This window comes from Variovorax sp. JS1663, from assembly GCF_002157355.1.
Lineage (GTDB): Bacteria > Pseudomonadota > Gammaproteobacteria > Burkholderiales > Burkholderiaceae_C > Variovorax.
Genome location: NZ_LYMK01000028.1, coordinates 1 through 92489 on the forward strand (window position 1 = coordinate 1; position 92489 = coordinate 92489).

General features: G+C 68.6%; 79 protein-coding genes, 5 tRNA genes, 2 pseudogenes and 1 riboswitch. Of the genes and pseudogenes, 42 read left to right on the forward strand and 44 right to left on the reverse strand.

The features are described 5' to 3' along the window. Positions 1-143: 143 nt before the first annotated feature. Together murI and A8M77_RS21920 are read left to right on the forward strand one after the other, a co-directional pair. A complete protein-coding gene (gene murI / locus A8M77_RS21915) occupies positions 144-968 on the forward strand; it encodes a glutamate racemase (RefSeq protein ID WP_086923631.1) in 825 nt (274 codons plus the stop codon). Positions 969-998: 30 nt separating this feature from the next. Continuing rightward, positions 999-1742: a hypothetical protein gene (locus A8M77_RS21920; RefSeq protein WP_238136919.1), complete on the forward strand. Its 744-nt coding sequence runs from the start codon at positions 999-1001 to the stop codon at positions 1740-1742. Here the strand turns inward: A8M77_RS21920 and A8M77_RS21925 are convergent. The 12 genes from A8M77_RS21925 to A8M77_RS21980 form a co-directional block, all read right to left on the reverse strand. Beyond that, positions 1709-3049 (reverse strand): MFS transporter, encoded by a 1341-nt coding sequence (locus A8M77_RS21925; RefSeq protein WP_086923702.1) that lies wholly within the window; start codon positions 3047-3049, stop codon positions 1709-1711. The genes A8M77_RS21920 and A8M77_RS21925 overlap by 34 nt on opposite strands. A 67-nt stretch (positions 3050-3116) precedes the next feature. Further along, entirely contained in the window at positions 3117-3746 is a 630-nt protein-coding gene (locus A8M77_RS21930) for a DUF6806 family protein (RefSeq protein WP_086923633.1), read from the reverse strand. 23 nt (positions 3747-3769) lie between these two features. Next, positions 3770-3862: transfer RNA gene (locus A8M77_RS21935), tRNA-Leu, on the reverse strand. A gap of 87 nt (positions 3863-3949) precedes the next feature. After that, a tRNA-Cys gene (locus A8M77_RS21940) sits at positions 3950-4023 on the reverse strand. Positions 4024-4100: 77 nt separating this feature from the next. Further along, positions 4101-4176: transfer RNA gene (locus A8M77_RS21945), tRNA-Gly, on the reverse strand. Between the two features lie 54 nt (positions 4177-4230). After that, entirely contained in the window at positions 4231-6672 is a 2442-nt protein-coding gene (gene lon / locus A8M77_RS21950; RefSeq protein ID WP_086923634.1) for an endopeptidase La, read from the reverse strand. Positions 6673-6795: 123 nt separating this feature from the next. Next, positions 6796-8061 (reverse strand): ATP-dependent Clp protease ATP-binding subunit ClpX, encoded by a 1266-nt coding sequence (gene clpX, locus A8M77_RS21955; RefSeq protein ID WP_086923635.1) that lies wholly within the window; start codon positions 8059-8061, stop codon positions 6796-6798. Positions 8062-8207: 146 nt separating this feature from the next. Next, positions 8208-8816: an ATP-dependent Clp endopeptidase proteolytic subunit ClpP gene (gene clpP / locus A8M77_RS21960; RefSeq protein WP_086923636.1), complete on the reverse strand. Its 609-nt coding sequence runs from the start codon at positions 8814-8816 to the stop codon at positions 8208-8210. An 89-nt stretch (positions 8817-8905) separates the two neighbouring features. Then, positions 8906-10219: a trigger factor gene (gene tig / locus A8M77_RS21965; protein WP_086923637.1), complete on the reverse strand. Its 1314-nt coding sequence runs from the start codon at positions 10217-10219 to the stop codon at positions 8906-8908. Positions 10220-10248: 29 nt separating this feature from the next. Beyond that, a tRNA-Leu gene (locus A8M77_RS21970) sits at positions 10249-10335 on the reverse strand. 121 nt (positions 10336-10456) lie between these two features. Beyond that, positions 10457-13630, reverse strand: a complete 3174-nt coding sequence (locus A8M77_RS21975; protein ID WP_086923638.1) for an efflux RND transporter permease subunit — start codon at positions 13628-13630, stop codon at positions 10457-10459. A 10-nt stretch (positions 13631-13640) separates the two neighbouring features. Beyond that, entirely contained in the window at positions 13641-14813 is a 1173-nt protein-coding gene (locus A8M77_RS21980) for an efflux RND transporter periplasmic adaptor subunit (RefSeq protein WP_086923639.1), read from the reverse strand. Positions 14814-15040: 227 nt separating this feature from the next. On the opposite strand from A8M77_RS21980, the gene A8M77_RS21985 reads away from it, so the two are divergent. After that, on the forward strand, positions 15041-15460 hold the full coding sequence (locus A8M77_RS21985) for a cupin domain-containing protein (protein WP_086923640.1): 420 nt from the start codon (positions 15041-15043) through the stop codon (positions 15458-15460). 25 nt (positions 15461-15485) lie between these two features. Next, entirely contained in the window at positions 15486-16421 is a 936-nt protein-coding gene (locus tag A8M77_RS21990; RefSeq protein WP_202820648.1) for an NADP-dependent oxidoreductase, read from the forward strand. On the opposite strand, the gene A8M77_RS21995 is transcribed toward A8M77_RS21990, so the two are convergent. Continuing rightward, complete coding sequence (locus A8M77_RS21995) at positions 16418-18328, reverse strand: potassium transporter Kup (RefSeq protein ID WP_202820649.1); 1911 nt, start codon at positions 18326-18328, stop codon at positions 16418-16420. The genes A8M77_RS21990 and A8M77_RS21995 overlap by 4 nt on opposite strands. Before the next feature lie 59 nt (positions 18329-18387). Between A8M77_RS21995 and hpnC the strand changes: the two genes are divergently transcribed. From hpnC to hpnE, 3 genes are read left to right on the forward strand one after another with little or no spacing between them, the layout of a single operon-like run. After that, the gene (gene hpnC / locus A8M77_RS22000) at positions 18388-19302 is read left to right on the forward strand and encodes a squalene synthase HpnC (RefSeq protein WP_443272093.1); all 915 of its coding nucleotides are present in this window, start codon (positions 18388-18390) and stop codon (positions 19300-19302) included. Then, positions 19299-20138, forward strand: a complete 840-nt coding sequence (hpnD, locus tag A8M77_RS22005) for a presqualene diphosphate synthase HpnD (protein WP_086923642.1) — start codon at positions 19299-19301, stop codon at positions 20136-20138. The genes hpnC and hpnD overlap by 4 nt, the downstream gene beginning before the upstream one ends. Continuing rightward, positions 20135-21412 (forward strand): hydroxysqualene dehydroxylase HpnE, encoded by a 1278-nt coding sequence (hpnE, locus tag A8M77_RS22010; protein WP_238136920.1) that lies wholly within the window; start codon positions 20135-20137, stop codon positions 21410-21412. The genes hpnD and hpnE overlap by 4 nt, the downstream gene beginning before the upstream one ends. Before the next feature lie 13 nt (positions 21413-21425). Here hpnE and A8M77_RS22015 read toward each other — a convergent pair whose 3' ends face one another. Then, positions 21426-22151, reverse strand: a complete 726-nt coding sequence (locus tag A8M77_RS22015) for an HAD family hydrolase (protein ID WP_086923643.1) — start codon at positions 22149-22151, stop codon at positions 21426-21428. Between the two features lie 15 nt (positions 22152-22166). Between A8M77_RS22015 and hemH the strand changes: the two genes are divergently transcribed. Next, positions 22167-23216: a ferrochelatase gene (gene hemH, locus A8M77_RS22020; RefSeq protein ID WP_086923644.1), complete on the forward strand. Its 1050-nt coding sequence runs from the start codon at positions 22167-22169 to the stop codon at positions 23214-23216. Here the strand turns inward: hemH and A8M77_RS22025 are convergent. The 8 genes from A8M77_RS22025 to A8M77_RS22060 all read right to left on the reverse strand — a co-directional run bounded on the left by A8M77_RS22025 (position 23198) and on the right by A8M77_RS22060 (position 31116). After that, positions 23198-23704 carry a DUF1993 domain-containing protein gene (locus A8M77_RS22025; RefSeq protein ID WP_086923645.1) on the reverse strand — a complete coding sequence of 169 codons (507 nt, stop codon included), beginning with the start codon at positions 23702-23704 and terminating at the stop codon, positions 23198-23200. The genes hemH and A8M77_RS22025 overlap by 19 nt on opposite strands. A gap of 50 nt (positions 23705-23754) precedes the next feature. Next, positions 23755-24630 (reverse strand): alpha/beta fold hydrolase, encoded by an 876-nt coding sequence (locus A8M77_RS22030; RefSeq protein ID WP_086923646.1) that lies wholly within the window; start codon positions 24628-24630, stop codon positions 23755-23757. Then, the gene (locus A8M77_RS22035) at positions 24627-25691 is read right to left on the reverse strand and encodes a branched-chain amino acid ABC transporter permease (protein WP_086923647.1); all 1065 of its coding nucleotides are present in this window, start codon (positions 25689-25691) and stop codon (positions 24627-24629) included. Before A8M77_RS22035 ends, A8M77_RS22030 begins: the two co-directional genes overlap by 4 nt. A 10-nt stretch (positions 25692-25701) precedes the next feature. After that, positions 25702-26685: a branched-chain amino acid ABC transporter permease gene (locus A8M77_RS22040; protein WP_086923648.1), complete on the reverse strand. Its 984-nt coding sequence runs from the start codon at positions 26683-26685 to the stop codon at positions 25702-25704. Then, the gene (locus A8M77_RS22045) at positions 26682-27410 is read right to left on the reverse strand and encodes an ABC transporter ATP-binding protein (RefSeq protein WP_086923649.1); all 729 of its coding nucleotides are present in this window, start codon (positions 27408-27410) and stop codon (positions 26682-26684) included. The genes A8M77_RS22040 and A8M77_RS22045 overlap by 4 nt, the downstream gene beginning before the upstream one ends. Further along, entirely contained in the window at positions 27410-28174 is a 765-nt protein-coding gene (locus A8M77_RS22050) for an ABC transporter ATP-binding protein (RefSeq protein ID WP_086923650.1), read from the reverse strand. The genes A8M77_RS22045 and A8M77_RS22050 overlap by 1 nt, the downstream gene beginning before the upstream one ends. A 7-nt stretch (positions 28175-28181) precedes the next feature. Continuing rightward, entirely contained in the window at positions 28182-29363 is a 1182-nt protein-coding gene (locus A8M77_RS22055; protein ID WP_086923651.1) for a substrate-binding domain-containing protein, read from the reverse strand. Between the two features lie 223 nt (positions 29364-29586). Beyond that, positions 29587-31116 (reverse strand): sigma-54 interaction domain-containing protein, encoded by a 1530-nt coding sequence (locus tag A8M77_RS22060; protein WP_086923652.1) that lies wholly within the window; start codon positions 31114-31116, stop codon positions 29587-29589. Positions 31117-31339: 223 nt separating this feature from the next. Between A8M77_RS22060 and A8M77_RS22065 the strand changes: the two genes are divergently transcribed. The 4 genes from A8M77_RS22065 (at position 31340) to A8M77_RS22080 (ending at position 37778) form a co-directional block, all read left to right on the forward strand. Beyond that, positions 31340-32857, forward strand: coding sequence for an efflux transporter outer membrane subunit (locus tag A8M77_RS22065; protein WP_086923653.1), 1518 nt, complete (start codon positions 31340-31342; stop codon positions 32855-32857). A 14-nt stretch (positions 32858-32871) separates the two neighbouring features. Continuing rightward, entirely contained in the window at positions 32872-34143 is a 1272-nt protein-coding gene (locus tag A8M77_RS22070) for an efflux RND transporter periplasmic adaptor subunit (protein WP_086923654.1), read from the forward strand. A gap of 18 nt (positions 34144-34161) precedes the next feature. After that, entirely contained in the window at positions 34162-37320 is a 3159-nt protein-coding gene (locus tag A8M77_RS22075) for an efflux RND transporter permease subunit (RefSeq protein WP_086923655.1), read from the forward strand. A 107-nt stretch (positions 37321-37427) separates the two neighbouring features. Then, a complete protein-coding gene (locus tag A8M77_RS22080; protein WP_086923656.1) occupies positions 37428-37778 on the forward strand; it encodes a hypothetical protein in 351 nt (116 codons plus the stop codon). 13 nt (positions 37779-37791) lie between these two features. On the opposite strand, the pseudogene pstS reads toward A8M77_RS22080, so the two are convergent. Continuing rightward, a pseudogene (gene pstS, locus A8M77_RS22085) lies at positions 37792-38686 on the reverse strand (phosphate ABC transporter substrate-binding protein PstS). 113 nt (positions 38687-38799) lie between these two features. Next, positions 38800-39774 carry a Bug family tripartite tricarboxylate transporter substrate binding protein gene (locus tag A8M77_RS22090; RefSeq protein ID WP_086923657.1) on the reverse strand — a complete coding sequence of 325 codons (975 nt, stop codon included), beginning with the start codon at positions 39772-39774 and terminating at the stop codon, positions 38800-38802. Between the two features lie 164 nt (positions 39775-39938). Here A8M77_RS22090 and A8M77_RS22095 point away from each other — a divergent pair, with 164 nt between their 5' ends. Next, positions 39939-42629, forward strand: a complete 2691-nt coding sequence (locus A8M77_RS22095) for a helix-turn-helix transcriptional regulator (protein ID WP_086923658.1) — start codon at positions 39939-39941, stop codon at positions 42627-42629. Positions 42630-42852: 223 nt separating this feature from the next. Here A8M77_RS22095 and A8M77_RS22100 read toward each other — a convergent pair whose 3' ends face one another. The 4 genes from A8M77_RS22100 to A8M77_RS37275 form a co-directional block, all read right to left on the reverse strand. After that, entirely contained in the window at positions 42853-44166 is a 1314-nt protein-coding gene (locus A8M77_RS22100; protein ID WP_086923659.1) for an epoxide hydrolase family protein, read from the reverse strand. A 246-nt stretch (positions 44167-44412) separates the two neighbouring features. Beyond that, the gene (locus A8M77_RS22105; RefSeq protein ID WP_143694719.1) at positions 44413-44637 is read right to left on the reverse strand and encodes a hypothetical protein; all 225 of its coding nucleotides are present in this window, start codon (positions 44635-44637) and stop codon (positions 44413-44415) included. Further along, a complete protein-coding gene (locus tag A8M77_RS22110) occupies positions 44634-45584 on the reverse strand; it encodes a hypothetical protein (RefSeq protein WP_086923661.1) in 951 nt (316 codons plus the stop codon). The genes A8M77_RS22105 and A8M77_RS22110 overlap by 4 nt, the downstream gene beginning before the upstream one ends. A gap of 159 nt (positions 45585-45743) precedes the next feature. Further along, positions 45744-46853 (reverse strand): alpha/beta fold hydrolase, encoded by a 1110-nt coding sequence (locus A8M77_RS37275; protein WP_272947449.1) that lies wholly within the window; start codon positions 46851-46853, stop codon positions 45744-45746. A 74-nt stretch (positions 46854-46927) separates the two neighbouring features. On the opposite strand from A8M77_RS37275, the gene A8M77_RS22120 reads away from it, so the two are divergent. After that, complete coding sequence (locus tag A8M77_RS22120; RefSeq protein WP_086923662.1) at positions 46928-47581, forward strand: trimeric intracellular cation channel family protein; 654 nt, start codon at positions 46928-46930, stop codon at positions 47579-47581. Between the two features lie 18 nt (positions 47582-47599). Here the strand turns inward: A8M77_RS22120 and A8M77_RS22125 are convergent, their stop codons facing one another. Beyond that, entirely contained in the window at positions 47600-48850 is a 1251-nt protein-coding gene (locus A8M77_RS22125; protein ID WP_086923663.1) for an MFS transporter, read from the reverse strand. Positions 48851-49027: 177 nt separating this feature from the next. Between A8M77_RS22125 and A8M77_RS22130 the strand changes: the two genes are divergently transcribed. Beyond that, on the forward strand, positions 49028-50062 hold the full coding sequence (locus A8M77_RS22130) for an aldo/keto reductase (RefSeq protein WP_086923664.1): 1035 nt from the start codon (positions 49028-49030) through the stop codon (positions 50060-50062). Positions 50063-50174: 112 nt separating this feature from the next. Further along, entirely contained in the window at positions 50175-50630 is a 456-nt protein-coding gene (locus tag A8M77_RS22135; protein WP_192871656.1) for a hypothetical protein, read from the forward strand. Positions 50631-50670: 40 nt separating this feature from the next. Here A8M77_RS22135 and A8M77_RS22140 read toward each other — a convergent pair whose 3' ends face one another. The 7 genes from A8M77_RS22140 to A8M77_RS22170 form a co-directional block, all read right to left on the reverse strand. Beyond that, positions 50671-51081 carry a hypothetical protein gene (locus tag A8M77_RS22140; RefSeq protein WP_086923665.1) on the reverse strand — a complete coding sequence of 137 codons (411 nt, stop codon included), beginning with the start codon at positions 51079-51081 and terminating at the stop codon, positions 50671-50673. Then, the gene (locus A8M77_RS22145; protein ID WP_086923666.1) at positions 51078-51335 is read right to left on the reverse strand and encodes a hypothetical protein; all 258 of its coding nucleotides are present in this window, start codon (positions 51333-51335) and stop codon (positions 51078-51080) included. The genes A8M77_RS22140 and A8M77_RS22145 overlap by 4 nt, the downstream gene beginning before the upstream one ends. Positions 51336-51386: 51 nt before the next feature. After that, the gene (locus tag A8M77_RS22150) at positions 51387-54563 is read right to left on the reverse strand and encodes an adenylate/guanylate cyclase domain-containing protein (RefSeq protein WP_158100970.1); all 3177 of its coding nucleotides are present in this window, start codon (positions 54561-54563) and stop codon (positions 51387-51389) included. Positions 54564-54609: 46 nt separating this feature from the next. Next, a complete protein-coding gene (locus tag A8M77_RS22155; RefSeq protein WP_086923668.1) occupies positions 54610-56133 on the reverse strand; it encodes an FAD-binding oxidoreductase in 1524 nt (507 codons plus the stop codon). A 99-nt stretch (positions 56134-56232) separates the two neighbouring features. Next, positions 56233-57750: a tripartite tricarboxylate transporter permease gene (locus A8M77_RS22160; RefSeq protein WP_086923669.1), complete on the reverse strand. Its 1518-nt coding sequence runs from the start codon at positions 57748-57750 to the stop codon at positions 56233-56235. A gap of 1 nt (position 57751) precedes the next feature. Beyond that, complete coding sequence (locus A8M77_RS22165) at positions 57752-58309, reverse strand: tripartite tricarboxylate transporter TctB family protein (protein ID WP_086923670.1); 558 nt, start codon at positions 58307-58309, stop codon at positions 57752-57754. Positions 58310-58391: 82 nt separating this feature from the next. Beyond that, positions 58392-59351, reverse strand: coding sequence for a Bug family tripartite tricarboxylate transporter substrate binding protein (locus A8M77_RS22170; protein WP_086923671.1), 960 nt, complete (start codon positions 59349-59351; stop codon positions 58392-58394). Between the two features lie 104 nt (positions 59352-59455). Here A8M77_RS22170 and A8M77_RS22175 point away from each other — a divergent pair, with 104 nt between their 5' ends. The 7 genes from A8M77_RS22175 to A8M77_RS22200 all read left to right on the forward strand — a co-directional run bounded on the left by A8M77_RS22175 (position 59456) and on the right by A8M77_RS22200 (position 65260). Further along, complete coding sequence (locus A8M77_RS22175; protein WP_086923672.1) at positions 59456-60136, forward strand: response regulator transcription factor; 681 nt, start codon at positions 59456-59458, stop codon at positions 60134-60136. Between the two features lie 52 nt (positions 60137-60188). Further along, positions 60189-61604, forward strand: a complete 1416-nt coding sequence (locus tag A8M77_RS22180; protein WP_086923673.1) for a sensor histidine kinase — start codon at positions 60189-60191, stop codon at positions 61602-61604. Between the two features lie 18 nt (positions 61605-61622). Continuing rightward, a complete protein-coding gene (locus A8M77_RS22185) occupies positions 61623-62054 on the forward strand; it encodes an RNA-binding S4 domain-containing protein (RefSeq protein WP_086923674.1) in 432 nt (143 codons plus the stop codon). 46 nt (positions 62055-62100) lie between these two features. Then, on the forward strand, positions 62101-62907 hold the full coding sequence (locus A8M77_RS22190; RefSeq protein ID WP_086923675.1) for a PPK2 family polyphosphate kinase: 807 nt from the start codon (positions 62101-62103) through the stop codon (positions 62905-62907). Between the two features lie 121 nt (positions 62908-63028). Beyond that, the gene (locus A8M77_RS36160) at positions 63029-63205 is read left to right on the forward strand and encodes a hypothetical protein (RefSeq protein WP_158100971.1); all 177 of its coding nucleotides are present in this window, start codon (positions 63029-63031) and stop codon (positions 63203-63205) included. A 142-nt stretch (positions 63206-63347) separates the two neighbouring features. Continuing rightward, positions 63348-64580, forward strand: coding sequence for an NAD(P)/FAD-dependent oxidoreductase (locus tag A8M77_RS22195; RefSeq protein ID WP_086923676.1), 1233 nt, complete (start codon positions 63348-63350; stop codon positions 64578-64580). A gap of 221 nt (positions 64581-64801) precedes the next feature. After that, the gene (locus A8M77_RS22200) at positions 64802-65260 is read left to right on the forward strand and encodes a hypothetical protein (RefSeq protein ID WP_143694720.1); all 459 of its coding nucleotides are present in this window, start codon (positions 64802-64804) and stop codon (positions 65258-65260) included. A 72-nt stretch (positions 65261-65332) separates the two neighbouring features. On the opposite strand, the gene A8M77_RS22205 is transcribed toward A8M77_RS22200, so the two are convergent. From A8M77_RS22205 to cysS, 6 genes are all read right to left on the reverse strand, one after another. Further along, positions 65333-65425 (reverse strand) — tRNA-Ser (locus tag A8M77_RS22205). Between the two features lie 22 nt (positions 65426-65447). Then, on the reverse strand, positions 65448-66716 hold the full coding sequence (locus A8M77_RS22210; protein ID WP_086923678.1) for an aspartate kinase: 1269 nt from the start codon (positions 66714-66716) through the stop codon (positions 65448-65450). A gap of 82 nt (positions 66717-66798) precedes the next feature. Continuing rightward, positions 66799-67767 carry a tRNA lysidine(34) synthetase TilS gene (gene tilS / locus A8M77_RS22215; protein ID WP_086923679.1) on the reverse strand — a complete coding sequence of 323 codons (969 nt, stop codon included), beginning with the start codon at positions 67765-67767 and terminating at the stop codon, positions 66799-66801. Between the two features lie 34 nt (positions 67768-67801). Next, positions 67802-68782: an acetyl-CoA carboxylase carboxyltransferase subunit alpha gene (locus A8M77_RS22220; protein WP_086923680.1), complete on the reverse strand. Its 981-nt coding sequence runs from the start codon at positions 68780-68782 to the stop codon at positions 67802-67804. 15 nt (positions 68783-68797) lie between these two features. Then, positions 68798-69454 (reverse strand): DNA-3-methyladenine glycosylase family protein, encoded by a 657-nt coding sequence (locus tag A8M77_RS22225; RefSeq protein ID WP_086923681.1) that lies wholly within the window; start codon positions 69452-69454, stop codon positions 68798-68800. 16 nt (positions 69455-69470) lie between these two features. Then, positions 69471-70847, reverse strand: coding sequence for a cysteine--tRNA ligase (cysS, locus tag A8M77_RS22230; RefSeq protein ID WP_086923682.1), 1377 nt, complete (start codon positions 70845-70847; stop codon positions 69471-69473). Positions 70848-71041: 194 nt separating this feature from the next. Between cysS and A8M77_RS22235 the strand changes: the two genes are divergently transcribed. The 5 genes from A8M77_RS22235 to A8M77_RS22255 are packed head-to-tail and all read left to right on the forward strand — an operon-like array spanning position 71042 to position 74355. After that, positions 71042-71626, forward strand: a complete 585-nt coding sequence (locus A8M77_RS22235) for a tetratricopeptide repeat protein (RefSeq protein WP_086923683.1) — start codon at positions 71042-71044, stop codon at positions 71624-71626. A 58-nt stretch (positions 71627-71684) separates the two neighbouring features. Further along, complete coding sequence (locus tag A8M77_RS22240) at positions 71685-72266, forward strand: peptidylprolyl isomerase (RefSeq protein WP_086923684.1); 582 nt, start codon at positions 71685-71687, stop codon at positions 72264-72266. Positions 72267-72287: 21 nt separating this feature from the next. Beyond that, complete coding sequence (locus A8M77_RS22245; protein ID WP_086923685.1) at positions 72288-72797, forward strand: peptidylprolyl isomerase; 510 nt, start codon at positions 72288-72290, stop codon at positions 72795-72797. A 2-nt stretch (positions 72798-72799) separates the two neighbouring features. Next, positions 72800-73561: a UDP-2,3-diacylglucosamine diphosphatase gene (locus A8M77_RS22250; protein ID WP_086923686.1), complete on the forward strand. Its 762-nt coding sequence runs from the start codon at positions 72800-72802 to the stop codon at positions 73559-73561. Then, entirely contained in the window at positions 73561-74355 is a 795-nt protein-coding gene (locus A8M77_RS22255; protein ID WP_086923687.1) for a zinc-dependent peptidase, read from the forward strand. The genes A8M77_RS22250 and A8M77_RS22255 overlap by 1 nt, the downstream gene beginning before the upstream one ends. A gap of 14 nt (positions 74356-74369) precedes the next feature. Here A8M77_RS22255 and A8M77_RS22260 read toward each other — a convergent pair whose 3' ends face one another. Then, positions 74370-77168: a DUF349 domain-containing protein gene (locus tag A8M77_RS22260; RefSeq protein ID WP_086923688.1), complete on the reverse strand. Its 2799-nt coding sequence runs from the start codon at positions 77166-77168 to the stop codon at positions 74370-74372. A 103-nt stretch (positions 77169-77271) separates the two neighbouring features. Then, the gene (locus A8M77_RS22265; RefSeq protein ID WP_086923689.1) at positions 77272-81075 is read right to left on the reverse strand and encodes a DUF748 domain-containing protein; all 3804 of its coding nucleotides are present in this window, start codon (positions 81073-81075) and stop codon (positions 77272-77274) included. A 595-nt stretch (positions 81076-81670) separates the two neighbouring features. On the opposite strand from A8M77_RS22265, the gene A8M77_RS22270 reads away from it, so the two are divergent. From A8M77_RS22270 to A8M77_RS22335, 14 genes and pseudogenes are all read left to right on the forward strand, one after another. Beyond that, a complete protein-coding gene (locus A8M77_RS22270; RefSeq protein WP_086923690.1) occupies positions 81671-82501 on the forward strand; it encodes a lytic transglycosylase domain-containing protein in 831 nt (276 codons plus the stop codon). Positions 82502-82542: 41 nt separating this feature from the next. Then, a riboswitch (ZMP/ZTP riboswitch) is annotated at positions 82543-82670 on the forward strand. A gap of 42 nt (positions 82671-82712) precedes the next feature. Beyond that, the gene (gene glyA, locus A8M77_RS22275) at positions 82713-83960 is read left to right on the forward strand and encodes a serine hydroxymethyltransferase (protein ID WP_086923691.1); all 1248 of its coding nucleotides are present in this window, start codon (positions 82713-82715) and stop codon (positions 83958-83960) included. 30 nt (positions 83961-83990) lie between these two features. Continuing rightward, on the forward strand, positions 83991-84434 hold the full coding sequence (nrdR, locus tag A8M77_RS22280) for a transcriptional regulator NrdR (protein ID WP_086923692.1): 444 nt from the start codon (positions 83991-83993) through the stop codon (positions 84432-84434). A gap of 172 nt (positions 84435-84606) precedes the next feature. Continuing rightward, a complete protein-coding gene (locus A8M77_RS22285; RefSeq protein ID WP_086923693.1) occupies positions 84607-85323 on the forward strand; it encodes a GspH/FimT family pseudopilin in 717 nt (238 codons plus the stop codon). A gap of 35 nt (positions 85324-85358) precedes the next feature. Then, a complete protein-coding gene (gene ribD, locus A8M77_RS22290; RefSeq protein ID WP_086923707.1) occupies positions 85359-86456 on the forward strand; it encodes a bifunctional diaminohydroxyphosphoribosylaminopyrimidine deaminase/5-amino-6-(5-phosphoribosylamino)uracil reductase RibD in 1098 nt (365 codons plus the stop codon). A 45-nt stretch (positions 86457-86501) separates the two neighbouring features. Further along, complete coding sequence (locus A8M77_RS22295) at positions 86502-87155, forward strand: riboflavin synthase (RefSeq protein WP_086923694.1); 654 nt, start codon at positions 86502-86504, stop codon at positions 87153-87155. Next, positions 87152-88312, forward strand: a complete 1161-nt coding sequence (gene ribBA / locus A8M77_RS22300) for a bifunctional 3,4-dihydroxy-2-butanone-4-phosphate synthase/GTP cyclohydrolase II (protein ID WP_086923695.1) — start codon at positions 87152-87154, stop codon at positions 88310-88312. Before A8M77_RS22295 ends, ribBA begins: the two co-directional genes overlap by 4 nt. Beyond that, the gene (ribH, locus tag A8M77_RS22305; protein WP_086923696.1) at positions 88309-88779 is read left to right on the forward strand and encodes a 6,7-dimethyl-8-ribityllumazine synthase; all 471 of its coding nucleotides are present in this window, start codon (positions 88309-88311) and stop codon (positions 88777-88779) included. Before ribBA ends, ribH begins: the two co-directional genes overlap by 4 nt. A gap of 10 nt (positions 88780-88789) precedes the next feature. Continuing rightward, a complete protein-coding gene (gene nusB / locus A8M77_RS22310) occupies positions 88790-89323 on the forward strand; it encodes a transcription antitermination factor NusB (protein WP_086923697.1) in 534 nt (177 codons plus the stop codon). Between the two features lie 82 nt (positions 89324-89405). Next, a complete protein-coding gene (locus A8M77_RS22315) occupies positions 89406-90605 on the forward strand; it encodes a pyridoxal phosphate-dependent aminotransferase (RefSeq protein ID WP_086923698.1) in 1200 nt (399 codons plus the stop codon). Beyond that, entirely contained in the window at positions 90602-91066 is a 465-nt protein-coding gene (locus A8M77_RS22320; RefSeq protein WP_086923699.1) for a tol-pal system-associated acyl-CoA thioesterase, read from the forward strand. The genes A8M77_RS22315 and A8M77_RS22320 overlap by 4 nt, the downstream gene beginning before the upstream one ends. Then, positions 91063-91779, forward strand: a complete 717-nt coding sequence (gene tolQ, locus A8M77_RS22325; protein WP_086923700.1) for a protein TolQ — start codon at positions 91063-91065, stop codon at positions 91777-91779. Before A8M77_RS22320 ends, tolQ begins: the two co-directional genes overlap by 4 nt. Before the next feature lie 16 nt (positions 91780-91795). Next, positions 91796-92233, forward strand: coding sequence for a biopolymer transporter ExbD (locus A8M77_RS22330; protein ID WP_086923701.1), 438 nt, complete (start codon positions 91796-91798; stop codon positions 92231-92233). 3 nt (positions 92234-92236) lie between these two features. After that, positions 92237-92489, forward strand: a pseudogene (locus A8M77_RS22335) (cell envelope integrity protein TolA); the annotation flags it as partial.

The window sequence follows — 92489 nt, forward strand, 5'->3', positions numbered from 1 at the left end:
ATCTACGAGTTCGACGTGGTGGACATGCCGGTGACGGTGGCGGTCGACGCGGGGGGCACCAGCGCGCACATCACCGGGCCGGCCGCGTGGCAGAAGCGCATCGCCAGCGGCGAGTTCAAGACCATCATGATGGAAGAGGCTGCTTGAGCGATCCGGGCGTCCCTTCAGGGCGGCCGATCGGCGTCTTCGACAGCGGCGTCGGCGGCCTCAGCGTGCTGAATGCGCTGCGCGAGGCGTTGCCGCAAGAACGCTTTGTGTACTTCGCCGACAACGGCCATGCACCCTACGGCGAGCGCGGCGACACCTACGTGGCGCAGCGCACCGCGACGGTCGCCCGCTACCTGCGCGAGCGACACGGCATCAAGGCGCTGGTGGTTGCCTGCAACACCGCCACGGCGGCCGCGATCCATGCGTTGCGCGAGGAGCACCCGGACCTGCCGGTGGTCGGGGTCGAGCCGGCGCTCAAGCCGGCGGTGGCCGCGAGCCGCACCGGCCACATCGCGGTGATCGCGACCCGGGTCACGCTGGAGAGCCGCAAGTTCGAGGCGCTGCATGCCTCGCTCGCCGGCCAGGCTGCGTTCCACGTCGTGCCCTGCGATGGCCTGGCAGGCGCCATCGAGCGCGCCGACGATGCCGCGATTGCGCGCCTGAGCGAGGGCTATCTGCGCGACGCCGGCCGCTTCGGCAGCGCGCCGGGGGAGATCGACACGCTCGTGCTGGGTTGCACGCACTACCCCTTCATCACCGCCGAGTTGCGTCGCCATTGCGGTGAAGCGGTGCGCTTCATCGACACCGGCGCACCGGTCGCCCAGCAGACGCGGCGGCTGCTGGCGCAGGCCGGGCAACTGGCCAGCGATGGCGACGGCGCGGTCATGCTCGTCAGCAGCGGCGAGCCGGGGGCACTCGACGCCGCCGCTGCGCGCTGGCTGGCGCGCCCTGTCGCCGATGCGGTCCCTGCCGCGGCCTGACCGTTCTCCCGCATGCGCCGAAGCCTTTTCGTGGCCTGCCTCCTGATGACCATCGGGACGGTCGGGCACGCGGCCTGCGAGACAGGCTTGGCAGAGCGCATGCACGCCAAGCTGCACGCCGGCCGTGCGCTCGACCACGAACGTGCCGTCTGCCAGCCGTGGCGGGGCGTCAACGGCCGCGTCATCGTCGTGCTGCCGCTGCCACGCCCTTCGTCCGTGCCCGGCTTCACGCAGTTCGATCTCGACGTGCTGGTCGTGCAGCAGGCCGACAACGGCAACAGCGAACGCGCCGCGGTCGTCAGCCGGCTCTTCGAGCCCGAGGCCCTGCGCGAATACGACGTCCGCATCAGCGCGATCAAGGTCGACACCACCCGCTACATGCTGGCGGGCGATGCACGCGCCTTCGGGCTGCGCGTCCTGCGCCAGGGCACGTCGCGCGAGCGCCCCTATTCGAACGAGACGCTGAGCCTCTACATCCCACAGGGTCCGAAGCTCGCCAAGGTGATCGACGGACTCGAGGTGGTGCTGGAACGGGGTGAATGGGATGCCAATTGCGCCGGCAGCTTCGAGACCGTGCGGGGCAACCTGTCGGTCGCGCGCAGCACGAGCCAAGGCTACGCCGACCTGCTCCTGCGCCAGTCGAGATCGGAGACGGTCTCCAGCGCACAGGGCGAGGCGTGCGTGACGCAGGAACGAGCCGCCACGTTCAACACGCAGACACTGCGCTACGACGGCACGGTCTATCGCGCCGCCAGGGGCTCGACACCGGACTGAGGCACAGCTTCTTCGCGCAGCGCCGCCGCGCGCCCGCGCCGCATGTCGATCGGCAGCAGCAGCAGCAGGCCGGCCACGAAAAGCACGGTGGTCGCGAGGATGGCGATGCGCTGGTTGCCGCCGGTCATCCAGGTGATGGCCCCGTAGCTCAGCGGCCCGATGATGCCCGCCAGCCGCGTCGCGAAGGTCCACAGGCCGAAGAACTCGGCCAGTTGGCGCGGCGGCGCGAGCACACCCGTCATGGCGCGGCCGGCCGACTGGCTCGATCCCATCGCGAGGCCCGCGATCGATGCGGCCCACCAGAAGCCACCTTTGGTCGTGACCGAGGCCGCGATCAGGCACACCGCGATCCAAGCCACCAGCGTGCCCGCGAGCGCGCGCCGGTGGCCGATGCGGTCCTGCAGGTAGCCGAAGCAGAAGGCGCCGAGCGCCGCAGCGACGTTGAGCACGAAGATCAGCACCATGGTCTCGCTCGGCACGAAGCCGATCACCTGCTCGGCGTAGATCGCCGCCAGCGTGATTGCCACCGCCACACCGCCCTGGTAGCAGACGGTGCAGGACAGCAACCACATGAAGTCGCGGTAGGCGCGCGCCTGCTGGAAGGTTTCACGAAGCTGCTGCCAGGCACTGCGGCGGTCGCTCGCAGCCGTGGGCACGGCGCGCTCCGGCAGCAGCGCAAAGGTGGCGCAAGCCGCCGTGCCATAGATGGCAGCGGTGATCAGCATGGTCACCGGCACGAAATGCGAGGCCGGCAGTCCCCGCGCCTGCGACCACAGCACATAGGCCAGGCACAGCCCCAGCGCGAGCATGCCGCCGACATAGCCGAAGGCCCATCCCCAGCCGCTGACCTTGCCCATGCCCTCGGCCGTGGCCAGCTCAGGCAGGAAGGCGCCGGTGAGCGACTCGCCGTACGAATAGAAGGCGTTGGAGACGACCACCAGCGCCATGGCGAGCGCCACGCCGGCCGCACCGCCGAACTGCGGCGTGACCGCCAGCGCCGCGGTGCCCAGCACGCAGCCCGTCGTGACGAGGACCAGCACCTTCTTCTTGGCCGCATGCAGGTCGGCCCAGGCGCCGATCGCCGGCATGCTCAGCATCACGATCGCGTAGGAGATGCTCAGCGCCACGGTCCAGGCGAAGGGCCCCCACGGCGCGCCCTTGGCGATCCCGCCGACGAAGTAGGCGGCGAATACTGCCGTGATCACCACCGTGGTGTAGCCGGAGTTGGCGAAGTCGTACATCGCCCAACCGAACACCTCGCGCTTGCGCACGCCGGGACGCAGGGCGGACTGGGAAAAAAGGGCCAAGCGACGCTCCTCGAATGGAAGGTCGCCGAGCATAGCGGAGCAGCCTGACCGCTCCGTGGCGAAAGACTCAGTGCAGGTGCCGCGGACGGCGTCCGCCGCCATGGCCGCCGCCGGTGCCACCGGTGCCGCCGCGGGGGCGCTTGCCGATCTCCAGCGAGTTCACCAGCGCGTCGAAGCGGTCGCCGAAGAGCTTGTCGATCTCGGCCACCACGCCGCCGAGCTCCGCGCCGTCGAAATGACGCTCCATGAGATTCACCACGTCCTCGACCAGCAGGTCGCGCTGCACCTGCATGATCGCCGCCGGGTTCGGGCCGACGAAGAGCATCAGGAAGTCGTCACGCGACTCTTCCTCGGGATCGCCCTCCTCTTCGTCGAAGTCGGTGTCGTAGAAGGTGACCTCGATCGCGGCACCCTGCTCGGCCAGTTCGTTCAGCGCCATGCACATCTCGTCGAGGGCCTGGCGGAAGTCCTCGTCACCGGCCACCGTCCAGCAGATCTGGAGCATGTGCTCCTTCTGCTCGAAGCGGATGCCCGGTTCCTCCTCGTAGACGCTGCTGGCGCCATCGGCCAGCGAGCGGGCGCCGGCGTATTTCCAGAGGGGTTTGAGGGCTTCCTGGATCTGCTCGAAGTTCACGTCGGAGCGCAGCGGCACGTCGCCGTGGACGTGGATCTCGAATGGAGCGTTGTAGCGAGGCATGTCATGGCTCCCTTGTGATGTGGTGGTGCCCGGAACCGGGGTCGAACCGGTACGCCCCTTATGCAGGAAGCGGCGGATTTTAAGTCCGATGTGTCTACCAATTTCACCATCCGGGCGTCCGGGTGGATATGGACGATACCCGAAACGAAAACAGCCCCGACAACGATGGTTGGAGGGGCTGTTCGATCGATAACGGGAAAGGGTGGAGGCGCGACCCGGAGTCGAACCGGGCTAGACGGATTTGCAATCCGTTGCATAACCGCTTTGCTATCGCGCCACGCGTTGAATCGACGTTTTCTTTTTAGTCAGAGCTCGCGAAAAAAAGGGAAGCTTGAAGCTTCCCTTTTTGAAAACTGGAGCGGGAAAAGAGTCTCGAACTCTCGACCTCAACCTTGGCAAGGTTGCGCTCTACCAACTGAGCTATTCCCGCGTCTGAAGCCTCAAATTATATCTCATTTTTTCGAGGTCTCGCAACTGGTCGACCTCAATGTTTGATCGATCCCTCGACAGCCTGTGCCGCGCGTTGCTTGGCCGATTCGGCCATCGCAGCCGCAGCAGCTGCGACCTCTTCGTCAGACAGCGGCGTGGGCTGCTTCTCCAGCGCGATCTCGAGCACCTTGTCGATCCATTTCACCGGCACGATCTCGAGGCCATTCTTCACGTTCTCGGGAATGTCCTGCAGGTCCTTGGCGTTCTCTTCAGGGATCAGCACGGTCTTGATGCCACCGCGCAGCGCGGCCAGCAGCTTCTCTTTCAGGCCGCCGATGGCCGTGACTTCGCCGCGCAGCGTGATCTCGCCAGTCATCGCCACGTCGGCACGCACCGGGATGCCGGTCAGCGCCGAGACGAAGGCCGTGGTCATCGCCGCGCCGGCACTGGGGCCGTCCTTGGGCGTCGCGCCATCCGGCACATGGATGTGGATGTCCCGCTTCTCGAACATTTCGTCCTTGATGCCGAGCCTGCGCGAACGGCTGCGCACCACCGTGCGCGCGGCTTCGACCGACTCCTTCATCACGTCACCCAGCGAACCGGTACGGCTGATCACGCCCTTGCCCGGCATGGTCACCGCCTCGATGGTCAGCAGGTCGCCGCCCACCTCGGTCCAGGCCAGTCCGACCACCTGGCCGACCTGATTCTGCTTCTCGGCGAGGCCGAAGGTGTACTTGCGCACGCCCAGGAACTCGTTGAGGTTCTTGCCCTCGACCACCACTTGAGGCGTCATCTTCTTGAGCAGCAGGCCCTTGACCACCTTGCGGCAGATCTTGGAGAGCTCGCGCTCGAGCGAGCGCACGCCGGCCTCGCGGGTGTAGTAGCGCACGATGTCGCGTACGGCCTCCTCGGTGATCTGCAGCTCGTCGTCCTTCACGCCGTTGTTCTTCATCTGCTTGGGCAGCAGGTACTTCAGCGCAATGTGCGTCTTCTCGTCCTCGGTGTAGCCCGCCAGGCGGATCACTTCCATCCGGTCCAGGAGCGCCGGCGGAATGTTCATCGAGTTCGAGGTGGCGACGAACATAACGTCCGACAGGTCGAAGTCGACCTCGACGTAGTGGTCGCCGAAGGTGTGGTTCTGCTCGGGGTCCAGCACTTCCAGCAGTGCGCTCGAGGGATCGCCGCGGAAGTCGGTACCCAGCTTGTCGATCTCGTCCAGCAGGAACAGCGGATTGCGCGTGCCCACCTTGTTGAGGCTCTGCAGCACCTTGCCCGGCAACGCGCCGATGTAGGTGCGGCGGTGGCCGCGGATCTCGGCCTCGTCGCGCATGCCGCCCAGTGCCATGCGGGTGTACTTGCGGCCGGTCGCCTTGGCGATCGACTGCCCCAGCGAGGTCTTGCCCACGCCCGGCGGGCCAACCAGGCACAGGATCGGCGCCTTTACCTTGTCCACGCGCTGCTGCACCGCGAGGTACTCGAGGATGCGGTCCTTGACCTTCTCCAGGCCATAGTGGTCCTCGTTGAGCACCTCCTCGGCGTGGGCCAGGTCGTGCTTGATCTTGGTCTTCTTGCTCCAGGGCAGGCCGACCAGCACATCGATGTAATTGCGCACCACGGTGGCCTCGGCCGACATGGGCGACATCAGCTTGAGCTTCTTGAGCTCGCCCTCGGCCTTCTTGAGCGCTTCCTTGGGCATCTTGGCGAGCTTGATCTTCTTCTCGATCTCCTCGATGTCCGCGCCCTCCTCGCCTTCGCCAAGCTCCTTCTGGATCGCCTTGACCTGCTCGTTGAGGTAGAAGTCGCGCTGGTTCTTCTCCATCTGGCGCTTCACGCGGCCGCGGATCTTCTTGTCGACGTTGAGGATGTCGACCTCGCGCTCCAGCTGGCCGAACAGATTCTCCAGCCGCGATTTGATGTCGTCCAGGTCCAGCACCGCCTGCTTGTTGTCCAGCTTGAGCGGCAGGTGCGCGGCGATGGTGTCGGCCAGGCGGCCGGGGTCGTCGATGCTCGAGATGGAAGTCAGGATCTCGGGCGGAATCTTCTTGTTGAGCTTGACGTACTGGTCGAACTGCTGCATCACCGCACGACGCAGCGCCTCGACCTCGGTGCCCTTCTGCGCGGCGGCTTCGGGCAACTCGACCGGCGTCACGTTCGCCGAGAAATGCGTTTCGCCATCGTCGATGCGGTTGACGCGTGCGCGCTGCTGGCCTTCGACCAGCACCTTCACCGTTCCGTCGGGCAGCTTCAGCATCTGCAGGATGGTGGAGATGCAGCCGACCTCGAACATGTCCTCGACGGAGGGCTCGTCCTTGGCGGCGGCCTTCTGGGCAACCAGCATGATCCGGCGCTCCGCTTCCATCGCAAGCTCAAGGGCCTTGATGCTCTTGGGACGGCCCACGAACAGCGGTATCACCATGTGGGGGAACACGACCACATCGCGCAACGGCAGCAATGGCAGGTCGAGTTCGGTGGCAGGCAGGGGGGTATGACCGGACATGGGAATCCTTTACTTGATCATGGAAAGATGGTCGGCCGCGCGCGCTTTTCAAGCCCGCGGGCACGGTAATCGCCGAAGACGCCGGTCGCCGGTATCGGAGGGGCCGGCCTGACAGTCACCCAGTCAGGCCTTCTTGGCTGCCTCGCGGTACACGAGGAGCGGCGGCTTGCTTTCGTCGATTGTGGATTCTTCGACCACGACCTTGTCGACATTGGTGGCATTCGGCAGCTCGAACATGGTGTCGATCAGCGACTGCTCCAGGATCGAGCGCAGGCCGCGTGCGCCGGTCTTGCGGGCCAGTGCCTTGCGTGCGATGGCACGCAGCGCGGCTGGACGGATCTCCAGGTCCACGCCTTCCATCTGCAGCAGCTTGGTGAACTGCTTGACGACCGCGTTCTTCGGCTCGGTCAGGATCTGGACCAGCGCGTCCTCTGTCAGCTCGGCCAGGGAGGCCACGACCGGCATCCGGCCGACCAGTTCCGGGATCAGGCCGAACTTGATCAGGTCCTCGGGCTCGACTTCGCGGAACACCTCTGTCAGGCTGCGCTGCTGCTTGCTCTTGACGGAGGCGCCGAAGCCGATGCCCGACGCCTCGGTGCGGTTCTCGATTACCTTCTCCAGCCCCGCGAAGGCACCGCCGCAGATGAACAGGATGTTGGTCGTGTCGATCTGCAGGAAGTCTTGGTTGGGGTGCTTGCGCCCGCCCTGGGGCGGCACGCTCGCCATGGTGCCCTCGATCAGCTTGAGCAGCGCCTGCTGCACGCCCTCGCCCGAGACGTCGCGCGTGATCGAGGGGTTGTCGGACTTGCGCGAGATCTTGTCGATCTCGTCGATGTAGACGATGCCGCGCTGGGCGCGCTCGACCTCGTAGTTGCAGCTCTGCAGCAGCTTCTGGATGATGTTCTCGACGTCCTCACCGACGTAGCCGGCTTCCGTCAATGTGGTGGCGTCGGCCATCACGAAGGGCACGTCCAGCATGCGTGCCAGCGTCTGGGCCAGCAGGGTCTTGCCGGAGCCGGTGGGGCCGATCAGCAGGATGTTGCTCTTGCTGAGCTCGACGTCGTCGCCCTTGGCCTTGTCCTTGTGGCGCAGGCGCTTGTAGTGGTTGTAGACCGCGACAGACAGCATGCGCTTGGCAGGCTCCTGGCCGATCACGTAGTTGTCGAGGTTGGCCTTGATCTCGGACGGCGTCGGCAGGTCGCTGCGCGCCTCGCGCGACTCCTCACCCGTCGGCAGTTCGTCACGGATGATCTCATTGCACAGGTCGATGCACTCGTCGCAGATGAAAACCGACGGGCCGGCGATCAGCTTCTTGACCTCGTGCTGGCTCTTCCCGCAGAACGAGCAATAAAGCGTTTTTTCGCTGGAAGAGCCTTTTTTCTCGGCCATGGACAGATGCCTCGTAACAGGGGTTTAACAATGATAGCGAAGAAGGAAGACCCTCGGCCTGCCCCCGGCCCGAACAAAAACGGCGTTTTCCGTGCGGAAAACGCCGTCTTCGCCTGGGCGCCGCAGCACCGGCCGCGAACGCTCCATCAACCGCGCTTGGCGATCACCTGGTCGACGATGCCGTACTCCTTGGCCTCGTCAGCGCTCAGGAAGTAGTCGCGCTCGGTGTCGCGGGCAACCTTCTCCACGCTCTGGCCGGTGCGCTCGGCCAGGATGCGGTTCATCTGCTCACGGGTCTTGAGGATGTCGCGGGCATGGATCTCGATGTCCGTGGCCTGCCCGCGGGCGCCGCCCAGGACCTGGTGGATCATGATCTTCGAGTTGGGCAGCGAGAAGCGCTTGCCCTTGGCGCCGGCCGCCAGCAGGAATGCGCCCATGCTGGCCGCGAAGCCCACGCACAGGGTCGACACGTCCGGCTTGATGAACTGCATGGTGTCGTAGATCGCCATGCCGGCGCTCACGCTGCCGCCCGGGGAGTTGATGTAGAACGAAATGTCCTTGTCCGGGTTTTCGCTCTCGAGGAAGAGAAGCTGCGCCACCACAAGGTTGGCGGTCTGGTCGTTCACTTCACCGACCAGGAAGATCACCCGCTCCTTGAGCAGCCGCGAATAGATGTCGTAGGAACGCTCGCCGCGGCCCGATTGCTCGATGACCATCGGGATCATGCCGAGGCCTTGAATGTCCTGTGCGCTCATGTGTTGCTCTCCAGAGAGGTTTGTACTGTACCGAGACGAAATGGGGCTCGTGCTGCAAAGCACAAGCCCCATGCGGCGGCGGCCGGCGATCAGCCCTGCTGGGCCATCAGCTCGTCGAAGGACACCGATTTGGCGTTGACCTTGGCCTTGCCCAGGACGAAGTCCGTCACGTTGTTCTCGATGACCACCGCCTCGACCTCGGCCAGACGCCGGTTGTCGCTGAAGTACCAGCGCACCACGTCGGCCGGCTTCTCGTAGCTGGCGGCCAGCTCGTCGATGTGGGCCTTGATCTGCTCCGGCTTGGCCTGCAGGTTGTTGGCGCGCACCAATTCGGCCACGACCAGGCCCAGGCGCACACGGCGCTCGGCCTGCGGGCGGAACACGTCGTCGGGGATGGGGGCCTTGTCGGCGTCCTTGATGCCGCGCTGCTTGAGCTCGGCGCGCGCGCCTTCGACCATGCGGTCGACCTCGGCCTGCACGCTGGACTTGGGCAGGTCCAGCTCGGCATTGGCGACCAGGGCATCCATGACCGCGGTCTTGTTGCGCGCCAGCAGGCGGAACTTGACCTCGCGCTCGAGGTTCTTCTTGATGTCGGCGCGCAGGCCCTCGACCGTGGCGTCGGCGATGCCCAGCGACTTGGCCAGCTGCTCGTTGACCTCCGGCAGGTGCGAGGCCTCGATCTTCTTCACGGTGACCATGAAGTCGGCCTGCTTGCCGGCCACGTCCTTGCCGTGGTAGTCGGCCGGGAAGGACAGCGGGAAGGTGCGGCTGTCGCCGGCCTTCAGGCCGCGCACGGCGTCCTCGAATTCCTTGAGCATCTGGCCTTCGCCGACGATGAACTGGAAGTCGTCGGCCTTGCCGCCCTGGAAGGGCTCGCCGTCGATCTTGCCCTCGAAGTCGACCGTGACGCGGTCACCGTCCTGGGCCGCGGCGTCCTGGGCGCGCTGGGCGAAGGTGCGGCGCTGCTTGCGCAGGATGTCCAGCGTCTTGTCGATGGCGTCGTCGCCGACTTCGGCGCTGAGCTTCTCGACCTCGGCATTGGACAGGTCGTTGATCTTGACCTCCGGGAAAACCTCGAAGACCGCGTCGAAGGCCAGTTGACCATCGGGCGCTTCTTCCTTCTCGGTGATGCGCGGCTGGCCGGCCACGCGCAGCTTGGCCTCGTTCGCGGCCAGCGAGAAGGCCTCGCCGACCTTGTCGTTCATGACCTCGTAGTGCACCGAGTAGCCATAGCGCTGGGCCACCACCGTCATCGGCACCTTGCCGGGACGGAAGCCGTCCATCTTGACGGTGCGGGCCAGCTTCTTGAGGCGTGAATCGACCTCGGACTGGATGGTGCCGACGGGCAAGGTCAGCGTGATCTTGCGCTCGAGCTTCTCGAGGGTCTCAACGTTCACGGTCATTTCGTATCTTCCTTGTGAGGGTCTTGTGCTGGTGCGCGGGGCCGGACTCGAACCGGCACGTTCTTGCGAACGTCAGGACCTAAACCTGGTGCGTCTACCAATTTCGCCACCCGCGCGGTCCCCAGTTTTTCCAGTTTTCCAGGTGACGAATACGGAAGGCGGCCCTCAAGGCCGCCTTCGCATTCGACGAGCAGCCGGCCGGAAAGCCGACCGCCTGAAATCGGTCAACCGCGTATTTTAAGCGCGAACCAGGGCCTCCTCGGCTTCCTTGGCCGGGTTCGCTTCATCGCGCCGGACGCGGAACCAGGCCGCATACATTGCCGGCAGCGCCAGCAGCGTGAGCACGGTGGCCACGACCAGGCCGCCCATGATGGCCACGGCCATCGGGCCCCAGAACACGCTGCGCGACAGCGGGATCATCGCCAGCACCGCCGCCGCGGCGGTCAGCACGATCGGGCGCAACCGGCGCACCGCCGATTCGACGATCGCATCCCAGGTCGCCACGCCCGCGGCGCGGTCGTGCTCGATCTGGTCGATCAGGATCACCGCGTTGCGCTGGATCATCCCCATCAGCGCGATCACGCCCAGCAGCGCGACGAAGCCGAAGGGCCGGTTGGAGATCAAAAGCGCCCCGGCCACCCCGGCGATGCCCAGCGGCCCGGTCAGGAACACCAGCATCGAGCGGCTGAAGCTGTGCAGCTGCAGCATCAGCAGCGTGAAGGTCAGGAACAGCATGATCGGCACGCCGGCCACGATCGAGGACGAGCCCTTGCTGCTCTCCTCCACCGCGCCCGCCACCTCGATACGGTAGCCGCCCTGCCCCTCGGCGTGCCATTTCGCCTCCAGTTTGCGCAGCGCGGGCAGCAACTGCTCGGTGACGGTCGCGCCCTGCAGGCCCTCGATGATGTCGCCCTGCACCGTGATCGCGTAGTCGCGGTTCTCGCGCCACATCACGCCCGGCTCCCAGGTGAAGACCGGCTTGGCGATCTGCAGCAGCGGGATCGAGCGGCCCGAGGCGGTCGGCAGGTAGGCGTTGCCGATGTCCGAAATGGCCTCGCGCTCGTCGGGCTGCTGGCGCAGCACGATGTCGATCAGCAGGTCGTTCTCGCGGTATTGCCCGACGGTGGTGCCGCTGAACATGGTGCGCGAGGCCTGGGCGATGGCCTGGCTGGTGACGCCCAGCGCGCGCGCCTTGTCCTGGTCGACCACCAGCCGGATCACCTTGACCGACTCGTTCCAGTTGTCGTTCACCCCGCGCATGTTGGGGTTCTCGCGCATGATGGCCTTGACCTCGTCGGCATGGATGCGCAACTGCCCCGGCTCGGTGCCGATGACGCGGAACTGCACCGGATACGCCACCGGCGGCCCGTTGGGCAGCAGCTTCACCCGCCCGCGAATCTCGGGGAATTCCTCCGCCAGCAGCGCCGGCAGGGCCAGGCGCAGCTTTTCGCGCACCTTGAGGTCCTTGGCCAGCACGATGAGCTGCGAGACGTTGGACTGCGGGAACACCTGGTCCAGCGGCAGGTAGAAGCGCGGCACGCCGGAGCCGACCCAGGTGCTGACGGTGGCGACGCCCTCCTCCTTGAGAAGGCGCTGCTCGACCCGCTTGGCCACTTCCTCGTTGGCGGCGAAGGAGGTGCCTTCCGGGAACCACAGGTCGACCATGATCTCCGGCCGGCTCGAATCGGGGAAGAACTGCTGCTGCACCTTGCCCATGCCCACGATGCCCAGCGCGAAGATCAGGAGCGTCGCGCCGATGGTGAGCCAGCGGTGCTCGACGCACCAGTTCACCGTGCGCCTGAAGGTGTTGTAGAAGCGCGAGTCGAACAGCTCGTGCGGCGGTGCGTCCGGATCGTGCGGCTTGACCTTCAGCAGCAAGGTGCCCAGGTAGGGCACGAAGTACACCGAGACGAGCCAGGACAGCACCAGCGCGATCACGGTCACGAAGAAGATGGCGAAGGTGTATTCGCCCACCGTCGACTTGGCAATGCCGATGGGCAGGAAACCGGCGGCCGTGATCAGCGTTCCGGTCAGCATCGGCTTGGCGGTGACGTCGTAGGCGAAGGTGGCGGCGCGCACCTTGTCGTAGCCCTCCTCCATCTTCCGCACCATCATCTCGACCGCGATGATCGCGTCGTCCACCAGGAGGCCCAGCGCGATGATCAGCGAGCCCAGCGAGATCTTGTGCAGCCCGATGCCGAAGTAGTGCATCGCCAGGAAGGTCACGGCCAGCACCAGCGGGATGGTGATCGCCACCACCAGTCCCGGCCGGATGTCGATGTGCCAGCCGAAGCGCCCGCCCTTGTGCAGGCCCAGGGAGATGAAGCTCACCGCCAGCACGATCGCCACCGCCTCGATCAGCACCCGCACGAACTCGTTGACCGAGGTCGCGACCGCCACCGGCTGGTCCTGCACCTGCAACAGCTTCACGCCCGCCGGCAGCCGCTTGTCGATCTCGGCGGTGGCTGCGCGCAGCGACTTGCCCAGCGCGATGATGTCGCCGCCCTTGGCCATGGAGATGCCCAACCCGATCACCTCCTTGCCCTGGTGCCGCACCTTGACCTGCGGCGGGTCGACGTAGGCGCGGCGGATCTCCGCGATGTCGCCCAGCCGCATCTGGTTGCCGGAGCTCCCGCGGATCGGCATCGCGCGCAGTTGCTCCACGCTGGTGAACTGGCCGGCCACGCGCACCTGCACCACGTCGGCCGGCGCCTGGATCGTGCCGGCGCTCTCGACCGCGTTCTGCTGCCCGAGCTGGGACAGCACGCTGTTGAAGTCCAGTCCCAGTTGCGCCAGGCGCTTCTGCGAGACCTCGACGAAGACCTTCTCGTCCTGCACCCCGAACTGCTCGACCTTGGCCACGTCCTTCACGCGCAGCAGCTGCTGGCGCACGTCGTCGGCGAAGGTCTTGAGTTCGGCATAGCTGAAGCCGTCGCTCTCCAGCGCGTAGATCACGCCGTAGACGTCGCCGAACTCGTCGTTGAAGAAGGGGCCCTGGATGCCCGCCGGCAGGGTGCCGCGGATGTCGCCGATCTTCTTGCGCACCGTGTACCAGACGTTGGACACATCGCCCGGCGGCGACGAGTCCTTGATCTGGAAGATGATCTGCGACTCGCCCGGCTTGGAGTAGCTGCGGATCTTGTCGGCATAGGGCGCCTCCTGCAGCGTGCGCTCGATCTTGTCGGTCACCTGCTCGGCCACCTGCTGTGCCGTCGCGCCGGGCCAGTAGGTGCGCACCACCATCGCGCGGAAGGTGAAGGGCGGATCCTCGTCCTGCCCCAGCTGGAAGTAGGAGGCGAAGCCCAGCAGCATCAGCACCAGCATCAGGTAGCGGGTGAGTGCCGAATGGTCCAGCGCCCATTTCGAGAGGTTGAAGCCGGCCTTGCCGGCGCCAGCGGTCTGCGCGGTCATGGCGGCCTCGTCAGCGGGAAGCGGAAACCGGCGTGACTGTAACCGGTGCGTTGACGGCCTCCTGGATCGCCGACGTTGCAGGCGCGGCCCACTTGTCCCGGTAGATCGACACCTTCTGTCCCGGCGACAGCACGTGCACGCCGGCCACGACCACCTGCATGCCCGGCGTCAGGCCTGCGCCGATCACCGCCTCGTTGCCGTCCGCTGTGTTCACCTGCACCGGCTGCGAGCGCACCGTCATGCTGGCCTTGTCCAGCACCCAGACGGCACTGCCCTTGCCTTCCTGGCGCAGCGCGCTGGTCGGCAGCTTGATCACCGGCGTGCCGCTGTGCGAAAGGGCCTGCGGGCGGGCATAGACGGTCGCGCCGAGCGCCGGCGCCGTGGCGGCATCGATCGCGACCTTGACCGTGTAGGTGCGCGTCACCGCGTCGGCGCTGGCCGCCACCTCTCGCACCTTGCCTTCCATCTCCTTGCCGTCGGCCCAGCCGCGCACCGCCACGGCGGAGCCGGTCTTCATCAGCCCGGCGCGGTCTTCCGGCACCGAGAACACCACGTCGCGCGCGCCGTCCTGCGCGATGCGCACGACCGGCGTGCCGGCCGAGACCACTTGCCCCGGCTCGGCCTCGATCGCCGTGATGATGCCCGGGACGTCGGCCACCAGCGTCGTGTACTGGGTCTGGTTGCCCTGCGTGGTCAATTGCGCCTGCGCCTGCTCCAGTTGCGCCTGGGCCGCCTTGTACGTGCTCTCGCGCCGCTCCAGCTCGGCGGCGCTGATGAAGTTCTGCTCCCGCAGGCCGCGGTAGCGCTTCAGGTCGGCCGCGGCCAGGTCACGATTGGTCAGGGCCGCGGCCTGCTGGGCGCGCGCCGCCTCGGCCGCGAGCCGGTAGTCCTGCGGATCGAGCTGGGCCAGCGCCTGCCCGGCCTGGACGTGCTGGCCCAGTTCGGCCTGCCGGCGGGTGATCTTGCCGGCCACCCGGAAGCCCAGCCGCGATTCGATCCGCGCCCGCACCTCGCCGGCGAACTCGGGCTCCGTGCCGTAGGCGCTGGTGCCCACCGTCATCACCTTGACCGCGCGCAGCGGCTCCGCGGTGGGCTGGGGACGGGAGCAGCCGGCGAGCGCCAGCGCTGAGAGCAGCAGGAGGCCGGCGTGACGAATGGCGGGGGAAGCGGACAACGCGGTCATGGAACACCCTTGGAAGAACGATGGGGGTCATTAATGACCGGCCGGTTAGTAATCTAGGGTAAACGCGAACCGCTGTCAATTACCAAAGCCGCCGGCTGCAGGGGGACGAAGGGGGTTGCTCGCGACCGGCTGGCCTCCTCGAATCTCTTCGAATTGGCCGCCGCCGCGGAGGGTGGCCGATTCCAGAATTTCCTCACCGAAACCACTCATCCCCCTGGAGATTCGCCATGAAGTTCCCCCTTCTTTCCGCCAGCGCCCTGGCCCTCGCCGCTCTCGCCTTCGGACAGAACGCGCTGGCGCACGGCAACCACGAAGAGGAAAAAGTCACCCCGCTGCAGATCCGGAAGCTGCCCGACATCCCCGGCAAGCAGGCCATCGTCGCCATCGTGGACTTCGCGCCCGGTCAGGCGGCGCAGCCCCATGCCCACCCGGGATCGCTCTTCGCCTACGTGCTCGAGGGCGAGCTCGTGTCGCAGCTCGAAGGACAGGCGCCGGTGACCTACCGGAAAGGCCAGACCTGGTACGAACCACCGCACGTCGATCACGTGGTGGCGCGCAATCCGAGCCGGACCCGGCCGGCCAGGCTGCTGGTGCACGTCCTGGTCGACGAAGGCGGCCAGGTCAAGCAGCCGCTGGAACAGCGCTGAGCCCGGCTTCCACCAGGAGCACACCATGCCAACGATGAAAGCCGCTCGCATCGATCGCTTCGGCCCGATCGGGCACATCGCGCTGCGGGAGATCGAGCGTCCCGCGCCCGGCCCCGGCGAGGTGCTCGTGCGGGTCCACGCCTCCGGGGTCGGCCCCTGGGATGCCTGGATCCGCACCGGCCAGTCGACCCGCGTGCCCGCGGAGTCCCTCCCTGTGACCCTGGGCTCGGACCTGTCCGGTGTCGTGGAGGCCATCGGGCCGGGCGTCGTTTCCGTCGCCGTGGGCGACGAAGTCTTCGGCGTCACCAACCCCTGGTTCAACGGCGCCAATGCGGAGTTCGCCCTCGCGCAGGCTTCCATGATCGCCCGCAAGCCCGCGCGGCTCGGACACGTTGCGGCGGCGTCGATGCCGGTCATCGCGGTGACGGCCTGGCAGGTGCTGGCCGAGTACGGCGGACTCGAGGCGGGCCAGCGCGTCCTGGTGCTCGGCGCGGCCGGCAACGTCGGCGCCTATGCCGTGCAGCTCGCACGCAGCCTGGGCGCCACGGTCGTCGCGCTCACCCGGCCGCACGAGTCGCAGCGCGTCAGGGACCTGGGCGCTGCCGAGGCGATCGGTCCCGAGGATCTCGAAGCCGAGAGCGCCCTGGCCGACATCGTCATCGACACGGTCGGCGAAGCGCTGCAGCAGCGGGCTCTCGCCGCCCTGAGGCCGGGCGCCATCCTCGTGTCCGCCGTGTCGCCCCCCGATGCGGCCCTGGCAGCGGCGCGCCATGCCCGGGCGGTGTTCTTCATCGTCGAGGTGACAACCGAGCGCCTGACCCGCATCGCGGACATGGCCGAGCGCGGCGAGCTGGTCCCCAACGTCGGCATCGTGCTCCCGCTGGGCGAGATCCACCGGGCGCACGAGATGCTCGACGGCCTGCGCGAACGACCCACGGGCAAGATCGTCCTGAGCGGCTAGGTCCGTTGCCCGAGCTCGACCAGGCTGTTGCCGGGAATCTTGAAGTAGTCCGAAGCCCGCCCCGCGTTGCGCTGCATCCAGGCGAACAGCGCCCGGCGCAGCGGGTTCATGCCCGGCAGCGGCTTGTCGCCCAACGAGGCACGCGAGACGAAGTACGAGCTGCTCATCGACTCGACGGCCAGGGTCTGCTGGTAGGCCAGGATGCGGACGAACTCCGGCACGTCGGCCCGCTCCATGAAGCCATGCCGCGCCGTCGCCACCCAGATGCCGTGGCCGAGGCTGCGGGCCTCGATGCGCTGCCGCGCGTCGACGCGCGGCGTGTCACAGGCCAGCACCCGCAGCAGGATCACCTGCTCGTGCAGCACCTGGTTGTGCTTGAGGTTGTGCAGCAGCGCATGCGGCACCGCGTCGACGTCGGGGTTGAGAAAGATCGCCGTGCCGTGCACGCGGTGCGGCATGCTGACCGCGAGCGCTTCGACGAAGGGCTCCACCGGCACCCGCTGCGCCGCAGCCGCCTGCAGACCCAGCCGACGGCCTTTGGCCCAGGTGGTGAAGACCAGCAGCGCGAACGCGGCAACCGCCAGCGTGAGCCAGCCGCCCTCGTGGACCTTGAGGCTGTTGGCCACCACGAAGCCCAGGTCCACCACGGCGAAAGCCAGCACGCCCAGCGCGACCGCCATCCGGTTCCAGCGCCAGAGCCGGAGGGCCACCACCCCGGCCAGCAGCGTGGTGCACACCATCGTGACCGAGACCGCGATGCCATAGGCCGCCGACAGCGCGCTGGAGCTGCGGAAGCCCAGCACCAGCAGCACCACGCCCACCATCAACAGCCAGTTGATCGCCGGCACGTAGATCTGGCCGATCGCCTCGCCCGAGGTCTGGACCACCCGCATGCGCGGCAGGTAGCCCATGCGGATGGCCTGGGCGGTCAGCGAAAAGGCGCCCGAGATCACGGCCTGCGAGGCGATCACCGTGGCCATCGCGGCCAGCACCACCATCGGCAGCACCGCCCAGCCGGGGAACAGGCGGAAGAAGGGGTTGTCCGCCGCCGCCGGCTGTGCCAGCACCAGCGCGCCCTGGCCGAAGTAGTTGAGCACCAGCCCGGGCAGCGCGACGAACAGCCAGGCCAGCCGGATCGGCCGCGCGCCGAAATGCCCCATGTCGGCATACAGCGCCTCGCCGCCAGTGAAAGCCAGGAACACCGCCCCCAGCACCGCCAGTGACTGCGCATGGTGCGTCAGCAGGAAGTTCAAGGCATGGCGCGGATCGAGGGCCGCCAGCACCTGCGGCTGCTCCAGCACCTTCCACAGGCCCGCCAGCCCGACCACCGCGAACCACAGCAGCATCACCGGCCCGAAGACCCGTCCGACCGCGCCGGTGCCGCGGCGCTGCACCGCGAACAGGACGATCAGGATCAGCACGGTGATCGGGATCACGAAGGGCTTGAGCGCATGCGCCTCGACCTCCAGGCCCTCGACCGCCGACAGCACCGAAATGGCCGGCGTGATCAGGCTGTCGCCGTAGAACATCGCCGCGCCGACCAGTCCCAGCCCGCCGATCACCGTCCCGAGCCAGGGCCGTGCGCCCGTGCCGGCGATCGCATTGCGCGCCAGCGCCTGCAGGGCCAGGATGCCGCCCTCGCCGTCGTGGTCGGCGCGCAGCACGAAGACCACGTACTTCAGCGTCACCACGAACATCAGGCCCCAGAAGATCAGCGACAGCAGCCCCAGCACCGCGCCTGCCGAAAAGACCACGCCATGCTCCGGATTGAGCGTCTCCTTGAAGGCGTAGAGCGGCGACGTGCCGATGTCGCCGAAGACCACGCCGAGCGCGGCGACCAGCAGGCCGGGCCCGGACTTGGCATGCGTGGGGTCGGCGGGGCTCAGCGTCTGTGCGGAAGAGTTCATGGCGTGAAAGCGTGCTGCGGCGCAATGATCGTACTGCCGCGTGCACGACAATCCGGCGCGTGCCTTCCACGTCTTCTCCCGCCACTGCGGCGGCGCCCACCCATTACGAGAACTTTCCGGTCGCATCCTGGCTGTGCCCGCCGCGGCTGCGGCCGCCCATCGCGGCGATCTATGCCTTCGCGCGCACGGCCGACGACATTGCCGACGAGGGCGATGCCCCTGCCGCACAACGCCTCGAAGACCTGCGTGCCTTTCGCGCCGCGCTCGCAGCCGCGGCGCGCGGCGCGCCATCTCCAGCACGCTGGCCGGAGGTCTTCGGCCCGCTCGCACAGGCCATGCGCGACTTCGCCCTGCCCGAGTCGCTGCTGGCCGACCTGTTGTCCGCCTTCCTGCAGGACATCGAGAAGACGCGCGATGCCGCGGGCTATGCCGACCGCGCCGAGCTGCTGGACTACTGCCGCCGCTCGGCCAACCCGGTCGGACGGCTGCTGCTGCACCTCTACGGCGTCGACGACGCGCGCGCGCTCGCGCAGAGCGACGCCATCTGCAGCGCGCTTCAGCTCATCAATTTCTGGCAGGACCTGGGCCTGGACCTGCCGCGCGGCCGCTTCTACCTGCCGGCGGCCGACCTGGCGTCGCACGGCCTGACGGCCCAGGCGCTCCGAGACTTCAGGCCGCTGGCACCCGCCGCGCCGCCGGCCGCCGCCCTCGCGCTGGTCGCGGGCCAGGTGGCCTGGGCGCGCGCGCTGATGAACGAAGGCGCCCCGCTCGTGCACCACCTGCCCGGCCGGGCCGGCTGGGAGCTGCGCTTCGTGGTGCAGGGCGGCCTGCGCATCCTCGACAAGATCGAGGCGCTGGGCTTCGACAGCTGGTCGCGCCGCCCCACCATCGGCAAGGCCGACGCGCCGCTGCTGGCCTGGCGGACCCTGTGGATGCGGAGACAATCGCCCGCGATGACGAGTTCTCCACGATGACCCCCGAGCAGTACGTCCAGGACAAGGCTGCCGCCTCGGGCAGCAGCTTCTACTACGCCTTCCTCTTCCTGCCCAGGCCGCGCCGCGCCGCGATCACGGCCTTCTATGCCTTCTGCCGCGAGGTCGACGACGTGGTCGACGAGGTCAGCGACCCCGGCGTCGCCGCCACCAAGCTCGCCTGGTGGCGCAACGAGGTCGCACAGGCCTTCGCCGGCCGGCCGCAGCATCCGGTGATGCAGGCGCTGATGCCGCACACCGGCACCTACGGCATCGAGGCCCGCCAGCTTCAGGAAGTGATCGAGGGCTGCCAGATGGACCTGGAGCAGACCCGCTACCTCGACTTCGCCGGCCTGAAGCATTACTGCCACCTGGTGGCTGGCGTGGTGGGCGAAGGTGCTGCGCGCATCTTCGGCCAGACCGATCCGCAGACCACCACCTATGCGCACAAGCTGGGCCTGGCGCTGCAGCTCACCAACATCATCCGCGACGTCGGCGAGGACGCGCTGCGCGGGCGCATCTACCTGCCGGTCAACGAGCTGCAGCAGTACGACGTCAAGGCGCACGAGATCCTCAACCGCGTGCATTCCGAGCGCTTCGTCACGCTCATGAAGTTCCAGGCGCAGCGCGCCCACGCGGCCTACGACGAAGCCCTGGCCCTGCTGCCCGCGGCCGACCGGCGCGCGCAGAAGCCGGGCCTGATGATGGCCAGCATCTACCGCACGCTGCTGCGCGAGATCGAGCGCGACAACTTCCAGGTGCTGAACCAGCGCGTGAGCCTGACGCCGCTGCGCAAGCTCTGGCTGGCGTGGCGCGTTCAAGCCCTCGGCAGGTTGTGAAAAAAGAAATCGCCGTCATCGGCGCAGGCTGGGCCGGCCTGGCCTGTGCGATCGAAGCCCGGCGCGCAGGCCACGCGGTGAGGGTGTTCGAGGCCGCGCGCACCCTCGGCGGCCGCGCCCGTGCCCTGCCTGCGCGCCTGCCCGACGGCGCGCCCGTCCTGCTCGACAACGGCCAGCACATCCTGATCGGCGCCTACAGCGCCACGCTGGGCCTGATGCGCGAGCTGGGCATCGACCCGGACGCGGTGCTGCACCGGATGCCGCTGCAGCTGCGCTTCGCCGACGGCGGCGGCCTCCAGGTGCCGGCGGGCTGGCCGCCGCCGCTGGACCTGCTGGCCGGCATCCTCGGCGCGCGCGGCTGGTCGCTGCGCGACAAGGCCGCGCTGGTGGCCATCGCGCTGCGCTGGCGCGCCACGGGCTTCCGCTGCGACCCGCAGGCCTCGGTCGAGCGGCTCTGCGCCGCCCTGACGCCGCGCGTGCGGCGCGAGCTCGTCGAGCCGCTGTGCGTCTCGGCCCTCAACACGCCGGTAGCCCGTGCCAGCGGTCAGGTCTTCCTGCGCGTGCTGCACGACGCCCTCTTCACCGAACGCGGCGGCGCCGATCTGTTGCTGCCACGCGTGGACCTGGGTGCCCTGCTGCCCGACGCGGCGGGCCGCTGGCTCGCGCAGCACGGCGCGCAGGTGGCGATGGGCGTGCGAGTGCAGGCGCTGTCGCGCAGTGCCGCGGGCTGGCTGGTCGATGGCCAGCGCTTCGACCGCGTGGTCCTCGCGTGCCCGCCCTGGGAAGCCGCGCGCCTGGCCGCCGCGGCCGGGCTGCTCGAGACCACGGGCTGGGCCCAGCTCGCGCAGGCGCTGCAGCACGAGGCCATCGCCACCGTCTACACCACCGGCGGCACGGCGCTGCCGGCCCCGCTGCTGGCGATGCGGACGTCGGCCGCCGCGCCAGCCCAGTTCGTCTTCGACCGCGGCCAGCTCGGCGGCCCGGCCGGCCTGCTGGCCTTCGTGGTCAGCGCCAGCAGCGAGGAACGCGGGACGCTGGAGCAGCAGGTGCTGGCGCAGGCGCGCGAGCAGCTGGGCCAGGCCGGTCTCGCGCCACTGCTGACGGTGGTGGAGAAGCGTGCCACCTTCGCCTGCACGCCGGGTCTGGAGCGCCCGGCGGCGCGCATCGCCCCGGGGCTCCTCGCATGCGGCGACTACGTGGAGGGCCCGTACCCCGCCACGATCGAAGGTGCCTTGCGCAGCGGCAAGGCCGCGGGCAGCCTCGGCCCGGCTTAGGCGGCCTGCGGCGTCAGCCGGCCTCCAGCGCGATGCACAACGCCTGCAGGTTCGGCACGATCAGCTGCGGCCGCGCGCCGTGCTCCCAGGGCCGTTCGTCGCGCACCAGCCAGGCCGCCTGCATGCCAGCGTCGAGCGCACCCACCACGTCCAGCGCCGCGTCGTCGCCCACGTGGAGCACGTCTTTGGGCAGCAGGCCGACCGAGGCCGCGGCGGCGCGGAAGATGGCCGGGTGCGGCTTGCCGCTGCCGAACTCGCGCGCGCTGAAGGCCGCGCGGAACCAACGCCCCACGCCGGTGTGTTCCACGCTGGCATTGCCGTTGGAGACGGCCACCAGCGGATAGCGTTCGCTCAGCCATTTGAGCGCCGGCAGCGCGTCGTCGTAGAGCGTGACCCGCTGGCGCTCGGCGAAGAAGACCTCGAAGGCCGGATCGGCCAGCGCCGGGTCCTCGCCCGCGCGCCGCAGCGCGGTGCGGATGGACTCGCGGCGCAGCGCGCTCAGGTCGTGCGCGAGGTCGGAGCGTTCCTTGGCCGTGGCTTCGCGCAGCTCGCGCAGCACGCCGGGGCTGATCAGCAGGTCTGCGGTCTTCGGTGCCTCGCGCACCAGCCACTCGTGCAGCACGCGCTCGGCGCGCTCGATGGTGGGCCAGATGGGCCAGAGGGTGTCGTCGAGGTCAAGCGAGATCGCGGCGATGCGCTTCACGTCGAGCGCCGGGGTGTCGGGGGTCGCGGGGGCCATGGCCGAGAATAGCGCATGCCTTCTGTTTCCCCCGCTCCTGCCGCCGCGAACGACCGGGAGCGCGTTGCCGTGCTGTGGTGCAACCTCGGCACCCCCGACGAACCGACCGCCGCCGCCGTGCGGCCCTATCTCGCGGAGTTCCTCGGCGACGCGCGCGTGGTCGAGATCCCCAAGGCCGTGTGGGCGCCGATCCTGTACGGCATCATCCTGCGCACGCGGCCGGCGAAGTCGGCCGCGAAGTACGCCAGCATCTGGACGCCCGACGGTTCTCCCCTCAAGGTCTGGACGCAGAAGCAGGCAAAGCTGCTGGCCGGCTGGCTGGGCGAGCGCGGCCACCGCGTGACCGTGCGCGAGGCGATGCGCTACGGCCAACCCGCGATCGCAGCGCAGCTCGATGCGCTGCAGGCCGAAGGCGCGACCCGCATCCTGGTGCTGCAGGCCTACCCGCAGTACTCGGGCACCACCACCGCCAGCGTGATCGATGCGGTCAATGCCTGGAGCGCGCGGCAGCGCCGCGTGCCGGAATTCCGCTTCGTCAACGACTACCACGACGACCTGCTTTACATCGAGGCGCTGGCCCGCAGCGTCGAGGCCCACTGGAAACGCGAGGGCAGGCCCGATCGGCTGCTGCTGAGCTTCCACGGCATTCCCGAGCGCAACATCCGACTGGGCGATCCGTACCAGGCGCAATGCCTGTCGACCGCACGCCTGCTGGCCGCGCGGCTGGGACTGGAGGACGCGCAGTACCAGGTGAGCTTCCAGTCCCGCTTCGGCCGCGCGAAATGGCTCGAGCCCTACACCGAGCCCACGCTGCGCGCGCTGGGCAGGGCCGGCCTGGCACGCGTGGACGTGCTGTGCCCGGGCTTTCCGGCGGATTGCCTGGAGACGCTGGAGGAGATCGCGATGGAAGGCCGCGATGCCTTCCTCCAGTCCGGCGGCAAGGAATTCCGCTACATCCCCTGCCTCAACGACAGCCCGGCCTGGATCGACGCCCTGTGCGCGCTGGCCGAACGCCACCTGTCGGGCTGGCCCACGCGCGACGAGGCTCAGAACCGCCCGAGGTAGTCCAGCTTGCCCACCGGCACGCCGCGGTGCCGCAGCACGTCGTAGGCGGTGGTCACGTGGAAGAAGAAGTTGGGCAGCGCGAACTGAAGCAGGTAGCGCTCGGCGGTGAACTCGATCTGGGTGTCGCGCACCTTGAGCATGACAGGACGATGCTCGGCGCCATCGACCTGCGCGCGATCGATCGTCTTCAGGAAGTCCACCGTCTTCGCGATGCGCGCATGCAGCTCCTCGTAGCGCGCCTCGTTGTCCTCGAAGCTGGGTGCCGTGATGCCGGCCACGCGTGCCGCGCCCAGCTTGGAGGCGTCGCTGGCGCGCTGCACCTGGCCCGCGAGCGTGAGCATGTCGGGCGCGAGCCGCGCCTGGACCAGTTCGGCCGGGTCGAGGCCGGTCGCCTCGGCATGGACCAGGCCCTTGTCGAGCACATGGGAAAGCTGGCCCAGTCCGCGCAGGAACACGGGGACCGAGATGTCGTAGAAGGAAAGCGCCATGAAGAATGTCTCCGGGTTGATCCGGCGACGGATTGTGGCGGGCTCTGCGGCTACGTGCCGGCGGCGCGCACAAAGGCCTCGATCGGCGCCAGGTGCGCCGGCACGTTCAGCGCCGGCGCATGGCCGCAGCCCGGCACCTCGATGATCTGCAGCCGCCCGGCCGCGCCGGGGCCGCGCCCGCGCATCTCGGCGAGGGTCTCGGGCAGCACCAGGTCGGAGTTCACGCCGCGCAGGCACAGGAGCGGCACCTCGATGGCGTCGTAGTGCGGCCACAGCACATAGTCTTCCGGATGCACGATGAACTGGCGCACCATGGCCGGGTCGTAGTGCGGCGTCACGCGCCCGTCGGGCAGGCGCCGGGTGGAGGTCTCGGTCAGCCGCCGCCATTGCGCGTCGCTGAGCCAGCCGTAGGGTTGGTAGACGGTGCGGAAAAATGCCTCCAGCTCCACCACGGTGTCGAAGGCCGGCGGGCTGCCGGCATAGGAACGGATGCGCTCTACCGCCGCATCCGCGATGCGCGGCGCGTTGTCGTTGAGCACCAGGCTGGCGATGCGCGCCTTCATGCGCGGTTCCACCAGGCCGCCCGCGCAGACCATGCCGATGGCGCCGCCCATGGAAGTGCCCACCCAGTGCACGCGCTCGAGCCCGAGCGCATCGCACAGGCCGGCCGCAAGGCGCGCGTAGAAGCTCAACTGGTATTCCTCGTCCGGCACCGGGCTCCACTGGCTCAGGCCGCGGCCGAGGGTGTCGGGGCAGATCACACGAAAGCCGCGTTCGGCGAAATGCGCCGCCAGTTCGTCCATGTCGCGGCAGGTGCGCGCCAGGCCATGCCAGGCGATGACCACGGGGCTGCCAGGCTCGCCCCAGTCCATCCAGTGGATCTCGCGGCCGGCGATCTGCAGATAGTTCGAGGTCGGTGCGTTCATCTTTGAGCCCTCGCGCGCAAACGGCCGACGATGCCGGTCGGGAAGTAGTAGACGGAGAGCACGAACAGCAGCCCCAGCCACAGCAGCCAGCGATCCGGCGACAGCAGCGCCGCCAGCATTGGCACGCCGCTCACGGCCTCGTTGCCCAGGCGCAGCAGGTCCTGCAGGTAGCTCTGTGCCACCACGAAGAGCGCGGCGCCGATGGCGGCGCCGTAGATGGTGCCCATGCCGCCGATCACCACGATCAGCAGCACGTCGATCATGATCTCGAAGGACAGCGAGGTGTCCGGGCCGTTGTAGCGCAGCCAGATCGCCAGCATCGCACCCGCCAGCGTCGCGAACAGCGCCGACAGCACCGAGGCCGTGGTGCGGTAGACCACCACCCGGTAGCCGATGGCCTCGGCGCGGAACTCGTTCTCGCGGATGGCCTGCAGCACGCGGCCGAAGGGCGAGTTGACGATGCGCAGCAGCGCCAGCACCAGCAACACCGCGGCCACGAAGAGGAGGTAGTAGCACAGCAGCCGGCCGTCGAGCGAAACGCCGAGGAAAGGCTCCTCCGCGAACTCGAAGCTCGGCGAGATCAGCTCCGGCAGCTTGAAGGTCAGCCCGTCCTCGCCGCCGGTGAAGTCCGAGAGCTGCGAGGCCAGCGTCTGGAAGGCCGCCGCCACGGCCAGCGTGATCATCGCGAAGAAGATCGCGCGCACCCGCAGCGAGAACAGCCCGATGGCCAGCGACAGCAGCAGCGAGACCACGAGCGCCGCGCCCAGGCCCAGCAGCACCGCGCCCCAGCCCGGCCCCAGCCGCGTCGCCGAGATCGCGATGCCGTAGGCGCCGATGCCGAAGAACATGGTGTGGGCGAAGCTCACGATGCCGGTGTAGCCCAGCAGCAGGTCGAAGCTCGCGACCAGCACGATGAACACCAGCACCTTGGCCGCCACGCTCAGTGCCTTGACGCCCGGGAAGATGAAGGGCGCGAAGGCCAGCGCGACGAGCAGGCCGACCAGCAGCACCGCCAGCACGCGGCTGCGCGGCAGGTCGTTGGACAGGAGTCGTTTCAGCATGCGCCCTCCCTCACCGGCTGCCCGCCACGGGGTACACGCCCTGCGGACGCCACAGCAGCACCGCCACCATCAGCGCGATGCTGGCGAACTGCGTGGCCACCGGCAGCAGGAAGCCGGTGTAGTTGGTCATCAGCCCGACCAGCAGCGCGCCGATCAGCGCACCGGTGGTGGAGCCCAGGCCGCCGATGATGATCACGATGAAGATCAGCACGTTGACCTGCGCGCCCATCTGCGGGATCAGGTTCTGCTGGAACAGGCCCCACATCACGCCGCCCAGGCCCGCGAGCGCACTGCCGACCACGAACACGCCGACGAAGAGCTGCCCGATGCGGTAGCCCAGCGACTCGACCATCTCGCGGTCCTGCACGCCGGCGCGAATCAGCAGGCCGATCTTGGTGCGGCCCAGGGTCCAGGCCAGCAGGCCGAAGACGAAGAGGCCCACCGCCACCGCCAGCAGGCGGTACTTGCTGATCGCCGCATCCCCCACCAGCAGCGAGCCGCGCAGGCCCTCGGGCAGCGGCAGCGGCAGCTGGCCGGGGCCCCAGATGACCTTGATCAGCTCCTCGCCGATGATCATCCCGCCCATGGTGATGAGGATCTGCTTCAGGTGCTGGCCGTACACCGGCCGCACGATGAAGCGCTCGAAGGCCAGCCCGATCGCGCCGGCCACGAGCATCGCCACCAGCATGGCCGGGAACACGGCCACCAGGTTGTGCCAGATGGACTGCGAGCCGGTCCAGTCGCCCATCATGCCCAGCACCGTGCTGGCGACGAAGGCGCCCAGCGCGATGAAGACGCCGTGGCCGAAGTTGAGCACGTCCATCAGGCCGAAGACCAGTGTCAGGCCGGAGGCGATGATGAAGATGATCATGCCCATGGCCAGCCCGGCCACGGTGAGCGTGAGCCAGGTGGAGAAGGAGCCGGTCAGCGGCAGCGCCACTAGCGCCAGTACCGGCACCAGCAGCAGCGGCTTCCAGTCGAAGTCGTTTTTCATAAGGCCAGCCCCAGCAGCGACTGCTGCAGTTTCTCGTCCGCGGAGAACGCGGCCATGCTGCCGCTGTGCACCACGCGGCCGTTGTCCATCACCGCCACCGTGTCGCCCAGGCGCTGCGCGAAGTGGATGTTCTGCTCCACCAGCAGGATCGTCACGCCACTCTTCTTGAGCTGGTCGAAGGCGTCGATCATGTTGTTGATGATCGCGGGCGCCAGGCCCTTGCTGGGCTCGTCCACGATGAGCAGCTCGCGCGGCTCGACGATGGCGCGCGATACCGCCAGCATCTGCTTCTGCCCGCCGGAGAGCTTGCCGGCCGGGTGGTTCCAGAACTTCTCGACCGCGGGGAAGAGCCCGAAAATCCACTTCAGGCGCGTCTCGTCCATCTGCTCGGCATGCTTGGCGCCGCGTGCGGCCAGCAGCATGTTCTCCTTCACCGTGAGGTCGGAGAAGATGCCCATGTTCTCGGGCACGTAGGCAATGCCCAGTTCGGCGATCTGCGGGGTGCGCAGGGCCGTGATGTCCTTGTCGCCGAAGCGCACCCGGCCCTGCGACGCGTGCCACAGGCCCATGACGGTCCGCAGCGTGGTGGTCTTGCCCGCGCCGTTGCGGCCCAGCAGCATGGTGAGCTGGCCCCGGGGCACCGCGAGGTCCACACCGTGGAGGATGTGATAGGCCCCGATGTGGGTGTGGACGCCCTCGAGCGTCAGCAGGTTCTCGCCGCCCATCAGGCTTTCTCCTTCGCGACGCCGAGGTAAGCCTCCTGGACGACCGGCGAGGCGATCACCTCGGACGGCTCGCCGTCGGCCACCAGCTGCCCGTTGTGCAGCACGATGATGCGGTCGGCCAACTCGCGCACCACGTCCATCTTGTGCTCGACCAGCAGGATGGTCTTGCTGCGGTCCTTCTTCAGCGCGCGGATCAGGTCGAGGATCACCGGCGCCTCTGCGGCGTTCATGCCGGCCGTAGGCTCGTCGAACATGAAGACCTTGGGCTCCAGCGCCATCAGGAGCGCCACCTCCAGCTTGCGCTGGTCGCCGTGCGGCAGGCTGGCCACCGTGGCATGTTCCTTCGCCTTCAGCGCCACCTCGGCCAGGATGCGGTCGGCGCGCTCGGTCAGCGCGCGGTGATCGCTCCAGATGCTCCACAGGTTGAGGCCGCGCCGATGCGCCCCCTCGCGCGTGGCCTGCACCGCCAGGCGCACGTTCTCCAGCACCGTGAGGTTGGGAAACAGGTTGGTCAACTGGAAAGCCCGGCCCAGGCCCGCACGCGTGCGCGCGGAAGCGCTCAGGCCCGCGAGCGGCTGCCCGTCCAGCGACACCGTGCCCGCCGTCGCCTTGAGCTGTCCGGAGATCAGGTTGAAGTAGGTGGTCTTGCCCGCGCCGTTCGGACCCACGATCGCGGTCAGCGTGCCAGGTGCGAAGCTGCAGCTGACATCGTTGACCGCGACATGGCCGCCGAAACGGACGGTGAGCCCGCGCGTTTCGAGCATCGGGGGATCAGCGCTTGTTCTTGATCGGGATGTCCATCTCGGACGCCTTGATCTCGTGCACCAGCTCGGGCACGCCCCAGGCGAAGGCCGGGTCGGCCTTGATCTTGAAGTGGTACATGCTCTGCAGCGCCTGGTGGTCTTCCTTGCGGAAGGTCATGGTGCCCTTGGGCGTGTCGAAGCTCATGCCTTCCATGGTGGAGATGAGCTTGTTGGTGTTGGTGTCGCCGCCCGTCTTCTTGAGCGCCGTCACCACCGCCATCGCGGCCGTAAAGCCGCCGGCGGTGAAGAAGTCCGGCGGCGTCTTGAATTCCTTGTAGTGGGCCGCGACCAGCGCCTCGTTCACCGGGTTCTTCGGGATGCCGAAGTAGTAGTAGGTCGCGCCCTCCATGCCCGGGAACTGCTTGTAGCTGGCCATCGCCGGCAGGATGTTGCCGCCGGTGGCGATCTCGATGCCGTAGCGCTTGAGGTCCAGGTCGGCGATCTTGAACGGGTTGCCCGCGCCAGCCCAGACGATCCAGATCACCTTGCGGCCCGGCAGGTCCTTGAGCTTGTCGATCAGGCGCTGCGCACCGGCGGTGAAGTCGGTGGTGTTCTGCGGCAGGTATTCCTCATGGACGATCTTCGCCTTCTTCACCGCGTCCTTGAAGGCCTTCACGCCATCGCGGCCGAAGGCGTAGTCCTGGGCGAGCGTGGCGATGCTGACGCCCGGCTTGTCCAGCGCGACCGCGTTGCTGATCGCGTCCTGGCTGGAGTTGCGGCCGGTGCGGAAGATGTACTTGTTCCACTTGTCGCCGGTGATGGAATCGGCCACCGCGGGCTCCACCAGCAGGATCTTCTTGTACTCCTCGGCCACCGGCAGCATGGCCAGTGCCACGCCCGACGACGTGGGGCCGACCGCGAGCGCGGCCTTGTCATCGGCATAGGCCGCGGCCAGCAGCGACTTGCCGAGGTCGGGCTTGCCCTGGTCGTCCTTCTCGATCACCACCAGCTTCTTGCCGTTGACGGCCATGGTGCCGCCGGTGGCGTAGTTCAGGCCCATCAGGAAGCCGGTCTGCGTCTGCTTGCCGTAGGCCTCCAACGGGCCGGTCTTGCTGTAGATGTGGGCGATGCGGATCTCGTTGGACTGGGCCCAGGCGGGCGCGGCCAGGGCGGCGATCGCCGCGACGGCGACGAGATGGCGACGGTGCATTTCTAGGTCTCCTGTGAGTGGATGACTGAATATTGCACAGTTCGTGCCATCTTGGCTCTCCCCCAGGCTCCCCCACTTCGTGTGGTCCGCCACCTCCCTCACCGGGGGCAACACCAGGGGCCCGGCGAAGCCGGTTCCGCGGTGTTTCCCGCAAGCGAGTCGAAGCGCATTTGGCTAAAAAGAAGACACGAATTCGCCTTAAATTCAGACAATTGCGCAGTTGTCAGTCAGGGTTTTCCAGACGTTCATACAGCGTCGCCCGCGAGATCTTCAAGAGCCGCGAGGCCGCCAGCTTGTTGCCACCGGTGGCCGCCATCGCGGCGGCGATGGCCCTGCGCTCCAGTTCCGCGACCTGCTCGGCCAGCGGGCGCAGCAGCAGGGCCTTGTCGTCGGCCGCCGCCCCCGGCGCGGGCTGCAGCGGGTCGGGCGCGGCGATCTTCTCCTGCCCGGTCTCGCGCAGGATGCGCTCCAGCTGCGCCGCATCGATGCGCTGCGAGTCGCTGCGCATGGTCACCTGCTCCAGCACGTTGCGCAGCTCGCGGATGTTGCCGCGCCAGTGCTGCGCGGCCAGCAGCGCCAGTGCGTCGGGCATCAGCTCGGGCGGGGCCTCACCGCTCCGCAAGGCCATGTCCTCGCCCAGTGCTTCGACCAGCGCCGGGATGTCGGCACGCCGCTCGCGCAGCGGCGGCACGCGCACCGGCAGCACGTTCAGGCGGTAATACAGGTCCTCGCGAAAGCGGCCCTCGCGCACCAGCGACGGCAGGTCGCGCGAGGTGGCGGCGATCACGCGCGCATCGAAGGGCACCAGCTTGTTGGAACCCAGCGGCTCGATCTCGCCCTCCTGCAGCGCGCGCAGCAGTTTGGCCTGCAGCGGCAGCGGCATGTCGCCGATCTCGTCGAGGAAGAGCGTGCCGCCGTCGGCCAGCTTGAACTTGCCTTCGCGCGCCTTGCGGTCGGCGCCGGTGTAGGCGCCGGGCGCGACGCCGAAGAACTCGGCCTCCAGCAGCGTGTCGGGCACGGCTGCGATGTTCACGCTGACGAAGGCATGGCGCGCGCGTGCGGAGGCGGCATGGATCGCATGCGCCAGCAGTTCCTTGCCGGTGCCGGTCTCGCCCAGCAGCAGCACCGGGCTGGAGGACTGCGCCGCGCGCCGCGCATGGCGCTTGACCTCCACTGCCGCCGTGCTGGAGCCGATGAAACTCGCGAAGGTGTACTTGGAGCGCCGCTGGCCCTCGGCCGACTGCTGCCAGATCGGGTTGTTGCGCTGGCTAGCCAGCTCGCGGCGCGCATCGTCCAGGTCGCGCTGCAGCAGGGCGAACTTGCTGATCAGCGGCTGCAGCGTGGTCTCCGGATGGTCGAAGAGCACGATGCCGATGGCGCCGATCACCTCGCCCACCGCGCCGCCCTCGCGCTCCTCGCGCAGCGGGATGCGGCTGACCACGAAGGTGCCGGCCTTGTTGGTCAGCAGGTCGATCAGCACCGGCTCGCCGGTCTCCAGCACCCGGTGCATGAGCGTGTTGGGGATCACGTCCTCCACCTGGTGGCCGAGGAACTGGTCGATGGAGGAGAAGCCCAGCGCCGGCAGGAAGCGGCGGTAACCCTCGTTCACCCAGACGATGCGGCCGCTGCGGTCGACCAGGAACATGCCCTGGCTCATGCTGGAGAACAGGTGGAACATCGAGCGCGCGGCGAGGGCCAGGATGCCTTCGGCGTCGAGCGGCAGAGCAGGCGAATGCGCGGTGGCGGCTGACATCGGCCAATCGTAGCCTGTGCATCAATGGCGGCTGCGATCCTCATCAATCGCGCACCCGCGACGCTCTAGCATGCCGAACCCTACGAGTATTCGGAGCATGGCCCCCGAGGCCATGCGGCCTTGTTATGCTCCGCGGTTTGCCAGCCCACCGGCTGCCTTCCGGCCCGGGCGGCGCGGTTGATCCGACCGCCGGCCCTGCCCTCTCTTGCGGACTCGACTTCTCATGAGGAACTCCCGGCTTTCCGCGCTGTGCCTCGCGCTTCCCTTCGTGCTTGCGGCCTGCACGCTGCCGCGTCCGCCCGAGAAGGTCGCGGCACCGGCGCCTGCCCAATGGACCACCCCCCTGCCCCACGGCGGGTCTCTGTCCGAACTGACCCAGTGGTGGCGCCAGCTCGACGACCCCCTGCTAGTCGAGCTGGTGGAGGCGGCGCAGGCCGCCAGCCCCAACGTGGCCAGCGCGGCTGCACGCATCGCCGAGGCGCGCGCATCGCGCGTGGCGGCCGGCGCGGCGCTGGCGCCCAACCTCGGCGCCAATGTCTCGGCCACGCGGAGCAACTCGCCGACCAGCGGCTTCGGCGGAAGCCTGGGTGGCACCAGCGGCTCCAGCGGCTCCAGCGGCACCAGCGGCACCAGCGGCTCCGGATCGTCGATCACCGAGATCCCGCCCATCACCACCATCCAGGCCGGCCTGCAGTCGAGCTGGGAGATCGATCTCTTCGGCGGCCTGCGCGCCACGCGCGATGCCAGCCAGGCCCGCCTGCGCGGTGCCGATGCCAAGTGGCACGAAGCGCGCGTCTCGGTCGCGGCCGAAACGGCCAATGCCTATTTCGGCGAGCGCGCCTGCCGGCGCCAGCTCGCGGTGGCCGAGGCCGACACGCGCTCGCGCGCGGAGACTGCGCGCCTGAACGAGCTCTCGGCGCGCGCCGGCTTCACCGCACCGGCCGATGCCGCGCTGGCCCGGGCCGGCGCTTCCGACGCTTCGGCCCGGCTCACCCAGCAGCGCGCGCAATGCGCCCTGCTGCGGCAGTCGCTGATCGCGCTCAGCGGCCTCGAAGCAGCCGCGCTGCAGGCCCGGCTGGACGCCGCGCCGGTGGACCGCGCCCTGCCCGCCGTCCACGCGATCGGCAGCGTGCCGGCCGAAGTGCTGGCGCAGCGCCCCGATGTCTACGCCTCGGAGCTGGGCGTGGCCGCCGCCAGCGCGGAAGCGGGTTCCGCATTGGCGCAGCGCTTTCCCAAGCTCACGCTGCAGGGCTCGATCGGCCGGCTGCAGTTCCGCACCAGCGGCTTCCGCGACACGGTCGACACCTGGAGCATCGGCCCGGTGGCGCTGTCGGTGCCGATCTTCGACGGCGGCACGCTGGCCGCCAACGTGGACGCCGCGCGGGCGCGCTACGACGAGGCGGTCGCGGCCTACCGCGGCAACGTGCGCCAGGCGGTGCGCGAGGTCGAGGAGGCGCTGATCAACCTGCAGGCCACCGAAGCCCGCACCGGCGATGCCGATGCGGCCGTGCAGAACTACCAGGCCTCCTTCGATGCCACCCAGGCGCGCTACCAGACCGGCCTGGCCAGCCTGTTCGAGCTGGAGGACTCGCGCCGCACCCTGTTCGCCGCCCAGACCGCCCGCGTGTCGCTGCAGCGCGAGCGGGCCGAGGCCTGGGTCGCGCTGTACCGCTCCACTGGCGGCGGCTGGTCGAGGCCCGGCGCGGACGGCGCGACGACGACCTCCTCGCTCGCGCCATGAACGAACCGACAACCATGACAAGAATGAAGCGTTCCACCCTCCTCATCGTCGCCGCCGTGGTCGTGCTGCTGATCGCGGCCGCGGCCTTCATGTTCATGGGCGGCAAGCCCGCGGACAAGGGCGCCCCCAAGGCCAAGGATGCCGCCGCGCAGCCGCGTCCCGCACTGACCGTGACCGTGGCCCGGCCGGAGACCAGCGAGCTCACCGTCGCCCTCGCGGCCAACGGCAACGTCGCGGCCTGGCAGGAGGCGAGCATCGGCTCCGAATCCAACGGCCTGCGCCTGGCCGAAGTGCGCGTGAACGTGGGCGACGTGGTGAAGAAGGGCCAGGTGCTGGCCACCTTCTCGGCCGAGACGGTGCAGGCCGACATGGCCCAGGCGCGCGCCTCGCTGGCCGAGGCCCGGGCCACCGCGGCCGATGCCGCCGCCAATGCCGCGCGGGCCCGCACGCTGCAGCAGACGGGCGCTCTGAGCCAGCAGCAGATCAACCAGTACCAGACCAGCGAGCAGACCGCCAAGGCACGCGTCGAGGCGGCCGAGGCCGTGCTCGCCGCGCAGCAGGTGCGCGGCCGCAACACCCAGGTGCTGGCGCCGGACGACGGCGTGATCTCCTCGCGCACCGCGACCGTGGGGAGCGTGCTCAGTGCCGGCACCGAGCTGTTCCGGCTGATCCGCCAGGGCCGGCTCGAATGGCGTGCCGAGGTGACCTCGGCCGAGCTCGGCCGCGTCGCCGTCGGCACGCCGGCCATCATCACCAGTGCCAGCGGCGCGCAGGTAAAAGGCCAGGTGCGCAGCATCGCGCCCACCGTCGATCCGCAGACGCGCGCCGCACTGGTCTACGTCGACATCCTGGATGTGGCCCCCACGCTTCGCGCCGACGCGTCGTCGCTGCCCCCCAAGGGGGCGCTCGCGCCTCGGGGCGGCCCAGCGTCGCTCGTGCTGCAGAACACCGGCATCAAGGCCGGCATGTTCGCGCGCGGCGAGTTCCAGCTCGGCCGCACCGGCGCCATCACGGTGCCGCAGGCCGCGGTGGTGCCGCGCGACGGCTTCAACCACCTGTTGCTGCTGCAGCCCGACAACCGCGTGGCGCAGCTCAAGGTCGAGACCGGCCGCCGCGTCGGCGACCGCGTCGAGATCACCAGCAAGCTCCCGGACGATGCGCGCGTGGTGGTCCAGGGCGCGGGCTTCCTCAACGACGGCGACCTGGTGCGCGTGGTCGACGCACCGGCTGCCCCGGCCAAGGGCGCCGCCGGCGCGCCCGGCACCGGCGACCTCGCCGCCAAGTAAGCGGAAGACACCCTCGCCATGAACGTCTCGGCCTGGTCCATCCGCAACCCGATCCCGTCGGTGATGCTGTTCGTGCTGCTCACCTTCGCGGGCTTCCTGTCCTTCAACGCGATGAAGGTGCAGAACTTTCCCGACATCGACCTGCCCACGGTGACCGTCTCGGTCGCGCTGCCGGGCGCCTCGCCCTCGCAGCTGGAGAACGACGTGGCGCGCAAGATCGAGAACTCGATCGCCACCGTGCAGGGCCTCAAGCACATCACGAGCAAGGTGCAGGACGGCGCGGCGACGATGATCGTCGAGTTCCGGCTCGAGAAGCCGGTGCAGGAGGCGGTGGACGACGTGCGCTCCGCCGTGCAGCGCGTGCGCGCCGACCTGCCGGCCGACGTGCGCGACCCGGTGATCAACAAGCTGGACTTCGCGGCGCAGCCGGTGCTGGCCTTCACGATTGCCTCCTCGCGCATGGACGCGGAGGGCCTGTCCTGGTTCGTCGACGACACCGTGACCAAGAAGCTGCTCGCCATCAGCGGCGTGGGCGCGGTCAACCGGGTGGGCGGCGTGACGCGCCAGGTCCACGTCGACCTCGACCCGGCCAGGCTGCAGGCGCTGGGCGCCACCGCGGCCGACATCTCGCGCCAGCTGCGCCAGGTGCAGACCGAGAGCGCCGGCGGCCGCACCGACCTGGGCGGCAGCGAGCAGCCGGTGCGCACCCTCGCCACCGTGCGCTCGGCCGAAGAGCTGCACGACATGCAGATCCCGCTGTCGGACGGCCGCAGCATCCGCCTGGACCAGGTCGCGCGCGTGTCCGACACCATCGCCGAGCCGCGCGCCGCCGCGCTGCTGGACGGCAAGACGGTGGTCGGCTTCGAGGTCGCACGCAGCCGCGGCGCCAGCGAGGTGGAGGTCGGCGCGGCCGTGCAGAAGGCCTTGACCGAACTGCGCGCCCAGCACCCTGACATCCAGCTCACCGAGGCCTTCAACTTCGTCGCTCCGGTGCAGGAGGAATACGACGGCTCGCTGCACCTGCTCTACGAGGGCGCCTTCCTGGCGGTGCTGGTGGTGTGGCTGTTCCTGCGCGACTGGCGCGCCACCTTCGTCTCGGCGGTCGCGCTGCCGATGTCGGCCATCCCGGCCTTCATCGGCATGCACTACCTGGGCTTCTCGATCAACGTCGTCACGCTGCTCGCGCTCTCGCTGGTGATCGGGATCCTGGTCGACGACGCGATCGTGGAGGTGGAGAACATCGTGCGCCACCTGCGCATGGGCAAGACGCCCTACCAGGCCGCGATGGAGGCGGCCGACGAGATCGGCCTGGCCGTGATCGCCACCACCTTCACCCTGATCGCCGTGTTCCTGCCCACCGCCTTCATGAGCGGCGTGGCCGGCAAGTTCTTCAAGCAGTTCGGCTGGACCGCGTCGCTGGCGGTCTTCGCCTCGCTGGTGGTGGCGCGGATGCTCACGCCGATGATGGCGGCGTACATGCTCAAGCCGATCGTCGGCGCCGAGAAGGAGCCGCGCTGGCTCACCTGGTACATGCGCCTGGCCGAGCGCAGCCTGCGGCACCGCTTCACGACCATGGTGCTGGCCACCCTCTTCTTCTTCGGCTCGATCGCGCTGATCCCGCTGCTCAAGACCGGCTTCATCCCGCCCGACGACAACTCGCAGACGCAGGTCTACCTGTCGCTGCCGCCGGGCGCCACGCTGGCACAGACCCTGGCCACGGCCGAGGAGACGCGCCGGCGCGTGATGGGCGTCGAGCACGTGAAGAGCGTCTACACCACGGTCGGCGGCGGCAGCGCGGGCGGCGACCCGTTCGCCAGCTTCGGCACACCCGAGACCCGCAAGGCCACGCTCACGATCCAGCTCGCGCCGCGCGGCGACCGGCCGCGCAAGCAGGGCATCGAGAACAACATCCGCAAGGCGCTGGAGACCCTGCCCGGCGTGCGCACCACCGTCGGCCTGGGCGGCTCGGGCGAGAAGTACATCCTGGTGTTGACCGGCGAGGAGCCGGCCACCCTCACCGCCGCCGCCCGCGCGGTGGAGAAGGACCTGCGCACCGTCCCGGGCCTCGGCAACATCACCTCCACTGCCAGCCTGATCCGGCCGGAGATCGCGGTGCGGCCCAATTTCGCGCGCGCCGCCGACCTGGGCGTGACCAGCTCGGCCATCGCCGAGACCCTGCGCGTGGCCACCATGGGCGACTACGACCAGGCGCTGCCCAAGCTCAACCTGGCGCAGCGCCAGGTGCCGATCGTGGTCAAGCTGCAGGACTCGGCGCGCGCCGACCTGCCCCTGCTGGAGCGCCTGACCGTGCCCGGCGCGCGCGGCCCGGTCATGCTGAGCCAGGTCGCCACGCTCACCATGGAGGGCGGCCCGGCGGTGATCGACCGCTACGACCGCTCGCGCAACGTCAACTTCGAGATCGAGCTGTCCGGCGTCGGCCTGGGCGATGCGAAGAAGGCGGTGGAGGCCCTGCCCTCGGTGCGCAACCTGCCGCCCGGCGTGCGCGTGGCCGAGGTGGGCGATGCCGAGATGATGGGCGAGCTCTTCGCCAGCTTCGGCCTGGCGATGCTGACCGGCGTGCTGTGCATCTACATCGTGCTGGTGCTGCTGTTCAAGGACTTCCTGCACCCGGTCACCATCCTGTGCGCGCTGCCGCTGGCGCTGGGGGGCGCCTTCATCGGGTTGCTGCTGGGGCAGCAGGCGCTGTCCATGCCCTCGATGATCGGCTTCATCATGCTGATGGGGGTGGCGACCAAGAACTCCATCCTCTTGGTGGAGTACGCGATCGTCGCGCGCCGCGGGCACGACGGAAGCGACGGCCGGCCAGCCGTCGCGGGCATGACCCGATGGGAGGCCCTGCGCGACGCCTGCCACAAGCGCGCGCGGCCCATCATCATGACCACCCTGGCCATGGGCGCCGGCATGGCGCCGATCGCCTTCGGGCTGAGCGCGGCCGACTCCAGCTTCCGCGCGCCGATGGCGATGGCAGTGATCGGCGGGCTGATCACCTCCACCGTGCTGAGCCTGCTGGTGGTGCCGGCCGTGTTCACCTACGTGGACGACATCGAGCACTGGCTGCATCGCATGGTGGCGCGCATCCGCGGCCGCCAGCCCGATCCGGCCGATGCGCCGGAAGGGCCGCCGCCGCTGCACCGCGGCGAGCCGGCGCCGAACTGAGGCCGCATGGGGCGGGCCCTCGGCCTACCCCGGCTGGCAGCGCGCTCGCACAGCAGTCCGCCAGGGGCCATGCGATCCTTCAGCCTGACTGCCATGGAGTGCAAGCCATGAAGCGACATCTTTTCCTCGTCGGCGCCGGGCTGGCGGCTTCGGTCGCCGGGGCCCAGCCAGCCACCGATCCCGCGCAACAGCGTTACGAGCGCGAGATCGCGGCCTGCAACAGCAGCAACCTGGCCGCGCCCGCGCGCGATGCCTGCATCCGTGCCGCGGGCAACGCGCTGGACCGGGCCCGCGGCGGCCCGCCGGCCGAGGTGCTCCGCCCTTCTGCCGACGGGCGCGCCACGATCGTGGCACCGGCGGGCGCCACGCCGCCTTCCAGCGGCTCGGATGCCGTCACCTCCGGCGACGGCCGCGCCACCATCGTGCTGCCGGCCGACCGTTCGCCGCCGCAGCGCTGAAGCCCTTGCGGGGCTACTTCGCGCCGCTGTCCCAATAGGCCTGGATGCGCTGCGTCAGCGGCTCCGGCAGCGGCACGTAGTTGAGCCTTCTCGCATCCTGCTTGCCCTGCTCCAGGGAATACTTGAAGAAGCGCAGCGCCTCGGCCGTGCGCGCCGGGTCCTTCGCCTGTCGCGGCACCAGCGCGAAGGTGGTGGCGGTGATCGGCCACGACTGCTCTCCCGGCGCGTCGGTCAGGAGCTGGTAGAAGTCCGCCGCGGCCCAGGTCGCATTGGCGGCCGCGGCTTCGAAGCTCTCCGGCGACGGCGCGACGAAGGCGCCGCTCCTGTTGCGCAGTTGGGCGACGGCCATCTTGTGCTCGATGGCATAGGACAGCTCCACGTATCCGATCGAACCCTTCACGTAGTTGACGTACCGCGCGATGCCGTCGTTGCCGCTGGCGCCGGTGCCGCCCGGCCACTTGACCATCGATCCCTCGCCGACCTTGGCCTTCCACGCCTCGCTGACCTTGGAGAGGTAGTTGACGAAGTTGAAGGTCGTGCCGGAGGGTTCCAGCCGGTGGATGGCGGTGATCTTGAGGTTCGGCAGCTTGAGGTCGGGATTCAGGGCCGCGATCGCAGGGTCGTTCCAGTTCGCGACCTTGCCGAGATAGACGTCCGCCAGCAGTTCGCCCGAAGGTGACCTGCCCCGCCTTGACCTGCTGGATGCCGCCGCCGGACCCGATCGCCTGGTAGTTCACCTTGACCTGGGTCTTGCCGTAGTAGCTGGCGGCCCATCGCAGCATCACCGGGTAGACGAAGGTCGATCCCGATCCGGCGATGTCCGTCGCGCGGGCCGGCTGCGCGAAAAGCAGCGTCGCGGCCATTCCGACGACTGCAGCAAGGACTCCGATGCCGTTCGATGTCGCCATGGCGCAGCTCCTCACAAGCGGGAGCGCGAGTATGAACCCGCGACCCCGCCTTCGCCAACACGACGAATGGCCGAGGCCTTACACCGGCATCGGTGCCCAGGAGGCTTTCGTCCTCAATCGATCTGCGCACCGGACTGCCGGATCACCGGAGCCCACAGCTGCATCTGCGCCGCGATGAACTTCGCAAGCTGATCTGGCGTGGTGGCCGGCGGCGGCTCAAGCCCCTGGGCAGCCAACTGCTGCTTCACCTTGGGCACGGCCAATACCTCGGCGAAGGCGCGGTTGAGCTTTTTCACGCGATCCGCCGGCGTGCCGGCCGGCGCCACGATGCCGAAGAACACGCTGACCTCGTAGCCTTGCAGCCCTTGCTCGGCGAGCGTCGGCACTTCGGGCAGCGCCGACGAGCGCGTAGCGCTGGCGATACCAAGCGCCTTCAGCTTGCCGACCCTGACATGCGGCAGGGCCGCGAGTACATCCGTGAAGCTCATGCTGATCTGGCCACCCAGCACGTCGTTGAGCGCGGGCGCCGCGCCCTTGTATGGAACGTGCAGCAGGTCGATGCCCGTCTTCGAACTGAAAAGCACGCCCCCAAGGTGCGAGGCGCTGCCGTTGCCCGAGGAGGCGTAGCTCAGCTTGCCAGGGTTGGCCTGGGCATAGGCGACCAACTCCTTCAAGTCGCTGGCCGGTACCGACGGGTGCACCATGACAAGGTTGGGCAATTGACCGACCTGGATGACTGGCGCAAAGCTCTTGACCGGGTCATAGTCGAGATTGCGATAGAGAACGGCATGGGTGGCGAGCGGCCCGGAGGTGCCGATCAGCAGTGTGTGGCCGTTGGCAGGGGCACGCGCAACGAACTTGGCAGCGATGTTGCCGCCGGCGCCGGGGTGGTACTCCACGATCATCGGCTGGCCCAGGTGCTCCTCCATTTCGGCGGCCAGGGTGCGCGCTATCACATCAGAGGACCCGCCAGGCGGGAAAGCCACAACCAGCGTGACAGGCTTGTCGGGAAAACTGTCGGCGTATGCAGCCGACGGCAGCATGAGGGCCGCCAGACATGCGATGAAGAAGCAGGCAAATTGTTGCATCTCGGTTCCCCGAATGCATTATTCGAACCAGGGCAATCCCTCTCCAACATCGTTATCCCGCGGTCATCCCATCGTGTTCTCGGGCGCGCACACGTCGGCGCTCGAACCCACTCCGTCGCAGTCCTTGCTGTCGCCGCTGGCGCTTATCTATATTTGAGCCAGGTATGCAATCGATCAGTCTCACCAAGGCCAAGATTCAGACCCCTCGGTTCCGCGGCGGCCTGATCGAGCGCGGAGAACTCGAGCAGCGCCTCGGCACCGCCTTGGTGCGCCGACGTCTCGTTCTGCTCGTGGCGCCGGCGGGCTATGGCAAGACGGCCGCGCTGTCGCGCCAGCTGCAGCGGCTTGCGCCAGGCTGCGCCGTCGCCTGGCTCACCGCGGACGAGGACGACGATCTCCAGCGGCTCCTGTCCCACCTGATCGAGGCGCTGGAGCCCCTGGATCTGCCGTGGCGCCTGGCGCGCGAAGCCGTGCTCGATCTGGTGGTCCAGGGCCGGTTGAGAGAGGCGGCGACAGCGTTGCTCAACGCGCTAGATGCCACCGACACGGCAGAGGGGGTGATCGTGCTGGACGACCTGCATGCCGTCGCGGACCCCCGCGTCTTCGAGTTCCTGACCGAGCTCCTCGAAGACCTGCCGCAGAACTGGACGTTGGTGATCGCCTCGCGCGTGGAGCCGCCGCTCGCGCTGGGGCGCTGGCGGGCAAGGCGCGAAGTGGCCGAGTTCGACGAGACAGCTCTGAGCTTCTCGCGAAAGGAAGTAGAGGATCTGTGGCGCCATGTCACTGGCGAGGACGACCCCGAGCAGGCTGATCGCCTTCTCGCCCGCACCCAGGGCTGGGCCGCCGGGCTCAGCCTGAGCCTCGAAGCGCCGAAACAATCGGCCGCCACGGCGCTGAAAGGCCCCCGGCACAGCCGCCGCCACCTGTTCGACTACCTGGCCAGCGAAGTCTTCGAACGGCTGCCAGGCGAAATGCAGGAGTTCCTGTTGCGCTGCTCGGTCCTGCCCGAACTCACTGAGAGGCGCTGCGAGCAAATCAGCGGCAGCCCTCACGCGGCCCGGCTGCTGGAGGACATCGAGCGGCGCCGCCTGTTCAGCTCGGTGCTCGACAGCGAGGAATTGACGCTGCGCCTGCACGATCTCTTCCGCGACTTCCTGGAGGAGCGCCTGCGCAAGGCCCACCCGGAAGAGGTCCCGGCGCTGCTGCGCCGCGCCGCGCAAGGCGAAGCAGATCCTCTGCGCCGCACGCTCATGTACCTGCGCGCAGGCGCCTGGGAGGAGGCCGAGCAGTGTCTGACCGACGTGACGGCAAGCATGCTGGCCTCCGACGAAGGTGCCCAGGTCATCCGCATCGTCGAGCAGTTCCCGACCGCCATGCAGGCCAGTTCGCCCTCGTTGGCCTGTGCCCGCGGCCTGTGTGCCTGGTCGCAATACCAGTACGCCAAAGTGCGCTCGGAGATGGCGCATGCCGCGGCCGGCTTCGACGCATCGGGACGATGCGACGACGCGCAGCGTGCACGGGCGATGCAAGGGCTGTCGATGCTCTTCTGCGGCGACATGGAGGAAGCCCGGCGCTTGAGCCAGGCTGTTCGCTCACGGCCGATGGACCTCGAAACCGAGACCCTGAGCGAACTGCTCGACTTCTGGTACGAAGGCCACCACGGCCCTGCCGATGGGCCTGGCAAGCACCTTGCCAAGGTGGTCGATCTGCTCGTGCAAGGAGGCGGCAGCGCGGCATTGTGGTTTCGCTGCATGGCCCGCATCAACAAGTTCATCAACCGCCCCGGCGTGATAGCCCAGATCCAGCGCGTGATCGGCGGCGCCAGGGCCGCCGCAGGCGAGGGGCACTGGCCTCTTCAAACGTACGCGAACCTGACGGAAGCCTGGCTGCTACTCTGGCAGGGCAGGATGAGCGAGCTGGAGGCCGCGTTCCAGAGGATCGAGGAAGACTCGCAGTGGCTGGGCCAGCCTGCAGGGTTGCGCATTCGGCTGCTGACGTTGAGGCTCATGCACCAGGTCGCCTGCGACCACAGGGAAGCTGTGCGCACGACCTGCGGCGACATCATCGAGCAAGCGTCCCTGCTGGAACGCTCCGGCGAGCTGCCGCTGCAACACCTTTCGAACGCCATACGGGCTTTGGCGGCCATTGGCGACTGGCCGAACGTGCAGCGTCACTTGCCGGCGCTCCAGGCCGACGGAGGCCGTGAGAACCCCAACATGCGGATGATCATACGTACAGTCGAGGCGCAGTTGGCCTTGCATGAGGGGCGCACCGGCGAAGCCTTGGCGATGCTTCGCGAGCTGGCGGCGACATCAGCCGTCGTTGACACGAACAGCCTCGATGCGACGGTTCGGACACAGCTTGCGCTTGCCGAACTTGCCGATGGCTCGCCGCCAGCCGCCTGGCGAGCGCTGGCGCCGCTGATCGAGCGGGTAGCGGCCGGCGGCAATGTGGGCCAGGTCCTGCTTACCGGCCTGCCCAGCCTCACCCAGCTCGCGCTCGCCTCGTGGGGAAGTGCCGCGCCCGAGGAGGGGCTGGCGGCCCTGCACGAATGGGTCGAGACGGCGAAGCGCTTCAAGGCCGACTCGAACGAACGGCCATCGGACCCGACCGCCGACCATGCGGGCCTCAGCGGCCGGGAACTCGAGGTTCTCACGTTGCTGGCTGGCGGCCAAAGCAACAAGTTGATCGCCAGATCCCTGGACCTGAGCCCGCACACCGTCAAGCGCCACGTCGCACGCATCCTCGATCGGCTCGACCTGGCCTCGCGCATGCAGGCGGCCGCCTGGTACCACACGCACGTCGGCATGCAAAAGACCGGGAAAGGGACGGGCCTTACACCCGAAGGCTTCTGAAAGCGGCCCGGATCTCCTGGGCCAACACGGCAGGCTGCTCCCGGGCCGCAAAGTGCCCGCCCTTGTCCAGAGATCGCGTCACCCCAGTCGCCGCCCTGCGCCACGTCGTGCGTGTAGCCGAGGCGCTTCATCAGCAAGTGCTTGCGGTTGGATGACGTGGGACCGGATCCCGATGACTTGCTTCTTCATGATTTCTCCTGGACGGGGTGTAGCTCGACGCCGGTCACCGCAGCGACTTGAATGCGGCGCGCAGCTCCTGCGCGAACAGCTGAGGCTCTTCCCAGGCCGCGAAGTGGCCGCCCTTGTCGACCTCGTTGAAGTAGGTCAGCCGGGGATAGGCCTTCTTCGCCCAGGACTGCGGCGCCTGGTAGATCTCGCCGGGGAACACCGTCACGCCCACCGGCACCTTGATCTCGCGGGTGCGCTGCTCCACCACGTTGAAGTTGTTGTTGTTGTTCTCCCAGTACAGCTGCGAGGCGGATGTGGCGGTGTTGGTGAGCCAGTACAGCGTGATGTCGTCCAGCATCTCGTCGCGGCTGAGCGTGCGCTCGGGCACGCCGCCGCTGTAGGTCCAGTCGGCAAACTTGTCGTAGAAGAACGCCGCCTGCCCGACGGGCGAATCGGACAGGCTGTAGCCCAGCGTCTGCGGTCGCGTCACCATGATCCCGGCATAGCCGCCGCCGCGGGTGTAGAGCCTGTTCATGGACTCGTAGGCGGCCTTCTCCTTGGCCGACAGGCCCGCCGGCGCCGGCTCGCCGGCCTTGAGCGCCTTGGCGATGCTGGCCGGCACGGTGGCGGGCATGTTCACGTGGATGCCCAGCAGCCCCCTGGGCGCCTGGCGGCCCTGGGCCTGGGCCACCACCGAGCCCCAGTCGCCGCCCTGCGCGACGTAGTGGTCGTAGCCCAGGCGCTTCATCAGCACGTCCCAGGCGCCGGCCATGCGCTCCGGGCCCCAGCCGGTGCCGGTGGGCTTGCCGGAGAAGCCGTAACCGGGCATGGAGGGGATCACGACGTCGAAGGCGTCCTCGGCGCGGCCGCCGTAGGCGGTGGGGTCGGTCAGCGGACCGATGATCTTGAGCTGCTCGAACACCGAGCCGGGCCAGCCGTGGGTGACGATCAGCGGCATCGCGTTGGGGTGGCGCGAACGCACGTGGATGAAGTGGATGTCCAGCCCGTCGATGCGGGTGACGAACTGCGGGTAGGCATTGAGCCTGGCTTCGGCCTTGCGCCAGTCGTAGTCGGTGCCCCAGTAGCGCACGAGCTGCTGGAAGCCGGCCAGCTGCACGCCCTGGGAGCGATCGTTCACGGTCTCACGGTCGGGCCAGCGCGCGGCAGCGATGCGCTGACGCATGTCGGCGATGGCCGCTTCGGGGATGTTGGCGCGGAAGGGCCGGATGGACAGGTCTTCGGCCGCGTTGCGGGGGCCGTCGGCCGGCGCCAGGGTCTGGGTCTGGGCATGGAGGGGAAGCGAGAACGAGGCAAGCGCTGCAACGCTCGCGGCGGCCGCGATCGCCAGGCGTCTGGATGGGGATTTCATGTCGGTTCTGCCTGCAAGGGAGGATGGAATGGGATGGGCGAGGCCGCTCAGCGCGACTTGATCAGTGTGTTCATGAGGTCAACGAAAATCGGATGGGTGGAGATGTCCGCGCCGCGCCCACAAGGCAGGCCGCAGCGGCTCGACAACTCGAAGATAGGGACCCGTTCACCGACCTGAATGTCGGATTTCCGCTTTTTTAGGAGATCGTGCGCCGGCGCGCGTCGGGCCAGCCTGGCCCGCTGTTCGTCAATGCCGCGACGCAGGGCGGGCCAGCAGGCGCACCGGGTCGGGCGTGGCGCCCTGGTGCACGACCCTCACGCGCCCGGACGCGCCGACCTGGTAGGACACGCGCTCCCATCGGGCCAGCCCGAGGCCGCGCAGCACGTCGGCCTCGCTTTGCGTCGGCTCGTCGCGCCCGGCGGCCAGCCAGCGCTTGCGCAGCGCAGCCAGCACGCCCTGCAACGGGCTCATTGCAGCCCCGCCAGCGCCGCGTGGATGCGCTGCCCCTGCGCCGGCGTGATCAGGCTGGACAGCAGCTCGTTGAAATGCGGCTGCGCGGCGCCCGAGAGGATGTACTGCCACCGGTAGGCCGCCAGCAGGGATGCGCGGATCCGCTCGGCCGCCTCGGGTCCGTGCACGCCAGGCTGCGGCCCGCAAGCCACGAAGTAGCGCGCGTCCGCATCGGCCTGGGCCTGCAGCATCCCGTCCACGCCGATGACCAGCGCGATGAAGTCGTCGACCGCCCGGTCGCGCTCGTCGGCATCCAGCTTCGCGTCCTCGCGCAGCCATTCGAGCTCGTCCACCACCGCATGCTGCGACTCCTCCTTCCAGTGGAAGAGGAACACGTCCTTGAAGAGCGGCGAGACCTCGGGGTCGGTGCCGATGCTTTCGCGGTAATGCACCTGCGTGACCAGCTCGAGGTGGCAGGTCAGCGCAAGCACCGCCCAGGTGCACTTGCCGAGCACGAACTGCGCGACCATGTTGGGCTCCGGCCCGAACAGGTAGCCCACCGGCATGATGCGCGCGGCCAGCGCCTCGATGCGGCGGAACAGCGCCTGGTGCTTGAGCTCCTCGTCGGTGAAGCGAACCAGCGCCTCCATCGCGTCCTGGTCGCCGAGCCAGTGGTCGCGGCTCAGCTCCAGCATCTTGGCGCCGACGTAGCGCTCGACCAGCGCGAACATGTTGGCGTAGGTGCGGCCCTGGATGCGGCCGAGGAAGCGGCGCTCCTCGGGGTTCAGCAGATCGGCTAGGCGCTCGACCATCGACAGGCTGTCGGGCAGGAACTTCTCGCCGGGCGCGAAGGCGCGGTCGCGGATCACGTCGCGGTCGATGTCCCAGCGGATGCGCTTGGAGTTCTCGACGCAGCGCGCGTAGCGCGAGGCGGAGGTAGCGGAGGGCACGGTCTGGACGGAAGACATGGTGGGCTCCTTTGACACGAGGGTGGTGAGGGTCCATCCATTGTTCGAAGGCGCGCCGTTCGCGGCGATGAGGCCACGGTCCCGGATCGGCGCATGGCGCGGCGTTTTACGGCCCGGGACCCGGGACCCTGGTCCGGGGTGGGCCGTCAGAACGTGTTCTCAGCCGGCGCGGCCCAGCCCGGCTTCGCGCGCGCGCACGATGGCCTGCGGCCGGTTCTCGACCTGCAGCTTGGCGAACACGCTGGTGATGTGGTTGCGCACCGTCTTCTCGCTGAGCTGCAGCGCCGCCGCCACCTGCGCGTTGTCGCGGCCCTGGGCGATGAGCTCCAGCACCTCGCGCTCGCGCGCGGTCAGGCTGGCCAGCGCGGGATCGGGCGTGCCGCCATCGCCGCCCGCGAGGAAGTCGCGCACCTCCTCCACCCAGCGCGGCCAGACCGCGTCCTGCGCGAGCACGAGGTGGTGGGCGCTGTGCAGCGGCACGAAGCGGGCCTGCGCGATGCCGCCGGCGATGATGCGTCCCTCGTCGAAGGGCACGCGCAGGTCGCCGGTGGAATGCAGCACCAGCGTGGGGCAGCGCACCTGCGGCAGCAGGGCCGTGACGTCGATGCGGTCGAACTCGCGCAGCATGCGCGCCGCGGTCTTCGGCGAGGTCGAGACGCTCTCCAGCTCGTTGAACCAGCGGTGCTGCTCCGGCGTGCCCTCGGGCAGGAACTGGCTGGTGAAGAACTGGCGGAATGCCGGATCCGACCGGCCCCAGCCGATCTCGATCAGCTTGGCCTGCGTGTCGGCCTCTTCGTCCAGCGCCTGGCCGCCGCCGCGCATCCGGCGCCCGCGCGCGTAGCCGCCCTGCAGCACCAGGTGGCTCACCCGCTCGGGGTGGCGTGCCGCATAGGCGATGGCGAGGCTCACGCCCTGCGACATCGCCAGCATCGGAAAGCGCGCGAGGCCGGCGGCATCGGCCACCGTCTCGATGTCCTTCAGCCAGATCTCGAAGGACATCTGCTCGATCTCGCGGTCCGACAGGCCGGTGCCGCGCTGGTCGTAGCGCACCAGGGTGCGGGTGGCGCACAGCGCTTCCAGCACATGGCCCCAGACCGGGCTGGTGAGGTCGAACTCCAGGTGCGACATCCAGTTGCCCACCTTCAGCAACGGCGGTCCGTGGCCCGCCGTCGCGTAGGCCAGCCGCACGCCGTCGGGCGCGGTGCAGAAGCGGATCTGCTGTTTCAGCGGCATGGCGGAGGGGGTGGTGTGGCGGTGGGCGGCGATCATCCTGCCATGGCAGGCACGGCCTGTCAGTAACAGCGATCTACCATCTGCACCTCGTCCACGCCACCATCACCGACATGTCGAGCCTGCCGCTGTCCCAGGTGCTGTCCCTCTCCCACGCCCAGATCGCGATCGAGGCGGCCGCCACGCTCGCCTTCGCGCTCTCGGGCCTGATGGAGGCGGCGCGCAAGCGGCTCGACGCAGTGGGCGTATGCGTGGTGGCCGGGCTGGCGGCCTTCGGCGGCGGCACGCTGCGCGACGTGCTGCTGGACCGCCGGCCCTTCTTCTGGGTCCAGCACGCGGGCTGGCTGTGGGTGCTGCTGGCGCTGTGCGTCGCCGCGATGTTCTTCATGCGCTCGCGCCACTTCGCGCTCACCGAGCGGGCCATGCAGTGGCCGGACGCGCTGGGCCTCGGTCTCTTCGCCGCCGGCGGCACGCAGATCGCGCTGGGCGCGGGACAGCCGGCGATCGTGGCGGTGCTGATGGGGCTGGTGACGGCGGTGTGCGGCGGGGTGCTGCGCGATATCGTCTGCAACGAGATCCCGCGGGCGTTCAGCGATCACCGGCCGTATGCGCTGTGCGCCTTCGTCGGCGGGTGGCTCGTGGTCGGGGCCGAGCAGTTGGCAATGCCGCAGTGGCTGGGGCTGGTGGCGGCAGCCGGGACGGCGACGCTGCTGCGGGTGCTGGCCATGCTGCTGGGATGGCGGTTGCCGGCCTGGCGGGCGGAGTAGCCCAGCTGCGCAGCACAGTCATTGCGGCGCCGTCATCGCGCGGTAGCCGCGATCCGGGCGTGCCGAGCGCCCGACGGTGATCACGTAGGCCAGCAGCCCGGCCAGGGTCAGTGCGAATCCAGCCCACACGCACGACAGCAGGCCATGGCTCGCAATCACCAGGCTGCCCGCCCAGGCGCCCAGCGCATTCGCCACGTTGAGTGCCGCAAGATTCATGGCGCCCATCAGCGTCGGTGCTTCGGGCGCGAACGCCGTCAGGCGCACCTGAATGGTCGGAATGGCCGCCATGATGGCTGCGCCGACGCCGAAGAGCGCGCCCATGAGGACCCAGGGGTTCTCGCCTTGCCAACCCAGCACGGCCAGCACGATCAGCGCCAGCCCGAAGCCGCAGAACAGGCCCAGCGATTCGAAGCGATCGGCCAGCCGGCCTCCGATGAGGTTGCCCACGGTCATGCCGATGCCGAAGATGCCGAGCGCGATCGGCACCGTGGATGCACTCAACCGGTTGACGTCGGTGACGAGCGGCCCGATGAAGGTGTAGACCGCGAAGATGCTCGCCACGCCGAGAGCGGCCACGACCATCATCGCCCACACGCTGCGCCGGCCGAGGGCCACCAGCTCCTGCCCGACCGGACCACCGCGAAGTTCATCCGTGCGCGGCACCCAGGCCCACAGGGCGAGCCAGGACAATCCACCGGCGGCGGCGACGGCTACGTAGGTCTGACGCCACCCGAGCTGCTGTCCCAGAAGCGTCGCCAGGGGAGACCCGAAGATCGTGGCGATCGTCAGACCCGTCATCACCAGCGCGAAAGCCTTGCCGCCCTGCCCTTTCCCCACGAAGTGGGAGGCCACGACCGCCCCGGCACCGAAGTACGCGCCCTGGGGGATGCCGCTGACGAATCGCGCCGCGGCCATCGCTTCCAGCGTGGGGGCCATCGCCGACAACAAGTTGCCCGCGACGAACAGCCCGATCAAGGCAAGCAGCAACGTTCGGCGGTTCATGCGCGCCGCGGCAAGCGTCACCACAGGCCCGCCGATGACGACGCCGACGGCATACGCGGTGATCGCGTGCGTCGCCGTCGGAATACCCACGCCGAAGCTCGCGGAGAACAGCTGCAGGATTCCCATGCTCGCGAACTCCGATGTGCCGATGCAGAAGGTGCCCAGTGCCAGGGAGAACAGGGCCAGGTTGTGGCGCCGGCGGGCCAGTTCCGCCTTTGCGCAGTTCTCGCAGGCCGCACATTGCGCGGCATAGGCTTTCTCGAACATGAAACCTCCATTGCGTCGCAGGACGCACTGCCGCACAAGCGTTTCCGCCGATGAACGAAGGCTAGACGGTCGAGGCGTGCATGCGGGTTAAATGCGGTAAATCCGCGCCCCGGACACTGTTCCCGCAGGTCGGGTCCTCCTAGACTGCGGCGGGTGCAGCACCAAGGGGACCGAACCATGGCATTGAAGGACCTTCTTCCGGGCAAGCTCGGCTTCGGCACGGCGCCGCTCGGCAACATGTTCCGCGCGATTCCCGAAGCCGAGGCACGGGCCACGGTCGATGCGGCGTGGAACGATGGCATCCGGTACTTCGACAACGCGCCGTTCTATGGCGCGGGGCTGGCGGAGATCCGCATGGGCGAAGCGCTGGCCGACCGGCCGCGGCAGGACTACGTGATCAGCACCAAGGTCGGCCGCCTGATCCTCGATGAGGTGGAGGACGTGAACGCGCGCGACCTCGGCGAAAAGGGCGAGGTCTTCAAGCACGGCCGCCCCAACAGGATCGTCAACGACTACTCGGCCGATGCGACGCTGCGTTCCATCGACGACAGCCTCGCGCGGCTGAAGACGGATCACGTCGAGATTGTCTGGGTCCACGACGTCGCACAGGACTTCTACGGCGACGAGTGGCTCGCCGTTTTCGAAACCGCACGCAAGGGTGCCTTCCGGACGCTGGACCGCCTGCGCGACGAAGGCGTGATCAAGGCATGGGGACTCGGCGTCAATCGCGTGGAACCGATCGAGCTGCTGCTCGACCTCGAAGAGCCTCGTCCCGATGGCTTTCTTCTTGCGGGGCGATACACGCTGCTCGATCACTCCCGCGCGTTGCAGCGGGTGATGCCTCGCGTGCTGCAGCGGGGTCTGGGCATCGTCGTGGGTGGGCCCTACAGCTCGGGGGCGCTGGTCGGCGGGCCGAACTTCGAGTACGCGCCCATCACGACGGAGATCAAGGACAAGGTCGCGCGCATCAAGGCCATTGCCGATCGCCACGGCGTCAGCATGAAGGCGGCCGGACTGCAGTTCGCGCTGTCGCACCCGGCGGTGGCAGCAGTCATTCCCGGGGCCAGCCAACCGGGCCGGATCGCCGAGGATCGGGCCGCACTGAATCTCGACGTGCCGGCAGACTTCTGGCGCGAACTTCGTCTCCAGGGACTCGTGGATCCAGCGGCACCGTTGCCGGCACCACAAGACGCTACGACGGCGACCTCTTGATGAAAGCTGTGCGCAAACGCACAGCCCTGCTGGCCGGTTTGCGAGACATTGGCATCCGTGGGCACGGAGATTTGCAGTGCCCACGACATACCACCAGCTCAGGAGAATCATCATGAATGCCAAGCAAGTTCTCGCCCTCTCGCTGCTCGCATGGGCCGGCTTCGCGTCGGCCCAGACGGTCCCCGCGGAAGCATGGGTCGGCGCACCGGTCCCCACCACCGCCAGCATGGCAAGCCGTTCGGACGTGATGTCCGGCTACGTGGCCTCGGCCGCGACCAGCGCCAGGACGCCGCAGGAGCTGCGCGTCGGCCCGGCCGATGCCCCGACCGGTGCAGTGAGCCGCGCCGAGACGGTGGCCGACCTGAACCTGTGGCTGCGCGCCGGCCTCGGGCAGACCGCTTACCGCGAAGGCTACGACCCGACGCGCGCCGACAACCGTGCACGCATGGCGATGTACCAGCGCCTGCGCAATGGGCCGGAGTACGCCGCGGAAGTCGCACGCATGGAACGCCGCGGCCGCGAGACCGCGAGCACGGCGAGCGCTGCAGGCCAACCGGCCAGCGAGTGAGGATGCCGGCGGCGCTGCACGCGGCCGCCGACCTCCGCTTTCAAGGCACCGGACGCTGGTCCGTCACCACCAGCGCGCAGACCGCGCAGGCATCGCGCCCGCGCTGTTGCCACCACCGGCACCGCGCGCGGATGGGACAGGGAGGCAGCGATCCGGTGCCCTCCTCTTCCTGCTCGACCATCCCGGCGGCGGCATGTTGCAACTGTCCGATCAGGCCGCACTGCTCCCCGGCCCAATGCGCGCAGCGGCCCTCCTGGCACGGCGACGCGAAGCGGAAGCGGCGCTCCGGGGCCGCGCCGTCGCGATGGGCCGCGGCGACGAAGGACGCGTCGATCGTGAGCGGCGTGATCAGGCGCACCACGCGCGCGTCCGCGCCCACCACGCCGATCAGCGCGGCACCCGGCGCGGCCGGCGCGCTCGGGCACAGCGCCTCGCCGGAGACGTCCTTCACTTGTAGTTGCCGGGACCCGGGTCGGGCTCCGGATCGGGAATGAACATCCCTGCGATGCCGCCGCTGTCGAGCATCTGGACGGGCTTCGGCGGCAGGGGATGCTTGGCGGCCAAGTGCGCGAGCACCGCCCCCTGGATCGCCGCGGCGACCGACCGGCGGTCGGCTTCGGAGAGGTCCAACCCTCCGAGATCGACAACGAACCTGTTCTTCGTCTTGTCGTTCTTCGGATTCTTCTTGACGCTGCTTTTCGGCATGGGGACGCTCCTGACTGTGAACCAAAAGACTAGGTGACCTTGCTGCAATTCTCAAGTCGCGGCACGCGTGCCGTGGTGCACCCGCAAAGCCTGCAGCTCGCGGCGGGCCTCTTCCGCTTCGGGCGCCATGCCCATCGAGTCGGCCAGGGCAATGGCATCGCGGTAGCTGGCCTCGCCGCCATGCCCTTCCAGGGCCTGCATCCGGCCGAGCAAGCGCAGCAGGTGGGCCACCAACGGCCTGAAGCCGTGCCGGCGCGCGAGCGCCAGGGTGTCGTCGAGGGTCTGCGCCGCATCGCGGGGCGATGGCCCCAGCAACTGCAGCTGGCCGAGCGCCGCCAGCGACCACAGCTGCATGCCCAACAGGCCCGAGCTGCCGGTGCGGGCAATGGCATCGTCGAGCAGCACCCGGGCCTCCTCGAGCCGGCCGCTCAGCGCATAGGCCCGGCCCAGGTAGCGCTGGGACGAGGGAATCAGCAGCGCGATGTCGGCCGAGCGCGCCAAGCGCAGCGATTCCTCCAGCGTTGCCGCGGCACCGGCCGCATCGCCCTCGAGCAGTTGGCAGAAGCCGAGGCCGACGCCGCTGTAGCAGATGTCGAAAGGCTTGTTCATGTCCTGCGCGATGCGGCGCGCATGCGCGATGGTGGCGCGGGCCCGCTCCGCCTGGCCGGTGATGGCCCGCGTTTTCGACAGGCAGACGAGGGACAGCACGGAGGCGGTGCCGGTGGTTCCGGTGTTGCGCAGCCGCAGCTCGCCGAGCATCTCGTGCAGCCGGTCGGTCAGGAGCGCCTCGGCCTGGCCGAACTCGCCGTGATACCAGAAGGCCTGCGCGAGCGCGAAGCTGGCGTTGAGGAAGGCGGCCTTGTCGCCGAGCTCGCGGGCCTGCGCGTAGCCGTGGCGGCCGGCGTCGATGGCTGGCTGCAGCAGGCCCATCTTGGTGAGGGTGAGGCACTGGCTGGTGTCGATTTCGGCCAGGCGCTGCGGCATGCCGGCGGATAGCGCCAGCGCCTTCGCCTCGTCCAGGCAGCGCGCGATGCGCGGCAGATCGGCCACGCCCGGCAACGCCACCCGCAGGCGCAGGCGGGCCTCGATCGCGGTGCGGATGGCCTCGGCATCCTGCGGCAGGTGGGTGATGGCCTCGATGGCCCGCTCGTAGAAGCCGATCGCCTCGCGCCAGGCCCAGCGTCCGGTCGCGCGATCCCCGGCCTTGAGCGCATAGGCGACCGCGGCGCGCCAGGCCTCGCCGCGCAGGGCATGGTCGGCCAGGCGCTCGGTCCATTCGTCGAGCCGGCCGGCGAAGAGCTGCTCCATCGCCTGCATCACGCGCGCATGCATGTCGCGCCGGGTCTTGCGCAGCATCTCCTCGTAGGCCGCGGTCTGGATGAGCACGTGGCGGAAGGTGTATTCGCGACCCGCGGCCAGGTCGAGCTCGTAGAGGAATTCGAGCGACTGGAGCTCGGCGATCTCGGCCTCGAGCTCCGGTCGCGGCAGGCCGGCGACCGCCTCGAGCAGGTGGAAGGGCACGTCCTTGCCGATCACCGAGGCCGTGTGCAGCAGCCGGCGCGCGGACGGACGCAGCCGGTCGATGCGCGCGGCGATCACGGCCTGCACAGAGGCCGGCACCACGAAGCCGTCCCCGCCCGCCGTCGCGGCAGAGGCCATGCCGCCGTCGGCCAGCGAGCGCGCCAGCTCCTCGAGGAACAAGGGCACGCCGCCCGCGCGCTCGAGGATCTGCCGGCGCAGCGGCGCCAGCTGCGCGGAGGCATCGATCAGGTCGTCCAGCAGCACCGCGGCGTTCTCGGGTTCGAGCGCGGGCAGTTGCAGCTGCAGGCAGTAGCGGCGACGCGTCCAGGGCGGGTAGCGGTCGGGGCGCGTGGTCACCAGCAGCAGCAGCCGGGCGGCGCCCATGCCCTCGACCACGGCATCGAGCACCTCGGCGCTCGGCAGGTCGGCCCAGTGGTAGTCCTCCACCAGGAGGATGAGGGGCCGCAGCGCCGCTTCGCGCAGCACCACGGTGCGCAGCGCCGCGATCGAACGGCTGCGGCGCTGCGGCGGCGCGAGCGCGAGCCACGCCTCGTCCCGCAGCGGCAGGTCCAGCAGCGACTGCAGGGGCGCGAGGTCGGTGCGGTGCTCGGGATCGATCAGCGCCAGGGTGTGGTCCAGCTTGCGCGCCACCTCCACACGCTCGTCGGCCACGTCCACACCGAGCAGGGAGCGCAGCAACTCTGCCGCCAGGCTGTAGGGCGCACCCGCCGCGTGGGACAAGGCTGCGACGCGCAGCACGTTCCAGCTGCCGCTGCGCTGCTCGCGCAGGAACTCGTGCACCAGGCGCGACTTGCCGAAACCCGCGTCGGCCGCGACCACCACGACCTGCCCGCTGCCGAGCGCGGCGCGATCCATGGCGGCGCGCAGCTGCGCGAATTCGTTGCTGCGGCCGACGAAGCCGCTCAATGCATGCGCGGAACAGCGGGCCTCCCAAGCGGGACGCGCCACGGCGCTCTGCAGCTGGAACAGCTCGAGCGGTTCGGACAGGCCCTTGATCGGCCGGCGACCCAGCGACGCCACGGCCACGTGGCCGCGTGCCAGCCGCGCGGTGCGGCCGGTCATCAAGGCCGTGCCGGGCGCGGCCTGCTGCTCGGCGCGGTTCGCCAGATGCGCGATCACGCCGGCGGCGTCGTAGTCGTAGGCATCACTGCCGGTGGGCCGGATGACGACTTCGCCGCTGTCCAGGCCGACCCGGATCTGCACCTTCGGGTCGTTGGCCAGCCGCTGCGCCTCCAGCATCGCGCCGGCCGCCAGGCAGGCGCGCACCGCATGGTCCTCGCAGGCCACCGGCACGCCGAACAGGGCCATGATGCCGTCGCCGCGCACCGAGTTGACCATGCCGCCGAAGCGCGTCACCGCCGCGGCCATCGCGTCCAGCGCGGGGTCGAGCTGGCCCATGGCGGCCTCGGGGTCCAGCGCCTCGATCAGCTCGGTGGAGCCGCGGATGTCGGCGAAGAGCACGGTCACGTGCTTGCGCTCGCACTGCTGCGCGAGCGGCACGCCGCTCGATGGCGCGGGCGGCGCGGATGCCGGGGCGAGCGACGCGCCGCATTGGCCGCAGAAACGCGCGGAAACCGGGTTGGCGGCGCCGCAGGCCGTGCACGGCAGCTCCAGGGCGATGCCGCACGATTGGCAGAATCGGCCGCCCTCGGGATTGCTCGCCTGGCAGTGACTGCAGATCAGCACGTCGTCATCTCCTGCACCGGTGGTCCCGCACTGTACGCCCGCAATGTCAAACTTCCACCGGCCTGCCGAGCCAGTCGACCACCTTCGGCGGCCACCTGGGCGGCTCGCATCCGCCGAGCGGTGCCTCGATGCCCTGGGAGACGCGGAACAGGCCGGCAGGGTCGTACTTCCGCTTGACGGCCAGCAGCGCCGGGAAAGCCTCGCCCCAGTAGCTGGCGCGGTAGTCCGGCGCATCGAGATCGGCGAAGTTCTGGTAGATGCCGCCGGTCCACCAGGGTGCGACGGACGCGCGCCAGCGCGCCAGGTAGGCCTGCATGCGCCGCTCGTCTCCCGCGCCGTCCCAGAAGCCGGTCACGTAGATGTTGAAGGCGGCCTGGCGATGGATGAAGGAGCTCTGCTCCAACGGGTAGTCGGCGATGGCACCGCCCCAGGCCGACAGGGTCAGGGTCGAGGCTGGATTGGACAGGTCGGCATGATCGTCCACCAGCGCCTTCCATTGCGAAGGCGGCAGCTCGGAGACGAAGCGCGCCTGCCGGAGTACGGGCATGCGCTTCGTGCCCGACTGGGTGAAGGGCTGCTGGCCGGGAATGTCCGCCAAGGGCTTCAGCAGGGCCTGCATGTCGGCCTGGCTGCCGAACCAGGTGCCCCAGACGAAGAGCCGCAGGATCTCCGGCGGGCCGCCGTTGGCCGCCGGCCAGCGGCGCAGGTCGGCCGACGCATTGAGTTCGGGTCCGCTGCCGTGCACGACGCGGTCCTGCAGCACCGTCAGGGCCTCGATGGCGCGGGCCCTGTCCGAGGCCTGGGCGATGGGCCAGGCAAAGGACCAGCCGTGGCTTTCGCGGGCTTGCTCCAGGCGGTAACGCACGGACAGCAGCACGCCGAAGTTGCCGCCGGTGCCGCCCCGCAGGGCCCACCAGAGATCGTGGTTGAGGTTCTCGCTGGCCTCGACAATGCGCCCGTCGGCCAGCATCACGCGAGCGCTCAGCACCCGGTCCGAGTTCATGCCGAGGCTGCGCGAGATCTCGCCGAAGCCACCGCCCTGCGCGTAGCCGGCCATGCCGACCGGCGCACCGCCCAGCGGCAGCAGCAGTTGGTGCGCGTCGAGCGCCTGCTGCAGCGCGCCGCAGGTGCAGCCGCTGCCGACCTCGGCTTCCAGGCATTGCGGATCGACCCGGATGCCGTTCAGCCCGGCCAGCAGGATCAGCAGGCCGTCGCCCTCTCCCAGCGAGGACTGGCCCGCGAAGGAATGCCCGCCGGCTCGCAAGCGAAACGGCACCTGGAAGCGCTGCACGCCTTCGAGGGAGGCCCGCACGTCCTGCTCCGATACGCACTGGACGATGCCGCCGGGCCGCAGCGCGTCGAAGCGGGCGTTGTAGGTCTTGCGCAGCTTGCCGTAGTCGGCGTCGGCCGGTAGCACGAGGCGGCCGCCGCGCAGCTCACCCTGCAGGAATGCGACCAGCCCTTCCGGCAGCGCAGCGGTCGCGCGCAACGCCATCCGCTCGTCCGGGGCGACGAGCACGGCCGCATCCTCGCCTTCCCATGCGCTCACCTCGAACGGCCAGATGTACATGACGTCCTCCGGGCGTGTCTACGACGCCCGACATCATGGCCGATCAGGGACCTCCCGTGTTGGGTCCCGCACCCCGCAAATGCGGGATGTCCTCTCCGCTCAGCCGGCGGCCACAGCGCGCAGCTTCTTGTCGCTCATGTACTTGGCCAGGCGCGGCAGCACCAGCACCGCCAGCACGACCAGGAGCAGCACCAGCGACATCGGGCGCTGGAAGAACACGGCGGGGCTGCCCTCGCCGATCGACATCGCGTTGCGCAGCTGCGCCTCGGCCAGCGGGCCCAGGATCATGCCCACCACGACCGGTGCCGTGGGGAAGTCGAAGCGCCGCATGATCACGCCCAGCACGCCGATGGCGTAGAGCAGCACCAGGTCGAAGGAGCTCTGGCGCATGCCGTAGGCACCCACCGTGGCGAAGATCAGGATGCCGGCGTAGAGCTGCGGCTTCGGGATCTTGAGCAGCTTGACCCACAAGCCCACCATCGGCAGGTTCAGCACCAGCAGCATGACGTTGCCGATGTAGAGCGAGGCGATCAGCGCCCACACCAGTGCGGCCGAGGTGGTGAAGAGCTGCGGCCCCGGCTGGATGCCGTAGTTCTGGAAGGCGCCCAGCAGGATGGCGGTGGTGTTGGAGGTCGGGATGCCCAGCGTGAGCAGCGGGATCAGCGCGGCGGTGACGGTGGCGTTGTTGGCGGCCTCCGGGCCGGCCACGCCCTCGATCGCGCCCTTGGTGCCGAACTCGGCGCGCTCGACCGGGTCCTTGACCAGCTTCTTCTCGGTCGCGTAGCTCAGGAAGGTCGGGATCTCGGTGCCGCCGGCCGGAATGCAGCCGAAGGGCGTGCCGATGGCCGTGCCGCGCAGCCAGGCCGGGATGGAGCGCTTCCAATCGCGCGCCGTCATGTGCACGCGGCTGAGCTTGTTCTGCGTCTCGACCACGCGGCCTTCGTACAGCACCGCGTAGAGCACTTCCGACACGGCGAACAGGCCGACCGCGACCAGCACGATCTCGATGCCGTCGAGCAGTTCGGAGATGCCGCCGGTGTAGCGGCCCTGGCCCGAGATCTGGTCCAGCCCGATGCAGCCGACCGCCAGGCCGATGAACAGCGCCGTCAGCCCCCGCAGCGTGCTCTTGCCGAGCACCGCGCTCACGGTGGTGAAGGCCAGCAGCATCAGCAGGAAATATTCCGGCGGCCCCAGCTTGACCGCGAACTCGGCGACGAAGGGCGCGAAGAGCGTGACGATCACGGTGGCGATGCTGCCGGCGACGAAGGAGCCGATCGCCGCGGTGGCCAGCGCGGCGCCGGCGCGTCCGCTCTTGGCCATCTTGTTGCCCTCCATCGCCGTCACCATGCTGGCCGTTTCGCCGGGCGTGTTCAGCAGGATGGAGGTGGTGGAGCCGCCGTACATGGCGCCGTAGTAGATGCCCGAGAAGAAGATCATCGAGGCGGTGATGTCCACCTTGCCGGTGATGGGCAGCAGCATCGCCACCGCCACCGCCGGCCCGATGCCGGGCAGCACGCCCACCGCCGTGCCCAGGGCGCAGCCCACCAGGCACCACATCAGGTTCGCGGGCGTGATCGCGGCCGCGAAGCCTTGCAACAATGCAGCGAAGATGTCCATGTCAGATCCAGCCCGTTGCGGTGAGGCCTGGCAGGTTGATGGCCAGGAACTTGGTGAACATCCAGTAAACGGGCGCCGAAATCAGCAGGCCTGTGACGATGTCGATGACCCAGGTGCGCGGCGAATTGACGCCGGCCTGCCCCTTCGAGCGCCGCAGGCCCTGCACCGCAAGCAGGTAGCACAGCGTGCAGCTGAGGATGAAGCCGATGATGGTGATCAGCCCCGCGTTGAGCAGCAGCCCGGCCGAGACCCAGGCGAAGCCGCTCCAGTAGCAGGGCTCGCTCTCGGAGGCGTCCATCTCGCGAAAGCCGCCGGTGCGGGATTCCCAGATGATCCAGGCGCCGCAGATGGTCAGCGCGACGGAGACCAGCCAGGGCAGGAAGTTGGGGCCGACGCCGCTGTAGCCGGCCTCGGAGGAGATGCCGGTCGCACCCCAGGCCAGCGCGACCCCGGTGAGCAGCACGCCGACGCCCACCAGCGTCTGCGGCCAGACCGCGGCCTTCGGCGGCTCGGGATCGAGCTGCGCAAACCCACTCTGCGTGGGGTCGATGTTGGACATTGTTCTGGACCTCGCGTGTGAACGGGAAGGAATGGCGCGCGCCGCATCCCGGCGCGCCGCCGCCTGGGCACGCTGGCCCCGATCAGACCATGCCGGACTTGTGCATGGTCGCGCGCAGGCTCGCGAACTCCTCGTCGACGAACTTGGAGAAGGCGTCGCCCGACAGCACGGCGGGGGTCCAGTCGTTCTTCTTCATGGCCTCGCCCCAGGCGGGGGTCTTGAGCGCGGCCAGGATCAGGTCGATCAGGGCCTTGCGCTGCTCGGGCGTGATGCCGGGCGCGCCGTACACGCCGCGCCAGTTGCCGATCTCGACATCGATCTTCTGCTCCTTCAGCGTGGGCACGTCGATGCCGGGCAGGCGCTGGGCCGAGGTGACGGCGATGGCCTTCATCTTGCCGGTCTTGATGTACTCGGCGAATTCGCTGTAGCCGCTGCCGCCGACCGTGACGTTGCCGCCCAGGATGGCGGCCGTCGCCTCGCCGCCTCCGCGGAAGGCCACGTAGTTGATCTTGGAGGGATCGACACCGACCTTCTGCGCGATCATCGCCGCGGCGATGTGCTCGGTGGAGCCGCGCGAGCCGCCGCCCCACTTGACGCTGCCCGGGTCCTTCTTGAGCTGTTCGACCACGTCGGCCATGGACTTGAGCGGCGAGTTGGCGGGCAGCACGAAGACGTTGTATTCGCTGGTCAGGCGCGCCAGCGGCGTGGCCTTGGACAGGTCCACCGGCGGCTTGCCGGTGATGATGCCGCCGACCATCACGGCGCCCATCACCATCATCGCGTTGGGGTCGCCCTTGGAGCCGTTGACGAACTGCGCCAGGCCCAGCGCACCGGCGGCGCCGCCCTTGTTGTCGTAGGTGACGGTGTCGGCGAGCTTGCCGTCGGTCATGGCCTTGCCCAGCGCCCGCCCGGTGGTGTCCCAGCCGCCGCCCGGGTTGGCCGGGATCATCATCTTGACGTTGGGAGCGGCCCAGGCCGACAGCGGCAGGGCACCGGTGGCGGCCAGCGCGGCCATGGACTTCAGAAAGGTATCTCGACGCATGCGTGTCTCCTTTGGGGATCTTGAAAGCGGAACGCCGCTATGATGCGCCCCCCCGCTGTCAGTTGGCTGTCCGGCACACTGGGGTAAACACCGAAATTCCGGCGATGAGGCTGCTGCTAGTCGAAGACGATCCGTCCATGCAAACCACCCTGCAGCGAACGCTGGGCCGCCGCATGATCGACGTGCGCCTGTGCGGCGACGGCGCGCAGGCACTCGCGCAGTGGCGAGCCCTCGAGCCCGACGTGGTGGCACTCGACCTGAGCCTGCCGAACGTGGACGGCCTGCAGGTTCTGGCCCGCGCGCGCGCCGAAGGCCTGCGCACGCCGGTGCTGCTGCTGACCGCGCGGGGCACGGTCGGCGATCGCGTGGTCGGCCTCAACACCGGGGCTGACGACTACCTGCCCAAGCCCTTCGACCTCGACGAGCTGGAGGCGCGCATCCGCGCGCTGCACAGGCGCAACCAGAGTACGGCGCCGGAGTCGGCGAACAGTCCGCAGCAGGTCGGTGGCCTGCGCTGCGAGCCCGACAGCGGCGCGATCTACCACCGCACCGAGGTCCTGGAGCTCACTCCGCGCGAACTCGCGCTGCTGAAGGCGCTGATGGTGAAGCCCGGTCACGCGGTGGCCAAGGAACGCCTGTTCGAGCTGGTCTTTCCCGGCGAGGGCGACGTGCAGTACGAGGCGATCGAAGTGGTGGTGTATCGCCTCCGCAAGAAGCTCGCCGGCACCGGCGCGGCGCTGATGACGCTGCGCGGCCTGGGCTACCTGCTGCGCGAAGAGACATGAGCCGCAGGGCCGTTCCGAAGGCGAACGCCGCAGCCGCAGGCGAAGGTCTCCAATGATCCGCGCCGCCTCGCTGCGCGCCAGGCTGCTGGTCGGCATCCTGGCGCCGGTCGCGCTGTTCATCGTGATCAACAGCGTGAGCCTCTATCGCCAGAGCCTGGCGGCCGCGACCACCGCCTACGACCGCACCCTGCTGGCCTCTGCCAAGACCATCGGCGAGCAACTCGACGTGGAGGGCTACGACGAACTGGCATCGCTGCGCGCGATCGTTCCCTACTCCGCGCTGGAGGCCTTCGAGGCCGACAACAAGAGCCGCATGTACTACCGCGTCTCGGCCCTCGATGGCGAGATGATCTCGGGCTTCGCCGAGCTGCCCTTCTGGCGTGGCCGGCTGCCTGATCGGCCACCCTATTCGGCACTGGTCGACTTCTACGACGCACGCTTTCGCGAGCAGCCGGTGCGCGTGGCCGTGCTGCTGCAGCCAGTGGCCAGTGCGCGCGGGCGCGGCATGGCGGTGGTGCAGGTGGCCGAGACGCTGGAGCTGCGCGAGACGCTGGTGCGCAAGCTGCTCGTCGACATGCTCTGGCGGCAGCTGGTGTTGCTGGGCGTGATCGCCGGCGTCACGGTGTTCGTGGTGCAGCGGGCCACCCAGCCGGTGCGGCGGCTGGGCGCGCTGATCGAGGGGCGCGCGGCCGATGACCTCTCCCCCATCGACGCGCCGGACGCACCGCGCGAGCTGCGCCCGCTGGTCGACGCCACCACCAACGTCATGGGCCGGCTGCAGCGCCTGCTGGACCACCAGAAGCGCTTCGTGCGCGACACCGCGCACCAGCTGCGCACGCCGCTGGCGGTGCTCAAGGCACAGGTGCAGTCGGCGCGCCGGGGCGACATGCCGAACGAAGAAGCGCTCACCGAGATCAGCGCCACGGTGGAGCGCGCCACCACGCTGGCCAATCAGATGCTGTCGCTGGCCAAGGTCGAGCAGTTGCGCCAGCAGCCCGAATCGCAGACGCTGGACCTGGGCGAGACGGTGCGCCGCATCGCGCTGGACCTCTCGCCGCTGATGGCCGACAAGGCGCTGGACGTGGAACTCTCGGTCGCCGCCGCGCCGGTGCTGGTGCGCGCGCACCACTGGATGCTGCAGGAGCTGGCGCGCAACCTGCTGCACAACGCGATCAAGCACAGCCCCCCGGGCGGCGCGCTGGCAGTGCGGGTGCAGGCGGAAGAGGGGCAGGCCCTCTTCGTCGTCAGCGACGAGGGCACCGGCATCTCCGAGGAGCTGCGGCAGCGCCTGTTCGCCCCCTTCGCCGCAGGCGATCCGGGCAGCGGCTCCGGCCTGGGCCTGGCCATCTGCCGCGAGATCGTGCTCGCGCTGGACGGGCGCATCGCGCTCGACAACCGGGATGCCAGCGGATGCCGGCAAGGACTCGATGCCGTGGTGCATCTGCCGCTGGCGAACGACAATCGCTGAACGACCGAAACAGCCCCCATGGACCGACTGCGCATCGACAAATGGCTCTGGGCCGCGCGCTTCTTCAAGACACGCACGCTGGCCGCGGAGGAGATCGGCAAGAACCGCATCCAGATCAACGGCGAGGTGGCCAAGGCCTCGCGCGAGCTGAAGGTGGGCGACCAGGTGGCGATCCGGCTCGGCGGCGGGCTGGAGCGCATCGTGCGCGTGCGCGGCCTGAGCGCCCAGCGCGGGCCGGCGCCGGTGGCGCAGCAGCTCTACGAAGAGACGCCCGAGAGCCTGGCCGCACAGGCGGCCGCGCGCGAGCAGCGGCGCATGGGCAGCGAGCCGGCGCTGAGCATCGAGCAGGGCCGGCCCACCAAGCGCGACCGCCGCGATCTGGACCAGGCCCGGCGCTCCGACTGGGGCGACCGCTGGAGCGCATCGCTCGACGATTCCGACGACAGCTGAACATCGCGTACCCTCCCGCTGTTTCCATCAGCAGGAGTCTCCGCGAATGCCCAGCTTCAAGAAGTACCGCGTCGGCAGCAAGTTCATGCTGGCGGACATCGATCCCGGCGAATCCCCCTTCCTCGAAGGCGACGAGGCGGCACAGCGCGCGCAGCTGGACCGGCTGGCCGAGGAGCTCGACGAACTGCAGAACCTGCTGCACGCCGTGGGCCAGCGCAAGCTGCTGCTGGTGCTGCAGGGCATGGACACCAGCGGCAAGGACGGCACCATCCGCTGGGTGTTCTCGCGTACCTCGCCGCTGGGCGTGCGGGTCACGGCTTTCAAGGCGCCGAACGAGAACGAGCTCGCCCACGACTATCTCTGGCGCTGCCATGCGGCAGTGCCGCGCAACGGCGAGATCATGGTGTGGAACCGCAGCCACTACGAGGACGTGCTGGTGCCCTGGGTCGAGGGCTGGATCGACAAGGCCGAGGTGCAGCGCCGCTACGCGCAGATCCAGGACTTCGAGCGCCTGCTGGTCGAGACGGGGACGGTCGTCGTCAAGTGCATGCTCCACATCAGCAAGAAGGAGCAGCGCGAGCGGCTGCAGGCGCGCATCGACGAGCCCGACAAGCGCTGGAAGTTCCAGATCGACGACCTCAAGGCCCGCGAGAAGTGGGACGCGTACCAGCGTGCCTACGAGCAGGCCCTGCGCAGCACCTCTAGCAGCCATGCGCCGTGGCATGTGATCCCGGCCGACAGCAAGCGCCATCGCAACCTGATGATCGCGCAACTGCTGGTCAGGACGCTGCGCGACATGAAGCTGGCGGTGCCGCCAGCCGATCCGGCGCTGGAAGGGCTGGTCGTGAAGTAGAACCTGGCCGTCCGCTCGACCTTCGTCTGTCCTCCATATGGCGTATTGAGGGTCCTGGGAGCCGGTGGGAGACTTTGCTCCACGCGAACCGAACCGTCTCCTCTCCCCCGAAGGAACCATCATGGACGTCTTGACCCTCTCCGAGCTGATGACCGGCCTGCTTTCGGTGATCGGCACAGGCCTCCTGTTGATGCTGGCCACCAGCCGGGCTCCGAAGGCGCTGCACGACGAGATCGCACTGCGCGTGGAGCGCTCGATCGCCGCGATCGACGCCTGCGAGGACCGGCGCCCTCGCTGATCCCTGCGGCGGGCCGTCGGAGCCCGGCCTTGTCCGACGGCGATGCAGCGGCGATGGCGATATCCTGCGTCAGTGCGCCCTTTCCCCCGAAATTTCCCCATCCACAGACGCGTGCCCGGCACGCGCCGGTGCGCCCTTTCCCATGGCGGACGCTGAGCCGCGCGTCGCCGTCGTCGGCGCGGGCGTGGTGGGCAGCTGTATCGCGCTCGCACTGCGCAAGCGCGGCGCCGCCGTCACGCTGATCGACCGCGACGAGCCGGGCCGCGGCTGCAGCTACGGCAACTCGGGCGCCATCAGCCCGGGATCGGTCGCGCCGCTGGCGATGCCGGGGGTGCTGTCCTCGGTGCCGCGCATGCTGCTGGACGAGGAAAGCCCGCTGCATCTTCCCCTGGCCTACCTGCCGAAGGCCGCACCCTGGCTGCTGCGCTTCGTTGCCTCGGCGCAGCCGTCGCGGGTTGCGGTCTCGGCGGCCCGGCTGGCGGCGCTGCATGCCGGCGCGCTCGATCGCCACGAGGCGCTCGCGCGCGAACTCGGCGTGCCGGAACTCTTCGTGCGCCGCGGCCACCTGCACCTGTATCCCGATGCGCGCGCTCTGGCCAAGGATGCCGCCGGGTGGCGCCTGCGGGAGCACTACGGATACCCGTTCCGGCGGCTCGATCGCGACGGCATCCTGGCGATGGAGCCCCGTGTCGGCGCCCGCTACCAGGTCGGTGTGTTCGTGGCCGATCACGCGACCATCGTCAATCCCTTCCGCTACGTGCAGGCGATGGTGCGTGCCTTCACCGCGCGCGGCGGACGCGTGCGGCGGGAGGACGTGCGGGCGCTGGCGAACCTGGGCGACGGGCGCTGGCGCCTCGCGAGCGCGGGCACCGCCGACGCTGCCGATGCGCACTTCGACCACGTGGTCATCGCCGCGGGCGCCTGGTCGCGCCGCCTGCTGGATCCACTCGGCCTGCACCTCGCCCTCGAAAGCCAGCGCGGCTACCACGTGCAGTTCCAGGGCGGACGCGACACCGTCTCGCGCACCGTCGTACTCGCCGATCGCAAGATCTTCGTGACGCCCATGGAAGACGGCCTGCGCGTGGGCGGCACGGTGGAGATCGGCGGTCTGCAGCGCCCACCCGACGAGCGTCGCGCAGCGATCCTCGCTCGCATCGCGCGCGAAACCTTCGAAGGGCTGGCGGAACTGGCGTCCACCCCGTGGATGGGCCACCGCCCGTGCATGCCCGACTCGGTGCCCGTCATCGGCCCGGCCGCCGGCCGGCCGGGCCTGTGGCTCGCCGTGGGACACGGCCACCTGGGGCTCACGGACTCCATCAACACCGCGCATTCGATCGCAAGCGCCATGCTCGGTGCACGCTCGGTAGCCCGCTGAACCGGCGTTCTCCCAAACCGCGAAGCCGCGCCGGCGACGCCGAAGTCGAAAGTATCAATTCAGCCCAGGGTGATGAATGAGGGGACGGCGATCCCATTTTCGAAGCGTCGAGGATTTAACAGCGCATGTACTTTTTCAGTCCTGGCTGACCCTGCTTTCCCCTCCAGCAACGACACTTCGTCAGGTTCTACACGTCGGCTACTTTCGAGGACTGATCGATCATGGAATCCCCGGATCTTGAAACCGTTGAGAAGATGCGTGCGGTCATCGAGGAACTGATCGCCTACCGAAGCCACCTGGCCGCCGCCGTCCCCTATTTCGCGCCCACGGACATCGGCTCCCTGACGCCCGCGAAGCAGCTGAGCGAAACGCGCCTCAAGGAAGAAAACGACTACGGCAATCGCGTGCGCGCTGCCATCCAGATGAGCCTGGCCGCCGCCGCGGCCTCATTGCGCCTGACTGAATCGCTGATGCGCGACGACGCCCAGCTCGGCCTGCCCGAACGCCAGCAGAACCTCGCACGCTGTGCCCAGGACGCGCAGGCCTGCCGCGATGTTTCCGGCCATGTCGTGGCGCTGCTGTCGGGCAAGGAAGCACCGAAGGTGGACGCGCTGATGGAGATACGGCGGCTCAAGGCAGCGATTCATGACCGGTTTGGGCAGTGGCCCGGGAGTAGGTAGGACGAGCCACGCGCCGTTCGCGCTGCATGAAAAAAGCCCCGCTGCAGCGAGTGCGCGGGGCTTGAATGTTCTTGGCGGAAACGGAGGGATTCGAACCCTCGATGAGGCTCTACACCCCATACTCCCTTAGCAGGGGAGCACCTTCGGCCACTCGGTCACGTTTCCTGGAAACCGCAATTATGCCAGCTTACGAGGCCGGTTGATCGAGATCGAAAGCCTTGTGCAGCGCACGCACGGCGAGCTCCATGTACTTCTCGTCGATCACGACCGAAGTCTTGATCTCGCTGGTGGAGATCATCTGGATGTTGATGCCCTCCTCGCTCAGCACGCGGAACATCTTGCTGGCCACACCGACATGGCTGCGCATGCCGATGCCGACGATGCTCACCTTGCAGATCTTGGTGTCGCCGACGATGTCGCTGGCACCCAGCGTGGGCAGCACTTTCTCCTTGAGCAGGTCGACGGTCTTGGCGTAGTCGTTGCGGTGCACCGTGAAGCTGAAGTCGGTGCGGCCGTCCTTGCTCAGGTTCTGGATGATGACGTCGACCTCGACGTTCGCATCGGCCACGGCGCCGAGGATGTGGTACGCGATGCCGGGCTTGTCGGGCACGCCGAGCACGGAGATTTTGGCTTCGTCGCGGTTGAATGCGATGCCGGAGACAACGGCTTGTTCCATGTTTTCGTCTTCCTCGAATGTGATCAGAGTGCCGGACTTGGCCTCTTCCTGGATGTCGATGTCCCAGGGCGTGAAGCTGGAGAGCACGCGCAGCGGCACCCTGTACTTGCCCGCGAATTCGACAGAGCGGATCTGCAGCACCTTGGAGCCCAGGCTCGCCATCTCGAGCATCTCTTCGAAGCTCACGGTGCTGAGCCGGCGCGCATCTGGTTCGACGCGCGGGTCGGTGGTGTAGACACCGTCGACGTCGGTGTAGATGAGGCACTCGTGCGCCTTCATCGCCGCCGCGATCGCCACCGCCGAGGTGTCGCTGCCGCCGCGGCCCAGCGTGGTGATGTTGCCGGCTTCGTCCACGCCCTGGAAGCCGGTGATGACGACCACCTTGCCGGCCTCGAGGTCGGCGCGCACGCGCGCATCGTCGATGCTCTCGATGCGGGCCTTGGTGAAGGCGCTGTCGGTCTTCACCTGGACCTGCCAGCCGGCGTAGCTGACGGCCTGCATGCCCTCGGCCTGCAGCGCAATCGCCAGCAGCGCCGACGATGCCTGCTCGCCGGTGGCGGCGAGCATGTCGAGTTCGCGGTTGTGGTCGTCGTCTGTCCTGCCGGGCGCGAGCTCTTTGGCGAGGCCGAGCAGACGGTTGGTTTCGCCGCTCATGGCGCTCGGAACCACCACCATCTGGTGGCCCGCGCGCGCCCACTTGGCGACGCGCTTGGCGACATTGCGGATGCGCTCGGTCGAGCCCATCGACGTGCCGCCATATTTGTGAACGATCAATGCCATGGGTGAAGTCAAGGAGAAGGGTTCGGACGCAGGCCGCAATGCGGGCGTCCAGGGCCCTGTCGTGTGCCTGTGGGTACCTGTTTCAGCGCAGGGCCGCAGGTTGCGACGGGGGCCGGGCATTGTACCAACGCAGCACATCACCCTCGCGCTGGACGTAACCATCCGCAACCTTCAGGCGGATGCGGTGGCCGCGGGTGCTGCAGGCCTCGATCTGGTCGAGCAGTTGCTCGAGCTGGGCCTCGCTGGGCACGGCGTCGTGCTCGCGCCTGAGCCAATGCCGCAGCACATTGGCGAGCCGCTCGCGCGGCAAGGCACGCAGCGCGCCCAAGGCGGGCGGCAGGCCTGCCGCCGCGCTGTCCGTCGCGGCGACCTCGGCCAGCAGCCGCGAGGCCTTGGCCGCGTTGCGCGCCGAGCGCGCGAAGGTCTCGCGAAACTGCGGCAGCGTCGCCGCAAGCGCCGGAAGCAGTTGCAAGCGGATCCTGTTGCGCGTGTAGCGCAGGTCGGCGTTGCTGGGATCGTCGATGTGGCGGGTGCCGCTTTCCGCGATCCATTCACGCAGCGCGGCCGCCTGCACCTCCAGCAGCGGACGATGGAAATTCACGCCATGCCGCTGCATGCGCCGCGGCATGCCGGCCAGCCCATCGAGACCAGCCCCGCGGCCGAGCGCGATGAGCATGGTCTCGACCTGGTCGTCGGCTTGCTGCGCCAGCACGACATCTTGCAGACCGTGTGCCTGGGCCAGCCGCGCCAGGGTCACATAGCGCGCGCGACGCGCCGCGTCCTCCGGGCTTTCGCCGGGCGCATGCCGTGCGTCGACACGGCCTACGCGCAGCGGCACGCCCAGGGCTTCGCAGGTGGCACGGCAGTGGGCTTCGAAATCATCCGCCGCCGCTTGCAGGCCGTGGTGGACATGGAGCGCCTGCACCTGGCCCGGCCAGTGGGCTGCGGCTGCGTGCAGCAATGCGGTCGAATCGGCACCACCGCTGTAGGCCACGCCCAGCGGCAGCGGCGCCGCCCAGGACGCGATCGCGAGGGCGGCGGGATTCTCCATGCTGAAGAAGCGGACCGATGCGGTCCGCCGGGATTTACCTGGTGCTTTCGGCCTTGGTGTCGGCGAAGCGGCCGTAGCTCTGCAGGCGCTCGTAGCGCCGATCGAGCAGCTCCTTGGGCCGCAAATCGGCAACCTGGCGATACGCGTCGTTGAGCGCGCGCTTGAGGAAGGCCGCCATCTGGCGGTAATCGCGATGCGCGCCGCCGACCGGCTCATTGACGATCTTGTCGACCAGCCCCAGCGCCTTGAGGCGGTGCGCGGTGATGCCCAGCGCGTCGGCCGCCTCCTGCGCCTTGTCGCTGGTCTTCCAGAGGATGGAGGCACAACCTTCGGGGCTGATCACGGAATAGACGGAATACTGCAGCATCAGCACCTGGTCACCCACCGAGATGGCCAGCGCGCCACCGGAGCCGCCCTCGCCGATGATGGTGACGATGACCGGCACCTCCAGCTGCGCCATCTCGAAGATGTTGCGGCCGATGGCCTCGGACTGGCCGCGCTCCTCGGCATCGATGCCCGGGTAGGCACCCGGCGTGTCGACGAAGGTGAAGACCGGCAGCTTGAACTTCTCGGCCGTCTTCATGAGGCGCAGCGCCTTGCGGTAGCCCTCGGGCTTGCTCATGCCGAAGTTGCGCGCGGTGCGCTCCTTGGTGTCGCGCCCCTTTTGGTGGCCCAGCACCATGCAGGGCGTGCCGTTGAAGCGTGCCAGGCCGCCGACGATCGAGAGGTCGTCCGCGAAATGGCGATCGCCGTGCAGCTCGACGAAGTCGGTGAAGATCTCGTGGATGTAGTCCAGCGTGTAGGGGCGCTCCGGATGCCGGGCGATCTTGGTGATCTGCCAGGGCGTCAGGTCGCTGTAGATTTCCTTGGTGAGCTGCAGGCTCTTCTTGCCGAGCTGGTCGATCTCCTCGGAGATGTCGACCGCCGATTCGCTCTGTACATAGCGCAGCTCTTCGATCTTGGATTCGAGTTCCGCCACGGGCTGCTCGAAGTCGAGAAAGGTTCGTTTCGCCAACGTCTTCTCCTCTTGTCAGTATGCGACCACCGGCAGGGGGTCGAGCGATCGCCAAATATACCAAGTTGCGACGCTGCAATAAGGCGCCCAGGCCACGGCCACCTCGCGGGCATCGCTGCGGCTGACCGGATCGCCGGAAAAATAGCTGCGGCTGATGCCGGCGATGAGGCCCAGGTCGTCCAGCGGCAGCACGTTGGGCCGCATGAGGTGGAAGATCAGGAACATCTCCGCCGTCCAGCGGCCGATGCCGCGGATCGCGACCAGCTCCTCGATGATCATCTCGTCGGACATCTGGTCCCAGGCGTCCACGTGCACCACGCCCGAATCGAAATGCAGCGCCAGGTCGACCAGGTACTCGATCTTGCGCGCCGACAGGCCGGCTGCGCGCATGTCGTCGACCTTGAGCCGCAGCACGTTGGCCGGCGTCATCTTGCGCGGCAGCTTGGCAAAGCGATCCCAGACCGACTGGGCTGCCTTCACCGAGATCTGCTGGCCCACGATGCTGCGCGCCAGGGTGGTGAAGGCGTCGCCGCGCGACTCCAGGCAGGCGTCGCCGAACTGGGGGATCAGCCGCTTCATCACGCGGTCTTTGCGGGCGAGGTACTTGCAGGCCTCTTCCCAGTAGGGTGGTGTCTGGACCTGGATGACGGGCTTGTTGATGACAGCAGGCATCGCGCTTCTCATGCCCTCACTTGACGGTGGTCCAGGTGGTGCCGCTCGCCGAATCCTTGAGCACGATGCCTTGCGCCAACAGTTCGTTGCGGATGCGGTCGGCCTCTGCGAAATTCTTCGCCGCCTTGGCCGCCGCGCGCTGCGCGATCAGGGCCTGGATCGAGGCATCGTCGAGCACGCTGCCGGCCTGCAGGAAGGCTTCGGGATCGGCCTGGAGCAGGCCGAGGCAAGCGCCCAGCGCCTTCAGCAACCCGGCCGTACGGGCGGACTTGGTGCGGTTCACCTCGCCGGCGAGGTCGAACAGCACGGCCACCGCCTCGGGGGTGCCGAAGTCCTCGTCCATCGCCGCCTTGAATCGGACGGCGTGGGGGTCGGCCCAATCGATCTGGATCGGCTCCGGCGCCACTAGGTGCAGCGCGGTGTACAGGCGCTTGAGCGAGGCGCGCGCATCGTCCAGGTGCACGTCGCTGTAATTGAGCGGGCTGCGATAGTGCGCGCGGACGACGAAGAAGCGCACCGTCTCGGCATCGAACTGCTTGAGCACGTCACGGATCAGGAAGAAGTTGCCCAGGCTCTTGGACATCTTCTCGTCGTCGATGTTGATGAAGCCGTTGTGCATCCAGGTGCGGGCCAGCGGCTTGCCGGTCGCACCCTCGCTCTGGGCAATCTCATTCTCGTGGTGCGGGAACTGCAGGTCCATGCCGCCACCGTGGATGTCGATGGTCTCGCCCAGCAGTTGGCAGGCCATGGCCGAGCATTCGATGTGCCAGCCCGGGCGGCCGGGGCCGAAGTCGCTGGCCCACTTCACTTCCTCGGGCTCGGCGGGCTTGGCGCTCTTCCACAGCACCGGGTCGAGCGGGTCCTCCTTGCCGTCCAGCACGGCGACGCGTTCGCCGGCATGGAGTTCGTCGAGCGACTTGCCGCTGAGCTTGCCGTAGCCGGGAAACTTGCGCACGGCGTAGTTGACGTCGCCGTTGGTCGATCGATAGGCCAGGCCCTTCTGCTCCAGCGTGGCGATCATCGACAGCATCTGCGGCACGTATTCGGTGGCGCGCGGTTCGTGCGTAGGCCGCTCGATGCCCAGGGCATCGGCATCCTCGTGCAGCGCATCGATCATGCGGTCGGTGAGCGCCCGGATGCTCTCGCCGTTCTCCACCGCGCGGCGGATGATCTTGTCGTCGATGTCGGTGATGTTGCGCACGTACTCGACCTCGAAGCCCGAGGCCTTGAGCCAACGCTGCACCACGTCGAAGGCCACCATCGAGCGCGCATGGCCCAGGTGGCAGTAGTCGTACACCGTCATGCCACACACGTACATGCGCACCCGGGGGGGTTGCAGCGGAGAAAACTTCTCCAGTTCACGCGACAGCGTGTTGTAGATGCGAAGACTCATGGGTACGGGAAGCGCCGGTATTCGCCCGCGCGAAAAGGGGCGAGCGACAGTGATTTTTTCAGGGGTGAGGATGCTATGGCAACGAGGGGATGAACGGAGCCCCTCGGCTACAATCCCCTGCCAGTATAAACGGCCGCCGCCGTTACATTCCGGGTGTTTTCGAGACCCGCGTCCCATCCCAACTCTCGAGGCTCATGAAGCACGCCGCAGCCCCCTCCTCTTCTTTCCTTGTCCGCTTTCTGTCGGTGATCCTCGTCACGTTTGCGGCGGCTGCGGCCCATGCCGACGAGTATGGCGATGTCAACACGTTGCTGCGCCAGGGCAAGGCCGCCGAGGCGCTGACCAAGGCCGATGCCTACATCGCCGGCAAGCCGCGCGATCCGCAGATGCGCTTCCTGCGCGGCGTGATCCTCACCGAGCAGGGCAAGCAGGCCGAGGCGACGGCCGCCTTCACGCAGCTCACGCAGGACTTCCCCGAGCTGCCCGAGCCCTACAACAATCTCGCCGCGCTCTATGCCGGCCAGAGCCAGTTCGACAAGGCCCGCGCTGCGCTCGAGATGGCGATCAAGCTCAACCCGAACTACGCCACCGCGCACGAGAATCTGGGCGACATCTACGCACGCCTGGCAGGCCAGTCCTACGGCCGCGCACAGCAGCTCGAATCGGGCAACGCCACCGTGGCGCCCAAGATCGCGCTGATCCGCCAGCTGTTTACCACGCCCGGCAGCGGAACGTTGCCGGCGGCCCCGGTCGAACCCCGCAAGCCGGTGCGCCGCTAGACAGGCGCTTGCCACGCGGCGCCGGCCCGCCCATCTTCTTTCTCCACCATTTCTCGCCATGCACATTCTTTCCCGCCGCACGGCACTGATCCTCGCCACGACCCTGAGCCTCGCAGGCACCGGCTGGGCGCAGCAGCCGGTCGCACCGCGCGTCAAGCTCCACACCTCGGCTGGCGACATCGTGGTCGAGCTCGCCGCGGACAAGGCGCCGAAGACGGTCGAGAACTTCCTGCAGTACGTGCGCGACAAGCACTACGACGGCACCGTGTTCCACCGCGTGATCGACGGCTTCATGATCCAGGGCGGCGGCTTCACGCCGGAGCTTCAGCAGAAGCCCACGCGCGCGCCGATTCCGCTGGAAGCGAACAACGGCCTGAAGAACGACAAGTACACGATCGCGATGGCCCGCACCCCCAACCCCAACTCCGCGACCTCGCAGTTCTTCATCAACGTGAAGGACAACGCGATGCTCAATGCGCCCAGTCCCGACGGCCATGGCTACACGGTGTTCGGCAAGGTGGTCTCGGGCAGCGAGGTCGTCGACAAAATCCGCGCGGTGCGCACGGGCAACAAGAACGGCATGCAGGACGTGCCCGTCGAAAGCGTCACCATCCTGTCTGCCACCACCGTGGCGAAGTAAGCCACCCAACAAGGAGCCCTCATGAGCAACCCCCAAGTCGAACTGCATATCAAGGACCAGGGCGTCATCACCCTCGAACTGAACCAGGACAAGGCGCCGAAGACGGTCGAGAACTTCCTCGCCTATGTCACCAAGGGCCACTACGACAACACGGTGTTCCACCGCGTGATCCCCGGCTTCATGGTGCAAGGCGGCGGCTTCGAGCCCGGCATGTCGCAGAAGCCCACCGGCGCCGAGATCCAGAACGAAGCCAACAACGGCCTGAAGAACGACACCTACACCGTCGCCATGGCCCGCACCAGCGCGCCGCATTCGGCCACCGCGCAGTTCTTCATCAACGTTGCCGACAACGGTTTCCTCAATCACACCGCCCCGTCGGCGCAAGGCTGGGGCTATGCGGTCTTCGGCAAGGTGATCGAGGGCAAGGAAGTGGTCGACAAGATCAAGGCGGTCAAGACGGGCCGCAAGGGCTTCCACGACGACGTCCCGCTCGAAGACGTGGTGATCGAGAAGGCTGTCGTCAAGGCCTGAGGATGACGGCCTTCGCCGAGCTCGTGGCGCCTGCAGGGTGGCGCACGGTCGACCTGATGTCCGACCTTCACCTGCAGGCCTCGGAGCCGGCGACCTTCGAGGCTTGGCGCGGCTACCTGCAGACCACGCCGGCCGACGCCATCTTCATCCTCGGTGACCTGTTCGAGGTCTGGGTCGGCGACGATGCCGCCGCCGAGCCGGGTTTCGAGGCGCAATGCGCCGAAGTGCTGCGCGAGGCAACGGCCCGCAGGCCGGTTTTCTTCCTGCACGGCAACCGCGATTTCCTGCTGGGTGCGGCATTCGCCGCGCAGTGCGACATGCAGTTGCTCGAGGACCCGACGGTGCTGATCCTGCACGATCGGCGCTGGCTCCTGAGCCACGGCGATCTTCTCTGCCTCGACGACACCGAGTATCTGCACTTCCGGGCCGAGGTGCGCACGCCAGGGTGGCAGGAAGCCTTTCTCGCACGCCCCCTGGCGGAGCGCCGCGCCCTCGCCCGCTCGATGCGGGCGCAGAGCGAGGACCGCAAGCGCAGTCCAGGCATGGTCTGGGCCGACGTCGACGCCGACGCCGCACGCACATGGCTGCGGCAGGCCGACGCCGGCACGCTGGTCCATGGCCACACCCACAAGCCGGCGACGCATGCGCTGGGCGATGGCCTGTCGCGCATCGTGCTGAGCGACTGGGATTTGAAGGCGCATCCTGCCCGCGCCCAGCTGCTATGCCTGTCGAGCGCCGGCGCCCAGCGTGTCGACCTCCGCTGATGTTCGGCTGGCTGCGCCGCCTGCGCCCTCCCCCTCCCATTCCTGAGCCAGCCTGGCGGGCCACGCTCGCGCGCTACCCGTTCCTCGCAGCGCGTTCCGCGGATGCGATCGAGCGCCTGCGCCGCCTTGCGGCAGAGTTCCTGCGCGACAAGGAATTCCACGGCGCCCACGGCTTCGTCATCACCGACGAGGTCGCACTCGCGGTCGCGGCGCAGGCCGTGCTCCCGGTGCTGCACCTGCCGGGCGGCCTGCGCTGGTACGACGATTTCGTGGGCATCGTGATCCATCCCAGCGAAGCCGTGGCCCGGCGCAAGACAGTCGACGAGACCGGCGTGGTGCACGAGTACGACGAGGTGCTGGCCGGCGAGGCGATGGACCGCGGTCCGGTGATGCTGAGCTGGCAGGACGTGCTGGCCGGCAGCATCACGCAGGAGGCCGGCTACAACGTCGTGATCCACGAGTTTGCCCACAAGATCGACATGCGAAGCGGCGCAGCCGACGGCTGCCCGCCGCTGCCGGCCGGCTTTGCGGGGACCTCGACGGCACGCGATGCGCGCATCGCCTGGTTCTCGGTGCTGCAGCCGGCCTACGACGGTTTCCGCGAGCGAACCATCGTCGCTGAGCGCTTCGGCGGCGAAGCGCCCTGGCTCGATGCCTACGGCGCGACCTCTCCCGGCGAATTCTTCGCGGTGGCTTGCGAGGCCTACTTCGCGAACCGCGCGAAGCTGGCCAGCGAATTCGCCGGCCTCGTCGCGCTGTTCGACGAGTTCTTCCGGCGCCCAGCCGCAGGCTAGGCGCCCCGCCCCGTCTACTTGCGCAGCAGCGCCTTGAGCGCGCTCTGCAGCCGGCGTGCCGACGCGGCGTCGTGCGCGGCCGCCAGCACCGTGCCGGCGTCCTGGCCCCAGGTCTGCGCCGGCGCTGGGTCGCCGCGCCGCGTGAGCAGCTTGAGCTGCAGCGCGCGGCGCGCGTCGAGCTGCTCGGCCGGAGTGGGCACCTCGGCGGCCATCTCCAGGCGCAGCAGCGCCTCGGCGGCGTCCTCGGCCTTGGCCGAGGGCCCGCCGGCCAGCGCCTGCGACCACCGTCCGCGCACCGCGGGCGTGACGGCCCGGCCCAGCTCCTGGACGCTCGGCAGCTTCGACGCGTCGCGCTGCTCCCAGGCACCCAGCACCTGGGTCAAGGCCTCGCCATGCGCCTGGGCCGCCAGCTTGCGCAGGGCCTGTTCGGCGCGCTCCAGCGCGTCGCGCTGGGCGCGGAAGGCGGCATCGCCCAGACGCGGGCCACGCTCCTCGCGCGGCGGACGATCGCCGAAGCGGCCGGCGCCGGGGCCCCGGTCGCCAGCGCGCGGTGCACCGCGGTCATTGGGACGGGCGGACGGACCGCCACGGCTGTCGCGGCGGTCACCGAAGCGGCCGCCGGCGCCACGCCCTGCGGGCACCGGCTCCGACTTCCTGTTGCCGGGCCGGTCATCGCCGCGCACCGCGATCACGGGCTTTGGCGCCGGCTTGGGCGGTGCTGCGGGCGCAGGCGCGGGTTCGGCCTCGGCCTCGGCGGCATCGGTGCGGGCCGAGGGATCGGCGCCATCAGCGGGCGCCACCAGATCGGACGTCGGTGCCGCGGCCTCTGCTGCGGCGGGGGCCGGCGACATGTCGCCCGGCGCGGGCTCCTGCTGCGCACTCTCGCCGAACTCTGCCGCAGCCTGACCCGGCGCCACGACTTCGGTCGCGCCGACGGCCGGGCCATCGGCCGCCGCCTTGGGCGCTTCGCCTCGGAGCGCCGCCTCGAGCCGGGTCACCGCGGCGCGGATCTTTTGCGCATCACCGGTCGCATTGGCGGCTTCCACCGCCTTCGACGCCTCGAGCACGTGACGGTCGTGCTCGCTCATCGCGGCCGCCGCCTTCTCACGCTCGGCACTCTTGCGGTTGAAGGCCTCGTCGATGGGGGCGCGGAAGGCGTCCCAGAGCTTCTGTTCCTGCCTGCGATCCAGCGGCACCGCCTGGGCCTCGGCCTGCCAGCGCTGCTGGAGGGCCTTGACGGCATCGATGCGCAGCATGGGTGCGGCGCCGAGCTCCGCCGCCTCGGCGATCATGCCCTGGCGGCGCTCGACGCTGGCCTTCTGCGCGACCTCGAAGGGCGCACGCGCGACGCCGAAGACCGCATTCCACTGCGGCTGAAGTTCGGCGAAGACCTTCTCGCCCACATGACCGGCATCGCGCCAGCGATCGGCGAACTGGTGCAGCGCGCGGTTATAGGCCTTGAGGTCCGTGGAACCGGCCTGCGCTTCCGCCCAGGACTTCACCTCCTCGATCAGCGCCAGGCGCTGCGCGCGATGCTCGGCTGCGTCGGCACGCACCTTCTCGAGCCAGGCCTCGACCACTTTGTGGGCCTCGTTGCAGGCCTCGTCGAAGCGTTTCCACAGCGCGTGGTTGGGCACGCCACCCTGGTCGGCCTGCTTCCACTGCTCGCGCAGGCTGCGCAGCGTCTCCTGCATCTTGCGTCCGCCCAGGGCCTGGCCTTCGGGCCGCTTGAGCAGGCTTTCGGCCTTGGCGACCAAATCCTCGCGCACCTTGTCGGCGCTCCAGCGCTGCCAACCCTCGAGCTCGCCGGCGGCGATCAGCGCCGCATGCACTCGGGCCTCGAGTGCCGCGTCGACCAGCCGGCCATGTTCCTTGAGCACGGCACGCAATGCAGCGGCGGCGCCGGCGCTGGCCTTGCCGTGGCCTTCGGTGGTTTCCTGCTCCAGCTTGGCGAGCGCGGCCTGCACGGCCGCCTGCGCCGCGGCCCGCTTCTCGGGGTCGACCTTGGGGGCCGCCGGCTTCTGCACGACAGGGGCCGCCGGCTCGGGCGTGCCGCCGCGGGCCACGCGCAGTTCATCGGCCCAGACAGGGACGGGTGGCAGCGGCGCCGCCGGATCTTCCGCCGCGGCAATGGTCTGCGCCAGGGCTTGGTGGAACGCCTCGGAAACCACCAGCAACTGCGCCTTGGACGACTCCAGCTGCGGCGCGAACCTGGCATCCAGGCTGTTCCAGTTCTCGTCGGCAGTGATCTCCGCGGCCTGCAGCTGCCAGTGCGCCACGTCGGCACGCAGCGCCTCCTCGGCGGCCTGCGCATCGCGCCAACCCTTGGTGGACAGCACTTCGAAGCGCTGCGCCAGCAGCACGGCCGCCTCACGATGCACCTGGGCGCGGTGCTGCAGGTCCTCGATGCCCTTCACGCGTTCGGCCAGGCGGGCCTTGAAGCCCGCCAAAGGCTCCCGCGACAAGGGGGCGCCCGCCTTGGCGGCATCGCGCTGCCAGGCCAGCGCATCGGCGATGTTCAGCTTGGGCTGGGCGATCAGAGCCTCGGCTTTCTGGGCCCATTCGGCCGCGATGGCCTCCTGGCCGCGGGCGCGCTTGAGCTCGTCGAGCTTTTCGCGCAGCAGGCGCGCGGCGCCCTTGTCGCGGCCGCTCAGCTCCTTGAACACCTCCTGCATCTGCTCGGGCGAGGGATTGCCGGCCAGCCACTCGCGGATGCGCTGTGCGCGCTCGCCCGAGGTCGGCGCAGTGAAGGCGCCGCCGGTCATCGTGTCGAGGGACTGGAGGTCGTGGGACTTGGTCGAAGTTGAGGTCACTGCGCGAATAAACGTGATCTGATGTGGAAAAGCGAAGGCGCCGGCATGGGCCGGCGCACTCCGCTATTTTCGCCGAGATGCGGCGGGTCGGTTCGAGCTTCCTTCAGCGGGTGGTCAGATTCAGCTCCGCACCGGGTTTCCAGTCGGCGCCGCCGGCCTGGGTGCGGACCGCGCCAAGGAACAGCCGCTCGCTGGGCAGCTTCTGCGCCAGCAGGTAGTCGCGCACCGCCGCGCCGCGCTGGACGGCCAGTTGGCGCATCGACTCCTCGTCGACTGGAATACTGGTCATGAGGAGGTCCTCCATCTCCTTGACCGGGACGTCCTTGGCCAGGCCGATCACATTGCGCGGCTTGGTGCCGATGTCGGAACGCTTGTAGGCAGCAGCCAGCAGCTCGGGGTATTCGGCATCGGTCGCCGGCCCCACTTCAGCCGCGTCCTGGTTGGCGCGCACTGCGGCCCGCCGCTTCTCGGCTTGCGCCAGGTCACGCACGCGCTGGCGCTGGTAGGCCTCGCGCTCCTGCTGCAGGCTGGAGGTGCCCACCACCGTCATGCGCAGCGTCGGACGATCGGTGAGTGCCTTGGCAACCTTGTCGAGGCTCTGCTTCGCCTCTGCCGACAGCGCTGCACTGCCGGGCGCGAAAGCGACGGTGCTCGAATCCCCGCTGCCGCCGCCGAGGCCGCCCGTCAGCAGCGCGAAAGGCGCGGTGGCGGCCTTGACGATCAGGTTCACGATCGCCTTCAGGATCAGCGGGCCGATGCTGAACTGCGGATCGTTGAGCGACCCGCTGATCGGGAAGTCGATGTCGATCACGCCGTTGCGATCGGCCAGCAGGGCCACGGCAAGCCGCACCGGCAGGCTGTTGGGCGCGCCCTGCACCTCGTCGCCGAACTGCAGCTGGTTGAGCACCAGCTTGTTGGTGGCGGTGAGCTGGCCGTCCGGCGCGATCTTGTAGCTCACGTCCATGCTGAGCTTGCCGCGCTCGATGCCGTGGCCGGCGTAGCGCACCGAGTACGGCGACAGCGGCGGCAGGTCGAGTTCGCGCATCTTTGCCGTGATGTCCAGCTCCAGCGGCTTGGCCAGCGGGTTGAGCTTGCCGGTGATTTCCAGTGAGGCGGTCTGCTGGGCCTTGCCGCGCAGCTCGAGGTCGGCCAGCGCCGGCCGGTCGCCCTGCGGTTTCGAGGAGAAGGCGCTGAGCTTGCCGGTCAGTTCGCTGAGGTCGGCCGAGTAGTTGGGCTTGACGAACAGGTCGCTGAAGTCGATGCGGCCGTTGACCAGGCTCATCGGCCCGAAGTTGATGACCGGCGCGGGGCCGCCGCTGGCGGACTCGGGGGCCTTGGCCACCGCCGTCGGCGCTGCGGGCGCCGGCGCAGGAGGCACGCCGCCGACCATCGTCTCTGCCGACACCGGCGCGCCGCCGGACGGCGCCGGCGCCTTCCTCGCGACCGTGGTCGTGGTCGTGCCGCCTGGGCTGCGCCGTGTGCTCGCCTCGCCTGCCGGGGCTGGCGCCGGCTCCCCGGGTTTCCGGGTGAGGTCCTGGAGGTTGAGGCGGCCCGTCGGATCGATGATCACGCGCGCGAAAAAGTCGCTCAGCGTGGTTTCGCGCACGTCCACCGCCAGCGGCGCATTGGGCGCCATGCTGACCTGCAAGCCGCGCAGGTTGAGGGTTTTCCAGCTCAGCAGCCGGCTGCTGCGCTCGGCTTGGCCGGGCGACTGGGTCAGCGTGGCGCTGTTGGCGCGAAAGTCCTCCAGCGCCGTGTCGCCCGCCAGCTTCACGCTCATGCCCGCGGGTGCCGTCTGGTACTTGACCGTGCCGCGGTAGCTGGCGAAGGCACGGCGGATGTCGATGTTCAGCGCGTCGGCATAGTAGGCCTTGAAGGCGTGCGCCGGGACGGCGGCAACCTCCAGCCGGCCCTCCGCGGCGATCGGCTTGAGGACCACCGAGCCCTTGTAGTCGAAGCGCCCGGCTTCCGCACGACCGGCCGCGATGCGCCCGGACAGCTGCAGCGGCGAGACGGTGGCCGTCTCGGGCGCGATCTTCTGCGCATTGAGCTTGAACGCGCTGATCTCGAAGGCCACCGGCGTCGCGCTGGCCTTGTCCGAATAGGACAGCGTACCGTTGTCGACCGCCACGCTGCCGATAGTCAGTGCCCAGGGCTTGGTGTTGGCACCTGGCGCCGCCTCGGCCGCCTTCGGATCTTTGGGAGCTGCCACCTTCGCATCGCCGCTGCCCGCCTCGCTGCCGCCCGCCGGCGCCTTCAGCCAGCGCTCGAACATCCAGCGCTTCTCGTTGTCCCGCGCGATGGCGACTTTGGGACTGTTGGCGCTGAACGAACCGATGCTCAGCGTGTGCTTGGTCATGTCGACTTCGGCATCGACCAGCTCGAAGCGTCCTACGCTGGCCAGCGCCGTCTTGGCCTGTGTCAACGCCAGGCCATCGATCGCGACCTTGCGAGCCATGAGCTTCAGATCGGGCTGGTGCCAGGCCACGTCCAATTGCCCGCTGAGCTTGCCGTCGAGCGTGGGCTCCAGGCTCTGGGCCAGGTACGGCGCCGCCAGCGACAGCGGCAGGGCCTCGACCTCGGCCTGCACCTTGGCCACCTTGTCAGTGGCCTCTCCGCTGAACTTGAGCGCAGCGCCGCCCACCGCCGTGGAGCCGTTGAAGACAGCGGGCTTGTCCATCGGCCAGGCGATGGCGCTCGCCTCGACCTGCAACTGCTGGACGTCGATGGACGCGGCCGGCTGGATGCTCTGGTCGCGCCATCCGATCTCGCCGCCGGACAGCGCGAGCTTGTCGACCTGCACCCGCCAGCCCGGCGGTGCACCGGGCTTGGCGCCGGTCTCGCCATTCGGTGGCGCACTCGGAGGCGGCTTGGCCGCCGCGGCGTCGTCCTGGCCGGCAGGCAGCAAGTTGAGCTTCCCGGCCGCATCGCGTGCAACCACCAGTTGCGGCGCGGCCAGCGCCACCTCGCCCAGATGCACCACGCGCTCCAACGGGCGCACATCGGCCAGCGCCAGCTTGAGCGAATCGAAGCGAAGCAGGTCGCGCGCCTTCGAATCCGCCAGCTGGATGCTGTGTGCAGCCACCGTCCCGGTGATCTTCAGGCCCGTGGTCGCGGCCTGTACGAAATCGATCTTGAGGTCCGCGTCCAGCTTGCCGGCGCGCAGCGCCACCGGCAGGCCACCGGGGACATAGCCCAGGTAGGGCACCAGATCCAGATCCTTGAAACTGATCCGCGCATCGGTCTTGCGGTCGTCGGCGAAGGGCGTGCTCAGCGCAGCCGAGTCGAAGGTGCTGCCGTTCAGGACAAAGGCCAGCTTGGGCTCGGTCTTGATCTCGCGCTGCGATGGCAGGTTGCTCAGGAAAGGCACCTTCAGAACAAAGTCGCGCAGCTCATGCTTGCGCTTGACGGCCTGGTCGTCGAAGTCGACCGTCCCGTTGGTGATGGCGATGTTGTAGATGGCGAAGCGCGGTGGCTCGCTCTTCGGGGTCTCGGGCGCGCTCGCCAGCCGGGCGAGGATGTCGTCGATGTCGTACTTGCCGTCGGCCTGGTGCGTCAGCAGGACGGCCGGGCCGTCGATGCTGATGGCGTCGATCACCGGCGCCAGCCGAACGATCGACTGCAGCTCGGCATCGGCATAGATCCGGCCCACCGCCACCTGCGAACGGCTGCCATCCGCGGTGGCGATGCGAAGCTCGTCGAGCGTGAGCTCCAGGGTCCAGGGCTTGAAGTCGATCTTGCCGACCGTGACCTGGCGCCCCAGCTTCTCGGTCGCGACCTTCTGGATCTGGCTCTTGGCGATGGGAGGCACGACCAGCCAGGCCAGGACCCATAAAGCGAACAGCACCAGCACCGCCAGCACCGCTCGCCTGACCCACTTGTTTTGTCTCAGCGAAGCAGCATTCATCGGAGGGCGAGTTTGCCCCAAACCGCTGAAGCTTCCCAGAAAGTAGAAAGCCCGGCTGCCTGACCTTGACGTCTGGCCTCCGGGCTTGATGGCTGGCGCAAGGCCCATGCCATCTTTTCGCTCGACCGGAAGTTGAATCGTTCCGGTCATGCTGGCAGCAAGAGATTGCCACCATGGGGCCTCGGCCGCTGAACCGTTCGATGGATCTCTCCCGGTTGCCGGACCTCGGTTGAACGCCTGAATGATCAGGCCCCATCAGGGTACGACTGTGCTCGCGAGATTGCAAATGAGCTTTTCAATGGCCAAGTGCCCGGCGATTCGAGGCCTTTCCTAAGCTCCATATATCATGAAACAAGGAGTTATTATTCTTGACCTGATATTAAGCGCCTCCTAGAATCCTCGCTGCCCGAGCCGCCCAACCCCCAGGCCGGGATTGCACCGATACCGCCGCCGAATCCTTTCGGCTTACATCAGACGTCCGCGCACCCTCACTTTTCGCGCGGAACCTGACTCGTACCCATCCACAAGCGCCGTCGCCTTCCAGCTCCGCCTTCTGGCGTTGCCATCCGGGTGCCGCACAGAAGGAGGAAGAGCGATGAAACAGGCGTTTGGCGCCACAGCCCGTGGGCTGCGGACTTTCATGTCCGATGTGGCCGAAGGCTTTTTCGAAGTGACCCACAACGGCTTCGCCCTGCTCGGGCTGGCCACCGTGTTCGCCGTGCTGGCGCTGCTGGCGCGTCCGGACCTGCGCCAGTCGGGCGAGGAGCAGCTCATGGGCTGGCTGCAGTCGCGCAAGGCGCCGCCCGAGGCGACCGACCTCGAACCCACGGCCATCGACCGCACCACGGCGGCCAGCCCCCACGAGTTGCCAAAATCGCAGGCGGCAGTCGCCTATTGGCTGAGCAAGAAATACCGCGTGGCCGTCGAGCCGCTGAGCGTGCTGGTGGCCGAAGCCTTCGAGCTCGGCAAGAGCACCAAGCTCGATCCCACCCTGATCCTGGCCATCATGGCGGTCGAATCCAGCTTCAACCCATTTGCCCAGAGCCACGTGGGTGCCCAGGGCCTGATGCAGGTCATGACCCGGGTGCACGGTGAGAAGTACGAAAGCGCTGGTGGCACGCTCACCGCGTTCGACCCCGTCACCAACATGCGGGTCGGCGTCAAGGTGCTGCAGGAATGCATCGCCCGTGCGGGCTCGCTCGAAGGCGGGCTCAAGTACTACGTGGGTGCCGCCAACCTCGCCGAAGACGGGGGTTACGCGAGCAAGGTGCTGGCCGAGCATGCACGCCTTCAGCAGGTGATCGCAGGCCGCGCGCCTTCCACGGCGCCGACGCCGCCCGGCATGCGGGCCCAGCCGCTGCCAGTGGTCGCACCGGCCAAGCCGGAATCCGGCAGCAATCCGAAGGTGGCCCTGGCGGACCTGTAATAGGCCCTCTGGGCGTCGGCCGCATCGCCGTCAGCTACACTCGGACGGCGCGCGACTGGCGATAGGCGCGGTGCCCTTGCAGGTGCCCTGCGCTGACGTGGATGACCACTGGGAAGCGCGCCGCCTGCGGCATGCGGCAGGCGTTCCGCCGTTCGCCTGGGCAGCCCTTGTTTGGTTGAAGAACAAGGACCACCGTTCTCAAAGGACTGCCATGTATCACCGCCAGACCCTGGTCGAACAGACCGATCCCGAAATCTGGGCCGCCATTCAGGCCGAAAACGCCCGCCAGGAACAGCACATCGAGCTGATCGCGAGCGAGAACTACGCCTCGCCTGCCGTCATGGCCGCACAGGGCTCGCAGCTCACCAACAAGTACGCCGAAGGCTACCCCGGCAAGCGCTATTACGGCGGCTGCGAGCACGTGGACGTGGCCGAGCAGTTGGCCATCGACCGCGTCAAGCAGCTCTTCGGCGCCGAAGCAGCCAACGTGCAGGCGCACTGCGGCGCCTCGGCCAACGAGGCCGTGATGCTGGCCTTCCTCAAGCCTGGCGACACCATCATGGGCATGAGCCTGGCCGAAGGCGGCCACCTCACCCACGGCATGCCGCTGAACATGAGCGGCAAGTGGTTCAATGTGGTGAGCTACGGCCTGAACGAGAAGGAAGAAATCGACTACGACGCGATGGAGCGCAAGGCACACGAATCGATGCCCAAGCTCATCATTGCGGGCGCCTCGGCCTACTCTCTGCGCATCGACTTCGAGCGCTTCGCCAAGGTCGCCAAGGATGTCGGCGCTATCTTCATGGTCGACATCGCCCACTACGCCGGCCTGGTGGCCGCGGGCGTCTATCCAAACCCCGTGCCCCACGCGGACGTGGTCACCTCCACCACCCACAAGAGCCTGCGGGGCCCGCGCGGCGGCATCATCCTGATGAAGTCGCAGCACGAGAAGGCAATCAACAGCGCGATCTTCCCCGGCCTGCAGGGTGGCCCGCTAATGCACGTCATCGCCGCCAAGGCGGTGGCCTTCAAGGAGGCGCTGTCGCCGGACTTCAAGGCCTACCAACAGCAGGTCGTGACGAACGCGCGCATCGTCGCCGAGACGCTCACCGAGCGCGGCCTGCGCATCGTCAGCGGCCGTACCGAAAGCCACGTGATGCTGGTCGACCTGCGCGCCAAGGGCATCACCGGCAAGGAAGCCGAGGCCGTGCTGGGCAGTGCCCACATGACGATCAACAAGAACGCGATCCCCAACGACCCCGAGAAGCCGATGGTGACCAGCGGCGTGCGCATCGGCACGCCGGCCATGACCACGCGCGGCTTCAAGGATGAAGAGGCGCGCATCACGGCGAACCTGATCGCCGACGTGCTGGACAACCCGCGCGACCCGGCCACCATCGAAGGGGTGCGTGCCAAGGTCCATGCGCTGACCAGCCGCTTCCCGGTCTACCGTTCATAACAAGGCCATAGCCACCGCGCCGGCATCCGCATGAAGTGCCCTTTCTGCGGCCATCTCGAAACGCAGGTCGTCGAGACCCGCGTATCGGAGGATGGCGACTTCGTGCGGCGCCGCCGGCAGTGCAGCACCTGCGAAAAGCGCTTCACCACCTACGAACGGCCGGATGTCAACTTCCCGGTCGTGGTCAAGAAGGATGGCAGCCGTGCCGACTTCGATGCCAAGAAGGTGCGCGCCTCGATGATGCTGGCGCTGCGCAAGCGGCCGGTGAGCATCGAGCAGATCGACCATGCGCTGCTGCGCATCGAGCAGAAGCTGCTGTCCAGCGGGCTGCGGGAGATCGAGTCCACCAAGGTCGGTGAACTCGTCATGCGCGAGCTCAAGCGCATGGACAAGGTGGCCTACGTGCGCTTTGCCTCGGTGTACCGAAGCTTCGAGGACGTGGACGAATTCCGGCAGTTGCTCCGGGATATCTGAGCGAACCGCGCCGGCGCTGTCGAGCCTCGACCGCCCACTTCTTGCAGGCGACAGGTCGCGAAGTCACCTTTGACACAGCAGACAGCTGCCTGAACAAGAAGCTGTCGAAATGTTACATAATCGCGCCCATTGATTAAATTGCCACGTCAAGGCAATTCATTGGGAGGCGATCGTGAGATCGATTTTTTCAGGCGCTCAGACGCCAATCGGGCATTTTCTTGATGCCGCGGCCCGGACATGCTCTCCTTCGGTCGGCTACCGGGACCGCGCAAGCGCTACTCGGCAAACGTCGACCAGGAAACGGGCGCCCCATCGTCTCGCGTTGCGCGGATTTACCTTGATCGAATTGCTGGCGACCCTCGCCGTGATCGCGACGCTCATGTTCATCGCAGCCCCTAGCTTTCTGGCCTTTCAGCGCCGTTCCGAGCTTGCTACTGCCACGAACGACCTGTTGATCTCCATTACGACGGCTCGCGGAGAAGCGATGAAGATGGGGATGACTGCGATAGTCGTACCCCAGAACGGCACAGAATGGGCCAGCGGATGGATTGTGTTCCTCGACAAGAACGGGGATCGGACTTTCTCAGCAGCAGACGACAGGCTGGTGATGACGCATGCCGCGCTGCCCAGCTACTTTGCAGTCGATGCAAATGGAACCGCAAGCCAAGCAAGCGCACCCTACATCATGTTCGATGGATACGGATATCCCAAGACCAAGTCCGGTGGGTTCGGCGCGCTCACCATCGGCATCACGCGCCAGGATGTCAAAGACGCCGCCAAGCTTGATCAAACCCGTCACATTAAGATTGCCTTTGCCGGCCGCATCCGATCCTGCCAACCTACCAGCCTTTCAGATGCCAATTGCACACCGCCGTTTTCCAGTGAATGACTGACCTCAGCACCTCGAACCCAGCCGGCGAGGCGATGCAACGCGCGCTGGAACTGAGCGCTTCGGCCCGATTTCTATCTCACCCGAATCCGCATGTCGGCTGTGTGATCGTCTCCTCGGAGGGAAGCCGATTGGGGGAAGGCCACACCCAGGCGCCCGGCGGTCCGCATGCCGAGATCATGGCTCTCCGGGATGCCGAGACTCGGGGCTATTCCGTTGCTGGCGCCACCGCCTACGTCACCCTCGAGCCGTGCTCGCATCATGGCCGTACCGGCCCTTGCTGCGACGCACTGATCGCCGCAGGCATTCGCAAGGTCGTCGCATCACTGACCGACGCCAACCCGCTGGTGGCAGGCCAAGGCTTCGAACGCCTGCGCGCCGCTGGCATCGAAGTCGAGGTTGGTCTTGGTGCTGCGGAGGCACGCGAACTCAACATCGGCTTCTTCAGCCGCATGGTCCGAAAAACGCCCTGGGTTCGGCTCAAGGTCGCCGCGTCGCTCGACGGCAAGACCGCCCTGCCCGACGGCACCAGCCAATGGATCACATCCGAAGCCGCGCGCGCCGACGGCCACGCCTGGCGCGCACGCGCCGGCGCCGTCCTCACCGGCGTCGGAACCGTGCTGGAGGACGATCCACGGCTGGATGTGCGACTGGTCGAGGCACAGCGCCAGCCGCCGCTGGTGGTGGTCGACAGCCAACTGCAGACGCCTCACACCGCGCGAATCTTCGAGCCCGCCCGGCCAGTCTGGATCTACGCCGCGACGCCCAACGCCGCCGCGTGCGCCGCTTTGGAAGCCCGCGGCGCAGAGGTGCGCTACCTGGCCAATCCCCACGGCAAGGTGGACCTCGCTGCCATGCTGCGCGACCTCGCCGCGCGCGAGGTCAACGAGCTCCACGTCGAAGCCGGCCACAAGCTCAACGGCTCCCTGATGCGCGAAGGCCTCGTGGACGAGCTGCTGCTCTACATGGCGCCCAAGTTCCTCGGCGATGGCCTGGGCATGGCAAGTCAGCCGTATGCGGCCGGCGCGCTGACCCGCCTGGACCAGGCCCTGGCGCTCGAGTTCAAATCCCTCGAGGCCATCGGCCCCGACCTGCGGATCATTGCCCGCATGGCGGGACGCGATCGGTTCTAACGGCCCGCCGGGGGCGGCCTATCGCATCTCTGCGAAAATGCCGCGATGTTCACCGGAATCATCACCGGCGTGGGGCGCATCGCCGCCGTCCACGACCTCGGCAGCTCTTCATCCCACGGCAAGCGTCTCGGCATCACGGTGCCTGCCGGCTACCTGGACGACGTGGGCCTCGGCGACAGCATCGCGCTCAACGGCGCCTGCATGACGGTCACCTCCCTCGAGCCGGCTCAGCAGCTGTTCACCATCGACATCTCGGCCGAATCGCTGGACAAGACCGCCGGCCTGGCGGAGTCCGGCGCCCGCGTCAACCTCGAGAAAGCGCTGCGCGCGAGCGACCGCCTCGGCGGCCATATCGTCTCTGGCCACGTGGACGGCATCGGCACCGTGAGCCATTTCGCGCCCGTGGGCGAGAGCTGGGAACTGCGCGTGGTGGCGCCGGCCGCCCTGGCTCGCTTCCTCGCCTACAAGGGCTCGATCACCGTCAATGGCGTGAGCCTCACCGTCAACCGCGTGACCGACGGCGCCGATGGCAGCGAGGTCAGCATCAACCTCATCCCCCACACGGTAGAGAACACCGCACTGGGCAGCCTCCAGGCCGGCAGCCGCGTGAACCTCGAGATCGACACCGTCGCGCGCTACGTGGAGCGCATGCTCCAGGCCGGCGCCCTGCCCTCTTCCCCCAAGGACCCCACGCCATGAACGCCGCCGTCACACCCATCAATGCCTCGCGCAGCGGCCTCGCGCCTGCGCCCGTGTCCCCCGTCGAAGACATCGTGGCCGAGCTGCGCGCCGGCCGCATGGTCATCCTGGTCGACGAGGAGGACCGCGAGAACGAGGGTGACATCGTCATCGCGGCCGACCACATCACGGCCGAGTCGATCAACTTCATGGCGCGCCATGCCCGCGGCCTGATCTGCCTGACGCTCTCCCGCGAGATGTGCGAGCGGCTCAACCTCCCGCCGATGGTGGCCCGCAACGGCGCCAAGCATTCCACCGCCTTCACCGTCTCGATCGAGGCAGCCGAAGGCGTGACCACAGGCATTTCCGCGGCCGACCGTGCGCGCACCGTGCAGGCCGCCGTCGCCCCCAACGCGGTGGCGTCCGACCTGGTGCAGCCCGGCCACATCTTCCCGCTGCAGGCAGTGGATGGCGGCGTGCTGATGCGCGCCGGCCATACCGAAGCCGGCTGCGACCTCGCCGCCATGGCCGGCTGCTCGCCGGCCTCCGTGATCTGCGAGGTGATGAACGAGGACGGCACCATGGCGCGCCTGCCCGACCTGCAGCTTTTCGCCGCCGAGCACGGCCTCAAGATCGGCACCATAGCAGCGCTGATCGAGCACCGCAGCCGCACCGAATCGCTGATCGAGAAGGTGGGCTGCCGCGAGATCCATACAGCCTGGGGCTGGTTCACTGCCCATGCCTTCCAGGACAAGCCCAGCAAGGGCGTGCACCTGGCCCTGGTACGCGGCAAGTGGAACAGCGACGATACCGTGGACGTGCGTGTGCACGAGCCGCTGTCGGTGCTGGACGCGCTGGAAGTCAATCGCTCGCTGCACTCCTGGAGCCTCGACGCCAGCCTGGCCCACATCGCGGCCCAGGGCAAGGGCGTGGCCGTGTTCCTCAACTGCGGCGAAACCGGTGCCGACCTGCTCGCCCAGTTTGACGGCACAGCACGGCCCGCGCAGGCGCCCGAGCGCGGCCGCATGGACCTGCGCAGCTATGGCATCGGCGCGCAGATCCTGCGCGCCTGCGGCGTGCACCGCATGAACCTGCTGGGCACGCCTCGCCGCATGCCCAGCATGGCGGCCGGCTTCGGCCTGGAGATCTCGGGCTACATCTCGAAGGAAGAACGATGAAGGATGCGAACAAGGGCAGCGCCGCCACCCTGGACGGCAAGGGGCTGCGCATCGGGATCGTGCAGGCGCGCTTCAACGAGGACATCACCGACGCGCTGGCCAAGGCCTGCCTCGGCGAGCTCGAGACGCTGGGCGTCGCCAGCGAGGACATCGACCACCTCGACGTGCCGGGCGCGCTCGAGGTGCCTGTCGCACTGCAGGCCCTGGCCGAGCGCAACCGCTACCACGCGCTGATCGCGCTGGGCTGCATCATCCGCGGCGAGACCTACCACTTCGAGCTGGTGGCCAACGAGTCGGGCGCAGGCGTGAGCCGCGTCGCGCTCGACTACCGCATCCCGGTCGCCAACGCCATCCTCACCACCGAGAACCTCGAACAGGCGATCGCGCGCCAGACCGACAAGGGCCGCGATGCGGCACGCGTGGCGGTCGAGATGGCGCGCCTGCTCGGGCCCTCCGGCAGTCCCTGACCCTGTTTTCATGACCGACGACACCAAGACCAGCGGCGAACGGCCGCGCCAGTCCCGCACCGGGCTCACGAGCACCGGCGCCCGCAAAGCCTCCGCCAAATCCACGCGCAGCCGCGCGCGCGAGTTCGCGCTGCAGGCGCTCTACCAGCACCTGGTGGGCCGCAACGACGCGGCCTCCATCGACCAGTTCACGCGCGACCTGTCCGGCTTCCACAAGGCCGATGCCGCCCACTACGACGCGCTGCTGCACGGCGCCATCGCCACCGCGACGGAGCTCGACGCGCTGATCGTCCCCCTGCTCGACCGCAAGCTGGAAGAGATCTCGCCGATCGAGCACGCGGTGATGTGGATCGGCGTCTATGAGTTCCAGAACTGCCTGGACGTACCCTGGCGCGTGGTGCTCAACGAATGCATCGAGCTCGCCAAGGAGTTCGGCGGCACCGACGGCCACAAGTACGTCAACGCGGTGCTCAACGGCCTCGCGCCGAAGCTGCGGCCGGCCGAAGTGGAGGCCGATCGCGCCAGCGGCAAGGCAAGGCCATGAGCGCAGCGCCGGGCCGCCCCAAGCAAGCGAACGCCCCCTCGGGGGGCAGCGAGGACACGCCAGTGCCGAGCGTGGGGGGCTTATGAGAATCGCGAGCCGCGCGGAGCGCATCGAGCCCTTCTACGTGATGGAGATCGCCAAGGCGGCCTCCGCCCTGGCGCGCGAGATCGCCCACACCGACCGGCCGATGATCTTCCTCAACATCGGCGAGCCCGACTTCACCGCGCCGCCGCTGGTACAGGAAGCCGCGCTCCGCGCCGTACGTGCCGGCGCCACGCAGTACACCCACGCCACCGGCCTGGACGCCCTGCGCGAGCGCATCAGCGGCTGGTACGCCCAGCGCTTCAACGTCGATGTGCCGGCCCGCCGCATCGTCGTCACCGCCGGCGCCTCGGCGGCGCTGCAGCTGGCCTGCCTGGCGCTGATCGAGGCAGGCGACGAGATCCTCCTGCCCGATCCCACCTACCCCTGCAACCGCCACTTCGTGAGCGCGGCAGAAGGCCGGGCGGTGCTGGTCCCGACCACCGCGGCGGAGCGCTTCCAGCTCAGCGCCGCCAAGGTCGAGACAGCCTGGACCGAGCGGACGCGCGGCGTGCTGCTGGCTTCGCCCTCCAACCCCACCGGCACCTCCATCGAGCCCGGCGAGCTGCGCCGCATCCACGAGGTGGTGACGCGGCGCGGGGGCATCACACTGATCGACGAGATCTACCTGGGCCTGTCCCACGACGACACTTTCGGCCAAAGTGCGCTGGCCATCGACGACCAGATCATCAGCATCAACAGCTTCAGCAAGTACTTCAGCATGACGGGCTGGCGCCTGGGCTGGCTGGTGGTGCCAGAGGCGCTGGTGCCGGTGGTCGAACGGCTCGCGCAGAACCTGTTCATCTGCGCCAGCACCGTCGCCCAGCACGCGGCCCTGGCCTGCTTCGAGGCCGAAAGCATCGCCGAGTACGAGCGCCGGCGCGCCGAGTTCAAGGCCCGTCGCGACTGGTTCATCCCGCAGCTCCAGGCCCTGGGCCTTCAAGTCCCCGTGGTCCCCGACGGCGCCTTCTATGCCTGGGCCGACTGCTCGGCCTTCGGCGAGAAGCTGGGCATCGCCAACAGCTGGGACTTCGCCTTCGACGCGATGAAGAAGGCCCACCTCGCCATTACCCCCGGCCGCGACTTCGGCTCGGCCGAGACCGCCCGCTTCGTGCGCTTCTCGACCGCCAGCTCGATGGCGCACCTGCAACAGTCGGTGGAGCGGCTGCGGGCCTGGGCCGGCTCGGCGGTCGCGGCATGAGCTTTGCATTCCCGATCCGCATCTACTGGGAAGACACCGATGCCGGCGGCATCGTGTTCTACGCCAACTACCTCAAGTACATGGAGCGCGCCCGCACCGAATGGCTTCGCTCGCTGGGCATCTCGCAAGGCAAGCTGCGCGAGGAGACCGGCGGCATCTTCGTGGTCAGCGAGACCCAGCTCAAGTACCATCGCCCGGCCCGGCTGGACGACGAACTGCTGGTCACGGCCGAGCTGCGCCAGGCCGGCTCCGCGTCCCTGATAATCGCCCAACGCGTGCTGGCCCGCCCGGCACACCCCCCCGCCGCCAATCCCCTGGCCGATGCCCCGTTGCTGTGCGAAGGCACCATCCGCATCGGCTGGGTCCATGCAGACACGCTGCGTCCCGCGCGCATCCCGCCGCAGGTTTCGGGAACCCTCGCGCCCCATGCCGGCTCCATGTCTCAACCTCAGACGCCATGAATCAAGACCTCTCGATCCTTTCCCTCCTGCTTCATGCCAGCCTTCCGGTGCAGCTCGTGGTGCTGCTGCTGGTCATCGTCTCGGTCGCCAGCTGGGCGGCCATCTTCCGCAAATACTTTTCCCTCAAGCGCACGCGCTCCCTCAATGAGGACTTCGAGCGCGAGTTCTGGTCCGGCACCAGCCTGAACGAGCTGTTCTCCTCGGCGGCCCAGCACGCCAAGTTCGCCGGCCCGATGGAGCGCATCTTCGCCTCCGGCATGCGCGAGTACCAGAAGCTGCGCGAGCGCCACGTGACCGACGCCGGTACCCTGCTCGACGGCTCGCGTCGCGCGATGCGGGCCAGCTTCCAGCGCGAGCTGGACGCGGTGGAGCAGAACCTCTCCTTCCTGGCCACCGTCGGCTCGGTCTCGCCCTATGTCGGCCTGTTCGGCACGGTCTGGGGGATCATGCATGCCTTCACCGGCCTGGCCGCGCTGGCGCAGGTGACGCTGTCCACCGTGGCGCCCGGCATCGCCGAGGCGCTGGTCGCCACCGCCATCGGCCTGTTCGCCGCCATCCCGGCCGTGGTGGCCTACAACCGCTTCGCACGCGAGATCGACAAGATCGCGATCGGCCTGGAGACCTTCATCGAGGAGTTCTCCAACATCCTGCAGCGCAACCTGACCGCGCACATCGTCAACCCGGCCTCGATGGGACCGGCGACGGTGCGCTGAAGCCGGAGGAAAACCCATGCCAGCCATGTCCTCCCGCGGCCGCGGCCGCCGAACGATCAACGAGATCAACATGGTCCCGTTCATCGACGTGATGCTGGTGCTGCTGATCATCTTCATGGTCACGGCGCCGCTGATCACGCCGAGCGTGATCAACCTGCCGACGGTGGACCGCGCCAACAAGCAGCCCGACCGCCCGGTCGAGATCGTCATCAAGAGCGATGACGAAGTCCAGATCAAGAAGGACCCGTCGACCGGCACCGGCGCCCTGTCCATCCCCATGGCACAGATCGGCAGCGCCGCGCGCACCGCACAGAGCGGCGATGCCCAGCGCCCGGTGGTCATCAGCGCCGACAAGTCGGTCAAGTACGAGACCGTGGTCAAGGCGATGAACCAGCTCAAGCAGAGCGGCATCGAGCGCGTCGGCCTCTCGGTGCAGACCACGGGCGCGAAATAAGCCATGTCCCTGGCCGCCGATCGCCCCGAGTTCGCGCCGCCGCCGCAGCGCGGCACCTTCCGCGCGCTGCTGCTGGCATTGATCGCCCACGCGCTCCTGATCATCGCGCTGACCTGGGGCGTGAGCTGGCGGCGCGAATCGGAAGATGCCGCGGTGGAAGCCGAGCTCTGGTCCTCGACCGTGCAGCAGGCCGCGCCGCGTGCCGTGGCACCGACGCCACCACCGCCGGCGCCCGCCCCCACACCGGCACCTCCGC

What these genes read in the sequence shown, in the direction of transcription:
- A8M77_RS21930 (WP_086923633.1), bottom strand. Translation starts at nt 3,746, where the DNA reads ATGCCTCGCTACAACGCTCCATTCGAGATCCACGTCCACGGCGACGTG.
- lon (WP_086923634.1), bottom strand. Translation starts at nt 6,672, where the DNA reads ATGTCCGGTCATACCCCCCTGCCTGCCACCGAACTCGACCTGCCATTG.
- clpX (WP_086923635.1), bottom strand. Translation starts at nt 8,061, where the DNA reads ATGGCCGAGAAAAAAGGCTCTTCCAGCGAAAAAACGCTTTATTGCTCG.
- clpP (WP_086923636.1), bottom strand. Translation starts at nt 8,816, where the DNA reads ATGAGCGCACAGGACATTCAAGGCCTCGGCATGATCCCGATGGTCATC.
- tig (WP_086923637.1), bottom strand. Translation starts at nt 10,219, where the DNA reads ATGACCGTGAACGTTGAGACCCTCGAGAAGCTCGAGCGCAAGATCACG.
- A8M77_RS21975 (WP_086923638.1), bottom strand. Translation starts at nt 13,630, where the DNA reads ATGACCGCGCAGACCGCTGGCGCCGGCAAGGCCGGCTTCAACCTCTCG.
- A8M77_RS21980 (WP_086923639.1), bottom strand. Translation starts at nt 14,813, where the DNA reads ATGACCGCGTTGTCCGCTTCCCCCGCCATTCGTCACGCCGGCCTCCTG.
- A8M77_RS21985 (WP_086923640.1), top strand. Translation starts at nt 15,041, where the DNA reads ATGAAGTTCCCCCTTCTTTCCGCCAGCGCCCTGGCCCTCGCCGCTCTC.
- A8M77_RS21990 (WP_202820648.1), top strand. Translation starts at nt 15,486, where the DNA reads ATGCCAACGATGAAAGCCGCTCGCATCGATCGCTTCGGCCCGATCGGG.
- A8M77_RS21995 (WP_202820649.1), bottom strand. Translation starts at nt 18,328, where the DNA reads ATGAACTCTTCCGCACAGACGCTGAGCCCCGCCGACCCCACGCATGCC.
- hpnD (WP_086923642.1), top strand. Translation starts at nt 19,299, where the DNA reads ATGACCCCCGAGCAGTACGTCCAGGACAAGGCTGCCGCCTCGGGCAGC.
- A8M77_RS22015 (WP_086923643.1), bottom strand. Translation starts at nt 22,151, where the DNA reads ATGGCCCCCGCGACCCCCGACACCCCGGCGCTCGACGTGAAGCGCATC.
- hemH (WP_086923644.1), top strand. Translation starts at nt 22,167, where the DNA reads ATGCCTTCTGTTTCCCCCGCTCCTGCCGCCGCGAACGACCGGGAGCGC.
- A8M77_RS22025 (WP_086923645.1), bottom strand. Translation starts at nt 23,704, where the DNA reads ATGGCGCTTTCCTTCTACGACATCTCGGTCCCCGTGTTCCTGCGCGGA.
- A8M77_RS22030 (WP_086923646.1), bottom strand. Translation starts at nt 24,630, where the DNA reads ATGAACGCACCGACCTCGAACTATCTGCAGATCGCCGGCCGCGAGATC.
- A8M77_RS22035 (WP_086923647.1), bottom strand. Translation starts at nt 25,691, where the DNA reads ATGCTGAAACGACTCCTGTCCAACGACCTGCCGCGCAGCCGCGTGCTG.
- A8M77_RS22040 (WP_086923648.1), bottom strand. Translation starts at nt 26,685, where the DNA reads ATGAAAAACGACTTCGACTGGAAGCCGCTGCTGCTGGTGCCGGTACTG.
- A8M77_RS22045 (WP_086923649.1), bottom strand. Translation starts at nt 27,410, where the DNA reads ATGGGCGGCGAGAACCTGCTGACGCTCGAGGGCGTCCACACCCACATC.
- A8M77_RS22050 (WP_086923650.1), bottom strand. Translation starts at nt 28,174, where the DNA reads ATGCTCGAAACGCGCGGGCTCACCGTCCGTTTCGGCGGCCATGTCGCG.
- A8M77_RS22055 (WP_086923651.1), bottom strand. Translation starts at nt 29,363, where the DNA reads ATGCACCGTCGCCATCTCGTCGCCGTCGCGGCGATCGCCGCCCTGGCC.
- A8M77_RS22060 (WP_086923652.1), bottom strand. Translation starts at nt 31,116, where the DNA reads ATGTCAGCCGCCACCGCGCATTCGCCTGCTCTGCCGCTCGACGCCGAA.
- A8M77_RS22065 (WP_086923653.1), top strand. Translation starts at nt 31,340, where the DNA reads ATGAGGAACTCCCGGCTTTCCGCGCTGTGCCTCGCGCTTCCCTTCGTG.
- A8M77_RS22070 (WP_086923654.1), top strand. Translation starts at nt 32,872, where the DNA reads ATGACAAGAATGAAGCGTTCCACCCTCCTCATCGTCGCCGCCGTGGTC.
- A8M77_RS22075 (WP_086923655.1), top strand. Translation starts at nt 34,162, where the DNA reads ATGAACGTCTCGGCCTGGTCCATCCGCAACCCGATCCCGTCGGTGATG.
- A8M77_RS22080 (WP_086923656.1), top strand. Translation starts at nt 37,428, where the DNA reads ATGAAGCGACATCTTTTCCTCGTCGGCGCCGGGCTGGCGGCTTCGGTC.
- A8M77_RS22090 (WP_086923657.1), bottom strand. Translation starts at nt 39,774, where the DNA reads ATGCAACAATTTGCCTGCTTCTTCATCGCATGTCTGGCGGCCCTCATG.
- A8M77_RS22095 (WP_086923658.1), top strand. Translation starts at nt 39,939, where the DNA reads ATGCAATCGATCAGTCTCACCAAGGCCAAGATTCAGACCCCTCGGTTC.
- A8M77_RS22100 (WP_086923659.1), bottom strand. Translation starts at nt 44,166, where the DNA reads ATGAAATCCCCATCCAGACGCCTGGCGATCGCGGCCGCCGCGAGCGTT.
- A8M77_RS22105 (WP_143694719.1), bottom strand. Translation starts at nt 44,637, where the DNA reads ATGAGCCCGTTGCAGGGCGTGCTGGCTGCGCTGCGCAAGCGCTGGCTG.
- A8M77_RS22110 (WP_086923661.1), bottom strand. Translation starts at nt 45,584, where the DNA reads ATGTCTTCCGTCCAGACCGTGCCCTCCGCTACCTCCGCCTCGCGCTAC.
- A8M77_RS37275 (WP_272947449.1), bottom strand. Translation starts at nt 46,853, where the DNA reads ATGATCGCCGCCCACCGCCACACCACCCCCTCCGCCATGCCGCTGAAA.
- A8M77_RS22120 (WP_086923662.1), top strand. Translation starts at nt 46,928, where the DNA reads ATGTCGAGCCTGCCGCTGTCCCAGGTGCTGTCCCTCTCCCACGCCCAG.
- A8M77_RS22125 (WP_086923663.1), bottom strand. Translation starts at nt 48,850, where the DNA reads ATGTTCGAGAAAGCCTATGCCGCGCAATGTGCGGCCTGCGAGAACTGC.
- A8M77_RS22130 (WP_086923664.1), top strand. Translation starts at nt 49,028, where the DNA reads ATGGCATTGAAGGACCTTCTTCCGGGCAAGCTCGGCTTCGGCACGGCG.
- A8M77_RS22135 (WP_192871656.1), top strand. Translation starts at nt 50,175, where the DNA reads ATGAATGCCAAGCAAGTTCTCGCCCTCTCGCTGCTCGCATGGGCCGGC.
- A8M77_RS22145 (WP_086923666.1), bottom strand. Translation starts at nt 51,335, where the DNA reads ATGCCGAAAAGCAGCGTCAAGAAGAATCCGAAGAACGACAAGACGAAG.
- A8M77_RS22155 (WP_086923668.1), bottom strand. Translation starts at nt 56,133, where the DNA reads ATGTACATCTGGCCGTTCGAGGTGAGCGCATGGGAAGGCGAGGATGCG.
- A8M77_RS22160 (WP_086923669.1), bottom strand. Translation starts at nt 57,750, where the DNA reads ATGGACATCTTCGCTGCATTGTTGCAAGGCTTCGCGGCCGCGATCACG.
- A8M77_RS22165 (WP_086923670.1), bottom strand. Translation starts at nt 58,309, where the DNA reads ATGTCCAACATCGACCCCACGCAGAGTGGGTTTGCGCAGCTCGATCCC.
- A8M77_RS22170 (WP_086923671.1), bottom strand. Translation starts at nt 59,351, where the DNA reads ATGCGTCGAGATACCTTTCTGAAGTCCATGGCCGCGCTGGCCGCCACC.
- A8M77_RS22175 (WP_086923672.1), top strand. Translation starts at nt 59,456, where the DNA reads ATGAGGCTGCTGCTAGTCGAAGACGATCCGTCCATGCAAACCACCCTG.
- A8M77_RS22180 (WP_086923673.1), top strand. Translation starts at nt 60,189, where the DNA reads ATGATCCGCGCCGCCTCGCTGCGCGCCAGGCTGCTGGTCGGCATCCTG.
- A8M77_RS22185 (WP_086923674.1), top strand. Translation starts at nt 61,623, where the DNA reads ATGGACCGACTGCGCATCGACAAATGGCTCTGGGCCGCGCGCTTCTTC.
- A8M77_RS22190 (WP_086923675.1), top strand. Translation starts at nt 62,101, where the DNA reads ATGCCCAGCTTCAAGAAGTACCGCGTCGGCAGCAAGTTCATGCTGGCG.
- A8M77_RS36160 (WP_158100971.1), top strand. Translation starts at nt 63,029, where the DNA reads ATGGACGTCTTGACCCTCTCCGAGCTGATGACCGGCCTGCTTTCGGTG.
- A8M77_RS22195 (WP_086923676.1), top strand. Translation starts at nt 63,348, where the DNA reads ATGGCGGACGCTGAGCCGCGCGTCGCCGTCGTCGGCGCGGGCGTGGTG.
- A8M77_RS22200 (WP_143694720.1), top strand. Translation starts at nt 64,802, where the DNA reads ATGGAATCCCCGGATCTTGAAACCGTTGAGAAGATGCGTGCGGTCATC.
- A8M77_RS22210 (WP_086923678.1), bottom strand. Translation starts at nt 66,716, where the DNA reads ATGGCATTGATCGTTCACAAATATGGCGGCACGTCGATGGGCTCGACC.
- tilS (WP_086923679.1), bottom strand. Translation starts at nt 67,767, where the DNA reads ATGGAGAATCCCGCCGCCCTCGCGATCGCGTCCTGGGCGGCGCCGCTG.
- A8M77_RS22225 (WP_086923681.1), bottom strand. Translation starts at nt 69,454, where the DNA reads ATGCCTGCTGTCATCAACAAGCCCGTCATCCAGGTCCAGACACCACCC.
- cysS (WP_086923682.1), bottom strand. Translation starts at nt 70,847, where the DNA reads ATGAGTCTTCGCATCTACAACACGCTGTCGCGTGAACTGGAGAAGTTT.
- A8M77_RS22235 (WP_086923683.1), top strand. Translation starts at nt 71,042, where the DNA reads ATGAAGCACGCCGCAGCCCCCTCCTCTTCTTTCCTTGTCCGCTTTCTG.
- A8M77_RS22240 (WP_086923684.1), top strand. Translation starts at nt 71,685, where the DNA reads ATGCACATTCTTTCCCGCCGCACGGCACTGATCCTCGCCACGACCCTG.
- A8M77_RS22245 (WP_086923685.1), top strand. Translation starts at nt 72,288, where the DNA reads ATGAGCAACCCCCAAGTCGAACTGCATATCAAGGACCAGGGCGTCATC.
- A8M77_RS22250 (WP_086923686.1), top strand. Translation starts at nt 72,800, where the DNA reads ATGACGGCCTTCGCCGAGCTCGTGGCGCCTGCAGGGTGGCGCACGGTC.
- A8M77_RS22255 (WP_086923687.1), top strand. Translation starts at nt 73,561, where the DNA reads ATGTTCGGCTGGCTGCGCCGCCTGCGCCCTCCCCCTCCCATTCCTGAG.
- A8M77_RS22265 (WP_086923689.1), bottom strand. Translation starts at nt 81,075, where the DNA reads ATGAATGCTGCTTCGCTGAGACAAAACAAGTGGGTCAGGCGAGCGGTG.
- A8M77_RS22270 (WP_086923690.1), top strand. Translation starts at nt 81,671, where the DNA reads ATGAAACAGGCGTTTGGCGCCACAGCCCGTGGGCTGCGGACTTTCATG.
- glyA (WP_086923691.1), top strand. Translation starts at nt 82,713, where the DNA reads ATGTATCACCGCCAGACCCTGGTCGAACAGACCGATCCCGAAATCTGG.
- nrdR (WP_086923692.1), top strand. Translation starts at nt 83,991, where the DNA reads ATGAAGTGCCCTTTCTGCGGCCATCTCGAAACGCAGGTCGTCGAGACC.
- ribD (WP_086923707.1), top strand. Translation starts at nt 85,359, where the DNA reads ATGCAACGCGCGCTGGAACTGAGCGCTTCGGCCCGATTTCTATCTCAC.
- A8M77_RS22295 (WP_086923694.1), top strand. Translation starts at nt 86,502, where the DNA reads ATGTTCACCGGAATCATCACCGGCGTGGGGCGCATCGCCGCCGTCCAC.
- ribBA (WP_086923695.1), top strand. Translation starts at nt 87,152, where the DNA reads ATGAACGCCGCCGTCACACCCATCAATGCCTCGCGCAGCGGCCTCGCG.
- ribH (WP_086923696.1), top strand. Translation starts at nt 88,309, where the DNA reads ATGAAGGATGCGAACAAGGGCAGCGCCGCCACCCTGGACGGCAAGGGG.
- nusB (WP_086923697.1), top strand. Translation starts at nt 88,790, where the DNA reads ATGACCGACGACACCAAGACCAGCGGCGAACGGCCGCGCCAGTCCCGC.
- A8M77_RS22315 (WP_086923698.1), top strand. Translation starts at nt 89,406, where the DNA reads ATGAGAATCGCGAGCCGCGCGGAGCGCATCGAGCCCTTCTACGTGATG.
- A8M77_RS22320 (WP_086923699.1), top strand. Translation starts at nt 90,602, where the DNA reads ATGAGCTTTGCATTCCCGATCCGCATCTACTGGGAAGACACCGATGCC.
- tolQ (WP_086923700.1), top strand. Translation starts at nt 91,063, where the DNA reads ATGAATCAAGACCTCTCGATCCTTTCCCTCCTGCTTCATGCCAGCCTT.
- A8M77_RS22330 (WP_086923701.1), top strand. Translation starts at nt 91,796, where the DNA reads ATGCCAGCCATGTCCTCCCGCGGCCGCGGCCGCCGAACGATCAACGAG.